The 115,343-nt window shown below is 51.0% G+C and carries 98 protein-coding genes and 1 other RNA gene (2 of these 99 cut by a window edge); 67 read left to right on the top strand and 32 right to left on the bottom strand.

All coding sequences use genetic code 11. The features are described 5' to 3' along the window. Together EOE65_RS05725 and EOE65_RS05720 are read left to right on the top strand one after the other, a co-directional pair. Positions 1 to 1,177 carry the 3' portion of an MFS transporter gene (locus EOE65_RS05725; protein ID WP_127693337.1) on the top strand. Its footprint begins 32 nt before the window's first position, so only the last 1,177 of its 1,209 coding nucleotides appear in the window; the start codon falls outside the window, past its left edge; the stop codon is at positions 1,175 to 1,177. An 86-nt stretch (positions 1,178 to 1,263) separates the two neighbouring features. Then, positions 1,264 to 2,565, top strand: a complete 1,302-nt coding sequence (locus EOE65_RS05720; RefSeq protein WP_127693336.1) for a GGDEF domain-containing protein — start codon at positions 1,264 to 1,266, stop codon at positions 2,563 to 2,565. A 4-nt stretch (positions 2,566 to 2,569) separates the two neighbouring features. On the opposite strand, the gene EOE65_RS05715 is transcribed toward EOE65_RS05720, so the two are convergent. Then, positions 2,570 to 2,899 (bottom strand): peptidylprolyl isomerase, encoded by a 330-nt coding sequence (locus EOE65_RS05715; RefSeq protein ID WP_127693690.1) that lies wholly within the window; start codon positions 2,897 to 2,899, stop codon positions 2,570 to 2,572. A 52-nt stretch (positions 2,900 to 2,951) separates the two neighbouring features. On the opposite strand from EOE65_RS05715, the gene EOE65_RS05710 reads away from it, so the two are divergent. Both EOE65_RS05710 and EOE65_RS05705 read left to right on the top strand, forming a co-directional pair. Next, the gene (locus EOE65_RS05710; RefSeq protein ID WP_127693335.1) at positions 2,952 to 3,614 is read left to right on the top strand and encodes a fumarylacetoacetate hydrolase family protein; all 663 of its coding nucleotides are present in this window, start codon (positions 2,952 to 2,954) and stop codon (positions 3,612 to 3,614) included. A gap of 18 nt (positions 3,615 to 3,632) precedes the next feature. Then, on the top strand, positions 3,633 to 4,046 hold the full coding sequence (locus tag EOE65_RS05705) for a CopD family protein (RefSeq protein ID WP_127693334.1): 414 nt from the start codon (positions 3,633 to 3,635) through the stop codon (positions 4,044 to 4,046). Between the two features lie 14 nt (positions 4,047 to 4,060). On the opposite strand, the gene EOE65_RS05700 is transcribed toward EOE65_RS05705, so the two are convergent. From EOE65_RS05700 to EOE65_RS05660, 9 genes are all read right to left on the bottom strand, one after another. Further along, complete coding sequence (locus EOE65_RS05700; protein ID WP_127693333.1) at positions 4,061 to 4,678, bottom strand: ubiquinone biosynthesis accessory factor UbiJ; 618 nt, start codon at positions 4,676 to 4,678, stop codon at positions 4,061 to 4,063. Between the two features lie 12 nt (positions 4,679 to 4,690). Beyond that, positions 4,691 to 5,449: a bifunctional demethylmenaquinone methyltransferase/2-methoxy-6-polyprenyl-1,4-benzoquinol methylase UbiE gene (gene ubiE, locus EOE65_RS05695; protein WP_127693332.1), complete on the bottom strand. Its 759-nt coding sequence runs from the start codon at positions 5,447 to 5,449 to the stop codon at positions 4,691 to 4,693. A 63-nt stretch (positions 5,450 to 5,512) separates the two neighbouring features. After that, a complete protein-coding gene (locus tag EOE65_RS05690; RefSeq protein ID WP_206052625.1) occupies positions 5,513 to 5,878 on the bottom strand; it encodes a gamma-butyrobetaine hydroxylase family protein in 366 nt (121 codons plus the stop codon). A gap of 69 nt (positions 5,879 to 5,947) precedes the next feature. Next, a complete protein-coding gene (hslU, locus tag EOE65_RS05685) occupies positions 5,948 to 7,285 on the bottom strand; it encodes an ATP-dependent protease ATPase subunit HslU (protein WP_127693331.1) in 1,338 nt (445 codons plus the stop codon). An 11-nt stretch (positions 7,286 to 7,296) separates the two neighbouring features. Then, on the bottom strand, positions 7,297 to 7,827 hold the full coding sequence (gene hslV / locus EOE65_RS05680) for an ATP-dependent protease subunit HslV (RefSeq protein WP_127693330.1): 531 nt from the start codon (positions 7,825 to 7,827) through the stop codon (positions 7,297 to 7,299). 79 nt (positions 7,828 to 7,906) lie between these two features. Then, a complete protein-coding gene (locus tag EOE65_RS05675) occupies positions 7,907 to 8,632 on the bottom strand; it encodes an SPOR domain-containing protein (RefSeq protein WP_127693329.1) in 726 nt (241 codons plus the stop codon). Between the two features lie 19 nt (positions 8,633 to 8,651). Further along, positions 8,652 to 10,337, bottom strand: a complete 1,686-nt coding sequence (gene argS / locus EOE65_RS05670; protein ID WP_127693328.1) for an arginine--tRNA ligase — start codon at positions 10,335 to 10,337, stop codon at positions 8,652 to 8,654. A gap of 111 nt (positions 10,338 to 10,448) precedes the next feature. Next, positions 10,449 to 12,419 carry a methyl-accepting chemotaxis protein gene (locus EOE65_RS05665; RefSeq protein ID WP_127693327.1) on the bottom strand — a complete coding sequence of 657 codons (1,971 nt, stop codon included), beginning with the start codon at positions 12,417 to 12,419 and terminating at the stop codon, positions 10,449 to 10,451. Between the two features lie 80 nt (positions 12,420 to 12,499). Then, a complete protein-coding gene (locus EOE65_RS05660; protein ID WP_240656922.1) occupies positions 12,500 to 14,731 on the bottom strand; it encodes a primosomal protein N' in 2,232 nt (743 codons plus the stop codon). 189 nt (positions 14,732 to 14,920) lie between these two features. Here EOE65_RS05660 and rpmE point away from each other — a divergent pair, with 189 nt between their 5' ends. Then, positions 14,921 to 15,139, top strand: a complete 219-nt coding sequence (gene rpmE, locus EOE65_RS05655) for a 50S ribosomal protein L31 (RefSeq protein ID WP_127693687.1) — start codon at positions 14,921 to 14,923, stop codon at positions 15,137 to 15,139. A 430-nt stretch (positions 15,140 to 15,569) separates the two neighbouring features. Further along, entirely contained in the window at positions 15,570 to 16,838 is a 1,269-nt protein-coding gene (locus EOE65_RS05650) for a malic enzyme-like NAD(P)-binding protein (protein ID WP_127693326.1), read from the top strand. Positions 16,839 to 16,978: 140 nt separating this feature from the next. Here the strand turns inward: EOE65_RS05650 and EOE65_RS05645 are convergent, their stop codons facing one another. Then, positions 16,979 to 19,312 (bottom strand): penicillin-binding protein 1A, encoded by a 2,334-nt coding sequence (locus EOE65_RS05645; RefSeq protein ID WP_127693325.1) that lies wholly within the window; start codon positions 19,310 to 19,312, stop codon positions 16,979 to 16,981. Between the two features lie 149 nt (positions 19,313 to 19,461). On the opposite strand from EOE65_RS05645, the gene pilM reads away from it, so the two are divergent. The 10 genes from pilM (at position 19,462) to EOE65_RS05595 (ending at position 33,886) form a co-directional block, all read left to right on the top strand. Then, on the top strand, positions 19,462 to 20,523 hold the full coding sequence (pilM, locus tag EOE65_RS05640) for a type IV pilus assembly protein PilM (protein WP_127693324.1): 1,062 nt from the start codon (positions 19,462 to 19,464) through the stop codon (positions 20,521 to 20,523). A gap of 12 nt (positions 20,524 to 20,535) precedes the next feature. Further along, a complete protein-coding gene (locus EOE65_RS05635; protein WP_127693323.1) occupies positions 20,536 to 21,153 on the top strand; it encodes a PilN domain-containing protein in 618 nt (205 codons plus the stop codon). A gap of 6 nt (positions 21,154 to 21,159) precedes the next feature. Next, complete coding sequence (locus tag EOE65_RS05630) at positions 21,160 to 21,759, top strand: type IV pilus inner membrane component PilO (RefSeq protein WP_127693322.1); 600 nt, start codon at positions 21,160 to 21,162, stop codon at positions 21,757 to 21,759. Next, on the top strand, positions 21,743 to 22,318 hold the full coding sequence (locus EOE65_RS05625) for a pilus assembly protein PilP (protein ID WP_127693321.1): 576 nt from the start codon (positions 21,743 to 21,745) through the stop codon (positions 22,316 to 22,318). Before EOE65_RS05630 ends, EOE65_RS05625 begins: the two co-directional genes overlap by 17 nt. 12 nt (positions 22,319 to 22,330) lie before the next feature. Next, positions 22,331 to 24,499: a type IV pilus secretin PilQ gene (locus EOE65_RS05620; protein ID WP_127693320.1), complete on the top strand. Its 2,169-nt coding sequence runs from the start codon at positions 22,331 to 22,333 to the stop codon at positions 24,497 to 24,499. A 13-nt stretch (positions 24,500 to 24,512) separates the two neighbouring features. Next, positions 24,513 to 25,031 carry a shikimate kinase AroK gene (gene aroK / locus EOE65_RS05615; RefSeq protein ID WP_276317498.1) on the top strand — a complete coding sequence of 173 codons (519 nt, stop codon included), beginning with the start codon at positions 24,513 to 24,515 and terminating at the stop codon, positions 25,029 to 25,031. A gap of 19 nt (positions 25,032 to 25,050) precedes the next feature. Continuing rightward, the gene (gene aroB / locus EOE65_RS05610; RefSeq protein ID WP_127693319.1) at positions 25,051 to 26,124 is read left to right on the top strand and encodes a 3-dehydroquinate synthase; all 1,074 of its coding nucleotides are present in this window, start codon (positions 25,051 to 25,053) and stop codon (positions 26,122 to 26,124) included. Between the two features lie 18 nt (positions 26,125 to 26,142). Beyond that, complete coding sequence (locus EOE65_RS05605) at positions 26,143 to 27,726, top strand: AAA family ATPase (protein ID WP_127693318.1); 1,584 nt, start codon at positions 26,143 to 26,145, stop codon at positions 27,724 to 27,726. 218 nt (positions 27,727 to 27,944) lie between these two features. Next, positions 27,945 to 32,402 carry a glutamate synthase large subunit gene (gene gltB, locus EOE65_RS05600; RefSeq protein WP_127693317.1) on the top strand — a complete coding sequence of 1,486 codons (4,458 nt, stop codon included), beginning with the start codon at positions 27,945 to 27,947 and terminating at the stop codon, positions 32,400 to 32,402. Positions 32,403 to 32,464: 62 nt separating this feature from the next. Then, positions 32,465 to 33,886, top strand: a complete 1,422-nt coding sequence (locus tag EOE65_RS05595) for an FAD-dependent oxidoreductase (protein WP_127693316.1) — start codon at positions 32,465 to 32,467, stop codon at positions 33,884 to 33,886. Between the two features lie 59 nt (positions 33,887 to 33,945). Here EOE65_RS05595 and EOE65_RS05590 read toward each other — a convergent pair whose 3' ends face one another. Then, positions 33,946 to 35,097: an aminotransferase-like domain-containing protein gene (locus EOE65_RS05590; protein WP_127693315.1), complete on the bottom strand. Its 1,152-nt coding sequence runs from the start codon at positions 35,095 to 35,097 to the stop codon at positions 33,946 to 33,948. A 111-nt stretch (positions 35,098 to 35,208) separates the two neighbouring features. Between EOE65_RS05590 and EOE65_RS05585 the strand changes: the two genes are divergently transcribed. Then, positions 35,209 to 36,090, top strand: a complete 882-nt coding sequence (locus tag EOE65_RS05585; RefSeq protein WP_206052624.1) for an AraC family transcriptional regulator — start codon at positions 35,209 to 35,211, stop codon at positions 36,088 to 36,090. Between the two features lie 42 nt (positions 36,091 to 36,132). On the opposite strand, the gene putP is transcribed toward EOE65_RS05585, so the two are convergent. The 3 genes from putP to putA form a co-directional block, all read right to left on the bottom strand. After that, the gene (gene putP / locus EOE65_RS05580) at positions 36,133 to 37,623 is read right to left on the bottom strand and encodes a sodium/proline symporter PutP (RefSeq protein ID WP_127693314.1); all 1,491 of its coding nucleotides are present in this window, start codon (positions 37,621 to 37,623) and stop codon (positions 36,133 to 36,135) included. Between the two features lie 166 nt (positions 37,624 to 37,789). Further along, a complete protein-coding gene (locus EOE65_RS05575) occupies positions 37,790 to 38,467 on the bottom strand; it encodes a proline dehydrogenase (RefSeq protein WP_127693313.1) in 678 nt (225 codons plus the stop codon). Between the two features lie 14 nt (positions 38,468 to 38,481). Continuing rightward, on the bottom strand, positions 38,482 to 41,598 hold the full coding sequence (gene putA, locus EOE65_RS05570; RefSeq protein ID WP_127693312.1) for a bifunctional proline dehydrogenase/L-glutamate gamma-semialdehyde dehydrogenase PutA: 3,117 nt from the start codon (positions 41,596 to 41,598) through the stop codon (positions 38,482 to 38,484). A 336-nt stretch (positions 41,599 to 41,934) separates the two neighbouring features. Here putA and purE point away from each other — a divergent pair, with 336 nt between their 5' ends. Both purE and purK read left to right on the top strand, forming a co-directional pair. Beyond that, positions 41,935 to 42,426, top strand: coding sequence for a 5-(carboxyamino)imidazole ribonucleotide mutase (gene purE, locus EOE65_RS05565; RefSeq protein ID WP_127693311.1), 492 nt, complete (start codon positions 41,935 to 41,937; stop codon positions 42,424 to 42,426). Then, positions 42,426 to 43,502, top strand: a complete 1,077-nt coding sequence (gene purK, locus EOE65_RS05560) for a 5-(carboxyamino)imidazole ribonucleotide synthase (protein WP_127693310.1) — start codon at positions 42,426 to 42,428, stop codon at positions 43,500 to 43,502. Before purE ends, purK begins: the two co-directional genes overlap by 1 nt. A 15-nt stretch (positions 43,503 to 43,517) precedes the next feature. Here the strand turns inward: purK and EOE65_RS05555 are convergent, their stop codons facing one another. After that, positions 43,518 to 43,778, bottom strand: a complete 261-nt coding sequence (locus tag EOE65_RS05555) for a helix-turn-helix transcriptional regulator (RefSeq protein WP_127693309.1) — start codon at positions 43,776 to 43,778, stop codon at positions 43,518 to 43,520. A gap of 23 nt (positions 43,779 to 43,801) precedes the next feature. Between EOE65_RS05555 and EOE65_RS05550 the strand changes: the two genes are divergently transcribed. Beyond that, on the top strand, positions 43,802 to 44,281 hold the full coding sequence (locus EOE65_RS05550) for a DUF2489 domain-containing protein (protein ID WP_127693308.1): 480 nt from the start codon (positions 43,802 to 43,804) through the stop codon (positions 44,279 to 44,281). Positions 44,282 to 44,315: 34 nt separating this feature from the next. After that, positions 44,316 to 44,693: a hypothetical protein gene (locus EOE65_RS05545; RefSeq protein ID WP_127693307.1), complete on the top strand. Its 378-nt coding sequence runs from the start codon at positions 44,316 to 44,318 to the stop codon at positions 44,691 to 44,693. On the opposite strand, the gene EOE65_RS05540 is transcribed toward EOE65_RS05545, so the two are convergent. The 5 genes from EOE65_RS05540 to EOE65_RS05520 form a co-directional block, all read right to left on the bottom strand. Further along, complete coding sequence (locus EOE65_RS05540) at positions 44,690 to 47,407, bottom strand: ATP-binding protein (RefSeq protein WP_127693306.1); 2,718 nt, start codon at positions 47,405 to 47,407, stop codon at positions 44,690 to 44,692. The two genes, EOE65_RS05545 and EOE65_RS05540, sit on opposite strands and share 4 nt — an antisense overlap. Beyond that, positions 47,404 to 48,336: an ABC transporter substrate-binding protein gene (locus tag EOE65_RS05535; protein ID WP_127693305.1), complete on the bottom strand. Its 933-nt coding sequence runs from the start codon at positions 48,334 to 48,336 to the stop codon at positions 47,404 to 47,406. The genes EOE65_RS05540 and EOE65_RS05535 overlap by 4 nt, the downstream gene beginning before the upstream one ends. Positions 48,337 to 48,352: 16 nt before the next feature. Next, entirely contained in the window at positions 48,353 to 50,440 is a 2,088-nt protein-coding gene (locus tag EOE65_RS05530; protein ID WP_127693304.1) for a TonB-dependent receptor plug domain-containing protein, read from the bottom strand. 291 nt (positions 50,441 to 50,731) lie between these two features. After that, positions 50,732 to 51,283, bottom strand: coding sequence for a DUF6691 family protein (locus tag EOE65_RS05525; protein WP_127693303.1), 552 nt, complete (start codon positions 51,281 to 51,283; stop codon positions 50,732 to 50,734). Between the two features lie 11 nt (positions 51,284 to 51,294). Next, positions 51,295 to 51,852, bottom strand: coding sequence for a YeeE/YedE thiosulfate transporter family protein (locus EOE65_RS05520; RefSeq protein WP_127693302.1), 558 nt, complete (start codon positions 51,850 to 51,852; stop codon positions 51,295 to 51,297). A gap of 208 nt (positions 51,853 to 52,060) precedes the next feature. On the opposite strand from EOE65_RS05520, the gene EOE65_RS05515 reads away from it, so the two are divergent. The 6 genes from EOE65_RS05515 (at position 52,061) to EOE65_RS05490 (ending at position 60,755) form a co-directional block, all read left to right on the top strand. Next, positions 52,061 to 52,843 carry a 3-hydroxybutyrate dehydrogenase gene (locus tag EOE65_RS05515; protein ID WP_127693301.1) on the top strand — a complete coding sequence of 261 codons (783 nt, stop codon included), beginning with the start codon at positions 52,061 to 52,063 and terminating at the stop codon, positions 52,841 to 52,843. Positions 52,844 to 53,031: 188 nt separating this feature from the next. Next, a complete protein-coding gene (locus EOE65_RS05510) occupies positions 53,032 to 54,216 on the top strand; it encodes a PQQ-dependent sugar dehydrogenase (protein ID WP_164847020.1) in 1,185 nt (394 codons plus the stop codon). Positions 54,217 to 54,298: 82 nt separating this feature from the next. Further along, positions 54,299 to 55,459, top strand: a complete 1,161-nt coding sequence (locus tag EOE65_RS05505; RefSeq protein ID WP_127693299.1) for an HD-GYP domain-containing protein — start codon at positions 54,299 to 54,301, stop codon at positions 55,457 to 55,459. Positions 55,460 to 55,586: 127 nt separating this feature from the next. Beyond that, a complete protein-coding gene (gene imuA / locus EOE65_RS05500) occupies positions 55,587 to 56,252 on the top strand; it encodes a translesion DNA synthesis-associated protein ImuA (protein ID WP_127693298.1) in 666 nt (221 codons plus the stop codon). A 4-nt stretch (positions 56,253 to 56,256) separates the two neighbouring features. Then, a complete protein-coding gene (locus EOE65_RS05495; protein WP_127693297.1) occupies positions 56,257 to 57,678 on the top strand; it encodes a Y-family DNA polymerase in 1,422 nt (473 codons plus the stop codon). Beyond that, positions 57,651 to 60,755 carry an error-prone DNA polymerase gene (locus tag EOE65_RS05490; protein ID WP_127693296.1) on the top strand — a complete coding sequence of 1,035 codons (3,105 nt, stop codon included), beginning with the start codon at positions 57,651 to 57,653 and terminating at the stop codon, positions 60,753 to 60,755. The genes EOE65_RS05495 and EOE65_RS05490 overlap by 28 nt, the downstream gene beginning before the upstream one ends. 147 nt (positions 60,756 to 60,902) lie before the next feature. Here EOE65_RS05490 and EOE65_RS05485 read toward each other — a convergent pair whose 3' ends face one another. Both EOE65_RS05485 and EOE65_RS05480 read right to left on the bottom strand, forming a co-directional pair. Continuing rightward, positions 60,903 to 62,045, bottom strand: a complete 1,143-nt coding sequence (locus EOE65_RS05485) for a flavohemoglobin expression-modulating QEGLA motif protein (RefSeq protein ID WP_127693295.1) — start codon at positions 62,043 to 62,045, stop codon at positions 60,903 to 60,905. Positions 62,046 to 62,286: 241 nt separating this feature from the next. Further along, positions 62,287 to 63,807: a GGDEF domain-containing protein gene (locus tag EOE65_RS05480; protein ID WP_127693294.1), complete on the bottom strand. Its 1,521-nt coding sequence runs from the start codon at positions 63,805 to 63,807 to the stop codon at positions 62,287 to 62,289. Between the two features lie 341 nt (positions 63,808 to 64,148). Between EOE65_RS05480 and EOE65_RS05475 the strand changes: the two genes are divergently transcribed. Together EOE65_RS05475 and EOE65_RS05470 are read left to right on the top strand one after the other, a co-directional pair. Then, positions 64,149 to 64,688 carry a hypothetical protein gene (locus EOE65_RS05475; protein WP_127693293.1) on the top strand — a complete coding sequence of 180 codons (540 nt, stop codon included), beginning with the start codon at positions 64,149 to 64,151 and terminating at the stop codon, positions 64,686 to 64,688. A gap of 566 nt (positions 64,689 to 65,254) precedes the next feature. Then, positions 65,255 to 65,812 (top strand): type II secretion system protein, encoded by a 558-nt coding sequence (locus tag EOE65_RS05470; protein ID WP_127693292.1) that lies wholly within the window; start codon positions 65,255 to 65,257, stop codon positions 65,810 to 65,812. Positions 65,813 to 65,881: 69 nt separating this feature from the next. Here EOE65_RS05470 and ssrA read toward each other — a convergent pair. Further along, positions 65,882 to 66,238, bottom strand: a transfer-messenger RNA (tmRNA) gene (gene ssrA, locus EOE65_RS05465). 62 nt (positions 66,239 to 66,300) lie between these two features. Continuing rightward, positions 66,301 to 66,777 (bottom strand): SsrA-binding protein SmpB, encoded by a 477-nt coding sequence (gene smpB, locus EOE65_RS05460; RefSeq protein ID WP_127693291.1) that lies wholly within the window; start codon positions 66,775 to 66,777, stop codon positions 66,301 to 66,303. Between the two features lie 187 nt (positions 66,778 to 66,964). On the opposite strand from smpB, the gene EOE65_RS05455 reads away from it, so the two are divergent. The 3 genes from EOE65_RS05455 to EOE65_RS05445 are packed head-to-tail and all read left to right on the top strand — an operon-like array spanning position 66,965 to position 69,085. Further along, the gene (locus EOE65_RS05455; RefSeq protein ID WP_127693290.1) at positions 66,965 to 68,332 is read left to right on the top strand and encodes a sodium-dependent transporter; all 1,368 of its coding nucleotides are present in this window, start codon (positions 66,965 to 66,967) and stop codon (positions 68,330 to 68,332) included. 14 nt (positions 68,333 to 68,346) lie between these two features. Further along, entirely contained in the window at positions 68,347 to 68,778 is a 432-nt protein-coding gene (locus EOE65_RS05450; RefSeq protein WP_127693289.1) for a type II toxin-antitoxin system RatA family toxin, read from the top strand. Beyond that, the gene (locus tag EOE65_RS05445; protein ID WP_127693288.1) at positions 68,771 to 69,085 is read left to right on the top strand and encodes an RnfH family protein; all 315 of its coding nucleotides are present in this window, start codon (positions 68,771 to 68,773) and stop codon (positions 69,083 to 69,085) included. The genes EOE65_RS05450 and EOE65_RS05445 overlap by 8 nt, the downstream gene beginning before the upstream one ends. A 57-nt stretch (positions 69,086 to 69,142) precedes the next feature. Here the strand turns inward: EOE65_RS05445 and EOE65_RS05440 are convergent, their stop codons facing one another. Next, positions 69,143 to 69,472, bottom strand: coding sequence for an outer membrane protein assembly factor BamE (locus EOE65_RS05440; protein ID WP_127693287.1), 330 nt, complete (start codon positions 69,470 to 69,472; stop codon positions 69,143 to 69,145). Between the two features lie 82 nt (positions 69,473 to 69,554). Here EOE65_RS05440 and fur point away from each other — a divergent pair, with 82 nt between their 5' ends. After that, the gene (fur, locus tag EOE65_RS05435) at positions 69,555 to 69,974 is read left to right on the top strand and encodes a ferric iron uptake transcriptional regulator (RefSeq protein ID WP_127693286.1); all 420 of its coding nucleotides are present in this window, start codon (positions 69,555 to 69,557) and stop codon (positions 69,972 to 69,974) included. A gap of 45 nt (positions 69,975 to 70,019) precedes the next feature. On the opposite strand, the gene recN is transcribed toward fur, so the two are convergent. Then, positions 70,020 to 71,678 carry a DNA repair protein RecN gene (gene recN, locus EOE65_RS05430; RefSeq protein WP_127693285.1) on the bottom strand — a complete coding sequence of 553 codons (1,659 nt, stop codon included), beginning with the start codon at positions 71,676 to 71,678 and terminating at the stop codon, positions 70,020 to 70,022. A 187-nt stretch (positions 71,679 to 71,865) separates the two neighbouring features. Here recN and grpE point away from each other — a divergent pair, with 187 nt between their 5' ends. From grpE to EOE65_RS05385, 9 genes are all read left to right on the top strand, one after another. Next, positions 71,866 to 72,444, top strand: a complete 579-nt coding sequence (gene grpE, locus EOE65_RS05425) for a nucleotide exchange factor GrpE (protein ID WP_127693284.1) — start codon at positions 71,866 to 71,868, stop codon at positions 72,442 to 72,444. Between the two features lie 116 nt (positions 72,445 to 72,560). Continuing rightward, positions 72,561 to 74,486 (top strand): molecular chaperone DnaK, encoded by a 1,926-nt coding sequence (dnaK, locus tag EOE65_RS05420; RefSeq protein ID WP_127693283.1) that lies wholly within the window; start codon positions 72,561 to 72,563, stop codon positions 74,484 to 74,486. A gap of 113 nt (positions 74,487 to 74,599) precedes the next feature. Beyond that, positions 74,600 to 75,730, top strand: a complete 1,131-nt coding sequence (gene dnaJ, locus EOE65_RS05415; RefSeq protein ID WP_127693282.1) for a molecular chaperone DnaJ — start codon at positions 74,600 to 74,602, stop codon at positions 75,728 to 75,730. 47 nt (positions 75,731 to 75,777) lie between these two features. After that, positions 75,778 to 76,572: a serine O-acetyltransferase gene (cysE, locus tag EOE65_RS05410; RefSeq protein ID WP_127693281.1), complete on the top strand. Its 795-nt coding sequence runs from the start codon at positions 75,778 to 75,780 to the stop codon at positions 76,570 to 76,572. 24 nt (positions 76,573 to 76,596) lie between these two features. Then, on the top strand, positions 76,597 to 77,397 hold the full coding sequence (gene dapB, locus EOE65_RS05405) for a 4-hydroxy-tetrahydrodipicolinate reductase (RefSeq protein WP_127693280.1): 801 nt from the start codon (positions 76,597 to 76,599) through the stop codon (positions 77,395 to 77,397). A gap of 168 nt (positions 77,398 to 77,565) precedes the next feature. Next, entirely contained in the window at positions 77,566 to 77,955 is a 390-nt protein-coding gene (locus EOE65_RS05400; protein ID WP_127693279.1) for a DUF3461 family protein, read from the top strand. A 64-nt stretch (positions 77,956 to 78,019) separates the two neighbouring features. Continuing rightward, positions 78,020 to 78,331, top strand: a complete 312-nt coding sequence (locus tag EOE65_RS05395) for a YqfO family protein (RefSeq protein ID WP_127693278.1) — start codon at positions 78,020 to 78,022, stop codon at positions 78,329 to 78,331. Positions 78,332 to 78,495: 164 nt separating this feature from the next. Then, positions 78,496 to 81,366 carry a bifunctional diguanylate cyclase/phosphodiesterase gene (locus tag EOE65_RS05390; protein ID WP_127693277.1) on the top strand — a complete coding sequence of 957 codons (2,871 nt, stop codon included), beginning with the start codon at positions 78,496 to 78,498 and terminating at the stop codon, positions 81,364 to 81,366. A 27-nt stretch (positions 81,367 to 81,393) separates the two neighbouring features. Then, positions 81,394 to 82,296, top strand: a complete 903-nt coding sequence (locus EOE65_RS05385) for a DMT family transporter (protein ID WP_127693276.1) — start codon at positions 81,394 to 81,396, stop codon at positions 82,294 to 82,296. Here the strand turns inward: EOE65_RS05385 and EOE65_RS05380 are convergent. Continuing rightward, on the bottom strand, positions 82,293 to 82,856 hold the full coding sequence (locus EOE65_RS05380) for an NUDIX hydrolase (protein ID WP_127693275.1): 564 nt from the start codon (positions 82,854 to 82,856) through the stop codon (positions 82,293 to 82,295). The two genes, EOE65_RS05385 and EOE65_RS05380, sit on opposite strands and share 4 nt — an antisense overlap. Positions 82,857 to 82,959: 103 nt before the next feature. On the opposite strand from EOE65_RS05380, the gene EOE65_RS05375 reads away from it, so the two are divergent. From EOE65_RS05375 to EOE65_RS05365, 3 genes are read left to right on the top strand one after another with little or no spacing between them, the layout of a single operon-like run. Then, a complete protein-coding gene (locus tag EOE65_RS05375) occupies positions 82,960 to 83,553 on the top strand; it encodes a CoA pyrophosphatase (protein WP_127693274.1) in 594 nt (197 codons plus the stop codon). After that, positions 83,543 to 83,737, top strand: a complete 195-nt coding sequence (locus EOE65_RS05370; protein WP_127693273.1) for a DUF1289 domain-containing protein — start codon at positions 83,543 to 83,545, stop codon at positions 83,735 to 83,737. Before EOE65_RS05375 ends, EOE65_RS05370 begins: the two co-directional genes overlap by 11 nt. Before the next feature lie 10 nt (positions 83,738 to 83,747). Next, on the top strand, positions 83,748 to 84,053 hold the full coding sequence (locus EOE65_RS05365) for an MTH1187 family thiamine-binding protein (RefSeq protein ID WP_127693272.1): 306 nt from the start codon (positions 83,748 to 83,750) through the stop codon (positions 84,051 to 84,053). A 26-nt stretch (positions 84,054 to 84,079) separates the two neighbouring features. On the opposite strand, the gene EOE65_RS05360 is transcribed toward EOE65_RS05365, so the two are convergent. Beyond that, positions 84,080 to 85,345: an HlyC/CorC family transporter gene (locus EOE65_RS05360; RefSeq protein ID WP_127693271.1), complete on the bottom strand. Its 1,266-nt coding sequence runs from the start codon at positions 85,343 to 85,345 to the stop codon at positions 84,080 to 84,082. Positions 85,346 to 85,421: 76 nt separating this feature from the next. Continuing rightward, positions 85,422 to 86,216: a cytochrome C assembly family protein gene (locus EOE65_RS05355; protein ID WP_240656921.1), complete on the bottom strand. Its 795-nt coding sequence runs from the start codon at positions 86,214 to 86,216 to the stop codon at positions 85,422 to 85,424. Between the two features lie 179 nt (positions 86,217 to 86,395). Here EOE65_RS05355 and ffh point away from each other — a divergent pair, with 179 nt between their 5' ends. The 15 genes from ffh (at position 86,396) to EOE65_RS05280 (ending at position 104,594) form a co-directional block, all read left to right on the top strand. Next, complete coding sequence (gene ffh, locus EOE65_RS05350) at positions 86,396 to 87,781, top strand: signal recognition particle protein (RefSeq protein ID WP_127693269.1); 1,386 nt, start codon at positions 86,396 to 86,398, stop codon at positions 87,779 to 87,781. Between the two features lie 190 nt (positions 87,782 to 87,971). Next, positions 87,972 to 88,220 carry a 30S ribosomal protein S16 gene (gene rpsP / locus EOE65_RS05345; protein WP_127693268.1) on the top strand — a complete coding sequence of 83 codons (249 nt, stop codon included), beginning with the start codon at positions 87,972 to 87,974 and terminating at the stop codon, positions 88,218 to 88,220. Positions 88,221 to 88,247: 27 nt separating this feature from the next. Beyond that, positions 88,248 to 88,781 carry a ribosome maturation factor RimM gene (gene rimM / locus EOE65_RS05340; protein WP_127693267.1) on the top strand — a complete coding sequence of 178 codons (534 nt, stop codon included), beginning with the start codon at positions 88,248 to 88,250 and terminating at the stop codon, positions 88,779 to 88,781. 3 nt (positions 88,782 to 88,784) lie between these two features. Beyond that, entirely contained in the window at positions 88,785 to 89,540 is a 756-nt protein-coding gene (trmD, locus tag EOE65_RS05335) for a tRNA (guanosine(37)-N1)-methyltransferase TrmD (protein ID WP_127693266.1), read from the top strand. Positions 89,541 to 89,549: 9 nt separating this feature from the next. After that, positions 89,550 to 89,906 carry a 50S ribosomal protein L19 gene (gene rplS / locus EOE65_RS05330; RefSeq protein ID WP_127693265.1) on the top strand — a complete coding sequence of 119 codons (357 nt, stop codon included), beginning with the start codon at positions 89,550 to 89,552 and terminating at the stop codon, positions 89,904 to 89,906. A 126-nt stretch (positions 89,907 to 90,032) separates the two neighbouring features. Further along, on the top strand, positions 90,033 to 91,403 hold the full coding sequence (locus EOE65_RS05325; protein WP_127693264.1) for an LSm family protein: 1,371 nt from the start codon (positions 90,033 to 90,035) through the stop codon (positions 91,401 to 91,403). 9 nt (positions 91,404 to 91,412) lie between these two features. Then, positions 91,413 to 92,339: a site-specific tyrosine recombinase XerD gene (xerD, locus tag EOE65_RS05320; RefSeq protein ID WP_127693263.1), complete on the top strand. Its 927-nt coding sequence runs from the start codon at positions 91,413 to 91,415 to the stop codon at positions 92,337 to 92,339. Between the two features lie 62 nt (positions 92,340 to 92,401). After that, positions 92,402 to 93,133, top strand: a complete 732-nt coding sequence (locus EOE65_RS05315) for a DsbC family protein (RefSeq protein WP_127693262.1) — start codon at positions 92,402 to 92,404, stop codon at positions 93,131 to 93,133. A gap of 252 nt (positions 93,134 to 93,385) precedes the next feature. Next, a complete protein-coding gene (locus EOE65_RS05310; protein ID WP_127693261.1) occupies positions 93,386 to 94,681 on the top strand; it encodes a homoserine dehydrogenase in 1,296 nt (431 codons plus the stop codon). Between the two features lie 12 nt (positions 94,682 to 94,693). Next, entirely contained in the window at positions 94,694 to 96,085 is a 1,392-nt protein-coding gene (gene thrC / locus EOE65_RS05305) for a threonine synthase (RefSeq protein WP_127693260.1), read from the top strand. A gap of 77 nt (positions 96,086 to 96,162) precedes the next feature. Next, positions 96,163 to 97,902, top strand: coding sequence for a single-stranded-DNA-specific exonuclease RecJ (recJ, locus tag EOE65_RS05300; protein ID WP_206052623.1), 1,740 nt, complete (start codon positions 96,163 to 96,165; stop codon positions 97,900 to 97,902). Between the two features lie 24 nt (positions 97,903 to 97,926). Then, complete coding sequence (locus EOE65_RS05295; protein WP_127693259.1) at positions 97,927 to 98,109, top strand: hypothetical protein; 183 nt, start codon at positions 97,927 to 97,929, stop codon at positions 98,107 to 98,109. Then, positions 98,109 to 98,963 (top strand): deoxyribonuclease IV, encoded by an 855-nt coding sequence (gene nfo, locus EOE65_RS05290; protein ID WP_127693258.1) that lies wholly within the window; start codon positions 98,109 to 98,111, stop codon positions 98,961 to 98,963. The genes EOE65_RS05295 and nfo overlap by 1 nt, the downstream gene beginning before the upstream one ends. Positions 98,964 to 99,034: 71 nt before the next feature. Next, positions 99,035 to 102,721 carry an ABC transporter substrate binding protein gene (locus tag EOE65_RS05285; RefSeq protein WP_127693257.1) on the top strand — a complete coding sequence of 1,229 codons (3,687 nt, stop codon included), beginning with the start codon at positions 99,035 to 99,037 and terminating at the stop codon, positions 102,719 to 102,721. A 91-nt stretch (positions 102,722 to 102,812) separates the two neighbouring features. Then, positions 102,813 to 104,594, top strand: coding sequence for a GGDEF domain-containing protein (locus EOE65_RS05280; protein ID WP_127693256.1), 1,782 nt, complete (start codon positions 102,813 to 102,815; stop codon positions 104,592 to 104,594). Positions 104,595 to 104,627: 33 nt separating this feature from the next. Here the strand turns inward: EOE65_RS05280 and EOE65_RS05275 are convergent, their stop codons facing one another. Further along, a complete protein-coding gene (locus EOE65_RS05275) occupies positions 104,628 to 106,367 on the bottom strand; it encodes a SulP family inorganic anion transporter (protein WP_240656920.1) in 1,740 nt (579 codons plus the stop codon). Positions 106,368 to 106,463: 96 nt separating this feature from the next. On the opposite strand from EOE65_RS05275, the gene EOE65_RS05270 reads away from it, so the two are divergent. From EOE65_RS05270 to parC, 6 genes are all read left to right on the top strand, one after another. Further along, positions 106,464 to 107,084, top strand: a complete 621-nt coding sequence (locus EOE65_RS05270; protein ID WP_127693255.1) for an NUDIX domain-containing protein — start codon at positions 106,464 to 106,466, stop codon at positions 107,082 to 107,084. Positions 107,085 to 107,088: 4 nt separating this feature from the next. Next, a complete protein-coding gene (locus tag EOE65_RS05265; RefSeq protein WP_127693254.1) occupies positions 107,089 to 107,538 on the top strand; it encodes a DUF1249 domain-containing protein in 450 nt (149 codons plus the stop codon). Continuing rightward, positions 107,535 to 108,296 (top strand): metallophosphoesterase, encoded by a 762-nt coding sequence (locus EOE65_RS05260; RefSeq protein WP_127693253.1) that lies wholly within the window; start codon positions 107,535 to 107,537, stop codon positions 108,294 to 108,296. Before EOE65_RS05265 ends, EOE65_RS05260 begins: the two co-directional genes overlap by 4 nt. A 70-nt stretch (positions 108,297 to 108,366) precedes the next feature. Continuing rightward, the gene (locus tag EOE65_RS05255) at positions 108,367 to 108,990 is read left to right on the top strand and encodes a YqiA/YcfP family alpha/beta fold hydrolase (RefSeq protein WP_127693252.1); all 624 of its coding nucleotides are present in this window, start codon (positions 108,367 to 108,369) and stop codon (positions 108,988 to 108,990) included. A gap of 43 nt (positions 108,991 to 109,033) precedes the next feature. Continuing rightward, positions 109,034 to 110,926 (top strand): DNA topoisomerase IV subunit B, encoded by a 1,893-nt coding sequence (gene parE, locus EOE65_RS05250; RefSeq protein ID WP_127693251.1) that lies wholly within the window; start codon positions 109,034 to 109,036, stop codon positions 110,924 to 110,926. 18 nt (positions 110,927 to 110,944) lie between these two features. Beyond that, a complete protein-coding gene (parC, locus tag EOE65_RS05245; protein WP_127693250.1) occupies positions 110,945 to 113,209 on the top strand; it encodes a DNA topoisomerase IV subunit A in 2,265 nt (754 codons plus the stop codon). A gap of 141 nt (positions 113,210 to 113,350) precedes the next feature. Here parC and EOE65_RS18115 read toward each other — a convergent pair whose 3' ends face one another. Then, positions 113,351 to 114,919: a hypothetical protein gene (locus EOE65_RS18115; RefSeq protein WP_206052620.1), complete on the bottom strand. Its 1,569-nt coding sequence runs from the start codon at positions 114,917 to 114,919 to the stop codon at positions 113,351 to 113,353. 86 nt (positions 114,920 to 115,005) lie between these two features. Here EOE65_RS18115 and EOE65_RS05235 point away from each other — a divergent pair, with 86 nt between their 5' ends. Beyond that, positions 115,006 to 115,343: the beginning of a glutamate-5-semialdehyde dehydrogenase gene (locus tag EOE65_RS05235; RefSeq protein WP_127693249.1), read on the top strand. It continues 919 nt past the right edge of the window; only the first 338 of its 1,257 coding nucleotides appear in the window; it begins with the start codon at positions 115,006 to 115,008; its stop codon lies off the right edge, out of view.

The raw sequence follows: 115,343 nt of genomic DNA, 5'->3' as shown, positions 1-115,343 counted from the left end.
TGCAACCCTCGCGCTTTGTCTCGGGTCATTTATGATTTTTGCCAACGTATATGTGACGCAACCGTTACTGCCGACACTCGCTGAGGCTTTCGAGATCTCGGAGTTACAAGCGAGCATGAGCTTGACGGTAACAACGCTAACACTGGGCTTATCATTATTAGTTTATGGCCCCCTATCTGATGTGGTGGGGCGCAAGAGCGTGATGGTCACCAGCATGGTGGGTGCGGTGCTGACGACGTTTCTTTTGTCGTATGTTAGCAACTATGATCAGCTGCTGTTACTACGTGCCTTGCAGGGTTTATGTCTCGGTGGTTTGCCAGCGATTGCGGTGGCGTATATGGGGGATGAGTTCCGTCATAAGGCGATGGTCTTGGCGGTGGGGTTTTATATCAGCGGTAATTCGCTAGGTGGCATTGGTGGACGTCTGATTGGCGGGCTGGCAGCGCAATGGTTAGGTTGGGAGCATGTCTTTGGGGTGATGGCAGTGATGAGCCTAGCCCTGCTAGCCATCTTTGTTTGGTTGCTGCCGCGCTCGCAGCACTTTGCGCCAAGGCCGTTATGTATGCGTGCATTAGCCACTCCCTTGATGGGCCATATGCGTAATCCGTTGCTGCTGATCGCTTATATCATCGGTGGTTTGAATATGCTGATTTTTGTCAATCAGTACAGCTTTATCACCTTTGTCTTGGCTGAGGCTCCTTACAGCTTGTCCTCTGGTTGGCTCGGGATGCTGTTTCTGACTTACCTGTCGGGAACCATCGGCTCATCGATCGCTGGACGTGTTGCTCAGCGCGTAGCACAGCCGATTATCATGTTGGTGGGGATCGGTATCCTGATGACCGGTACATTAGTAACGCTGCTGCCCGGCATCACCGCTATTTTGATGGGTTTTCTGCTCAACGCGCTGGGCTTTTTTGTCGCCCATTCTGCGGCTAGTAGTTGGGTTAGCCATCGCGCTAGCGTAGCGAAGGCGAGTGCTTCATCACTTTATTTGGTGTTTTACTACTTAGGCTCTAGCTTGGGGAGCTTTTACCTCCAACCGTTCTGGCAGTGGGCTGGCTGGCAAGGGGTGGTGGTCGGCTCGCTCGTGGTGCTCAGTCTTTCGTTGTTTGCTGTGTGTTTATTGCGAGTGGTGAGCGTGCGGCAGGGGGCTGCGAGTCATACCGCACTCGTTTAAGTGCAGTATCCTTCTGGGGACTCTTTTTTTTCACATCCGTTGGCTACAATGTAAGTCTAAACTCTTGCCTGATTAAGGACTTACACTTGGCACTTCAGCTTCTCACATTGCTTCTTCCAGCAGCGGCCCTTTTGGTTGGTGCGGGTGTGGCGTTGCTGTCTGTTGCTCAGCTTTCCGGCACGCAACAAGAGATGTTGGGGCTGTTGCCTTATCTGCTTGTCATTGTTGCAGGGACCTTGGGAGTGGGATTTAAGCGCGGCCGTGTGCTGTTAGCTGCGCTCAATTTGGGTGGCGCCTATCTGCTGATCCAAACATCACTTCAAACGAGCCTCGCGCGGCCAGATAACTATGTTCTCTTCAGTCTTCTGTCCCTGTTATTGCCGCTCAATTTTGCGCTGATTGCCTGGTATAAAGAGCGCGGCGTGCTGACATGGGTGGGGTGTGCGCGTGTTGTGGGCGTGCTGTTAGGCTACGCGGTCCTTTTCGCGCTGAAGCAAAGCGGTGAACTTGCTTACTGGCTGCCCTCGTTGCCCACCAGTATGATTGAGATGGCTTTCGCCCAGACCTTTTTGAGCGATGCGGCGGCATGGGCATTTGGTGTGTCTTTGTTGCCGGTGTTGTTATCTCTTGGGTTGCGTAAAACCCACGCAGATGCGGGTATTTTAGCGGCATGGGGCGCGGCTCTGGTGATGCTGGTGTGGTTCGACCAAGCGATGATCTCATCGCTGTTTGTATCGGCTGCGCTATTAGCGCTTTCGGTATCAGTTGTGCAGAACAGCTACAACATGGCCTTTATTGATGAACTGACCGGTATACCTGCAAGGCGTGCTCTGCGCGATAAACTCGCCACACTGGGTAAGCAGTACACGATCGCTATGATGGATATTGACCATTTTAAAAAGTTTAATGATACCTACGGTCATGATGTTGGTGATCAGGTGCTGCGGATGGTGGCGGCTAAGATCAATCAAGTGCGTGGCGGTGGTAAAGCCTATCGCTTTGGTGGTGAAGAATTTACCGTAGTCTTTGCTGGCAAAGAGGAGCACGAGGCGGAACCTTTTTTGGAAGAGGTTCGCCAAATAATAGCCAATTATCCCATGCGCATTCGCGGTGACCAGCGGCCTAAAGACAATGAAACGGGCAAGCAGCGGCGCAATGAAGGTAGCGAAAGTGAAATTGTTACCGTCACCATTAGTATTGGTGCGGCACACAAGCAGGATACTCATGCGAATCCTGATGCGGTGATCAAGTCAGCGGATCAGGCACTTTATCAGGCGAAAGGGGCGGGGCGTAATCAGACGGTTATTAGTACCCAACCTAAAGTGGCTGAGCCTAAACCGCGCAAAAGTACGGCGCGCCGCTCGAAACGAGACTACGCGCGCCGTTAGTCAATTATTCTGAGCGGCTCGTGATCTCGAGTAGGTGGTAGCCGAACTGTGTTTTTACCGGCCCGTGAACTTTGTTCAACTCGCCGCTAAATACGACTTGGTCGAACTCCGGTACCATCTGGCCGCGGCCAAACTCACCTAGGTCACCGCCTTGGCGGCCTGATGGGCAAGATGAGTGCTGCTTAGCAACCTCTGCAAAGTCTGCACCGGCTTCAATTTGCTGCTTTAATTCTTCACATTGTGCTTCGGTTTCTACCAGTAGGTGGCGTGCGCGTGCTCTAGCCATGATGAGTCTCCTGAATATAGATGTTAGTTTCTGCCGCCAAGCGAACAGCTTAGCCAAGGATACCTGTTATCATACGTAAACCAAACTAGGAGGAGTGATTATGGCGTTTCAACACCGCTTCGTGGATGAACAAGCAAGCGATTTAACATTAGGGAAGATTGTCTGCGTGGGCCGCAACTTTGCTGACCATGCGAAAGAGCTGAATAATCCGATTCCGAGTGAGCCAATCCTATTTATCAAGCCAGCGAGTGCTGCCGTTGCGATGGAAGAGGAGTTTTCTATCCCACAAGATCGCGGCAGTGTGCACTTCGAAACCGAGATGGCGATCTTAATTGGAGAGACGCTATCAAAGGCGAGCGAACAGGACGCAAAGGCTGCGATCGCAGGTGTGGGCCTTGGCTTAGATCTAACATTACGTGATGTGCAATCGCGCCTTAAAGAGCAAGGTCACCCTTGGGAGCGTGCGAAAGCTTTTGACGGCTCCTGCCCTCTATCGGCTTTTATTCCACCTGACGCGGTGAGTGATCTGCAGGATGTGGGTATCCGTTTAACAGTGAATGGTGAGACACGCCAGAACGGTAATAGCGCGCTGATGCTTAATCCGGTGTTAGGTCTGATAAGCCATATTAGCCAGTACTTTACCCTTGAACCGGGAGATGTGGTGCTCACCGGCACGCCGGCTGGCGTTGGGCCGATTGCTGCAGGGGATCAGTTGGTTGTGGAGCTGGTGGATCTATTGCGCGTTGCAACCGCCGTACGTTAACTAAGAGGAAAAGCAGCCATGCTGTGGATTAAAGCGTTTCACATACTTGCCATGACCAGTTGGATGGCGGGTATCTTCTATCTGCCACGTATATTTGTGCATTATGTTGAAGGGCGAGAAGCTGGGCAAGATGTGGCTCGGTTGCAGATAATGGGGCGTAAGCTCTATGGCTTCATGACGATTATGGCGGTGTTTACGCTCGCATTAGGTCTGTGGCTATGGTTAGGCTATGGCTTTACTGGGGGCTGGTTGCACGCCAAATTAACCTTCGTTGCGCTGCTAATTGGTTATCACGTTTGGTGCCGCCAGTATCTGCGAAAAATGCAGCAAGATACCCTGACGCGCAGCGGGCGTTATTTTCGTCTCTTTAACGAGCTACCGCTGCTTATCTTTATTCCAATCTTGATTTTCGTGGTGGTGAAGCCGTTCTAACGGCTTGGCTAGGGCTAGCTGAGTTTGGCGCTTAGCTGCTCGATGCGGGCAGCTAAACGATCAGTGCGCTGGCGTAATTGGTCGATCTGATCCATCACGCCTTCAGCCTCTGGGCGGCTCGGCAGTATACGGGCCTCCTCTTGCACATACTCCTGCACATTCGCATGAAAGCTCTGTTGCAAATGAGTAAAAAAGCCTGCTTGTTGCTTAAGCAGCGAAACCGATTCGTGGGCTGCTAAATCACCGATATGCTCAGCAAGTAAGCTCTCCCAATCGATCTTCAGCTGTGCCAAAGCGCCTTGAAATTGATTCGCGAGGTGCGAGTCACCGACGATATCGATACCATTTCCAAAGAAGTGCTCGCTTTTATCGTCACTCATCATCAGCTGACAAAAACGTGAAGATGCGCCTGATAAGGTCACATCCGCAGAACTAAGCAGCGTTCCCTGCAACTGTACGCCGCCCTCGTAAGGCAGGATGTAAAGGGTTTGGTGCAGATCTGAAAGCTCAACAGCGATGGTTCGCCCAGCGATCGGTGTCAGAATTTTGCGGCTGAGTGGATCGCTCGCCAGTAAATGGTTGACGGCTTCCTCTAGCGGAGTAAGAACGGCAGCGTGCAAAATATCTGACATCAGCGTACCTCGTTATGGCTTGATACCTGTGTGAAGCGCCACAATACCACCGGTCATGTTTTGGTATTTGCAGTTCACAAGGCCAGCATTTTCCATCATGCCCTTGAGGGTTTCTTGGTCTGGATGCATGCGAATTGATTCAGCTAGGTACTGGTAGCTCTCTGAATCCCCAGCAATGACCTGACCCATCTTAGGTAAGATATTGAACGAGTAGAAATCGTAGAGCTTCGTGAGGGCCGGGTTATCGGTTTTTGAAAACTCTAGCACCATCACTTTGCCACCCGGCTTCAAAACACGCGCCATAGAGCGTAATGCAGCGTCTTTGTCGGTTACGTTGCGTAAACCAAACGCAATGGTGATGACATCGAAGGTGTTGTCTGGGAAGGGCAAACACTCAGCGTTAGCTTGCACAAACTCAACATTGCCGGCAACGCCTTTATTCATCAGCTTGTCGCGGCCAACTTTGAGCATGGAATCGTTAATGTCGGCAAGCACGACCTTACCATCTGCCCCGACAATGCGGGAGAAACGCATGGTGAGATCGCCAGTACCGCCAGCGATATCCAGAATACTATGGCCGCGGCGCGCACCGCTTTGTTCGATCGTGAGCTTTTTCCAGAGGCGGTGGATACCACCGGACATCAGGTCGTTCATCAGGTCATACTTACCTGCAACCGAGTGGAATACGTCGGCCACATGGCTGACTTTGTCTTCTACTGGAATCTGGCGATAACCGAAGTCGATGGTACTTTTCTTGCTCTCTTCACTCATTGTCTGCTGCTCGGCCAAACTATTTGTTGGCATTGTACCTAGGGGCGGTGAATTTGTCCTGTATTAGAACTTGCCAATCAGTCCTTCATCACGTGTCGCGTTAGCCGCTTCTAGCTTTGCCAAGTAGCTGGCCCAGTGGCTATCGTGGTTGATGGCTAAGTCATACAAGTATTCCCATATGAACAGGCCGCTATCGTGGCCGTCATCGAAGGTGATTTTCAGCGCATATTGGCCAGCCATCTCAATACTATCGATGCCGACGAACTTCTTTCCGGTTTGCAAAATGCCGTTGCCAATACCATGGCCCCGCACCTCGGCTGAGGGCGAGTGCACGCGCAGGTACTCAGCGGTGAGTTCGTAGGTATGGTCACCATACTGAAGCTCTAAGGTACGTGACTTTTTGTGTAGGTTAATGGAAGAGGGGATCATCAGAAGCGCTCCTGTATAGTGCGCCGGCAAACCCACCTAGGAGGGCTGCCGGCGGAATCAACCAGGCGGTTACAGTATGTAGTGACTCAGGTCTTCATCCTGAGATAGTTCGCCTAGCTGCGTATTTACATACGTAGCATCAATGGAGATGGTTTTGCCTGCTTCGTCAGAAGCTTGGAAAGATAGCTCTTCCATAAGGCGTTCCAGCATCGTGTGTAAGCGGCGTGCACCGATATTTTCAGTCGCTTCGTTGACTTGATAGGCCAGCTCTGCGATGCGTGCGATACCATCTTCAGTAAACTCAATATTAACGCCTTCTGTTTTCATAAGCGCGATATATTGCGTTGTCAGTGACGCTGTTGGCTCAGTTAGGATACGGCGGAAGTCTTCAGGCGTCAGCGCACTTAACTCAACGCGAATAGGAAGACGGCCCTGTAGCTCAGGAATAAGGTCAGAGGGTTTCGCCAAATGGAACGCGCCAGAGGCGATAAACAGGATATGGTCAGTTTTTACCATGCCGTGCTTGGTGTTGACGGTGCAGCCCTCAATTAGCGGTAGCAGGTCGCGCTGTACGCCTTCTCGGGAGACATCAGCACCGCCAGCTTCTGCGCGTTTACAGACTTTATCAATCTCGTCTAAGAACACGATGCCGTTCTGTTCCACCGCTTCAATAGCGCGCTGCTTAACATCATCCTCTTTAATGAGGTTAGCCGCTTCCTCTTCGACCAGTAGCTTGAATGCATCTTTAACATTCATGCGGCGCGTCTCTTTGTTGTTGCCGCCCATGTTCGAAAACATACTCTGCAACTGGTTGGTCATCTCTTCCATGCCAGGCGGAGCCATGATCTCAACACCCACCTTAGGTGGCGCAACGTCGATATCGATCTCTTTATCGTCAAGCTGACCTTCGCGGAGTTTCTTGCGGAAAATTTGGCGTGTAGCGCTATCCGTTTTGCTCTCGCTCGTTGCATCATCGAAGCCCGTTGGGCGAGCTTGTGGCAGTAGCGCATCTAAAATACGCTCTTCCGCTGCATCTTCAGCACGGAAGCGAACTTTCTCGGTCTCTTGCTCGCGTAGCATTTTGATCGCCATATCAACAAGATCGCGAACAATCGTCTCTACATCACGGCCAACATAGCCTACTTCGGTGAACTTGGTTGCTTCAACCTTGATAAAGGGGGCATTCGCCAGCTTTGCTAGGCGGCGGGAAATCTCTGTTTTACCCACCCCTGTTGGGCCGATCATCAAAATATTCTTAGGCGAAACCTCTGCGCGCAGCTCTTCATCAAGCTGCATGCGGCGCCAGCGGTTGCGCAGTGCAATAGCCACGGAGCGCTTTGCGTCTTGTTGGCCGACGATGTAGCGGTCTAGCTCATGGACGATCTCACGGGGAGTCATATTCGACATTCTCAGGCTCCTTAGGCTTTGTTTGGTAGCGTTTCGATAGTGAGGTTGTGGTTGGTGAACACACAGATCTCAGCAGCAATATCGAGGCTCTTGCGCACCACATCTTCAGCACTTAGCTCGGTATTGTTTACCAAGGCTTTCGCTGCGGCGAGCGCGAAGTTGCCGCCCGATCCGATGGCGATCACGCCATCTTCCGGCTCAATCACGTCACCAGAACCGGAGATAAGGTAGGTTTTCTCCTCGTTTGCAACGAGCATCAGGGCTTCAAGGCGGCGTAATACCCGATCACCACGCCATTCACGCGCTAGGTGGATAACCGAGTTCACGATATTGCCTTGGTGCTTATCAAGTTGTTGCTCAAAGAGGTCGCGAAGGGTGATCGCATCGGCGGTAGAGCCGGCGAAACCCGTAATAACATTGTGCTTGGGCAGCACATTGACCTTTTTCGCCGTGCCTTTCATTACCGTATTGCCCAAGGAAACCTGACCATCACCGCCTACGACGACTTGGTCGCCGCGACGCACTGAAACAATCGTTGTCATGTGTAACTAACCTTATTGCGGTTCGAATTAGGTTAGTAGATGGGGGGCGTTTTCACTTTTTCAAGGTGAATGCGGGAGCTCAGTCCAGTTGAATCTTCATCGCGCTGATATTCAGGCGCGCGAGCTTGTCTTGTGCTTTGTTCAGTGCAGAGCGTGATTCAAAAGGCCCTAAACGAACCCGATACCAAACGCCATTTTTGCCATCGGAGCGGCTCGTTTTTACATTGGGTAAGCCAGAAAGCAGCAGCTGAGCACGCATCTTCTCGGCATCGGCAGCGCTGCGAAATGAGCCCGCTTGCAGCAGATAGGTTTTGCTAAGCTTTTCTGTACGTGGCGTAGATTTGTAGGCATCAACCTGCGCTGGCGTGACTTCGCTCTCAGGAAGTAGTTCATAGAAGGTGAACTTCTCCTCTTTCGGCTTCGGCGGGGCAGGAGGGGGTGTTGGCGCCGCTTTGGTTGAACGCTCTACAACCTTGGGTTGTGCGACGACCGTTTTCTCGGTTTTTGGCGTTGCAGTGACAGGCTTTGGTTGGCTCGGCTTTGGCTCAGGCTTGGCTTTAGGTTCCGGCTTTGGAGCGGGGGCTGAGCGTTCTACCTGTGCAGGCTGCGCCGGTGTAGAGTCGACTTTTAGCAACTGATTGAGCAGGAAAACCAGACCGGCGAGCACCAGAAAGGTGGTGATCGCCAGCTTCCATGGCACTTTTTTGGGTGCCGGTTGGGGGGCCTTTGGTGGCTTCGGAGCGGACTTTGCCGGTGCCTTTCGCTGGCGGCGAGATTGTGGCGCATAGTCTTTACGCGAAGCCATAGAGCAGACCTCCTGTGTCTTACATCTGCTCGGGTGCGCTAACACCCAGCAGGCCAAGTCCGTTGGCAAGTACGTGGCGTACAGCAAGTGCCAGCGTCAAGCGCGCATTACGAACATCGGCGTCTTCGACTAGCGTCTTCTCAGAGTTGTAGTAGGTATGGAAGTCTGCCGCTAGGTCTTTCAGGTAGTTAGCGATCTGGTGTGGCTCGCGCGCTGCCGCTGCGTTGCGCACAACCTCCGGGTAGCGGCCTAGGTTCATCACTAGTTGCTTCTCTGAATCCAGTGTGAGGCTACCTAAAGCGGCGATACCTGTTTCCTCATCCCAGCTCCAGTTGTTTTCTGCAAGCTTACGGAAGATCGAGCAGACACGCGCATGAGCGTATTGAATGTAATAAACCGGGTTGTCTGCTGACTCTGAGCGGGCAAGGTCGATATCGAATGTTAGGTGGCTGTCGGATTTGCGAGCAGCGAGGAAGAAACGTGTCGCATCGCGGCCTACTTCATCGATAAGGTCCCGCAGGGTAAGGTAGCTACCCGCACGTTTTGAGATCTTAACTTCTTCACCGCCACGCATGACGGTCACCATCTGGTGCAGCACGTAGTCCGGCCAGCCTTTTGGAATCCCGGTATTGAGTGCTTGCAGGCCTGCTCGTACGCGGGCAATGGTGCCGTGGTGGTCAGCGCCTTGCTCATTGATGACTGTATCGAAACCACGCTGCCATTTATCCAAGTGATAAGCGACATCAGGGACGAAGTAGGTATAACCGCCCTCTTTCTTGCGCATCACGCGGTCTTTGTCATCACCAAAGTCGGTAGTACGCAGCCATAATGCGCCGTCCTCTTCATAAGTGAAGTCGTTTTCGATAAGCGTATTGACGGCAGCTTCCACTTTGCCATCAGCGTAAAGTGAGGACTCTAGGAAGTAGACATCAAAGTCGACACCGAAAGCTTTCAGGTCTAAGTCTTGCTCGTGGCGCAGGTAAGCCACCGCAAAGTGGCGAATCGCGTCTAGATCATCAGCATCTTGAGTGCCGGTAAAGCTCTGGTCTTCTGATGTTACGGTGTCGCCGCGCATGAAGCTATCAGCTAACTCAACGATATACTCACCACGGTAGCCGTCAGCTGGCCAGCTAGGGTCTTCCGGTGTGAGACCCTTGCAGCGAGCTTGCACGGAGAGCGCCAAGTTATTGATCTGCGCACCCGCATCGTTGTAGTAAAACTCACGGGTAACATCCCAACCATTCGCTTCCATCAAGCGGCAAAGGCAATCGCCGACCGCCGCGCCACGGCCATGCCCGATGTGCAGTGGCCCTGTCGGGTTTGCTGACACGAATTCAACCTGTGCTTTTTTACCAGCGCCGCTATCGTTGCGGCCGTACGCGTCAGCTTGTGTCAGGATCGCCTTGATCAAGCTGCTGGTGGATGCGTCGCTGACGAAAAAGTTGATAAAACCTGGACCTGCGATCTCTGTTTTCTCTACGAACTCAGAAGCAGGTAGCGCGTCAACGAGCATTTGTGCGAGCTCGCGCGGGTTGCGTCGAGCCGGTTTTGCCAGAGTCATTGCAATGTTAGATGCGAAATCACCGTGGGACTTATCACGTGTATTTTCAACCATGATTTTCGGTTGCACGTCGGCGCCCAAGGTGCCGTTTTCGATCAGAGCCTGAACGGCGGCGCTGATAATATCTGCGATTTGCTGTTTCATCTGTTGTTAAATACCGGTCGATTCAAGAATGGGTTAAAAGACCGGCTATTATCTCTTGTTGGTCGGGGGATGTTAACCCCCGACCACTGCATCCGAGCATTTTATTGGTGTTTAAATCCGAAAACGGGAGATCAACTGACGCTGCTCTTGGACAATGCTTAAAAGCGTGCTGCTACTCTGAGCGGCACGCTCGGCACCCATTGATGTTTCGGTGGCGACTTCACTGATGCCAACCAGTGTTTGGTTGACTTCGCGAACAGCAGAGTTCTGCTGGGCGGCGGCTTCGGCGATATGAGTATTCATGTCGCGAATGCTGCTAATCGCTTCTTGCATCGTTTCTAGAGCATCACTGGAAGACTGAGCATACTCGACACAGGCTGTCGCTTGGTCGTGGCTATTGCGCATATTATCGGCCACGCTGCGAATGCGGCTTTGCATACTGCTAACCATGTTTTGGATCTCTTCCGTAGAGTTCTGTGTGCGGCTCGCGAGTTGGCGCACCTCATCGGCAACTACCGCGAAGCCACGGCCATGATCTCCGGCACGGGCTGCTTCAATGGCCGCATTGAGGGCCAGTAAATTGGTCTGCTCGGCAATGGTGTTGATCGTCTCCAGAATGGTGTCGATCTTTTTACTATCATTTTCAAGCTCAGTTGAGGCGTGCACGGCACCCTCGATAGCTGAGGATTGCGATGTAATGCTCTCACGGGTTTGCCCCATTTTGCCCACAACATCAAAGCTGAGTGATTCGCAGTTTTGTACTGCTTGCAATGTGGAGTCAGAGTGCTGGGATACATCGCTGACGGTGCTCTCCATCTCGGTTGCCGCCGCTGCGGTTAGCTCAAGCTGGCGGCTTTGCTCCGCCATGGCTGACGTTGTCTCTTGGCTGGTGGAAGCGTTGCTCTCAGCCACTGATGCCAGCTGCTGCGTGTTATTGACGATGCGGTTGAGAATCTCTTGTAGGCTGTTAACAACCAAGTTGAGGCTCTGCGCCAACTGGCCAAACTCATCATTGCGATGATCATCAAAACGCGTGGTCAAGTTACCATCGCGCACCTCTTCAAGGCTCTTCTGAATGGCGCTGAGAGGGCGGCGAATGGTGTTTAGCACAGCAATACCAACAATAACCGCCAATACAATAGCCGCAATACATAAACCGATAATCAACATGCGGCTTGTGTCGATGGTGCTTTTAGCTGACGCACGCGCGGCTTGCGTGTCCGCCAATGTCATCTGTAGGACGCTATCTAGCATCGTTGCTGTCGAGGTGAGATGAGTTTCCGCTTGGTTCAGCGTTGCTTGCAGTTGCTTCTGGGCTTGATCTAGCTTGATGTAGGCGCCCATTAGACCGATCTCTCGATGGATTGAGGCTTGAATGCCAACAATGATGCCTTCTATGCGAGCGCCATCGCTCTCGATCTGTTTGAAGTTGTTGAACTGCTCTGTGAGCAAATCACGGTTCTTCTCAGCAGAACTCACGAGGCGTTCGATATCCCGCGTGCGCTGATACCCGCGTATTGAAAGGCGTAATTTATTCGCTGTACGCATGATTTTACGAATCTCAATCATGGGTAGCTCTGGTGGATCGTTGGATAGATAGCGTTGGCCCCAGTTAGAGAGAGAATCTATCTGCGATTGGAACATCTGGGTCTCGGTGATCACTTCGGCTCGAGTCTTGTTAACCGTTTTATACAGCGCTTGGATGTCAGTAGCTTTCGCTTGGTATGCGCTACCCTCTGCTTGAACCTGCTCAAGCGTCGTAGCTAACTTGCTATCCGCTGGCTGGCCACTCTTAAGTGTTGCTACCTGCTCTTCAAAGGCGGTGTAGTGTCCGTTAAAACTTTCAGCATATTCATCAAACTTATCCAGTGGATTATTCAGCAGTTTGAGCAGTGCTTGGTTTGCTTGATTGATGCGCACGATCTGCTGGTAGCTATCCATAAGTTTAGGTACCGAGTCATCCGTCACGACTCTGAGTTGCTTGTTGATATCTCCAATGCCAACGATACCGCCAATTCCAACGATAAGAATGGTCAAGGTGAGAATAGCGAAGCTTGCCAAGATCTTTTGTGAAATTTTCATTAGCCCAATTCTTCTTTTTGTTTTTGTAATGATTATTAAAGTAGTGTCGGCAGTTAAGTACAAACCTGTACGACTAAATATTAGTAGAGGTCGTACGGATCGACGTCAACTGACCAACGCACTTTGTTTGCTAAAGGATGAGTTTCTAGTGTAGTACAGATGAGTTTGAGTAGGTGTTGCAGTGCAGGGCGCTGCGCGGCGGTGAGTGATACTTGAGCGCGATAAACACCGGCGCGCTTCTCCATGGGAGAGGGGAATGGTCCCGACCACTGGCAGTAGGGCGCGTGCGGTGAAAAGTGGTCTCGGATCGCTTGGAGAAGAGCTATGCTGCGCCCCTGAGTGGATGCTTCGGCACGCAGTAGCGCCATATGCGTAAAGGGAGGTTGGTGGTATTGCTGGCGCAGTAGGAGCTCCTCCTTCGCAAACGCTTCATACCCCTGTGTGGTCAACGTATTTAGAAGCGGGTGGTCTGGCTGATGCGTTTGCAGCACCACGTGGCCTGGGTGGCTTGCGCGCCCTGCTCGTCCTGCAACTTGCATAATCAGCTGCGCGGTGCGCTCCATGCCGTGAAAATCTGTGCTAAACAGGCCGCCATCGGCATCTAGAATTGCAACGAGCGTTACTTTGGGGAAGTGGTGCCCTTTGGCGAGCATCTGAGTGCCAATGAGGATGCATGGCTCGCCTTTAAGCGTCTCGGCAATAATGTTATCCATCGCACCTTTGCGGGCCGTACTGTCGCGGTCAACACGCAAGATAGGCACATCGTTAAAGTGTTGCTTAAGGGTCATCTCTGCGCGTTCCGTGCCGGTGCCCATCGGGCGTAGGTCATCTGCCCCGCAATGGTCGCACTGGCGCGGTATCGGACGCTGGCTGTCACAATGGTGGCAGTGCAGGTGAGGTGGGGATTGGTGCAGAGTCATCCGCGCATCGCAGCGCCGGCACTCGGAAATCCAGCCGCAGCTATGGCACATGAGACTGGGCGCGAAACCACGGCGATTAATAAAGATCAGTGCCTGTGTGCCGCTCTCTAAGTGTTTCTTAATGAGGGCTAACAAATCGCTGGAAAAGCCGTTGGTCAGCGGTTTTTTGCGGATATCTAGCAGTGCGAACGTTGGCGCTTGGGCGTTACCTGCGCGGCTACGCAGTGTCAGGTGGTTAGAACGCTGCTTGTGGCAGTTTGCAAGACTCTCAAGCGCAGGTGTGGCGCTGCCTAAAACCACTGGGATCTGCTCGCCATGGCCGCGTACGATGGCTAGATCTCGAGCTGAGTAGCGAAACCCATCTTGTTGTTTAAAGGATCCGTCATGTTCCTCATCGACGATAATAATGCCGGCCGTTTCAAGCGGCGTGAAGATGGCGGAGCGTGTGCCGATAACAATGGCTGCTTGCCCTGATTTGGCTTTGCTCCAAGCTTCGAAGCGCTGCTTATCGGTAAGGTTGGAGTGCATGACTACAATGTCGCAGCGAAAGCGATGATGGAAGCGCTGCAGCGTTTGTGGCGTGAGGCCTATTTCTGGCACCAGTACGAGTGCTTGGCGGCCAGAGCTCAAACAGTGATGAATGGCTTGTAGATAAACTTCCGTTTTGCCCGAGCCGGTGACACCGTCAAGCAGGTAACTGGTAAATCCTTCGCTCTCGGTGATGCGGTGTAGAGCCGCTTGTTGTTCAGTGTTGAGCGCCAAAGGCGGCTCTTTTAGCAGGTGTTCGGGGTGGTTTGGGGTTGCTGATATTTCGTGCTCTGAAATGGCTCCGCTTGCGGCAAGTTTAGAGAGCAGCGCGGTATTGGCCCCTTCGGCAGTGAGAGCGGCCTTGCTAACACCATGTTCATGAGCGCTAATCAGCTCAAATAGCGCTTTTTGGGCTGAGGCGCGGCTCGAGATTTTTTCAGCCCCCAGAGGCTCTGCGCACCAAACAGTATGTGGCGCAAGGTGGGCGCTATTTCCTTTACGTAAGTAGGTTGGCACGGCATGGAAAAGCGCATCACCTAACGGGTGTTGATAGTAGTCAGCTGCCCATAGTGCTAAGTCGATAATGTAACTTGGTATAACAGGTTTTTCATCCAGCACCGCGATGATGGGTTTCAGTTTATCGCTTGGAATGTCGGTTTTGTCGACAACTTCCAACAATAGGCCAATCAGCTCGCGCCGCCCAAAAGAGACTTTAATTCGCGTTCCGGGTTTGAGCTCGCTGTCTTCAGGTGAGCGTGCTAGGTAGTCGAACGTGCGCCGCAGTGGCGAAGGGATTGCAAGGCGCAGGATGTTCATATCGATATCGGACTGCTCAGTTGTACATGTGATTGGGTATGGCGCCATTGTAGGCCGTCGATGGAAGCCGCGCCAAGCCCTCAGCGGCGCAGGGTATTGACACTTGTTTTGGTGGTTGGGTCGTGTATAATTCGCCGCCTACGATTTTATGCCGGTTTCACGGTATTATTTAAAAATCTTTGTACGGTGCTCAGCATAGATGACTGAGTGGCGGTGCAACGAAAAGCCGAGGTTAATATGCGCGCTGATATCCACCCAAAATATGAAGAAGTAACGATTACTTGTTCTTGCGGTAACACAATGAAAACTAGCTCGACTATGTGCTCTGATATGCACGTAGACGTATGCAGCCAATGCCACCCTTTCTACACTGGTAAGCAGAAAGAAGCGACTTCTGGTGGCCGTATCGACCGCTTCAACAAGCGTTTTGGTGCAATCGGTACTAAGAAAGCGTAATACGCGAACAATTCTGAAAAGGCGCCTTGTTGGCGCCTTTTTTGTTTTTGATCTCGGCGTTGGATGCGGGCCGCACTGTGTTGCTGGTTTGATGAGTGAGTGAGCGGAGTGCGGCGCTTACGCGTTACTTATATCCGAACGGGCAAGGTTTCTAGTTGCTTAAATGTGTTTTTATATCTGCTGGCATTCACAAGCCGGTTTTTTCTAGGCCGTGCCAATATTAATCATTCTTTGTTTAGCGGCGCTTGATTTTACAAAATCGCGGAAAATTTCGTGCGATTTGTTCATTTTTAGTAAACCTTTTTGTCGAAAAAGCGTTTGAAAGGAAAATTGATTCCAATATAAGCGAATGTGAGTGGTTGTTCGCTAAAACCCTTTTCTATATGATTGTTTGTCCGTCTTTTATTATTTAAATTTTGGAAAAGCAACCATGTCTGAAGATCTAAAACAAGCGGCACTGGATTACCACGCGAACCCTCGTCCTGGTAAAATTAGTGTCGAGCTGTCTACATCAGCTGAAACTGCCCGTGATCTTGCTTTGGCGTATAGTCCTGGTGTTGCGGAACCTGTCCGCGAAATCGCTAAGGACCCAGAAAACGCTTATAAGTACACAGCTAAAGGGAACTTGGTGGCAGTGATCTCAAACGGTTCTGCGATCCTTGGTCTGGGTGACTTAGGTCCATTGGCGTCTAAGCCAGTAATGGAAGGTAAGTCTCTACTGTTTAAAAAGTTTGCAGGCATCGACTCTATCGATATCGAGGTAGATGCAGAAAGCCCACAAGCTTTTATCGACACAGTAGCGCGTATTGCTGAGACATTTGGTGGTATCAACCTTGAGGATATCAAGGCACCTGAGTGTTTCGAAATCGAGCGCGCCTTGATCGAACGTTGCAATATTCCTGTATTCCACGACGACCAACACGGCACTGCTATCGTAACAGCTGCTGGTATGATCAATGCGCTGGAATTGGCAGGTAAAAAACTAGAAGACGCTACTATCGTTACCCTAGGTGCAGGTGCTGCAGCTGTCGCATGTATGAAGCTGCTATTGAATATGGGAGCCAAGGTCGAGAATATTTATATGCTTGACCGTAAGGGTGTGATCCACTCTGGCCGTGAAGACCTGACTACCGAGAAAGCAATCTTTGCAACCGAGACAGATAAGCGCACGCTAGATGATGCGGTCGATGGAGCTGACGTATTTGTTGGTCTATCCGGTCCAAATCTTCTGTCTGCAGAGCAATTGAAGAAAATGGCAGACAACCCTGTTGTGTTTGCCTGCGCTAACCCTGATCCAGAGATTCGTCCAGAAGTTGCGCATGAAGCGCGCTCTGACGTGATCATCGGTACAGGCCGTTCCGACTTCCCGAACCAAGTTAACAATGTATTGGGCTTCCCATTCATCTTCCGTGGTGCGTTAGATGTTCGTGCATCTGCCATTAACGAAGAGATGAAAGCGGCAGCTGTCCGTGCGCTGGCTGACTTGGCAAAAGAACCAGTGACTCAAGAAGTGCTTGATGCTTACGGTCTTGAATCGCTGGAGTTTGGTCGCGAATACATCATTCCTAAGCCAACAGATTCGCGCTTATACAGTGCGCTATCTATGGCAGTTGCCCAGGCTGCGATTGATACGGGCGTTGCTCGTGATCCGCTGCCAGCTCACTATCCGTTGACAACTTTGGCGGATGAGAAGCGTTAACTAAGGTTAGGAAGATGATCTAAAAAGCCCAGCTTATGCTGGGCTTTTTTGTGTCTGCGAAAAGCAGGATTTGCTCTTCGGGAAGAGCTAGTAATCGCCGCTTGCCATTAGGCGTTAAGGCAAGCGGCCTTAGTGTGATGCTAAAAGATATCTTCAGCTGATTGGCCAGGTGGTGCGCCGGTTGCACTATAGCCTTGGCGTGGCAGCTGCTCAGCTTTGAAGTATTCAAAGATCGTATTGCCTTGCCCGGGTTGGGCGCGTAAGCCCGTTTGCGCATCGATGCGGGCTTGTACAATGCCGGCAGGGACAGGGAGTGGTGACTCTGGTGTATCGGCTAATGCTGTGCGCATAAAGTCGATCCAGATCGGCAAGGCTGCCGTGCCACCGTACTCGCGGCGGCCTAGCGGCGCGGGTTGGTCATAGCCGACCCATGCGGTTGCGACAATGTTGGCGTTATAGCCCGAGAACCATGCATCCTTCTGCTCGTTGGTTGTCCCTGTCTTACCGGCCAAGTCGTTACGCTTGAGCGCGCGAGCGCGTGTTGCGGTGCCTTTGCGGATAACGTCTTGCAGCATACTGTAAAGGAGGTAATTAGCGCGTTTGTCCATGATGCGAGGTGCTGGATGATCACACTCACTACAAACCATGGGGGCGCTGTTCTCGAAAACGATATTACCGTCTTGGTCCTCGATACGATCAATGAAGAAGGGCGCAACGCGATAACCGCCGTTGGCTAACGCAGCATAGCCGGTGGCTAGCTCCATCGGGGTAACGTCCGCACTGCCTAGCGATAAGCTTAGATTGGAAGGAAGTGTGTCCTTGTTGAAGCCAAACCGTGCGAGGTAATCAATTCCTTTACTGATTCCTAGTGAGCGCAAAACACGAATTGAGACAAGGTTGCGTGATTTGTATAGCCCAACCCGCAAGCGCGTTGGTCCAGCAAACTTGCGGTTTGAGTTTTCTGGTCGCCAGCCTTCATCTAATGAGTCGTTCTGTACTATCGGAGCGTCATTGACGATCGTTGCAGGTGTAAAGCCGTTTTCGAGTGCAGCTGCGTAGATGAAAGGCTTAAAGTTGGATCCCGGTTGGCGCAGTGCCTGAGTTGCGCGGTTGAATTTGTTGTGCGTGAAGCTAAAGCCGCCCGCCAATGACTCAACGGCACCTGTCTGAGGGTTAAGCGCGACCAGCGCGCCCTGTACCTTAGGTACTTGGCTGAGCTCCCAGTGTTCGCCCGTATTAAAAATACGAACTAAATCGCCCACTTTAGCGATATCTGATGCTTTTTTGGGCGCAGCGCCTGTGTAGTTGACCGTTTTGAAAGGTTTTGCCCATGCTAGCCCCTCCCAGTCAATGGTGATTTCCGAACCGTCTTTACGCAGCACTATTAAGCTTTTTTCGTCGACAGCGATAACTAAAGCAGGCTCTACCTGTGCGAAGGCGGTTTCATCTTTCAGTAGTTGTAGCTTCTCAGTCAGGCTGAGTTGGCTAATGTCGAACTGTTTTTCAGGGCCTCGGTAACCGTGGCGTTTAACATAGCTGAGCAGACCGTTGCGTAACGCGGTATTTGCTGCCTCTTGCATGCGGCTATCGACTGTCGTGTGGACGGTAAAGCCGTCGCTGTATAGCTCCTCACCGTAATGCTCGAAGAGCTCGCCTCGTACCATCTCCGCAATATAGGGTGCGTATAGTTCGATATCCGTTGTGTGGTACTTAGCTGTGACAGGCGTGTTGACTGCGCTTTCATACTCGGATGATGAGATGAAGTTTAAGCTCTGCATACGGCCTAAGATCCAGTTACGACGTTCCAGCGCGCGTGTCGGGTTGGTAATTGGGTTGTAGGCAGAGGGTGCTTTAGGCAATCCGGCGATCATTGCGAGCTGGGCAATGCTGAGCTCGTCAATGTTTTTGCCATAGTAGGTGTTTGCAGCAGCTTGGATGCCATACGAGCGGTGACCAAGATAGATTTTGTTGACGTATAGCTCCATGATCTCCTCTTTTGATAATGACTGTTCTATCTTAAGAGAGAGAAGGATTTCGCTGAACTTACGCTCAAACGTACGCTCGCGTGTTAGAAAGAAATTTTTCGCGACCTGCATCGTGATGGTTGAGCCGCCACTTTTAATCTGGCCGCTTGAAGCCAGCTGCACTGCTGCGCGCGCTAAACCAATGACATCAATACCGAAGTGCTCAAAGAAACGACTATCTTCAGCGGCTCTTAGGGCATAAACAAAGTTTGGTGGTATCTCTTCAAAGTTGACGGGGATGCGCTTTTTCTCTCCAAACTCTGCGATGAGCTTGCCATCACTAGAGAGCACCTTCAGAGGTGTTTGGAACTTAACATCCTTTAGTGTCTCGACATCCGGTAGTTTCGGCGAAAAATGGTAATACAGGCCAACGCCCAACGCGGCAGCGCCGATAATACCGATAAACGCGAGTGCTATCCCAAGCCGGAGAAAAATCTTTAGTGCGCGCATTGTGTCTTGATTTACCTCAAATTTAAGAGAAAACGCATTATATAGGGCGAAATATACTCCTATCTAGTTGAATTAGAGTTTAACTTTTATCGTTTTATGGCTAAAGTTGATCTATAGAAGGTAAATCCATATCTTTTAAGGAAAAAATAGTGATCAGTTTGTTCGGGAAGAAGTCGGCTAGCTGGGTTGGAGTGGATATCGGTTCATCATCGGTAAAACTCGTCGTACTCTCTAGGCATGGAAGCAAGGTCGGGCTGGATGCATACGCGGTTGTGTCTTTGCCGCCAACAGCGATCATTGATGGAAATATTCAGGAAGTGCAGCCTGTTGCGGATGCCATAGAGCGTGGCGCTAAACTATGCGCGCTCAAAAATGGCGTGGCAGTCACAGCGGTGCCCTCATCCGCGGTTATTATCAAGCGCATTGAACTTAGCAGCTCGTTTACCGAACTTGAGCTGGAAGAGCAGGTGCGCGTAGAAGCTGATCAATTTATTCCTTACCCTCTTGATGAAGTTGCACTCGACTTCGAAGTTGTCGGGGCATCCCCTTCCCACCCTGAATTAAATGAAATTCTCTTGGTCGCCTGTCGCCGTGATGATGTTGATCAACGCGAAGATACGATTGCGGCCGGCGGGCTAAAGTGTGAAGTGGTTGATGTAGATACCTATGCGATAGAGCGCAGCTACCCCATGCTGCTCAGCGAAGATCCCGGCGTGGAAGATATGGTCGCAATCGTCGATATAGGCGCATCTACGCTGACGCTAAACGTAATCCGAGATCACAAAGTTATCTATAACCGTGAACAGTCTTTTGGCGGTAACGACTTAACGACGAGTATTCATCATCAATACGGTATGTCGGTTGATGAGGTGCAGCAAGCATTACGCTTGGGCGAACTTGGCGAAGAGATACGAGATGCCATCGTTATGCCGTTCCGCTACACCGTTGCGCAGCAGGTCTCACGCGCCTTGCAGTTCTTCTACTCATCAGGTGTGCAGCATCAGCTCACGAAGATATATGTCTGTGGCGGGACTGCAGCAATTGATGGGCTTGTCGATATATTAACTGAGGAATTAGATGTTCCTGTGTTTTTGGCAGATCCGTTCTCGAAGATGGAACTTAATAGCAAGATCAATCGTGGTCGCTTAATGAAAGACGCCCCTGCACTTATTAAGGCATGCGGTTTGGCTCTTCGATCATTCGATCAGTAGGAACAGTGAGATATGGCGAAGATTAACCTAAGACCTTGGCGTGAAGAGCGCGCGGCAGCAAAACAAAAAGAGTTTGTGACCAATGTTGCTGCTTCAGCATTGTTTGGTTTAGCCCTAGTCCTCTTGGTTGGCTACTACTACGACGTTCAGTTTGACCGCCAAGTGGCGCGGAATGATTACCTCAAATCAGAAATTGCAAAGCTCGATCTCAAAATCGAGGAGATTGAAGACCTTAAGAAGCAACGTGAGCGTCTTCTGGAGCGTTTGAACGCGATTCAAGAACTACAGGGCAACAGGCCTATTATTGTACGAAACTTCGACGAGCTAGTTCGTGTGCTACCTGATGGTCTTCATTATGTCTCTCTGGAGCGTAGTGAGAATGGTTTTGATGATGCAGGCCAAGCTAGTAGTGAAGATGCGATAAAGATCAGTGGATTAGTGCATCAAAATGAAGATGTATCAGAACTGATGCGTAATCTTAATGATTCGATTTGGTTTGGCGAACCTGACCTTTCAGTGGTTGAGCGCTTAGACGAGAAAAACTCGAAGGTGGTTGTAGAGCACCAAGGTCAAAACATGTTCAATCTCGTTGTTGACTTAGCGAAGCCAAAAGCAGAGGAGGCGGAGTAAACGAATATGGATGCCTTCAAAAAAGCGTTTCAAGGGTTTGATCCTAACAACCTTGACCTAAATACCGCTGGTAACTGGCCTATCGGTGTTAAGGTTATCTTCTATCTCATCGTGCTTGGCCTAGTCTCATGGGGCGGTGTGCATTTTTACGTTCAGGATAAACACGATCGTCTTGAACGGGAGATCAGCCGTGAGTCGGAGCTGCGTAAAGAGTTCGAATCCAAATCCTTTCAGGTGGCGAACCTTTCTGCTCTACGTAAGCAAATGGAAGACGTTGAGGACAAGTTCTCTGAACTGCTGCGCCAACTCCCAACTGCGAAAGAGGTGCCGGGTCTGCTAGAAGACATCACAGATATCGGCCGAGCAGCGGGTCTAGAAATTAAGAGAATTGCCCTTGAACCTGAGAAAAAAGAGCAATTCTACATCGAGTTACCGATCAATATAGAAGTACAAGGAACCTACCATCAGATGGGGCAGTTTGTTAGTGGTGTGGCAGCGATTAAACGAATCGTGACACTACATAACTACAAAATTGTTGCTGATGAGGCCGGTGTACTGCAGCTGAAAATTGATGCTAAGACATATCGTTATGATGACTCAGAATAAAGTGAAGTTTCTAACCGCCAAAGGGAAGCTGATATGCTTGGCGGCCTCCGTCGCTTTGTTATCCGGCTGTATATGGGTTGAAGACAAAAATGACCTCGTGCGTTTTGTCAGTGATGTACAGGCGCGGCCGAAAGGCAAGATAGAGCCTCTGCCCACGTTTAAACCTTATCTCAGCTTTGTGTATGAAGGCGCTAGTCTGCGTGACCCATTCGTACCTCTTGTCAGAGTGGAGCTGGGCGACATGGAGATGGAGATGGATGATGGCGTCGAACTTGAGCCTGATCAAAATCGACCACGGAGCTATCTCGAGCAGTTTTCGCTCGATGACTTAGAGATGGTTGGTACTGTTGGTAAGACCGAAGCTGAAGTTACTTGGGGCCTTGTTCGGGATCAAAACGGCGAGATTCATCGGGTTTCGGTGGGTGATCATATGGGGCTTGATTTTGGTAAGGTAATCGCCGTTTTAGATGAGCGGTTAGATGTACTTGAAATTATATCTGACGGCCGAGGCGGATGGATGCACCGCCCACGTGTTGTTGAGCTAGTAGGACAAGAGTAATAAGGAACCAGAATGACTACCAATAAATGTTTGCTGAGCGTCTCAGCTAGGGAACTGAAGCGTGTATTACTGGTTTGCTTGTTGCTTTGCTCCACGGGCATCGCCTCGCTAGCTAATGCTGCTAATACACTATTAAAAGATACGGCTTTCGTAAAACTACCCGGTAATAAGCTGGAAGTTCGGCTTGACTTCGATCACGCACCGGGCGACCCGCGCGTGTACGCAATCGACAGCCCTCCAAGGCTGGTACTCGACTTCTTCGGAGTCGAAAACGACATTGGTAGCAAATCGGTGGCAATCAAAAATGATTACATCGATACACTCAATTTTGCACAAAGTGCAGATCGACTTCGGGTGGTCGCAAACCTATTCCTAGCGACACCTTATGAGACGTATGCGCAGGACAACAGCTTGTTTATCGTGTTTGGCGGTGGAGAGTCGGTTGCTAGTAAAAACGCTTCGGCCCCTGTGCAACCTCAGCCCGTCGCAGAAGCGAAACCTGCGGTCAGTGCACCTGTAACGAAGGTAGCAAAAGCACCGGCGTTAGCTAAGGCTCAGACGGTCAAGCAGGCCTATGATGACAATACACGCGTTAAAGGTATCGACTTCGAGCGCGTTGCTGGTGGTATCGGACGTGTGACGATTGCTTTGTCTGATGATAAGGCTGGCATTGATATTGAAGAAGAGGGCAACAATGTTGCGGTGACTTTGACAAGCGCATTGCTGTCTCCAGGTCTGCAGCAGCGAGTTAATGTCCAAGACTTCGCGACACCGGTGATGTTTATCGATTCGGTGAGCCAAGGTGGTAATACAACCATCTTGATCAAACCAGAAGCGACACCTTACGACTACATGGCATACCAAACGGGTTCTCAGCTCGTTCTAGACTTCAAACATTTGACTCGCTCAGAAGAGGATGAGGAAGCCGAAAACGAGTTTCCTTACAAAGGTGAGAAGATCGACCTTAACTTCCAAAATGTTAGCGTGCGTTCAGTGCTGCAGATCCTTGCGGAAGTGGCGCAGTTGAATTTGGTTGTGGACGATGAAGTCACTGGACAGATCACGTTACGCCTTAAACATGTACCTTGGGATCAGGCCTTGGATATCGTGCTGAAAACACGTGGCTTAGATAAGCGCCAAGTGGGTAATGTTTTGCTGGTGGCGCCTGCTGAGCAAATTGCCGAACGTGAGCGTATTGAGCTAGCAAGCCAGCAGTCGGAAAAAGAGCTATCTCCGCTGCGTACAGACTTTATTCAAGTTGATTTCCGTAAAGCATCAGAAATGAAGTCACGTATTGAAGCAGCGCAGCTTATTTCAGAGCGCGGCCTTATTATCGCTGATAACGAAACGAATATTCTGATGGTTCGAGAAACGGCGGCGCAACTCGAACAGATTCGCAAGACCATCAAAAAGTTTGATGCCGAAGTTGAGCAGATCATGGTAGAAGCTCGCCTGGTTACAGCGTCTACCGACTTTACTAAGGAGCTAGGTGTTCGTTGGGGTTTTGGTTTGCAGTCAGATCGTTGGGTAGCTGGTGGTGGCGGTAGCTCATCTCCTTACTACGCAGAAGACTTCCCAGCCATCGGTGTAAATACGCCGCTTAACGTTGATCTGGGTGTGAAGGAAGCCACGTCGACTTTCCGCATTGGTTATGCGTCGAGTGATTTCTTGATATCTGCGGAGCTATCTGCCCTTCAGAACGAAGGCAGTGCAGAGGTGGTATCCCAACCAAAAGTGATTACCACGAATGGTAAAGCGGCACGTATCGAATCCGGTACAGAACTGCCATACCAAACGGTCGAAAACGGTGAAGTGAAAATTGAGTTCAAAGAGGTTGTATTGCGCCTAGATGTTATTCCGCAAATCAATCCAGGTGATCGAATCGCGCTAGACCTTAAGATTACTCAGGACTCTGTTGGCCAAGCATTGGATAGTGGCGAATTTGCGATTGATACGAATGAGCTTGTGACTTCAGTCGTCGTGAAGGACGGTGATACAATCGTCCTCGGTGGGGTATATAAAAACAAGCAAGTTGACGGTACGCTCAAGACGCCGGTGCTAGGTGATTTGCCGGGGATCGGCCGTCTGTTCCGTAAAGAGACTAAAATCGATGAAAAAGTCGAACTCTTGATCTTTATTACGCCAAAGATTATCCGTGAGTCGCTGTCAGCTAGTCGTTAATTGAGGCACGTTTTTGAATATTATTTTAGTAGGGCCTATGGGGGCAGGAAAAAGCACCATAGGCCGACTACTTTCTCATGAGCTAAAGTTAGCTTTCACGGATGTCGATCGAGAAGTAGAGGAGCGGGCAGGGGCGAATATCCCGTGGATCTTTGATGTTGAAGGTGAAGAGGGCTTTCGGCAAAGAGAAGCTCAGGTGATAGATGAGCTCACACTGCAAGATGGGTTGGTTATCGCTACAGGCGGTGGTGCTGTGATTCGTGCCGAAAACAGAGCTTGTTTACAAAGTAGAGGGACTGTCATCTACCTAATGACATCCGTTGAGCAGCAATTAGAGCGCACAGCTAAGGATAAAAACCGCCCACTACTGCAAGCCGATAACCCAAAACACGTGTTAGAGCAACTGATCGAAAAGCGCGAGCCGTTCTACCTCAGCACTTCCGATATTGTCGTTAAAACAGACCGGCGCCATCCTAAAAATGTTGTCAATGAAATTATCAGACAGCTAAAGCGTAAAGAACTCATCAACTAGTACTTCGGAGCCATCTACTGTGCATACACTTAATGTCGATTTGGGCGATCGATCTTATCCAATTTTTATCGGTTCAGATGTCATCGATACGGCACAACTGACTCCTTATATCAAAGGCAGTCAGGTGATGATTGTTACCAATGAGACAATCGCTCCCCTGTACTTAGATCAGCTACGTGGAATGTTGGCCTCGTTTGAGGTGGATAGCGTCGTGCTGCCCGATGGCGAAGCTTATAAAGACCTCGAGCATCTTAATTTGATCTACGATGCACTCTTAGAGGCGCGACATAACCGCACGACAACGTTAATTGCGTTAGGTGGTGGCGTTGTTGGAGATATGACGGGCTTTGCGGCTGCAAGCTATCAGCGTGGTGTTAACTTTATCCAAATTCCAACCACCTTGTTGTCTCAGGTGGACTCTTCTGTGGGGGGAAAAACGGGCGTAAACCATCCGCGTGGCAAGAATATGATTGGTGCATTTTATCAGCCACAAGCTGTTCTGGCAGATATTAGCGTCTTCTCAACGTTACCTGATCGAGAGCTTTCTGCAGGGCTTGCTGAAGTCATTAAGTACGGCCTCATTTACGACGTACAGTTTTTTGAATGGCTAGAAGAGAATATGCCTGCGCTGATCGCACGCGATCCAAAAGCACTCTCTTATGCAGTACAACGCTCGTGTGAAATCAAAGCCGAAGTTGTTGCCCAAGATGAGCGAGAAGCAGGTATTCGTGCGTGGCTCAATCTTGGCCATACCTTTGGTCATGCTATTGAAACGCATCAGGGCTATGGTAATTGGCTGCATGGTGAAGCCGTTGCTGCGGGTACTGTTCAAGCCCTTCAATTGTCCTGCGAGCTGGATTGGATCACCGAGCGTGATGTGGCACGTGCCACTGAGCTTCTCGCCGCCGCTAACTTACCGATCGAGCCGCCAGAAAATATGTCTGAAAAAGACTTTTTAGAACTGATGGCGGTTGATAAGAAGGTTATCAATGGCGAGCTACGATTAGTGCTTCTCAAAGCACTGGGCGAAGCGACGGTAACGTCTGACTATCCGGCGAGCAGTTTGTCCAAAGTACTGAACCGCTCACGCTAGCCTATTAGGTATCCCCATATGAGCCAGAACTTCTACTTTGAGCCAGATAGCCGTCTGCAGTTAATCGATAAAATTCTCCATTTGCTGCGCTACTCCGACTTCTTAGTGGTCGTTTCAGGCCCTAAAGGCAGTGGTAAAACATCTGTTGCGAAAAAGTTAGCAGTAGAAAGCCTAACCTCTGATATCCGCCAAATTCGAATATCTCTGCGTGAGGAGACTAGCGCAAGCCAGTTGATGGCGTTGGCGGCGAAAGCGTTAGGAGCGGATGTTACTAATGATGACCCACTAACACAGCTTCATGCTCATAGCCGTGCCCTCCATGAAGTGCACCAACACCTGTTGATACTGATCGATAATGCCGAGTGGCTAAATGATGAAGCGATCGAGTTGCTAGCAGGGTTGCTCGTCTCTGGCACCGGAATGCCAAAAGTTATTCTCGCGGGCGAGCCGGCTATCAAAACGCGCCTTGCTTCGCTTGCTGTTGGAGAGCTACTCGAGGGAAAAATACACTTTGAAGAGTTGCACCCATTTACACTCGATGAAGCGAAAGAGTTCATCAAGTTACGCTTCCCGAATCAGCCAGCGCTCAAAGCCAAGCAATTGAAGAGTGTATTTAAAAGCAGCGAGGGTTTTCCCGGGCGTCTAACGGATGCAGTATCGGAGATTCACCGTAGCGGTGGGCAAGCTGCGCCTACTAAGCGCCCAACCGCCTTTCCTTTACCGCTGCCGCACATGATTGGAATGGCTGCTGTGCTAGTAAGCGTATTGGGTATCGCAACTTGGCAGTTTATGCCAGAGGATTCGCAGGCTGTGCAAGAGAACTCAGATGACCCGAAAAGTCGAATGTCAGTGCCACTGCGTGTTGCTGTGCCTGAAGAGGAGGTCCTAGCGACCACCGAATCTGCCCCAGTGATTCGGAATACGCTATCAGAGCGCTTGGAGCGGCAAGAAAAACTACGTCAAGGTGAGCTGATACCGCCGCTTCCAGAAGGCAACGAAACTAAGAGTGAGTTAAGTAAGAAGCTTGACCAAGCGCTGGCCGATAGTACGCTGAATACTCCAGCTCCAGCTCCAGCTCCAGCTCCAGCTCCAGCTCCAGCTCCAGCTCCAGCTCCAGCTCCAGCTCCAGCTCCAGCTCCAGCTCCAGCTCCAGCTCCAGCTCCAGCTCCAGCTCCAGCTGTTGTGGAAAGCGCCGCCAAAAAAGCACCAACTAAGACTAGCTCTAAAGTCGAACAGACAAAACTGGATGTAGTTAAATCTCCTGGTTTGAAGGGTGATTCAGATAAAAGTAAGGGTGTAAGTCCTTGGTTGAAGGAAAAAGAACTGCTTAATTGGCCTGCGTCGGCTTTCACATTACAGGTGCTAGGTGCCAGATCAGAAGAAAGTGTCGAAAAATTCATCGCCTCACTCGATAGCAGAGACCGCCTCTACTACTTCAAAACCGTCTTGAGTGGCAAACCTTGGCATGTTGTGGTCTATGGACAATATGCGAGTAAAGCGGCTGCATCCCGCGCAATTACTGGGCTTCCGAAAGAGTTGCGCAAATTAGGACCGTGGCCGAGAAGCGTGAAAGGGATTCATCAAGACATACAAAAGAAATAGCTTTTGGTCTTTCGAAAAAACAGTAAAATTTATTAAAAAAGCGGCATTTTGCCGCTTTTTTTCTGTCTTAGGTCACTTTTTGATCGCTTAAAATTTGTCCCAATTTGCTCCTGTGTGTAGAATGTCCGTCCATTTTTGCCTGCTAAGATATTGTTCAGGCAACAGGATATGATGACAAGTATCTGATTTACAAAGAACTTTTTGAGTGAGAATGACTTATGAGCACAGGTCTGTATCGCCCCGGTGAGTTTAAGGATAACTGTGGCTTTGGTCTGATGGCGCACCTGGAAGGGGAAGCCAGTCATGATCTATTACAAAAAGCAATCGAAGCACTCGCTTGCATGACCCACCGTGGCGGTATCGCTGCGGATGGTAAGACAGGTGATGGCTGTGGATTGTTGATGCAAAAGCCAGATAGTTTCCTTCGTTCAGCAGCTAAACAAGAGTTGGGTTTTGAGCTTGGTGAGCTGTATGCGGTGGGTATGGTGTTCATGTCCCGTGAACCAGAGCAGGCAGAAGCCGCTCGTCAAACCCTGAACCGTGAGCTATCAGCACAAGGACTTTCAGTCGCCGGTTGGCGTATTGTTCCGACCGACGAGTCGTGCCTTGGCCCCATTGCAAAGGATACATTGCCACAGATTGAACAGGTCTTTGTTGAGCCAACTAGCCAATCTGAGCGTGAGTTCCAAGTTAGCCTATTTACAGCGCGTCGCAAGGCTGAGATCGCACTTGCAGGCGATACCGATTTCTACATCTGTAGTTTGTCCGATAAGGTCATCTCCTATAAAGGTCTGACGATGCCGGTTGACTTGCCGGTCTTCTACAAAGATCTGGCCGATGAAAGCCTGACAACTGCAGTTTGTACATACCACCAGCGTTTCTCTACTAATACGGCACCGCGCTGGCCGTTGGCTCAGCCATTCCGTTTCCTAGCGCACAATGGTGAGATCAACACTGTTGAGGGTAACCGCAACTGGGCGCGCGCGCGCTCACGCAAGTTTGCGACAGACATGTTGCCAGACCTTGATGCGTTGCAGCCAATCGTAAATACAACCGGTTCTGACTCTTCAAGTATGGACAACATGCTTGAGTTCCTAATGGTCGGCGGCGTCGATATCTACCGCGCTGTACGCATGATCGTTCCGCCTGCGTGGCAGAATGTTGATACGATGGATACCGAGCTACGTGCGTTCTATGAATACAACTCGATGCACATGGAGCCATGGGACGGACCAGCAGGTATGGTAATGACCGATGGTCGCTTTGCCGTATGTATGCTGGACCGAAATGGTCTGCGCCCATCGCGTTGGGTGATGACTAAGCAGGGTTATATCTGTACAGCCTCTGAGATTGGCGTCTTTAGTTACCAGCCAGAGGATATTGTTGCTCAAGGTCGTGTTGGCCCAGGCCAGATCTTAGCGATCGATACACAGTCTGGTGAAATCCTTCACACGGCAGATGTCGATAACAAGCTTAAGAAAGCGCAGCCATACAAAAAGTGGCTGAAAGAGAATGCGCTGCGCCTAGAGCAGACGATGAACCTCAAAGAGGAATCGCAGTCCTTCCGCGATATGTCTGCGGACGAGGTCAAAACCTGCATGAAGATGTTCCAGGTGACCTTCGAAGAGCGTGATCAGATTATCCGTCCACTCGGTGAGTCGGGTATGGAAGCGGTTGGCTCGATGGGTGACGACAAACCGATGGCGGTTTTGTCGAACCGTATCCGTGCACCTTACGATTACTTCCGTCAGCAGTTTGCTCAGGTAACAAACCCACCTATCGATCCGCTGCGTGAAGCGATTGTTATGTCGCTAGAGACATGCCTGGGGCGTGAGCAAAACGTTTTTGAAGAGACGCCACAGCACGCTCGCCGTGTGATCTTAACAACGCCGGTTCTCTCTGCGTCTAAGTTCCGCCGCCTGCGTGATAATACGGTTGAGGGCTTTGAGGTCGCGACGATCGATCTTAACTATGACCCGAACGAGAAGAGCCTCAAGCAAGCCATTGAAGCGGTTGCTGATGAAGCTGAGCAGTTGGTTCGCGATGGCAAGGTTATCATCATCCTGTCTGATGCTAAGCTGGAACAGGGTAAGCTGCCTGTTCACGCGGCGATGGCAACAGGTGCAGTACACCACCGTCTGGTAGATACGGGCTTGCGCTGCGATGCCAACATCGTTGTAGAATCTGGCACCGTGCGTGATCCGCACCATTTTGCTGTGCTATTCGGATTTGGTGCGACAGCGGTCTTCCCATACTTGGTATACCGTGTATTGAACGACCTATGCGCCTCTGGCGAGATCAAACTTGAGCCGCTTGATAGTCACGAAAACTATCGTAAAGGCATCAATAAAGGTCTGATGAAGATCCTATCGAAGATGGGGATCTCGACAATTGCCTCCTACCGTGGTGCACAGTTGTTCGAAGCGGTTGGCTTGAGCTCTGAGATCGTCAACTTGTGCTTCAAGGGTGTCATGAGCCGCATCGAAGGTGCTCGTTTTGAAGATTTCGAAACAGAGCAAGCGTTGCTGGCCAAAGAAGCATGGACGGCACGTAAGCCAATCCAGCAGGGTGGTTTGCTGAAGTACATGCACGATGGGGAGTACCACGCATACAACCCAGATGTTGTGCGTACTATCCATGAAGCGGTCGAATCCGGTGATCCAGCCAAGTACCAAGAGTACGCGGATCTGGTGAACAACCGCGGTGTGGCAACGATTCGTGATCTGTTGGCACTGCGTACTGATCTACAGCCTATCTCGATCGACGAAGTTGAGCCAGCATCTGAAATTCTAAAACGTTTCGACTCTGCTGCGATGTCGCTTGGCGCGTTGTCTCCTGAAGCGCACGAAGCGCTTGCCGTTGCGATGAACGAATTAGGCGGCCGCTCGAACTCCGGTGAGGGTGGTGAAGATCCAGCCCGCCACGGCACCATGAAACGCTCTAAGATCAAGCAGATTGCATCAGGCCGCTTTGGCGTCACGCCAGAGTACTTGATGAGTGCTGATGTCATGCAGATTAAGGTGGCTCAGGGTGCGAAGCCGGGTGAAGGCGGTCAGTTACCAGGTGGCAAGGTAAACGATCTTATCGCTCGTTTACGTTACTCGGTACCGGGTGTGACGCTTATTTCACCGCCGCCGCACCATGATATCTATTCAATCGAGGACTTGGCTCAGCTCATCTTCGATCTTAAGCAGATCAACCCTGAAGGTTTGGTGTCGGTGAAGCTGGTATCACGTCCTGGCGTAGGTACGATTGCGTGTGGTGTTGCTAAGGCCTACGCGGATCTGATTACTATCTCCGGTTACGACGGCGGCACAGCTGCATCGCCACTGACGTCGATTCACTATGCGGGATCGCCATGGGAGCTAGGCTTGGCGGATGCACATCAGTCTCTGCGCGGTAACCAATTGCGCGGTAATGTGCGTTTGCAAACAGACGGTGGTTTGAAAACGGGCCTTGATGTCGTGAAAGGCGCAATTCTGGGTGCTGAGAGCTTCGGCTTCGGTACGATGCCGATGGTTGCCTTGGGTTGTAAGTATCTACGTATTTGCCACTTGAATAACTGTGCGACCGGTGTAGCGACACAGAACGAGAAACTGCGTGAAGAGTACTTCCGCGGTACTGTCGAGATGGTGAAAAACTTCTTCACATTCGTTGCTGAAGAAGCGCGTCAGTGGATGGCTCAGATGGGTGTTCGATCCATGGAAGAGCTTGTTGGCCGCGTTGATCTGCTGGAAATTGCTGAAGGTAAAACACCCAAGCAACGCAATTTGAATCTTGAGCCAATTATCAGCACCGCTGGTATTGCACCTGAGTATCCAAATACGTGTCAGAAGCCGAAGAATGATCCGTATGATGCCGGTGACCTAAATACGAAGATGGCAGAGCTTGCTAAAGCGGCTATCGACGCAAAAGAGGGCGGCATGTGGGATCTCGAGATCACCAGCTGTGACCGCTCTGTGGGTGCACGTACGTCGGGTCTGATTGCTAAAGCACATGGCAACTTGGGCATGGAAGATCAGCCAGTTACCTTTAACTTTAAAGGTCATGCTGGTCAGTCGTTCGGTGTTTGGAACGCGGGTGGCCAGAACTTGATCCTTGAAGGTGATGCGAACGACTACGTCGGTAAAGGCATGGCTGGTGGTCAGGTGGTGATCAAGCCATTCAAAGAGGTGACCTTCGAGTCGAATAAAACATCGATTCTGGGTAACACCTGCTTGTACGGCGCGACGGGCGGTAAGCTGTTCGCGGCAGGCCGTGCTGGTGAGCGCTTCGCGGTACGTAACTCAGGTTGTCACGCCGTTATCGAAGGTGCGGGTGACCACTGTTGTGAATACATGACTGGCGGCTTGGTAACGGTACTTGGCCAAACAGGCTACAACTTTGGTGCGGGCATGACCGGCGGTTTTGCTTATGTTCTGGATCAGGACAACACCTTTGTTGATAAGTACAACCATGAGCTGGTTGAGATTCACCGTATCCACACGGAGCAGATGGAAATTTACAAAAACCATCTGCGCTCAGTGATCATTGAATTCACGAAAGCGACGAACAGTGCTTGGGGTTGGGAGTTGATCGAAAACTACGAAGACTACCTAGCGCGCTTCTGGCTTGTGAAGCCAAAAGCAGCATCGCTGAATGATCTACTGAATAGTGTTCGCATCCGTCCAGAGTAAAGACGCGCGAAAGAAGTTTAACGTGCGCCCGCAGTGCGGGCGCTAAGAACGAGGTGGGGACCATGGCTGAACGTCTTAACAACGATTTCCAGTTCATCGACGTATCCCGAAAAGGGCCTGAGAAGATCGAGGCCAACGTTCGTAAGCAGCAATTTGCTGAGATCTACGAGCCTTTTGAACAAGAAGATGCATCCGACCAGTCACATCGTTGTCTGGAGTGCGGTAACCCTTACTGCTCTTGGAAGTGTCCTGTACATAACCATATCCCCAACTGGCTTAAGCTGGTGTCGGAGGGGAATATCCTGAAAGCCGCGGAGCTTAGCCACCAAACTAACTCTCTGCCAGAGGTGTGCGGCCGCGTTTGTCCACAAGATCGCTTGTGTGAAGGCGCCTGTACACTGAATGATGGTTTCGGTGCTGTCACCATCGGGTCTGTGGAAAAGTACATCACAGATACCGCATTTGCGATGGGCTGGAAGCCTGATATGTCTGCAGTGCCTGAAACAGACAAGCGTGTTGCCATTGTTGGCGCAGGGCCTGCGGGCTTGGCGGCAGCGGATATTTTGGTACGTAATGGCGTTAAGCCGGTCGTCTTTGACCGTAACCCTGAAATTGGTGGCTTGCTGACGTTTGGTATTCCAGAGTTTAAGCTCGAGAAAAATGTGATGTCGCGTCGCCGTGAAATCTTCACGGAGATGGGTGTTGAGTTCCAGCTTAATATGGAAGTCGGTAAAGATGTCACGATGCAGCAATTGGTTGATGAGTACGATGCCGTATTCCTTGGTATGGGTACTTACACCTACATGAAGGGCGGCTTCCCAGGCGAAGAGCTTGAAGGCGTTTATGATGCGCTGCCATTCTTGATCTCAAACGTAAATCATTGTTTAGGGTTCGAGAAAGATCCGTCTGAGTACATCAGCATGGAAGGGCAGCGAGTTGTTGTGCTGGGTGGTGGTGATACCGCGATGGACTGTAACCGCACATCGGTACGTCAGAGCGCGCAAAGCGTGATCTGTGCTTACCGTCGTGACGAGGCAAATATGCCGGGCTCTAAGCGTGAGGTTGAGAATGCACGCGAAGAGGGTGTCCAGTTTATGTTCAACCGCCAGCCTGTTGAGGTGGTCGGTGAGAATGGCAAAGTAACCGGCGTTAAACTGGTGACAACGCAGATGGGTGCGCCGGATGAAAACGGCCGCCGCCGTGCTGAAGTTGTAGCGGGTTCTGAAGAGATCCTGCCTGCAGATGCAGTACTGGTTGCGTTTGGCTTCCGTCCTAGCCCTGCGCCGTGGTTTGCTGATTTTGGTATCGATATGCACGATGATGGCCGCGTAAAGGCGCCGGAAGCGGGCAGCTATCCATTCCAAACAACCAATCCAAAGATCTTTGCTGGTGGTGACATGGTACGTGGCTCGGATCTTGTGGTAACAGCGATTGCTGAGGGCCGCAAGGCTGCTGAAGGTATTCTTGATTACCTAGAAGTTTAAAAGTAGTCACTTCGCTGTAAAAAGCCGCGCTTATGCGCGGCTTTTTTGTGCGTGCTGGGCTAGATCCTTGATGCTTGGTAGGCGCGATAGAGGCGAGCAACGCCCGTGGTTATTTGCTCGGCAGTGGCATGGGTGAAATTGAGCCGAGCCGCATCACCGAACTGCTCTGCGTTTGGGCAAAAAGCCTTGCCCGGCACAATGGCGACTCCTTCCTCTAGGCCCCGTTTTGCGAGTATCTCGGTATCACAATGGTGAAAGACAACCCAGAGAAACATGCCGCCACTGGGAACAGTAAAACGGACCTTGTCGCCAAACGTATCTTGCAGTGCATTAACGAGTCGATCACGTTTATTCGCATACGCAGCGCGAATGGCTGGTAGGTGCTGGCTTATCGTCGTTTGGCTTAACGTGTTGAGCACCAGTTGCTGCATCGGTAGGCTGGAGTGCAGGTCGGTCGCTTGCTTCACGCGCAGTAGAGCCTTGTGGCTTTCTAGATCGCAGACAACGTACCCGATACGAACGCCGGGGGTGACCGTTTTTGAGAACGAGCTGAGAAAAAAATGTGGCCCAGAGCAGAGCGATGTCACGCTTGGCAGCCACTCGCCGTCGTAATTTAGCTCGGCATAGGGAGCATCCTCAATCAGGCGAGTATGGCTGTGGCTTAGTATCCGTGCGACTTGTTGGCGTGTTTCTGCCGGCCAACGGCTCCCCGTTGGGTTATGAAAATCAGGAACGGCGTAGAACAGCTTTGGCTGGTGCTCATCGATCAATTTGGCAAGCAGCGCTGTATCAATTCCGCTATCTGTTTGCGGTATCAGGATAATTTGAGCTTCTGCGAGCTGGAACACCTGCAATGCGCCAAGGTAGCTTGGGCTCTCGACGAGCACTGTATCGCCAGGGTTTAAATAGGTACGTGCGATCAAATCCAGTGCTTGCTGCGAACCTGTTGTGATCAGTACATCGTTATTTTCACTGCAATGGTGGTGTTGTTTGATCCAGTCGCGCAGAGGCTCTAGGCCTGCACTAACACCGTATTGAAAGGCGGCTCTATCGTCAGCTAGCTGTGTTGTTGCTAGCCCCAACTGGGTCATTGGAAATAGGCTCGCATCCGGTAAGCCACCCGCAAATGAGATCATCTCCGGTTGCTGTGTTGCTTGCAGTATTTCGCGGATATAAGATGGTTTTAACCGCTGTGCTCGTGTCGAAATCATATCTTCCCTCCTTTTTGAACCAAGATACGGGCTTCTGGCTTTCGATACTGTTGGCTGTGTGCGGGCTTAGTTGTCCATTTGTGCGAAATCTTTACAGGGCGGGTAATAACGGTGTCGAGAGGCCAGCAGTTACATCAAGGGCGCATCAATGAAGTGCTGTATAAAATTCATCAGGACATCCGTGTTGCACATACTGCAAAGTCGTTAGCGGATGTAGCTGCGTACTCACCGTTTCACTTTCAACGGGTGTTTAAAGAGGTCACCGGTGAGAACTTAAACGACTACCTGCGCCGCACGCGCTTAGAGCAGGCGGCGAATAAGCTCTTATTTGAACCGGAGAGCAGTGTCGCTGATGTGGCGCATAGCTGCGGTTTTCTATCCCATGCATCCTTCAGCCAAGCCTTTAAGCGCCATTTTGGCGCCTCGCCAAAGGTGTGGCGTAGCGGTGGTTATGCAGGGTTTACCCAAGCTAATTTTGATACACAGCAGCGTGATATTGCCGCAGCCGGAGCGCAAGTAGAACTGCCTAACGTGCAGCTGCGTCAGATGCCAGAGCGGCGCGTGGCATATGTGCGCCATCAAGGTTACGATCGCAGTATCAGTATTGCATGGCATCGTCTATTGCAGTGGGCAAAAACTGAGGAGGTCGATACTCAAACGGCGACTATGCTAGCGCTACACCACTCTAATCCAAGCTTGGTCGCGCTGTCGGATTGCCGCTATGTGGCATGTTTAGAGGTGCCTGAGAATGTATGGCGTAAAGGTTCCGTGGGGATTTTAACCATCCCGGGAGGGTTGCATGGTGTGTTTTCAGCGCGTGGCCGTATGGGGGATCTGCTCCCGCTAATTTACGCGTTTTATCATCGCTGGCTACCCGGCAGTGGATATCATCTTGCCAATACGCCTGCTTATGCGATCTATCAACGAAACCAGTTTTTAGACCCAGATGAGCGATTTGAACTGCAGTACGCAGTGCCTCTCTCAGTGGTGTAGGGGGAGAGCGCTAGCCCGCACAGCAGGCCAGCGCGGATGCTCTTACAGCTTGCTTAAGTAGCTATCAAAGCGCGCTTTGATTGAGTCAGAAGGCTCGCTTGTTGCCAAGCTAACCGCCACAATCGCCACCGTTGCGAAGATCATACCTGGTACGATCTCGTAGAGATCAAACAGGCCGCCGCTCAGCTGCTTCCAAACCACAACCGTGATACCACCGACCAACACACCAGCCAGCGCACCGAAGCGGTTCATGCGTTTCCAGTACAGGCACAGCACCAGCGTCGGGCCGAAGGCCGCACCAAAGCCTGCCCATGCGTAGGACACCAGCCCCAGCACCGAACTATCTGGCGTCATCGCCAGCATCAGCGCAATAATCGATAACAGGATGACAGCAACACGACCAACCAGCACGATCTCTTTTTGGGATGCGTCTTTGCGGAAGACTTGCTTGTAGAAATCTTCAGCAAGCGCAGAGGACGATACCAACAGCTGTGAGTCTGCTGTACTCATGATTGCTGCCAAGATAGCAGCCAGCAGAATACCTGCCACAACAGGGTGGAACATGGCGTTTACCAGCACCATGAAGATCTTTTCGCCATCGCCTAAGTCGCCACCCAATTGGTTATCGACATACAGGATGCCCACTAAGCCAACGAGCATCGCACCAGCCATGGAAAGGCCAGACCACGCCACAGCGATACGGCGAGCTGTACCGATATCTTGGTTGCTACGTACCGCAGCAAAACGCGCCAAGATATGCGGCTGGCCAAAGTAACCTAAGCCCCACGCGGCCAACGAAATAATCGCGATTGCCGTTAGAGGTTCACCACTTGCGTCATTCCAGATGGTTAAGAGTTCAGGGTTTTTCGCTTCCAAGACAGCAGCCAAGTTACCGAAACCACCCTCGGTTTGGATTGCGATGATCGGTACCAATAGCAGTGCCGCAGCCATCAGCAGGCCCTGCACTAAGTCAGTCCAGCTAACAGCGAGGAAACCACCAAACAACGTATAGGAAACGACACAAACTGTGCCGATGATCACGGCCAACGTGTAATCAAGACCAAACACGGTTTCGAATAGCTTGCCGCCAGCAACTAAGCCAGAGCTGGTGTAGAACAAGAAGAACAGCAGGATGAAGAAGGCGGAGATTACCTGTAGCAGGTTGGACTTATCTTCGAAGCGCTTGGCGAAGAACTCCGGCAGTGTCAGTGCATCATCTGCTTCAATACTGTAAGTACGCAGACGTTTGGCCACTAACAACCAGTTCAGCCATGTGCCTAGCAGCAACCCGCCGCCTAGCCAAATTGCTTCCATACCGGATGCAAATGCATAGCCTGGTAGACCCAAGAGCAGCCAGCCACTCATGTCAGATGCACCCGCGGATAAGGCCGCAGGCCAAGGCCCTAGGGAACGACCACCCAAAAAGTAATCAGATGAGTTTGCGGTGCGTCGATACGCGTACACACCGATGGCCAACATCAGCGCCAGATAGACGAGAAAGGTGCCAATAATGGCCACGTTGTTTTCGATCATGGAGATACCTCATGCTTATTTTTAGAGCTGATCGGGTGGGTAACAGGGTGGAGCTCCCGATCAAAAAGCGCCAAAGGTTATACGACTTTTGGCTAGTGTGCGAGCCGCTTATCCCACTCAAAAAAAATGGCACCGAAAATCCTCTTCGGTGCCAGCGAGTGAAAACTTAAATATCCTCGCGGCCTCCCAGCTCCAGAAGAGAGGCGTTACCACCCACAGCGGTGGTGTTGATAGTGATGGTTGCTTCGGTGACAAAGCGCCATAGGAAGTCTTCGGTCAGTTGATGCGCTAATGGCTCGTCAGTGGATAGCGCAACCAGTTGGGCAAGACAGCCGTCGCGCTGCGCTAGGTTGCGATTCAAAGCCAGAGTATCGCGTGGCTCGCCACAGAACGCGTACAAGCTGATCGGCTCACACGCAGCAAGCGCCTCAAGAGGGGCTTCTACCGCGACGAGCACATCAGCGAAATCGGCTGCAGTGAGTGCCGCTTGCAGGTGCTGCACCACGGGGTGGTCAACAGCCGCCAGTACCACATTGCCTGTTAGCAAAGCGGTAACGAGTTGGGCGATCAAGGCATCATCCGCGCCCTTCGTTTGTGCACACACCGCTACAACGCCACGGCCTTCCCAGATCAGTGTATTTGATTCACCGGTTGGGCCGGGCAGCTCAATGCTGGGTGTCATTACATCCAGCGCCTGCTTGATTAACCAAGGAGCCACTGGCTGTTGCAGCGTTTGAGTCGCTTGGCGCAGAATTTCGGCGCGCGCGGCGATTCCGTGTTGGTTCCAGCGCTCCCATGCAGACAGGGCGCGTTGACTTGCTTCGATCAAGTTAGAGTGCGTCATGTTGAGCTCCTTAGTCATGCTTGGGTGACACGAACGGTTTTCGTGAAACGCTTCAAATAGTGCGGCCCGCCCGCTTTCGGTCCGGTGCCGGATAAGCCTTGACCACCAAATGGCTGCACACCTACAACCGCGCCCACTTGGTCACGGTTGACGTACATGTTGCCGGCGCGCACGCGCTGGGTAATGTGCACCGAGGTGGTTTCATTACGTGAATGGATGCCCAGCGTAAGGCCGTAACCTGTTGCATTGATGCGATCAATAATTTGGTCTAACTCGCTGGCCTTGTAGCGCACTACATGCAAAATTGGCCCAAACTGCTCGCGGCCTAGTTGGTCGATGCTGTTGATCTCAAAGGCTGTTGGCGCGACGAAGGTGCCCTGTTCTGCGTTATGTGGCAGGGGCGTTTGGGCGATCAGTGTCGCTTCTTGTTGCATACGTTCGATGTGTGCAAGCAAGCCCGCTTGGGCCTCACGGTCGATCACTGGGCCAACATCCGTTTGATGTAGGCTCGGGTCGCCAACCACTTGCTCAAGCATCGCGCCACGAATCATTGGGATAACACGTTCGGCGATATCTTCCTGCACAAAGAGAACGCGCAACGCCGAGCAGCGCTGCCCCGCTGAGGCAAATGCAGAGCGTACGACATCGCGTACCACCTGTTCAGGCAGTGAAGTGGAGTCGATGATCATGGCGTTTTGGCCGCCCGTCTCAGCGATCAGTGGTGCCGGTGCCGTGTTGCGGTTTGCCAGCGATCGGTTGATTAAGCGGGCTGTTTCGGTAGAGCCTGTGAAGGCAACACCCGCAATACGCACATCGCTGGTGAGTGGTGCGCCTACGGTTGCGCCATCGCCCGGCAGCAGTTGAATTGCACCTGCTGGTACGCCTGCTTCAAGCAACAGCTCGATGGCGCGGTAAGCGATTAAACTTGTTTGCTCTGCAGGTTTCGCAATCACAGTGTTACCCGCTGCTAACGCTGCTGTTACTTGACCGAGGAAGATCGCCAGTGGAAAGTTCCATGGTGAGATACAAGCAAATACACCACGGCCTTGGCGTTCAGTGACAAAGCTTGTGCCATTGAAGTCTTGGCTCGTGTGCGGCGTGGTTAGGTGTTCTTGAGCCTGTACGGCGTAGTAGCGGCAGAAGTCGACCGCTTCGCGGATCTCATCGATGCTGTCTTGCAGGGTTTTACCCGCTTCACGATGGCAAAGCGCCATCAACTCACCATAGTTTGCTTCAAGCAGATCGCCCAACTTCGCGATCGCGGCAGCACGCTCTGCGACGGGCGTTGCACGCCATGTTGGGTAGAAGTCGGCAGCGGCGGCAATGGCTGTTTGTACGGTATCTGCATCGGCCCAGTAAACCTGGCCCACGGTTTCGCTGTGCTGGTAAGGCGCAGTGACGCTGTGTTGTTCACCGGTCTGGCACAGTTGGCCATTCACGATGGGGCCTGCCTGCCACTGGGTGCCCATAAACGGCTTGATGATGGCAGCAAACGCTTCCCAATCGGCTTCGATATCAATATTAACGCCTTGCGAGTTGGCGCGTGTATCACCGTAAAGCTGCCCCGGCAGTGGAATATAGGGATTTGCTAAGCTTTTACGAGCGCTCAAGACGTCCACGGGATGGTGTACAAGATCAGCTACAGGGCAGCGTGCATCCACCAAACGGTGCACGAATGAGCTGTTGGCGCCGTTCTCAAGCAGGCGACGCACCAAGTAAGGTAGCAAGTCTTTATGGTTGCCAACTGGAGCATAGATACGCACGTTAACATCGTGCTGCTTGATAACCGTGTTGTAGAGCGCATCACCCATGCCGTGTAGGCGCTGGAATTCGTAGTCATCGTGCGCTGCCATAGCAACAATAGCGGCAACGGTGTGCGCATTATGGCTAGCGAACTGCGGATAGATATTGCCGCGAACATCTTCGCTTAGTAGGAAGCGTGCACAGGCCAAGTAAGCGGTATCGGTGGCTTCTTTGCGCGTGTAAACCGGGTAGCCCTGCAACCCTCGTTGCTGACAATTCTTGATCTCGCTATCCCAGTAGGCACCTTTTACGAGGCGCAAAGGAATGCAGTCACCTTGTGCTTTCGCAAGAGCGGCTAGCCATGCAAGTACTGGCAGCGCGCGCTTTGAGTAAGCTTGCACGACAAGGCCAAACTGCCCCCAACCCTTGATTGCGGTGCTGGTATAAAGCTTTTCGAAGAGCTCCAACGATAGCTCGAGGCGGTCGGCTTCTTCTGCATCAATGGTGATGCCCACATTCAAAGCACGTGCTTTTTCTGCCAGTGCGATGACCTGTGTGTACATCTCTTCCATTACGCGTGTTTTTTGCGCCACTTCATAGCGTGGGTGCAACGCCGAGAGTTTAATGGAGATCGTTGGTCGCGGAGCGTCGCCGGTGAATGTGTTGTTACCCACCGCTTCGATCGCATTTAAGTAGTCATCGAAGTATTTCTTCGCATCAGCTTGGGTCAGTGCCGCTTCGCCTAGCATGTCAAATGAGTAGGTGTAGCCTTTCTCGCGATAGCTCTTACCACGCTTCAGGGCTTCATCGATTGAGCGGCCCAGTACAAACTGGTGGCCCATAATTTTCATCGCTTGGTACATCGCCTTACGGATCACAGGCTCCGACATCTTGTTAACCAAGCGGTTGATCGCACTAGACGCATTGCCTTCGGTGTCTTTGTCCATCGAGACAACTTTACCGGTCAGCAGCAACCCCCATGTGGATGCATTAACAAAGAGTGAGTCCGATTTGCTCAGGTGAGCTTTCCAGTCAGCCACTGAGAGTTTGTCGCGGATCAGAGCGTCGGCGGTATCGGCGTCCGGGATACGCATCAAGGCTTCGGCAAGACACATCAGCAGAATACCCTCTTGGGTATCAAGGCTGTATTCCAGTAACAGCGCATCCACCATGTGAATAGCGTCATCGTCTGCGCGAACCTGTTCGATTAGGGCCGTGGCACCTTGTGTGATGGTGTTGCGCTCGTCGTCTGAAGGTGCGGCAAGCGGCAATAACTCTTTCAACCAGGCCGATTCATCCACCGCATAAAGGGGTGAAATTTTTTCCCACAACGTATCGCGTGGCTGGTCGATATATCCCGGTATTAGGACATCAGTGGCTTTGAACATAGCTATGCTCCCTAAACAATCGTGACGGCGTACGATGCGCGGTCTTCGTATTTGGACTCGACACTGTAGGGGAGTGTTCAATGAGCGTCTTACATGATCCTCTGGTTTGTTTGCGAAATACTCTGATTTGGCGAGTATTTGAATAATTTTCATGATGTTGTCATCAATTTGCTGACTCAAAAAACAGCTTTTTCCGCAGCGACGGGGTGCGTATTTTTGCGTGAGAACAGGCGAACGCGAGCTGGTTTTTTGCTACAATGCCGCTTTGCTATTTTCAAGCCCCGGCGAGCGGTCATTTGATGCTGTGCCGGGCCTACCGTAAATTGGATTGACGTTATGCAAGCAAGTGTTGCCATCATCATGGGTTCTAAAAGTGATTGGGAAACCATGAAACCTGCCACCGAAATTCTTGATCAACTGCAAGTGGGTTACCACGTGGAAGTTGTGTCGGCGCATCGCACGCCGGGTAAGTTGTTCAGCTTCTCTGAAACCGCAGCTGAAAATGGCTATCAAGTGATCATTGCTGGTGCTGGTGGCGCTGCGCACCTGCCGGGCATGGTTGCTGCGAATACACGTCTTCCTGTACTGGGTGTTCCGGTACAAAGCAAAGCCTTAAGCGGTATGGACAGCTTGCTATCGATTGTTCAGATGCCAAAGGGCGTTGCCGTTGGCACGCTTGCGATTGGTTCAGCAGGTGCTTTTAACGCCGGTTTGCTAGCGGCTCAAATGCTGGCTAACCAAGATGCTGAGTTAGCAGCGCGTATCGAAGCTTTCCGCGCTGCTCAGACTGAAACTGTTCTTGAAAATCCAGATCCACGAGAAGCTTAATGAGTAAAGTTTGGGTATTAGGCGCCGGTCAACTCGGTGCAATGCTACGACATGCGGCCATGCCTTTGGGTGTTGACGTTGAGCCGGTTGATATTGAACAACCGTTCGCTGTTGAGATGTCACCAAATGATGTTGTGACAGCGGAGCGAGAGCAATGGCCAGAAACTGGCGCAACGGTCCAGTTGGCGAATCATCCGCACTTTTTGAACCGTGAAGTATTTCCGCGTCTCGCTGATCGTTTCACACAAAAGCAGCTACTGGATGAGCTTCAGATCGCAACAGCGCCATGGCAACTGGTCGGGCAGGATACCCAAGCGGCAACCCTTTACGAACGCCTCGGTGATACGGTGCTGTTGAAGCGCCGTACGGGCGGTTACGATGGCCGTGGGCAGTTTTGGCTTAAGCAGGCTGAAGGCACTAAAGTGCCTGAAGGATGGCACAATGAAGCGATTGCTGAGAAGAAGATTCCGTTCGATGAGGAGGTATCGTTAGTCGGTGCCCGTGATGCCGAAGGTAATCTGTACTTCTATCCGCTAGCGTTGAATCTACACGTCAACGGTATTCTGATGGCGTCCGTGGCGCCACTCGCACGCCTAGAAGCGCTGCAAAGTGAAGCTGAGCAGATGCTGGGTAAGCTGCTTGACTCATTGGATTACGTGGGTGTGATGGCAATGGAGTGCTTCCGTGTTGGCGATCACTTGATGGTTAACGAGCTAGCGCCACGCGTACACAACAGCGGGCATTGGACGCAAGCCGGTGCGAGTATCAGCCAATTTGAGTACCACGTGCGCGCCGTTGCAGGTCTGCCGATGGCGCCAGCTATCGTGAAGGGCCAGTCTGTGATGATCAACCTGATCGGTGTTGAGAAGCAGGATGCTTGGTTATCAGTACCGAGCGCAGAGCTTTACTGGTACGGGAAAGAGGTGCGTGTTGGCCGTAAAGTGGGGCATATCAATCTGACTAATTCAGATCTACCGGCGCTACAGCAGTCATTGCAGGCACTTCAACCGATGTTCCCTGTGCCGTATCCACAGGTCTTTGAATGGGTTGAAAATGCGTTGAACAACGCCACCTAAACGTCCTTGGTTTGGTTAATCAGCCTCTGCTTGTGCAGGGGCTTTTTTATGGGTGGCCTGAATGCCCAACCAGAACGTGTAAGAGGTGTTAAAGCCTTGCGCAAGTCGATAGGCAAGTTGGTAGTTAAGCGCCTGCTGGCCCGAAAGTATCGCTTCAAACACAGCGCAATCTAGGCCGCATAAGTCAGCGGCTTCTTGGGCGCTCATCTGAGTGGGGTGCAGATACATTTCACGAATAACATCGCCTACGGTAGGATGAGACGTAAATTTTTTCATAGCGTTAACAGAGAGTAGCTCGCGTGTCAGGAACAGTTATCTACAGTTTAATAGCGATAGGTGTGATCGCCATTATCGGTTTGTCGATCTATATATACCGACAGTACCGCTTTATTAAAACGAAGCAAGCGCAACAACGTGAGCAGCTCGCGCGTTTGGAAGCTCAGCGCCAAGAAAAGTACACCTATGTTGTGGATAGCCTAAAAATTCTTGCGCATGCGCTGCAAGAGGAGCAAGTGGGTCCGGTTGAGGCCTCGATCCGCATTCGTTCGCTGCTCGTTTACTATGATGCGTCACTTCATCAGCAAGCTGAATATCAGGTATTCGATGAGGTTTTCCGAGAGACCGAACATATTCCAATTCTAGAGGCTTGGAAAGCGCTGGATCGTAAGACACGCCGCAAATTTGAGCGTGATATCGAGCAGATTGAGCAAGCACGCGGTGATGCGGTCAAAGCCGCGGCGAAGCAGTTACTCGTGCTATTGAATCAGCCTCGGCATTAATCGCTGATCACGCGGCAAGAACGAGGAGAACCCAATGGAATTTATGCTGGTGTTTTTTGTGTGTCTCGTCGTTATGTTGGCGTTAACAGGTGCGCTTCTGTTTGGTCGTGCACCTGTGTATCGGCCCAAGCGCGCTGATATCTATGAGATGATGCAAGCACTGCAAACTGGTCAACTAGAGCATGATCGCTGGTCGTTGTTTATTGGCATTCCTATCGTCCATGATCCTGACTTGGAAACGATTCGCCAGCGGTGTTACGACCTAGAACTGGAAGCGGAGGAGGGTAGCGGTGAGGTGCGTTTTGGTATTGGGCGATGCCGTTACAATCCTGCAGGTATGGCACAGCTACAGCGTATTGGTGAGCGGCTCAAAAAACTGATCGATACATCGCCTATTGTGCGTACGTTTTAGCTTTCTACCTCTGTCCCTTCAAAGCGTTCGTTGATATGTCCTACGATCGCCTCATCAGAACCTTTCAATAGGCGCTTCAAGCGCCAGCTTAGCTTCCATAATTCAGGCCAGTCGACCGGTGTCGCATGGACAATTGTATGGATATCTGCGGTACAGCACTCCACCTCTGGCAGCTCATACAGCCCCGCCAATCCTGCCAGTTGATGGTTGGTTTCGCGTAGGGCAATTTTATCCGTGCGTATCACCGCCGCTTCTAGCTGGTTTGCTAAACGCAGCAGCTCTTCAACCAGTTGGTCTTTCAAGTCGTATTTAGCGACATCGAGTACCGGTGCGGCAGGCGTATTTTCCAGATGATCTAGGTGTTTTGGTCGATCCCGCTCCTGCTCTTGGGTGCGGCTTACGGTGGTTTCGATATGTTTAATGAGCTGCTTGTCATTGATGGGCTTGAGTAGCACTTTTGATACGCCCGCGTTGTAAAGCGATAGATGTTCACTCTCGATAACGTTAGCCGTCAGCGCAATAATGGGCAGCTTTGGTAATATTTGGCGAATGCGAGTGGTGGCCTCCAGACCATCCATGACCGGCATATGCACATCCATCAAGACAAGATCCGGTGCTTCACTCTCGGCCAGCTGGATCGCTTCAAGACCATTGTTAGCCGTGATGGTTTCCATATGGTGGGCGTTGAGAATTTTGCTAATCAGGAGCTGGTTATACTCATTATCTTCAGCAATCAGGACGCGTACTGTGCGCCTGATCGTGGGTTGTGGCGTAGTGCGCTCTTGAGGGGTAGGTGATTGCGCCAGTAGCTCCAGCAATTTCTCGGGCCGCGCAGGCTTGGGTGTTGCAACGGCGTTCGTCAGGTGGGAAGGTAGTTCGTAGCCACAGGGTGCTAGGCAGATTAAACGTGTTTTAGGTTTGATGCTGGCCAGTGCGTGGGAGACCTTAGGTTCGCTAAACCGGTCCACGGGAATACCCACCAGCGCTACGTCGTAGTGCTCCGCTAACGCCAGAAACTCATCAAGATCATGCGTGACTTTGATGTTATCCCGTGAAGAGGAGAACAGGTGCAAGGTTGACTCAGCTACAGCGGGGTCTTGGTCAAAATAGAGCAACGGCCGGTCTAATTCAGGCGCCCGTTTTAGTAGATTACGAGTTTGTTCAGACATCCGCAGAGGAATGGATACCTCCACCTGCGTGCCCTGATTAACCTCGCTATGCATCGACAGCTTACCCCCCATCAGCTCTGCGAGCTTTTTCGATATCACCAGTCCAAGGCCAGAACCGCCAAAGCGCCGGGTAATTGATGTATCGGCTTGCATAAAGGCTTGGAACAGTTGGTCGAGGTGATCCTTTGGAATGCCGATGCCGGTATCACTTACATAGATGGAGAATAAGCTCTGCTGGGAGTTGATACGCTCGACGCCCAGCGTGATGTTGATATGCCCTTTTTCCGTGAACTTAATCGCATTAGACACGAGATTCGCGATGATCTGAGTCAGTCGAGTTGGATCCCCTACGACACGTGTATTGGCCTTTGCAGGCAAGTTTACCAGTAGCTCTAACCCCTTATCGTGGGCATGGGGGGCTTGCATCTCGAGTACGCTATGGATGCTCTCTTCAAGGTTGAAGGAGATACGTTCAAGCGCAATGGCGTTCTCTTGTAACTTGGAGAAATCTAAGATGTCATCGATGATCGACATCAGCATTTGCGCGGTTTGGTTGATGATTCGAATATGCTGTAGTTGATCGGCAGTGCAGGGCGTTTGGCTTAATAAACGCGCGAAGCCGACCACCGATGTCAGTGGTGTACGCAGCTCGTGGCTCATGCGTGCAAGGAAGTCATCTTTCGCCTTGTTAGCATCATCAGCGTGCTGACGGGCTTTGGCGAGTGCCTCATTTTGTTGCTCTAGGTGGCGCAGTGTGGCGGTGAGTTTGCGCGTTGATAGGTCAATGCGTATCGCTTGGTTCTCTAGCGATTTTTGTACCGCATCCGCCAGTTTATTTAATCCCTCGGCAAGATCACTGAACTCCGCGGAATATTGCTTACCCAAACGGTAGTGCTGATCACCGGCTTGGATACGCTGCATCGCTTCGGTAAGTTCCAGTACGGGCGTACTGATCTGTTTACCGAGTCTGCGCGCCATGAGGAAAGTGATTAAGAAACCAACGAACAGTAGTGCGCAGCTGGTAATCACGATCTGCCGCTCTTGAGCGATTTTCTCCGCGTCCGATATCACCACAACCGCCCAGCCAATGACATCCTCAAGTGCTTCGGTGTTTTGGTACTCTGGGTTATCCACAACGCTCAAGCCAGTACGTTTGATCGGTTGAGAGAAGAACCATTTGCCTTCACTTTTAAACAGTGGTTGGCGTGTGACTTTGTAAGGATCAAAGGGAAACTGCGCATTGCGCAGCAGCAGTTTCAGCTCATCATTGAGGAAGATGGCATCTTCGACGCCTTGCTCCATAAAGGTGCCTTTACTGATCTTTTTAAGCTCGGCGTTGTTATTGGTGAGATAGATAAACTCGGTTGACGATGCCATGAGCCGTGCTAGTAGCTCGCCATGCTCGGTTAAATGGCGCTCCGTATCTTGGAGACGGGTGTAGATAAAGTAGCTACCAAGTAAGAGCGAAATCAGCAGCAGCGGGATCAGCGTCAATAGCAGAATGCGTTGGCGGATATCGAGGCGATGAAACAGCGAGGGCGTCATTGCATCCACTCCTGTAGCTGACGCGTGAGCTGCTCGGCATTGGGTATCGGCCAGCCAATCAAGCGCGCAGTATTGTCATTGACCTTGACCGTAAAATAGCGCGGATGGGCTGGCGCTGGGAAAATTCCGTTTTCGAGGTAGTTGTCCACAGCTTCCGCCGTTTGTCGTCCGATCTGCTCCGGGGTTGAATACACCGCCGCCAGCGCGCCGGCATCAACATATTTTTCTGAAAAACCAATGAGCGCTTTGCGAGCGCGTAAAGCGATAAATAATGACCATTTGGCGCTTGCTCTATTAAATGCCGATTGATCAGGTATCGCAAGAAAAAGATCAGACTGCTCGATAATGGGCTGCAGAACAGCAATCGGGTTGTCGTCTGGGTTTAAGGCAACGGTGTGCAGTTCTAAGTCTTGTTCGTAAGCGGCACTATAAAGGCGCGCACTGTCTGCTTGCGAAGAGGGACCAAATACTGAACCAATGGTTTTAGTGTGCGGCGCCAGCTGCTTAATCAACCTTAGCTGGAGCGCCATCGATTGATCTAAGTAGACGGCACTGATGTTGCCGTTATGAGGAAAGGATTGCTGAGTTTCTTCGTAACTACGGCGCGGTAAAAAACTGGCCAGCATGGGTTGCTGTAGATTTCGCTGCAAGAGCGTTTTGAGTGCTTTGGTGCCTATTGCAACAAGCAGGTCATCCTCAGGTAGTGCTGCTGGTAACGTATCGGCTTGCCATTCATGTAGCGATACTGAGGGGGCTAGCTGTTGTTTAATCGCCTCAGCTACGGTGCTGTAGCTGGGGTGCTCAGAGCTAAGAACCACCGAGACCCCAATCGCATGGGCTGGCATTAAAGTGCTCAACCACACCAGCAGCCAAACACCCAGCCAGAGGCGCAGTGTAAAGCTGATGAGTGGTTTGAGCAGGCTATCCATGCGTTGGCCCGATGACTTAGAAGTCTAAACTCAGGATTAGGTAGATTTTTCTCTCCTGCGCGTTGTTGCGGTGGAACTCTGAATATTTCGCATCCCAGAGATTTTCGATCATCAGTGTTGCACTCACGCGCTCACCGCTGGAGATCGGGAATTGTTGAGTCAACTTGACATCTAATGATGTGAAATCGTCGTGTAGGCTTGAACCTTCCCACTGAACTTTGGACATATGGGTCAAGATGAAGCCCGCATCAAATGTTGGGCTGAAGCGGCGATTATAGAGCAAGCTTAACGTATGCTTTGGAGCGACAGCAGAGAGGTCACGATCTGGCTTGTGGTCGCGAATATCGCCGCGCTGCAGCACACCGCTAATATCGTTATAGCTGTAGGCTAGGTTGATAAGATCTTTCGGTGTCGGTTGTAAGAACGTCTGTACTTCAACGCCGCGGTTGCGATAGTCCTTCGAGTTGCGCAGTTGTCGCTCCTCATCGGGATAACCTTGCGCCAGCGTGGCAAGGTCTAGGTCGCTGTAAAAGAACCAGCCTTCAATGCCATCGCGTGAGTCCTCAAAAAAGAGCTTAATATCCGTAAAACCGTGCAGAGTCGGGTGCTTTAAAAAGAGACCCAGTTCAACGGCATCGAGCTTCTCTGACTTGAGCTGATCACTTTTCTTCAACTGATAGTCAAACGGAACACCTTCTGGAAAAACATAAGCTGTCTCGGCGTTCTGCTCCAATAACGAGGGGGTACGGAATGCCTGAGTCAGTGATGCGCGAACGGTGGTGGTGTCATCAATATGATAGTTGGCGCCGCCACGAACCGAGATGGCGGGATCATCCGTCGTCGTTTTGAACTCCGCCATGACGCCCAGGTTCCAGAGTAATTTGGCTGTTTGCTGCCACTCGATATTTGAAAACGCGTAGTAGTTCTCTTCGTGTACACTTTTCGCTTCGGGAATAAAGCTATCGCTGCGTGCATCTTCGTAACGAAAACCGACACCTGACGCTAGGGTAAGCTCGGTAGTTGGGCGCTGGGTGAGTTGTAGCTCGCCGCCGTACACATGGACGGAACCGTTCTCGCCCTTTGTTAGGGTGCGAAAGTCGGAAACATGACTGCTTGGGAACGGGTATGCGTCACCGTACTGTTGCTCTAGATACGCGAGTTGTGCATTGAGCTGCTGTAAGCCCGGATCGCCCAATAGGTCTGAGGCCCAGTAACTCGGTGTTTTGAGGCTTAGAAAGTTATGAAACAGTTGCAGGGTGTATTCGTTGAAAGGATCGGATTCATGTTTCCACTGTAAATGTTGATAGCTGGAGATATGGTCACGATCATCGTATTGGGATAACTCGCCTTGCCCAGTAACGATAGAGCCTTGACTGAAACCTGCACTGAAATCGAACGTGTCATAGAGCGTTGGCGTTAATGTGACCTGCAAGTTGCCCTGATACACCTCTTCGCCATCGCGCTGGAAGTCGAATCCGTTGTTTTTCTGCCCTGATAAACTCAAGCGGTATTGAGCGTTTTCATGCTGGTTACTCAGTGTTGCGGTGTAGTCGCGGCGTTTATCGGGGCCTGCGGTAAACGTCACTCTATTCTGCGGTTGGCTAATGGGTGATCGCGTGACGATATTGATCGCGCCCATCAGCGCATTTGATCCATAAGAGGGTACATTCGAGCCGCGTACGACTTCGATATATTCGATGTCGTCCAGCGTGATACCAAGAGAGTTCCAATCCACAGTGGAGAGCAGCGGCACATAGACTGGGCGGCCATTAATACGCACCTCCAAGTCATTGGGAAACTCAGACGATTCGCCGTGGTAGGTCACGGCATACTTATTGTGGTTGGTTGGGTAGACCTGAAAACCTGGCACTAAACGCAGCAATTCGGGAATTTCTATCATCCCGGACGCCTCTATCATCTGGCGGGTGATCAGTGATGTGGCGACTGGGACATCGTCAAGCGGCTGGCTGATACGTGTAGCAGAAGCGACCTCGGGGATATCGCTAAGAAAGTCCTCTTCGCTAAACGCACTGGCATACGATGGCAACAATGTGGCGGCGATTGCGAAGGCAAAGGGAAAATAGGTACAAGGCAGTGTTGGCATGACTAATCCTTTACAAGCAACTGTCTTTCTTGATTTTAGATACGTGTTCCAACGTAAATAATGATGGCTAACATCACGATTGCTTCGATGATGAAGCCGTTCGTACTGAGAATCCAATCAAGCATAAAGATAATATTTTAAGGTTTAGGATAATGAATTTTAGAAGTGCAGAGTAGCAGCGCAGAGGGCCGCTGCAAAACGCTATTTGATTTGTAGCAAGAAAGGATTGGATAGCTTGTGTAGAGGAGGGTGCAAAGCCGACATCAGCGATCGGCTTTGCTGGTAACGGGTTCAGATCTTCTTCGGCGCAAGAACCGCGAACGCTGCGAAAAGCCCACCTAAAACGAGTGCGACAAGCATCGCAGAGGGGGTGGCAATTAAAGCGCTGTATTCACCTGTTGCCGCAAGTGTTACTTTGCCTCCACCGATAGGACTGAAGAGCCAACTATCGGCGATTGCGCCATAGCTTAACGTGTAGAGAAAAGCGCCAGCTAAACCGCCGAGTACATAAACAAAGGCATCCGGTTTCCCTTCTCCCATGGCTGCAACACCGGTACCTGGGCAGTAACCTGCTATTGCCCAACCTAGCCCAAGCAGCATACCGCCCACAATAACGCCGTTGTAACTGCTCTTAACCGACAGGTGGCCTGCATCGATAATGCCGATGCTCATACCGGCAAACAGCACGATTGAGCTTACACCGATGGCAAAGAGTATCGCTTTCGCCAGATGTAGATCTCGAAGCGTTAACATGCCCCAGATTTTGCGTGAATCTGTGGCACCAACACGTTGTAAGACAAAACCGAAGAGCGTGCCAAGGATGAGTGCGAGAATAATTTTCATCTTAAAGCTCCTTAGCGACGGCCATATAGAAAGATTGCAGTAGGTACAGCAACCGCGAAGGCACCGGCTGCGAACAGATAACCGCTGAGTGATGTCTGCATCATTCCACTCATCATATGGCCACTCGTGCAGCCGCCAGCAAGACGCGCACCAAACAGGACAATCGCACCGCCAATAAACGCGCGCAGTAAGCGTGCTGAGCGTTGATCGCCTAATCGACAAACCGGTTGTGAGGCAGTATCGGGGGGAGTGGTTGGGCGGTTAAAGCGGCTCGCTAACCAAGCGCCAAAGATCATCGCTAAGACGAATAAAAAGCTGTAATTAATGGGGTTCTCAACAGCGGCTGCATACTTACCACCGCTTTTATCTAGGTAAGCGTTGGTACTTGCATAGCCAGACTTGCTGTCTGTATCGGTTGTGATCAAGCTGTCATCAAATAATGACCACAAAACCCCATCGGCGATCACAAACTGGGTTGATACACCGATTGGTTTGACAAGTATGACCGCCAGTAAAAAACAGATTGCCAGCGCGGTACCGCTGGTTATCCAACTCCAGTATTGCCTCATAGTCCCGCCATATTAGTAATTATTTATATAAGTAAATATTAATATAGTAGTGGATGTCGGTAAAGCGTACTGTCTGGGGTGTTGCTACTTTTAGTAGGGTAGCGGTATGCAATCAGTTTTTTGCAGTGCAAAAAAGTGGTACGGTGGAAGGACTGTCGGCATGTAGATAGATGTGCCATTTTAGGATCGAAAAGGGGAGCTTTTGAGCATGTTAAAAGGTAAAAATGCACTGGTTACAGGATCAACATCAGGTATTGGTTTGGCGATGGCACGCGCGCTGGCGGAGCAGGGTGCGAATGTCATGATCAACGGCTTGGGCGACCCTGCTGAGAACGAAGCGATCCGCGCTTCTATTGAAGCGGACTTCGGCGTGAAAGCGCTTTTTTCGCCAGCTAACATGCTCAAAGCAGATGAAATTCAAGCGATGGTCCAAGAAGCTCAAGCGCAGTTTGGTTCGGTGGATATTCTGGTTAATAACGCCGGTATCCAGTTTGTATCGCCGGTTGATGAGTTCCCTGAAGAGAAGTGGGACGCCATTATTGGTATCAACCTGACGTCGGCCTTCCATACCACGAAGGCTGTGCTGCCAGGCATGAAAGAGAAGGGCTGGGGCCGTATTATCAACACAGCATCAGCTCATGCGTTGGTAGCGTCGCCATATAAATCAGCTTACGTGGCAGCCAAGCATGGTATCGCAGGTTTAACAAAAACGGTGGCCTTAGAAGTTGCAGAGCAGGGAATTACTGTCAATGCCGTGGCGCCGGGTTACGTTTGGACACCGTTAGTGGAAAAACAGGTTGGCGATACTGCTCGGGCACGTGGCATTACTGAAGAGCAAGTTAAGCAGGATGTCATGCTTAAAGCGCAGCCAACGAAACAGTTTGTAACGGTTGAACAAGTAGCCGCCGTAGTGACCTTTTTGGCTGGTGATGCTGCTGCATCTATCACGGGTGTCACTATGCCTGTTGATGGTGGCTGGACTGCCCAATAACTCAGCTGTCTAAAATCGAAAAAAGCACACATTTAGTGTGCTTTTTTTTTGTATTAGCCGCTACACTTAATAAACAGAGGTGATGGTAAAAACATACATTTATTCAGAGCCGAGTTAACCCTGTTATACAACTGCCACTCGGCATGAGAGCACACAACGCGCAAGGATGTCGTGTGGGAGATCAGTCAATGCATAAGCATAAGAGATGGATAGCAGGGAGCGTCCTTATATTATCATCAACCCTGTCAGCGGCAGGCTCTACGATAGATACCTACCAGCAGACCTTGGTGTTGGGCACAGAGCGGTTTACGGTAACCGTCCCGCAAGGCTATCAGCTATCGGTGTTCAGCACAGCTGTACCTAGGCCACGGATGCTATCGCATGGTGAAGTTGCCGGTGAAGTCTTGGTCGGCTCAGGTGCCGGTGCTATCTATCGCTTAACGCCTCCGGATTATAAGGCGCAGCGTATCACGCCGCAGTTTCGTTACCCCCATAGCGTGCTTTGGCATGAAAAAGCACTTTGGGTCGCCTCCAGTGAAGGTGTTTATCGTACCCAGCTCAACCGTCAGGAAAATCGGCTCGAAGCGATAGAAAAGGTATTCGCGATGCCCGCGAGTGGTGGGCATAGCTCACGTACGCTGGTAGCCGGACCTGATGGCAGCCTTTATGTCAGTATTGGTATTAGCGGTAATTGCTCGAACCAATACTTGAGCGAGACCTATGCGTTTAATGAGCGCCGTGGCGGCGTTTGGCGTTTGCAGAAAAAAGCAGGCCGCTGGCAAGCTGACGTGTTCTCAAGCGGGTTACGCAACCCGGTAGGTTTAGCGTGGTCGCCACATGAACAGCGGCTCTATGCAACCAATAATGGCCCTGATCACCTGGGCTTTGAACAGCCGCCGGAACAACTTGTTGCGCTCTCTGCAGGCTCTTTTCATGGTATGCCATGGTATCAATATGATGGCGAGCAGGTGTTTCGTGATCGTTGTCAGCGCTCGCAGCCGCCTCAGCATAAAGATCAGGTGGAACACCCTGTTACAACCTTTCCCGCACGACAAGCACCGCTGGGCCTCGACTTTGTTCCAGAGCAGTCTGTTTATGGGAGCTTGAGCGGTCAACTGCTGGTGGCGTTTCATGGTTCTTGGGCGGTGGATGCAACCGGCTCTGCTGCAAGCCGACGGCCCCCAAAAATAACTGCCTTACATTTAGAAGATGGCGCTGTTATTACACAGCAGGATATTGTTTCGGGCTTTCAGTTAGATGATGGGCAGCGTTGGGCGCGGCCTGTGGATCTGCTGGCATTGCCCGATGGGAGCATTCTGTTTAGTAGTGACGGGCCAACATCTGCCATTTTTAAATTAACACCTATTCCGTAGTTAGCGTGCGATTCTGCCCTTTCATGGGCTGTGTGAGTCCGTTTAGCTTATTAGTATCTGCCTTTGAGGTTTTAGACAGAGTATGGCTCGGTTAGCTTATCAACACCTTCCATCCGCATTTGGTGCATTGAGCGTCAATCACTCGTTAAATCGTAATTTGGAAGCGGTTTTGAATGTTGTGCAGGGACGTTACCGCGATATTGTGCGCATTAACTTTGTGGGCTACGAAGCACAAACAAACACGCTGAAAGCGTATTTAACAACAGCGGGTGCAGAGGAGCCTATGTCGCGCCATGAGGCTAAGATGACGGCTGACAACCCGCTCTACCCGCTCATGCAGGACCCCGCAGCGCGCTTGATTCGCGAGCTAGAAGAGCTACCGCATAGTGATAGCGCTCAACGGCTACTGAAGCTGGGTATCAAAAGTAGCTATGCCGTACCGATCTTTGATCAGAAACGCTTTCTGGGGCTGCTCTTCTTTGCCTCCTCGATACCCAAACGCTTCTCCTCGTTGGTGATTCGTACTCAGTTAGATGTGATCGCCAAACTTATGGAGGTGGTACTAATCGCAGAGAACTATGCCGTACAGGGCGTTATTGGTACCGCCAAGACACTGAAAGATGTCGCTTCTCTAAGGGATAACGAAACCGGCCAGCACCTTGAACGTATGGCGCGTTATAGCCGAGTGATTGCACGCAAGTTAGCACGAGATACGCCCCTTAGTGATGAGTATATCGAGGATATATTCACCTTTGCGCCCCTACATGACATCGGCAAAATTGCCATTCCAGACAGCATCTTGCTGAAAGCCGGGCCGCTCACGGAAGAGGAGTACACCACCATGAAGGAGCATACGGTGCGGGGGCTCGAAATAATCGATCAAGCACTCACAAACCTGCGCTTGGAAGAGAAAAACTACAGCCAAATTTTGCGCCATATTGTGCACCTGCATCATGAAAACTGGGATGGTTCAGGCTATCCATGTCAGTTGGTTGCGGAGGCGATCCCTTTAGAGGCGCGCATTGTACGTGTGGCAGATGTCTACGATGCACTGACTAGCGAACGCCCTTACAAAGCAGCTTGGTCGAGCGAGGATGCCCTTGCATTCTTGCGCCAAGAGAGTGGCATACAGTTTGATCCTGCTTGTGTGGCAGCGTTAGAAGCCTCCATCGAAGAGGTGTTAGAGATCGCGAAAAGCTTTGCAGATGAAGCGGATGCCACCACAGGGTGTGTTATTTCATAAGCGCTTTTACCCTGATCAACAGGGAGCGTATGACAGCCTGTAGCAACGATCTTTGCATCCTCGGCTTGCACTTTGCCTTAAACTGCATAAAAATACTGTATAAATAAACAGTATTTGTTGGTGCGTTATGGGTACAACATCGCTCAATCAAATGATCCACGCCGGCGTGCTATGGCAAGGCCAGCAAGCATCGGTGGATAACTTTGTGAGTACTGGCTTTCAGCAGTTGGACCAACAGCTGGGTGGCGGTTGGCAGCTAGGGAACTTGGTGGAGTTGCTATGTCAGCAACCCGGCTGCGGCGAGTTACGGCTCTTGCTGCCGCTGCTGTTAGAACGCCAAGCGCCTGAAAAATGGCTGCTCTGGGTAGATCCTCCATGGCTGCCTTATGCGCCGGCGCTGCGTGCTTCGGGGCTGAATCTTGATCACATTCTCGTGGTGCATACACGTCAACTTAAAGAAACCGGTTGGGTACTTGAGCAGGCCCTGAAAAGCGGCTGCTGTAGTGCGGTACTCGGTTGGCTCCCCTCAGGGCAGGAAAAAATGGTGCGCCGCTTACAAGTGGCGGCAAGTGAGACCGGTACACTCGGCTTTTTATTGCGCCCTTGGGCTGCCCGTGAACAAAGCTCTGCCGCACCCTATCGTTTACAGCTGGAGCCGGCTTCGCAGGGTATCTCGTTAACGCTACTCAAGCGCAAAGGCGGTTGGGCACAACCAGAGATCAACCTTGCGGTGGGCGAAGATCAGCTCTTGCCCGCGCTACAGGCTGTACCCACACTTCATGCAGTAGGTTAGCACGATGGCTGGGTCACTGTGGTGTTACCTGCACTTTCCGCTACTCCCGCTGGAGGCGCGCTATACCGATCAAGCATGTTCGCAAGCGGCAGCACTGCTAGATGAGCGTGGTACCCACGTGTTGCTGTGTAATGCGGCAGCGACGGCGCAGGGTGTCTCTGCTGGGATGGCAATAGCGACCGCCTACAGCTTAGCGCCAGAGCTACGTTGTTATACGCGTCACCCTGAGCAAGAGCCGGGTAGCTTAGAGGCACTTGCCATGTGGGCTGGGCGGTTTAGTGCGCAAATTAGCCTCTATCCGCCCTATGGCCTTTTGCTAGAGGCCGATTCAATGCTGCACTATTTTGGTGGTTTATCGCCCTACTTAGCACAGCTGCACAGTGCGTTGGATACGCTGCACTGGAGTGCGGAGATCGCCACAGGGCATACACCTTTAGCGGCTAAAGTGTTGGCTGAAACAGGAGGTTTTACCGCTGAAGAGGCAAGCGCGCATTGTACACGCCTTGAGCGCTTACCCATTCGTGGGTTGAATCTTGAGCAGAAGGTGATACAGCGCTTAGAAGGGATGGGCATTCAACATGTGAAGCAATTGCGTGCCCTGCCAAGCGATGCATTAACACGGCGTTTTGGTAAAACGCTACCGCGCTATCTGGCGCAGCTGTTTGGTGAACAGCCAGATCCACCGCGCTACTTTACGCCACCGAAGCATTTTACCCGCCATCTTATCTTGCCCCATGAGCTTGAGCATAGCGGTGGTTTGCGTTTTCCCCTGCGGCGCTTGCTTGCCGAGATGGAAGGGTATCTGCGCCAATGTCAGTTATCTGCGCAGGAAACTACACTCACATTGCGCCTGCGTGACCTTGAGACTCAGGAACTTCAAGTACGGCATAGCCGTGCGGAGTTGCAAGCGTCTGTGTGGATGCCATTGTGGGAGCTGCGCCTAGAGCGGGTACGTTTAACCCAGCCGGTTATCGAGATTACCCTGCGTGCACAGGGTTTGGCACCACTCGAGGTGACGACCACCGATCTGTTTAACTCAGCCACCGCAGTGGATACCCCTGAGCACCTAGTGAGTAAACTACAAACCCGTTTAGGGATTGATGCTGTGCAGCGGATGGTGATGGTGGCAGATCACCGCCCTGAAAAGAGCTATCGTTGGGTGCTACCCGACAGCCGTTGCAAAGAGGTCCATCTTCCCCCTTCAGGGGCTAGGCCGCACTGGTTGCTGCCCAAACCCGCAGGCTTAGCGGCAGCAGAGATCACCCAGTGGCAGCCGTTATGTGGCCCTGAGCGTATTGTGGGAGGCTGGTGGGATAATTTGCCCGTCCGGCGTGATTACTACATCGCCCGCAGCCCCGATGGGCGTTTGGGGTGGATCTTCCGTGATGCGAACCGCCAATGGTATCTGCATGGGTGGTTTGGCTAGTGGTGGCGCCATTTCCCTATGCTGAACTGCATGTGCTGAGCAATTTTAGCTTTCTACGTGGTGCCTCCCACCCTGAGGAGCTGGTCGCACGGGCGGCTGAGTTGGGTTATCAAGCGCTTGCCTTGACCGATGAGTGTTCTGTCGCAGGTGTGGTAAGGGCGTGGGAGGAAGCCAAAGCACAGCAGATTAAACTCATTATTGGCAGTGTCTTTCGCCTCGATGATGAGCAAGTGATTTTGCTGGCGTGTAACCGGCGCGGCTACGGGCAGCTATGCGAACTGATCACGCAAGCGAGACGTCGTGCAGAGAAAGGTAAATATCAGGTCACCTGGGATGATTTTGCTCACCAACCTGATTGCCTCTTACTCTACTTGGCAGGTGATGATTTAAACAGCGCGCGCCGGCGTATGGCGCATCTGAAAACGCTATTTCCCAAACGTCTTTGGTGGATGGTCAGTCGTTTACTGAGCGGTGATGATCAGTGGCGTTTTCAGCAGCAGTGCCGTATCGCCAATCAGCTGGGTGTACCGCTGGTATGCGGTAATCGCGTTGAGATGCACAGCCCTGCGCGTCAGCCGCTGCACGATGTATTAGCGGCTATCCGCGAACAAACGTCTATCCAGCAAGCCGGTTATCTTTTAGCAGCCAATGGTGAGCAGCATCTACGCTCATTTGAAAAGCTCACCTCGCTATATCCGGCGGATATGCTAGCCGCCACGGTAGATATTGCCGTCCGCTGCTGCTTTGAGCTCTCTGAACTGCGCTATGAATACCCTGCTGAACTTGTGCCTGAAGGGCGCAGCGCCGCTGAACATCTGCGCGCTTTAGTGCAGCGAGGCCAACGACTGCGCTTTCCTGAAGGGGTACCAGATGCCATTGCACAGCAGATCGAGCGCGAACTTCACCTGATCGCTGAGCTGGGCTATGAACACTATTTTCTAACGATTGAAGATATTGTGCGCTTTGCTCGCCAGCAGGGCATCCTCTGCCAAGGGCGCGGTTCAGCGGCGAACTCAGTGGTGTGTTATTGCTTGCATATCACCGAGGCAGACCCGCGGGAGGTTAGCCTGCTAATTGAGCGCTTTATCTCCAAAGAGCGTGACGAGCCGCCCGATATCGATGTGGATTTTGAGCATGAACGCCGTGAAGAGGTGATTCAGTACATCTACCAACGCTATGGCCGTGAACGAGCAGGGCTGGCAGCCACGGTAATCAGCTACCGTACCAAAAGCGCCATTCGTGATGTGGGTAAAGCGTTGGGCATGGATGAGAGTTATCTGAGCTGGATTATCGCTCAGTTAGAGCGTCGCGAAGGGCGTGAGGTTTGGCTAGCGCAGTTGGCTGAGCTAGGTGGCGAGGAGCCATCGCCTTTGTATCGCCACTTTGTCGCGCTGGTGGAGGAGATTCTGGGATTTCCGCGCCACTTGTCACAGCATGTGGGTGGTTTTGTGATTGCTGCGCAGGCGCTTTGCCAACTGGTACCGATCGAGAATGCTGCGATGACAGACCGTACTGTGATTCAGTGGAACAAGGATGATCTGGAATCGTTAGGATTGCTCAAAGTGGATGTGCTGGCGTTAGGAATGCTCACGGCGATACGCAAAACGCTATGCCTGCTGGCAGAGCAAGGCGAGCCTGTGACGCGGATTCAGGATATTCCGCGCGGCGATAGTCATACCTATGACATGCTTTGCCGTGGTGACAGCATGGGAGTCTTTCAGGTGGAATCGCGGGCGCAGATGAATATGCTGCCGCGCTTGCGGCCACGCAGTTACTACGATCTGGTGATCGAGGTGGCGATTGTGCGGCCAGGCCCCATTCAAGGGGATATGGTGCACCCCTATCTAACACGCCGCCAGCAACAAGCGCCGATTAGCTATCCAAGCCCTGAGGTGGAGCAGGTGTTAAAGCGCACGTTAGGCGTGCCCATTTTTCAGGAACAGGTGATTCAGTTGGCGATGGTAGCGGCCGGTTTTAGCGGCGGTGAAGCCGATCAGTTACGCCGCGCGATGGCTGCATGGCGGCGCAGCGGTTATATCCGTGAGTACCAACAGAAACTGATGGAGGGGATGCAAGCACGTGGTTATGAGCGCGAGTTTGCCGAGCGTATCTGCCGCCAGATCGAGGGCTTTGGCGAGTATGGCTTCCCGGAATCACATGCCGCTAGCTTTGCCTTGTTGGTGTATATCTCAGCGTGGTTGAAGTGCCACTACCCCGTGCAGTTTTGCTGTGGGCTACTGAATAGTCAGCCGTTAGGTTTCTACTCCCCAGCGCAGTTAATACAGGATTTACAGCGCCACGGCGCAGAGGTAGAAGGTGTCGATATTAACCTGAGCACTTGGGATTCGTCGGTTGTGGTGGACGGAACCAAGCGCTACTTGCGGCTAGGCTTTCGCTTGATTAAAGGATTGCGTTATGACGCTGTGGCAGCGTTATTGGGCGCTCGGCAGCAGGGGGCATTCCGGTCATTGCAAGACGCACGCCGACGCTGTCAGCTGCGTCAGCAGGATTGGGATGCGCTGGCGGCAGCGGGGGCGCTGAATAGTATTGCAGGCCACCGTTTTCAAGCTCGTTGGGAGTTATTGGCGCCGCAGCATGCTATGGCATTAGATCCGCTGACTCATGTGGCCGAGTCCCGCTTTGCATTGGCTGCTCCGGATGAAAAGCAAGATGTTGAGGAGGACTACCGTCACCTTGGTTTAAGCCTTGGTCGCCATCCGCTAGCGCTATTACGGGCGCAAGGTGAGCTACAGGGCTGCAAGCAAGCGGAACAATTAAAGGCTTGTCGGCATGGTCAGCTAGTGACGGTAGCGGGCTTGGTAACAAACCGCCAACGGCCGGGTACAGCAACCGGCGTTACCTTTGTCACGCTTGAGGATGAAACGGGGCAGATCAATCTTGTCGTGTGGCGCGATACGGCCAAAGCGCAGCGTAAAGCGCTCCTGACCGCCCAGCTGTTGCAGGTGAGCGGCGTGTTGGAGTGTGAAGGTGATGTAATCCATGTGGTGGCGGGTAAGCTACGGGATATTAGCGAGCAGTGGCGCGAGTTAACGGTGAAATCGCGTGATTTTTGTTAAATGGATTGTTAATCCAGTACCTTGCTCACACACCGGTATCGTTACCAGCCTCCCATAGAGCTGTGTTGTTCGCTATCACTTAGAGCATGGTTCATTAAGCTCGTTAGCTGTGGTGGTGTCTCATTTTGGTATCCTGTCCTCATGCAGTTACTTGATCGCATGAGCAAGCAAGCGTTTAACCTCATCAACGGGTTGCGGTGTAGCGATAGCTGGGCTGATATATTTGGGTGGTAGTAGATAACCTTTGTTGATTAGTCGTTGTATGAGCGGCAGATGGTTGAGCGAGACTTTGCCTGAGAGTAACAAGTTGAAATGCTCAGAGGTTTCATAGGCGTTCAGCATCTGATGAAATCCTTGCAGGTAAAGGTAATCCTTCGTGTAGCCGCCACCGCGATAGACTCGGGAAGTGATCGTGAAAGCGGTACTGTCATCGACATCATGCTGCTCTTTGAGAAGCAGAAATGTGCGCTTGAAATCACGCTCGATCAGCATCGATTGAACGGCAATAACCCGCAAAGCCAATACTTTGAGCCTTGGTAAAGTTAAGTAGCCGGCCAAGTATTCACACAAAATGGCAATACCTTCTTGTGTTGTGGTGCTGACAGGGCTTCCCAGCGATAGCACCTTTACCGGCTGATTGCGGCTGTTGAGGGTTGTGACTAAGTGGCCACCGACCTCGTGATGAGCGAGTGCATGCACTTCAGTTTCAGCGATCCGAGCATTGGCATTAACTTTAATGGTGCTGCCCGAAACAAGGATATTTGCGATCATCTTCTCATCAAGCCGAATGTCGTACTGGTATCCTCGCGCGTCTGCAAATGACGTGAGATGGTTAACAATCTCATCGGTACCCATATCACGGTCGTCGAGTGGCGCAAGGTCATCGGGAAAGTGCAAGACAAACTGAGCGTTGCGAATATCCTTCTCGTTAGGTTCGCCAAAGTAGCGCAATGACTCATATACAAACTCATCTGTACCTATGGCGCGAAACTGATCAAGCTTTTCGACATAAGACTCAATGACATCGCTATATAACTGAATTAAGTCATCGTCTGGAAGTGACTCAACCGGCAGGTTGTAAAGCGCACGCTTGCGAGCAAAGAGGTCGATCGAGTGCTCGCCGTAGGCGAAGTCAGGGCTAATTGAATAGTTAGATTCGAAAAATGCGGCTTTCTCTTGATGGTAGTTTTCGGGTGCAATCGCATCAAGAATGTTGATGCCACGCACTTCTTCAAATAGGGCTTGATCAAGAGCCAGTAGTGCTTTGGGAAGTGGGTCAGTATGTGCCATAAGCTAGCCCTCGATACTGAAAGTCCGTTAATCATCGCGTTAGCTAATGATGCGCTAATGCGACACCGCGTTTATTGAGAGGACCAATGGTAGGTGATGGGGCCACGAGTCAAACGCTCAGTGGCGCTACCGTTATAAAGATGTGAGGCTCTCATGACACACTATATCAAGACTCTACGATAAACATGCAGTTCGATTGAAAAGGTTGTCTGGCTAGAGAGCCATTCAGCGATTTGCGTTGTTATGTTGTTGCTTGCCTCGCATGGATCGCGCGATCTCGCCCGGCTTCTTTCGCGCGGTAGAGGGCCTCGTCAGCTGCTTTCAGAACCTGTTGGTACTGAACATTCTGTTCGCCATTGTGCGTTGCAATGCCGATACTCAAGGTGAGTGTTTGTCCATAAAACGGATCGAGTGTATGAATACTGCTCTGTAAGCGTTGGGCAAAAGAGATAGAGCCGTTTTCATCTAGCTCTGGGCAGAGGATCAGGAACTCATCGCCTCCCCAGCGCCCTAAATGATCGTAGGCACGAATATGCTCTAGCAGGTGGTCTGAGATAACTTGAATCGCTTCATCTCCGCGTTGATGTCCTAGCGAGTCATTAATTTGCTTAAAGTTATCAATATCAACAAGTAATAGAGACAGTGGTTTATGTAGACGAACACTGCGGTCAATCTCTTTAACCACAATGCTCTCAAGCGTGCGGCGGTTGTAGATGGAGGTTAGATGATCGCGTTCGGCTTGCTCCTTTAACTCGTTCTGTGCAGTGATATCGCGCAAAATACACACACTGTGCATCCTTTCGTTTACTAGCCGTGTTGAAATCGCAATGCTTAGGTCAATGGTTGCCCCCGACTTTGTTTTGCCCTTAATAGCTGAACCTAAGCTACGCATTTGCCGCGACTGCTCGCGTTGAGAGAATGCTTCACGGTAGTGTCGATGGTGAGATTTAACAGCGTCTTCCATAAGGTCTTCGACATACATCTCTTTTAATTCATCTCGCGTGTACTCGAGCATATTGGCCGCGGCTTGGTTCGTACGCAGAATTCGGCCCTGATCATCAATGAAAAGGATGCCATCAGGCGACATGTTAAAGATGGTTTCGTACTCTGTGGTGAGCTGCGAGAGTAAGTTAAGTAGCCTTACGGTGACAAAACTGGAAAAAATAAATACAGGCAGGAGTATCACGGCGGCAAACAGCGTGTTGGCTTTTTGTGCTGCAACCAGTTGGTCTGTGATCACGGTGCTCTTCTCAAGCTCGGGAATAAGTTTTTGTCGTAGGGTAATGAGCGCCTTTTCCGCTGGTGAGTCATCGACACGGACACGCGCGTCGAGTGCTTCTATTGCTAGCGAGTCGTAGCTTTCTTTAATGAGCTGTAACTTTGCATAATAGTCGTCAAGTGTTTGCTGTATCAGCTGTGTACGCTTGATATCGTCTTTATCTGAAGTTTCGGCTTGAAACGCCTCTAGGAGTTGTGTTGCGTTACGGTAGCTTTTTTCTGCTTCGACGTAGTACTCCTCTGAGCCGCGAATCACATAGTTCTTGAAGTGGTGAATAAAGCCAACATACCCCATATTACGCTCGATCTCGGCTAAGTGCGTCGCATGTTTAATGCTATGTGTGGCTAAGCTACGCCATGTCTCATCAATCACTTGGATGCCAAAAAAGAGTTTGGCGACAAAGAAAAAGAGCAGAGCGTTGATCGCGATCGCCCAAATAACAATCGCTAACTTGGCGCTTTTCGGGTCTCGGCGTGGAAGCATAGAGAGATCATCTCATTTTAGGTGGCTAGCTACTCTCACTGATACTGAGGAGCTGCGTGAGTCTTTGCAATAGCACGAAACATCAGACAAACCGTTCAAGCAGTTGCCTTAACACTTAGTCTAGATGTAGCTGACATGGCCGTCGAATCAAAAAATAGGTATTCCGGTCGCGGGGCATTCTAACGGAAATATTCACAAAGAAGATACCTGTTAAGGGGTGTTGAATGAAACGTTTGCGCTAGCGCAAGTTTAGGTAAATTCTCACACGATGGGGCGCTGATGTCTGTTTATCTCTGCGTTACTATGCGTGCCGCAACAGCTAAAAAACTAAAGGATGAGTAATGAAGTTAACAGCTTTCACAAGGAATGTGATGCTGGCGTCTTTGTTCGCGAGCTCGCTCGCGCATGGCGCAGTGCAGTCACATAGTTTTATGCTCTTAGGGAATAACGGCGAGGAGGGAAGTGGCTCTTTTACATGGGATGATGTCACTGTACCCAATGGGGGTACTGTCGAGTACGACGATCTCCTTTCTTTCTCGCTGACTCTCAATGGCGGTAATGTTGTTGGTGGCAGCGTGACATTTCAGAAAGATGACTGCGACGACGTTAGATTGCTACCCGCTCCTACTTTTACAACCTTTCTGAATGTATCAACATGCAGCAAAGGCGGGAATACGCTGATGGGGGAAACACCGCTTGAGGGTAGGCTTGCAGGTATGGGGCCTAGTGTTATCTCCTTTTATCCGGGCTCCACATCGCTGGTAAATACGCTAACTTCCAACGCTCAGTCTATTCCTACGTTGCCCTTTATCGGGCTTGCTGTGCTAGGGGTGATGCTGGGTGTTAGCGGTACGCGAAAGCTACAGCAACCTCTTCGTTAATATAAGTCTGCCACTAACCTTGCGTCGTGCAGGCGTTAGTGGCAGTGACTTTAAACGCTGAACAATCGCTATCTTCTCCTTCCCGAATCCAACCCCTATCAATGACAAAAATGTGCTGATCTAACATCGTTGTCTATTAGGTCCAGGCCTGAGCTAGAGCCATGTAACGAAGCGCTCGCTGTATCGCGTGTTAAACATCGAGTGATGATGCTTTGCGTAGCCATCAGTTCCGCTAAGGGAATGGCTGGCTGCTTTGCACCATGTTATGTGATGCTCAGTCGATAAGGCGGCTGCGTACTTTTTACTGACCCGGTCCAGCAAAGCACTGTGGAATGCCACTCTACTATCGAAAAGGTATTGATAAATCTGTAGCCATTATGCAGCATTACTGTCTTTTGCGAGGCTCCAGTACTTTGTAAAGCGATGGTAGCTGTCAAGGTACATCGCGTGATGCATCGCGCTTTGAACTTGTGCTGTTTTGCGATGTGAATAAATTTTACGCAGATCAAATAGCCCAGAAGGATATTCGGCAACCCAGCAATGACGGGTGAGGTAAGTCCCAAATCATGCAGAGAAATGGCTTTACGCTCATTGAGTTGATTGTAGTAATTGCGTTATTAGGCGTGCTATCGGCGGTGGCTCTGCCGCGTTTGTTAGATCTGCAACAGTCGGCTCGCGTAGCTTCTATAAACAGTATTGCTGGCTCAATGGAGAGTGCTATTGCACAAGTGCGATCCAAAGCGTTCATTGAAGGGCTAACGCCCAGTGCGCGCAACCCAAGCGGTTCGGCCCAAGCAGATTATCTCATTGATTTTGGTTTTGGATCAGTTGAGGTTGATTGGGGGACGTTATGCCCCGAAAGCCGAGGAGAAGTAGGGGATGCACTATCTATGTTAGATTTTCTCAACCTGACACCTGCAGGCGAGCTGACGACTGCTTTTGGAAATCGCCACACTGTGATTGGTTATCAGCATGCGTTTACGAATGGGCAGTTGGCAAGTCAGAGCTTAACCACGCTACCGTCTGGCTGTTATGTGATCTACGATTCGTTCGGGCGATCAGGTAGCACATGCCCTGCGCAAGGGTGCCAGTGCACGGTGAGAGTGGTTACAGACGGTTGTTGAGAAGCTATCTACGCAAGACAGTATCACTAGACTCAACCTAAGCGCTTAGCATCTAGTGATATAAAAAGATGGTGGAGGTGGCGGGTTTCGAACCCGCGTCCGCCAATCCGCTGCCCTAAGATCTACATGCTTAGACACCTCTATTGAGTTAACCCATAACGGCCCGAGGGTCAGGGCGTATAGGGCGAGCCTTTTTAGTTTTAACCGTTCAGCTTAAGGCGAAGCTTCCGGGCGATCCCATCTCATATGACACCGCGAACCTCTGAGTTATAGGCACCTCTGAGTGCGGCGTAGCAGACTTATGCTGCTAGTGCGTAGTTATCGTCGTTAGCAACTATAACTGTGTAGTAATGGATTTACGTGATTCACTACACTCACGACATGCACCTAAGGTTTTGTAACCGGCGTCGAAGCCAAGTCACCCCCCAAGTAGCCCAATAGTATGCGGCTTATTACCTGAAATTAAAAGGCTTTAAGCGAAATATAGATTAATGAGCGGCCATCACACGTTGCTTTTGGCGGTTCCAGTCGCGCTCTTTTTCAGTCTCGCGTTTATCATGGAGCTTCTTACCTTTCACAAGCGCTATCTCGCATTTGATGCGGCCTTGCTTCCAATACAGAGAGAGCGCCACACATGTGTAACCTTTCGCTTCGGTCTCGGCGGTGAGGCGTTCGATTTGGCGCTTGTGCAGTAGGAGCTTTCGATCCCGGCGCGGCTCTGTTACAAAGTGAGTACAGGCCTGTGTTAGCGGGGTGATGTTCGCGCCGACTAGCCAAGCTTCACCATCCTTGATTAAGACATAGGAGTCCACAAGCTGAGCACGGCCCTCTCGAAGGCTCTTAACTTCCCAACCGGATAACGATAGCCCCGCTTCGATCTTCTCTTCAATATGATATTCGAAACGCGCGCGTTTGTTTTGGCAGATAGTACTGCTGTTATTCTGTGCTTTTTTCTTTTTAGCCATAGCGACGGATTATAGCGATGGCTGACCATTGCAAACAAGCATTGTTCGTTGGTGTGGCACATTCTGTTGCGGTAAATGCGATGTGATTAAAACTTTACGAAAAATCTGAGCTATGACGTTGTCAGCGCTATGAAATGTGTGAACAATGCCGTGCTTTACAGCGAACTTGAGTGTTAAGAGAGCAGTTATGCAAGAAAAGTTATCCATGCATGGATCTTGGACGAGCCGTTGGATTTTCGTATTAGCGGCGACAGGGTCGGCAGTTGGACTGGGTAATATCTGGAAATTTCCTTACATCACGGGTGAAAACGGCGGTGGTGCGTTTGTGCTCGTTTATCTTGTATGTATCTTGCTGGTAGGCGTGCCGATCATGATCTCTGAAGTGCTGATCGGGCGTCGAGGTCGCCACAGTCCGATCAATTCGATGAAAGATGTCGCCGTTGAGTCTGGGCGTAGTCCGCGTTGGTCCGCAGTGGGCTGGGTTGGTGCACTAGCCGGGGTGATGATCTTCTCCTTCTATTCGGTTGTGGCAGGTTGGGTGCTCCACTACATTGCCGGCATGGTGCGGGGCGATTATATCGACATTGGTAGCGCCATGGCGTCGCGCCAGTTCGAAGCCTTATTGGCTGACCCTAAAGTGCTGTTAATGTGGCACTCGATCTTTGTTGTCATGGTTTTGGTTGTTGTCGCGGGCGGCGTGAGTAAAGGGCTAGAGCGTGCTACGCGAGTGATGATGCCTGCGCTGTTCGTCTTGTTATTTGTCTTGTTGGTCTACGCGATGACAACCGGGGCATTCATGCAAGGCGTTGAATTCCTGTTTGCTTTTGATCTTTCCAAGCTAACGATGGAGGCTATTTTAGTCGCTCTTGGCCATGCATTCTTTACGTTGTCGTTGGGGATGGGCGCGATCATGGCATACGGCTCCTACATGCCGAGTAAAGCCAGTATTGGTAGCACGGTTTTAATGATTGCAGCGCTGGATACGTTGGTGGCTCTGGTTGCCGGTTTAGCGATATTTCCGATCGTATTTGCGAATGATCTGGACCCCGGTGCAGGCCCAGGCTTGATGTTTATTACACTACCGGTGGCGTTTGGGCAGATGCTTGGCGGCCAAATCTTTGGGTTTTTGTTCTTTCTGCTGATCGGTGTGGCGGCTTGGACCTCCGCAATCTCGCTGATGGAGCCTGCAGTCGCTTGGTTGGTGGAGAAGTTTCCGATATCGCGAGCTAGTGCATGTATGATGCTCGGTTTGCTTGTCTGGCTGCTTGGTATCGCTTGTTTAGGTTCTTTCAACGAAATCTCAGATATGACCGTTGCGGGGATGACGCTCTTTGACTTAATGGACTTCGCCACCGCGAACATTATGTTGCCCTTAGGAGGGTTGATGATCTGCCTTTTCGCTGGCTGGCGTATGAAGCGCGTAGCCCTCGAAGAGGAGTTGTCATTATCCAAGCCGTGGCTATTTCATGCTTGGTATTTAGCGATTAGGTTTGTCGCCCCGGTCGCGGTTGCAGCAATCTTCGTTGTAAATTTGTACAATAAGTTCGCAATCTAGAGCGGAAGTTAAGCATGACTCAAGTTGATCGCAGCGCATTGGTTCTTCACAGTGCGCAGCAAATGTTCGATATCGTGAACGATGTGAAGGCGTACCCGGCATTTCTGCCTTGGTGTGAATCGACAGACCTATTGTTTGCCGATGATCACAAGATGGAGGCAACGCTGCATCTTGCCAAGGCGGGGCTGAGGTACAGTTTTTCGACACGGAACGCTTTGCAGCGTCCTGAGCGTATCGAAATCGAACTATTAGAAGGCCCGTTTTCCCGTTTATCGGGTGTATGGACGTTTGAGCCTCTAAGCGATGAAGCCTGTAAAGTGAGTTTGAGCTTGGGCTTTGAGTTTGCCAACAAGCTTACCGGCATGGCGATGAGTAAAGTCTTTAATCAGGTGGCCACGACAATGGTGGATGCCTTTGTACAGCGAGCAGATGAAGTTTATGGATAATCCAATAACCGTTGAGGTAGCTTACGCCCTACCCGATAAGCAAAAGATTATCGCCGTGCGAGTTGAAGAGGGCTGCTCAGTTTATGATGCGGTGATCGCTTCAGGTATTACGAACGAATTTCCTCAAATCAACCCTGATACCGATCCGATGGGCGTTTTTGGTAAAGCGGTAAGAAACCCGCGGGATCAAGTGCTTAAAGCAGGGCAGCGGGTAGAGATCTATCGCCCGCTGATTGCGGATCCGAAAGAGGCGCGCGCGCGCCGTGCTGCGAAGATGAAAGCGAAGAAAGAGGCGGAGCAAGGATAACGCTCCGCACGAACGTTTTCATGCAGCTAAGTGCCGCATTCGTGGGGCTGCAAAGGTTTAGTTACTTGGCGATGGGCGATAGTCGCCAGACACCTTGACCAGTTTGCCTTGTTCAAAAAATACCGAGAAGCGCTCGCGGGAGTAATCACCGTTACCTTTCTTGATTGTGTAGATGTAGTCCCAGCGGCCATCGTGGAAAGTATCGGTGATTAACGGTGTACCAAGGACGTAGCGCACTTGGTTATGGTTCATGCCGGGGCGCAGTTGATCAACCATTTCTTGTGTTACGATGTTGCCCTGTGGAATGTCTATCTTGTAGACGCCCGGAAATTCAGAGCATCCCGAGATCACTGTAGCCGCGATAATACTGATAAGAACCTTTCGCATCTTTATTTGGCTTCACTTTGTGGTGTAAATAACGATAATTAGAGTCTAACATTCACTTGTTGGAATCAATAGAGAAAAGATCATGTCCCTCGAAAATCAAGAGTTAAGAAAGGCTGGCCTCAAGGTTACGCTGCCGCGCGTTAAGATTTATCAGATTCTGGAGCAGGCAAGTGAGGGAGATCACTTTAGCGCAGAGGATATCTACAAACTCCTTATGGAGATGGGTGAAGATGTCGGCTTGGCAACGGTTTACCGTGTCCTTACTCAATTTGAAGGCGCTGGCTTAGTATCGCGTCACCACTTTGAAGGCGGCCACTCGGTATTTGAGCTAGCTCGTGATGAACACCACGACCATATGGTCTGCGTTAAGTCTGGCGTTGTGAAAGAGTTTAACGATCCGCGCTTGAACGAACTGCTTACAGAAATCGCAGAGACGATGGGCTTTGAGATTACCGATCGTACGATCTATCTATACGGCGAATACAAAGGGACTGATAAGTAATTCGCGCTTTGGTACGCCCGGTGTTAAGCCGCGTGCGTACCGGCTCTAGCCTAACCCTAGCATTTCTCTTGCATGCTCTCTGGAGCGCTGTGTCACATCAATCCCGCCTAACATGCGGGCGATCTCTTCAATTCGATCCTTCTGTTGCAACGCATTTATCTGAGTTTGAGTATTAGAGCGGCTGGCTTTCTTGCTAACGAAAAGATGCTGATGCCCTTGTGAGGCCACCTGTGGTTGGTGCGTTACGCACATCACTTGTGAGCGTTCGCCAAGTTGGCGTAATTTCTGGCCTACCACTTCGGCAATGGCTCCGCCGATACCCACATCCACCTCGTCAAAAATGAGTGTTGGTGTGGTTGCTGTTTGAGCGGTAATAACTTGTATTGCAAGGCTGATACGGGACAATTCGCCACCTGATGCGATCTTGCCTAAAGCGCGTGCGGGTTGACCTCGGTTGGTAGCGATTAAAAACTCAATCTCCTCTAAACCATAAGGCGTTGGTTTGGCGGTTTCATTCAGTGTGGCGATGAATGAAGCCGCAGGCATACCCAGTTCGCTGAGTTCTGTATCGATCAGAGTATTGAGCTTTTTGGCAGCTTTTTGGCGTGCTTTGCTGAGCTTATCGGCATGTTGCTTGTAGCGCTCAAAGTGCGCTTTAACCTCGGCTTCTAGTGATGCAATTGCCTCATCTGAGCTATTAAGTGATGCTAGCTCCTCGGCTAACTGAGTATGCAGCCCAGGGAGCTCTTTGGCGGATACGCGGTGTTTACGTGCCATCTCGTAGATGCTTGATAGGCGCTCTTCAACTTCGGTGAGCCGAGCTGGGTTAATATCGACGCGGTCTAGGTAGTGGCGTAGCTCCTGATTGGCTTCTTCGATCTGAATTTGAGCGCTACTGAGTAGGTCAATAACTTGTTCTGTCGCTGAGCCTTTAGGAAGCTCGATGAGCTGATGAATCGCTTGATGCAATAACTGATAGCAGTTGTCTTGCTCACCATCGGCTGTAAGCGATAGTGCATGATGGCCATTTTGCAAAATCTGCCCCGCTTGGTTCAGTTCTTGGTGTTCCACCTCGAGTGTGCTCAGCTCGTCATCGCCTAGTGCAAGTTGGTTGAGCTCCTCAACTTGATAGCTCAGCAGTTGTACGCGCGCTTGTGCTTCATCATCAAGTGTTTGCAAGCGTTCAAGGTGCTGCTTTTGCTCATGCCATTGGGTGTATAGTTGGCGCACTTTAGAGGCCAAAGCCTGTTGTTGCGCGAACTGGTCGAGCAGCTCGCGATGGTGCTCTTTCTTCATCAGGCGCTGATGTTCGTGCTGCCCATGAATCGCGATCAGGTGTTCTCCTAGCTCTTTAAGACTGCTAAGTGGGCTAGGTTGGCCGTTGATGTAACCGCGAGAGCGACCCTCTTTGGTGATCACGCGGCGGACAATACAGTCTCCATCTAGATCTAGCTCTTGTTCTGTTAACCACTGATGGGCGCTTGGCAACGCTGAGATATCAAAGCTGGCAATAATCTCAGCGCGTTCGGCGCCTTGCCTTACGCTGCCACTATCGGCGCGATCGCCCAGCGTCAGCCCTAGCGCATCGAGCATGATCGATTTGCCGGCACCGGTTTCACCACTAATGGCGGTCATACCTTGGCTAAGTTCAAGGTCTAGCGATTCAACGATGGCGTAATTGCGGATGGTCAGCTGAGTTAACATATGCAAGCCCATATCTGTGTTTTTATACAGTGTTTTATGTATAGGTTATTTCTGTACGCGATGCAATCAATTCGTGGTCGAATAAATTAAAAAAATCGCCTTCGCAGGGGTTGAATAGCCATCTCTATATCCCCATTTACCAAGCAGTTATTTTTTATTTTTGGCAGCGTTAATGGGAGATATCTCGATGTCATCTGAACAAACTCAAAACGAACAGGTTGAATCACCTGAGGCAGAAGCAAATCAGGTTGAGGCCGCACCCCAGGAAGAGATCTTAGATGAGTCTGTTGAGACAGAGGACGAAGCCGGGCTCGAAGCAGAACTTGCCGCAGCACAGGACGAGGTTGCACAGCTAAAAGATCAAGCGTTGCGTGCCGCAGCAGAGCTGCAAAATGTACGTCGCCGTGCAGAGCAAGACGTTGAGAAGGCGCATAAGTTTGGTCTGGAAAAGTTTGCTAATGAGATGCTGCCAATCGTGGATAACCTTGAGCGTGCCATTGAGTCGTGCGGCGATGAAGAGGCAACAAAGGCCATCCGAGAAGGCGTTGAGATGACGTTGTCGATGTTCTTGAGCGGCCTTGCAAAGTTCGATATTGAGCAGATCGATCCGCAAGGTGAAGCCTTTGATCCAGCGCTGCACCAAGCGATGTCGATGGTGGAAACGCCGGATGCAGAGCCGAATACGGTCGTAGCGGTTATGCAGAAGGGTTATAGCTTGAGCGGCCGCTTAATGCGCCCTGCGATGGTTATGGTCGCTAAAGGTTAAAAAAACCTTATTAAAAGCCTTGAAATTGCAAAACATGCAGCCATTAACAAGGCAAGTAGTTAAAAAACAGATTTTTAGCCCGTCCGAACGGGTAACAAATATCGGAGTAGACAGGCATGGGTAAAATTATTGGTATCGACCTTGGCACAACGAACTCTTGTGTCGCGGTATTGGAAGGCGAAAAAGCACGCGTTATTGAGAACGCAGAAGGCGATCGCACAACTCCATCTGTAATCGGTTATGCAGATGATGGCGAAGTATTGGTGGGTCAACCGGCAAAACGTCAGGCGGTAACAAACCCAGACAATACGCTGTTTGCGATCAAGCGTCTGATCGGTCGTCGTTTTAAAGACGATGTCGTGCAAAAAGACATCACAATGGTGCCGTACAAAATTATCGAAGCAGACAATGGCGATGCTTGGGTAGAAGTTAAAGGCCAGAAGATGGCTGCACCGCAGGTATCTGCTGAAATTCTGAAGAAGATGAAGAAGACAGCGGAAGATTACTTGGGTGAGTCTGTATCAGAAGCGGTTATCACCGTACCTGCTTACTTTAACGATGCGCAGCGTCAAGCAACTAAAGATGCCGGTAAAATCGCGGGTCTAGATGTTAAGCGTATCATCAACGAGCCAACAGCTGCGGCATTGGCTTACGGTATGGATAAGTCGTCTGGCGACAAAACAATCGCTGTGTATGACCTAGGTGGTGGTACATTCGATATCTCCATCATCGAAATTGCAGAAGTTGACGGTGAGCACCAGTTCGAAGTATTGGCGACTAACGGCGATACTTTCTTAGGTGGTGAAGACTTCGACCTGCGCTTGATTGAATACTTGGCAGCTGAGTTTAAGAAAGAGTCTGGTATCGATCTGCACAATGATCCACTGGCACTACAGCGTTTGAAAGAAGCCGCAGAGAAAGCAAAAGTTGAGCTGTCTTCTGCTCAGTCGACTGACGTTAACCTGCCTTACATCACTGCCGATGCGACAGGTCCTAAGCACCTTAACGTTAAAGTGACACGTGCGAAGCTGGAATCTTTGGTTGAAGATTTGGTAACTAACTCTATCAACCCTTGCCGTACTGCGTTGCAAGATGCGGGCTTGAGCACATCGGAAGTTGATGAAGTGATTCTTGTGGGCGGCCAAACACGTATGCCGCTGGTACAGCAAGTGGTTGCTGACTTCTTCGGTAAAGAAGCACGCCGTGACGTGAACCCTGATGAAGCGGTAGCGATGGGTGCAGCGATTCAAGGCGCGGTACTGTCTGGCGATGTTAAAGATGTCCTGCTATTGGACGTAACACCGCTAACGCTAGGTATCGAAACGATGGGCGGTGTGGCAACACCGGTTATTGAGAAGAACACGACTATTCCAACGAAGAAGTCGCAGATCTTCTCTACGGCTGATGACAACCAAAACGCAGTAACGATCCATGTTGTCCAAGGTGAGCGTAAGCAAGCATCACAGAACAAATCTCTGGGTCGCTTCGACTTGGCTGATATTCCGCCAGCGCCACGTGGTGTGCCACAGATCGAAGTAACATTCGACTTGGATGCCAACGGTATCTTGAACGTATCAGCGAAAGACAAAGCGACAGGTAAAGAGCAGTCTATCGTGATTAAAGCATCCTCTGGTTTGAGTGATGACGAGATCGAGCAAATGGTACGTGATGCTGAAGCTAACGCTGATGCAGATAAGAAGTTCGAAGAGCTAACCAGTGCGCGTAACCAAGGCGACGCGATGGTTCATTCAGCGAAGAAAACGCTCAAAGAAGCAGGCGATAAGGCGACAGAGGAAGAGAAAACGAGCATTGAAGCGGCGATCTCTGCACTTGAAGAAGCGCTGAAAGGCGACGACAAAGACGCTATCGAAGCGAAAACTGAAGCCTTGACTGAAGCGATTTCTGGCTTGGCTCAGAAGATGTACGCCGAAGCTGCTCAAGCAGAAGGTGCTGCACCTGAAGGCGCTGATGCTCAGCAGCAAGGTCCAGCAGACGACGCAGTTGATGCTGAGTTTGAAGAAGTGAAGGATGACAAGAAGTAAGCTTCGCGCTTGCCCTTATCATTACTGAAATGTGGCAACGCGGGCGCTAGCCCGCGTTGTCGTGTCCGGCTCCCGGCGGGAGCTAGCCGCGGAACGAAAGAAGAACCGGATATATGTCTAAGAGAGATTATTACGAAGTACTAGGTGTTGATCGCGGCGCTAGTGATCGCGACATTAAAAAAGCATTTCGTCGTATGGCGATGAAATACCACCCTGACCGTAATCCAGACGACCAAGAAGCCGAAGATAAGTTTAAAGAGGTGAATGAAGCCTACGAAATCTTATCGGATGCCCAGAAAAAAGCGGCGTATGACCAGTACGGTCACGCTGGCGTTGACCCCAATTCGGGTATGGGTGGCGGTGGCTTCGGCGGTGCTGAGGGCTTCTCTGATATCTTCGGCGATGTTTTCGGGGATATCTTTGGCGGCGGAGGCGGTGGCCGACGTCGTAGCTCGGTGCAGCGTGGTGCAGATCTGCGTTACACCATGGACCTCACTCTGGAAGAGGCGGTGCGTGGTGTCGAGAAGAAGATCACCGTACCAACACTCGTGGGTTGTGAAGTCTGTGATGGCAGCGGTGCTAAACCGGGTACGAGTGTTAAAACGTGTGGCACATGTGGCGGTGTTGGCCAAGTACGCATGCAACAAGGCTTCTTTGCCGTGCAGCAAACGTGTCCGACGTGTCGTGGTGAAGGTACCGTTATCAGCGATCCTTGCGATGCTTGTCATGGCCAAGGGCGTGTCGAGAAGACCAAGACACTATCCGTTAAGATCCCAGCGGGTGTGGATACAGGAGACCGTGTTCGTCTGTCTGGCGAAGGTGAAGCGGGAACGCATGGTGGTCCTGCGGGTGATCTGTATGTGCAGGTTAACGTACGAGAACACGCAATTTTCGAGCGCGATGGTCGCCATCTATATTGTGAAGTACCAATTAGCTTTATCGATGCGGCGTTGGGTGGTGAGCTTGAAGTGCCAACCTTAGATGGCCGTGTTAAGTTAAAAGTACCCGCTGAAACACAAACCGGTAAACTGTTCCGCTTGCGTGGTAAAGGTGTTGCACCGGTGCGGGGTGGCGGTGCTGGGGACTTGATGGTTCGTGTCGTGATCGAGACGCCAGTCAACCTCACCAGCCGACAAAAAGAGCTGCTGCGAGAGTTCCAGCAAACCACCGACGAAGGTCAGAAGAAACACAGTCCTAAAAAGGATTCTTTCTTCGACTCGGTGAAAAAGTTCTTTGAAGACTAGTTTAACGGGCCGCGATGCGGCCCGATTTTGTTTACCGTGGAGCGTCCATGTTGAGAGAAAGATGTATCGCGTCGGATGAGTTGTGGGCTAGCCTGCAAGAGGAAGCTAAAGCTGAAGTGGCTAAGGAGCCATTCTTAGCGAGTTTTTATCATTCGAGCATTATCAATCATGCTGAGATCAAGGCGGCGCTATCGTACATTCTCGCTAATAAACTAGCGGACGATGTTATGCAGCCGGTGTTGCTACGTGAGCTAATAGAGCAAGCGATGGATGCAGATCCGCGCATCATTGATGCGGCCTGTTGCGATATTCTCGCAGTCAAAACTCGTGACCCTGCGATTAGTCTCGCCTCAACCGTGTTGCTTTACCTGAAGGGCTTCCATGCACTGCAAGCTCATCGCGTTGCGCATTGGATGTGGCAAGAGGGTCGACGTTCTATGGCGCTCTATATTCAAAGCCGTGTGAGTAGTGTTTTGCAGGTGGATATCCATCCTGCCGCACAGATTGGCCAAGGCGTCATGCTTGACCATGCGACAGGTGTTGTGATCGGCGAAACCTGTGTGATCGAGAATGACGTTTCCATTTTGCAGAACGTCACGCTGGGCGGTACCGGTAAAGAGAGTGGTGATCGTCATCCTAAGATTCGCGAAGGCGTTTTGATCGCCGCCGGTGCGAAGATCTTTGGCAACATTGAAGTCGGTAAAGGTGCCAAGGTTGGCGGCGGTAGTGTCGTATTAGATAATGTACCACCACATACCACAGTGGTTGGTGTGCCTGCTAAAGTGGTCGGTGCTGCGGGTTGCGAAACCCCCGCGTTCGATATGGATCACAAGCTGGGCTAAATGATTTTGCAGGAGAGACAAATAATGAGAGTTGCGGTAATGGGCGCTGCTGGGCGCATGGGTAAAACACTAGTTGAAGCGGTAACCCAAGCGGATGGTGTCGAGCTAACAGCAGCGACGGTCTTGCCTGATTCTAGCTTGATTGGTGCTGATGTGGGCGAGCTTGCCGGCGTAGGCAAGTTAAATGTCGCGTTGGCTGGCTCTTTGCAAGATATCGTTGACGATTTTGACGTGCTGATTGATTTTACGCAGCCAGAGACAACGATGGAAAACCTGACGTTCTGTGCTGAGCATGGCAAAAAGATGGTGATCGGCACGACAGGTCTAACCGATGATCAGAAAGCGCACCTAGCTGCGTGTGCTGAAAAAACAGCGGTGATGTTTGCGTCCAATATGAGTGTGGGTGTGAACTTATGTTTCAAGGTGCTCGATATGGTGGCTCGCACACTTGGTGATGACTATGACGTCGAGATCATTGAGACACACCACCGCCACAAAGTTGACTCACCATCAGGCACAGCGCTTAGTATGGGTGAGGCGGTAGCGGGTGCCTTAGGTCGCGATCTTAAGAAGTGTGCCGTCTACGGGCGTGAAGGCCAAGTGGGTGCACGGACGCGTGAAGAGATCGGTTTTGAGACGATTCGTGCCGGTGATGTGGTTGGTGATCATACGGTGCTGTTCGCCAATGAGGGTGAGCGGATCGAAATTACCCACAAAGCGAGCAGCCGAATGACGTTTGCTAAAGGTGCAGTGCGCGCATCCAAGTGGCTCGAAAGTCACGATAAAGGCTTGTTCGATATGCAGGATGTGTTGGATCTGCGTTAATTGCTACGTGTGCCGAACGCGTGATAAAAAGCCGCTTTGAAGCGGCTTTTTTGTTTTCGCGACATGAGTCAGGTGAGGCTGACTTTTCTATTTGCTTTGCCGAGTATTTCAGCTAGTCTGCGTTATACTTTTGTATATAACGAAACGCTATTCAGGAGCAGTAGGGCTATGTCAGAGGAAAAATTCCCCACATTAACTGAGATGGGTATTGAAGAACCTAGCGATATCGAACGTTATACTTCGCGCATTGAAGGCGATGTTGATGTCCTAAAAATCTACTTCCATCGCCACCAAGGTGAATGGATGGCGAAGAGCAAAAAGTTCAAGTTCAAGCGCATGCACAAGAATATGCGTGTGAACGAAGGTCGTGTGCCGTACATCGCTACTACAGAGTCATCGCCTTACTTCTTGCGTGCAGTTGCAGAGCTGGATAGCTTGGTTGCAGCTGAGCGTGCGAGCCAAGATCATAAGCAGCGCTTGCTCGATGACATTGAGCATCTCGAGAAGGTTGTTTCACGCAAGATTGAGGATATGCGTCGCCAGATCGAAGAGATGTAACGCTCTATTTAGCGATATTTTTGATCGGCTCACGATGTTTTACCGCCTTTCCAAGGAGAGCTAAGTGTATAAATTAGCGTTTTTTGTCCCTGAATCTCATCGTGAGCTTGTCAAAGAGGCCCTTTTTGCTGTCGGCGCTGGTCGAATAGGTGACTATGAGGCTTGTTGCTGGCAAACCTTAGGCGAGGGTCAGTTCCGTCCTAACGAACATAGTCAACCGTTTATAGGCCAGCATGGTCAGCTCGAGACCTTACCTGAGTGGAAGGTCGAAATGGTTTGCAGCGATGAGCTCATCAAATCTGTCATCGCTGAGCTACGTCATACTCACCCCTATGAAGAACCCGCCTTTGACGTATGGAAACTTTCTGACTTTTAAATCAGTATATAGAATGTTGTTTTTCTATTGGTCTGACTAAAGAACTGATATAGTAGGCGCCTTCAAAAGTGTTGTCGCTTTATGCAAACAGGTTTTTGTTTGTAAAGGCAAGTTTGGCCCTGATTGCAGAGGGCTTTGTTGGTGGGAGTAGTTTGTAACCCGTTATGTCACTCAACATTGATACGCAATCTATCCCGCGTTACCTAACAGCAGGCATGCTAGGCGCAGTGTTATTACTGCTCGCGACAACCATCGTTTTCTTTTTCTCTCGACTCTATGATGACACATCACGCTTGGAAGAGTTGCATGTCGATGTGGTGGAAGCGCAGAAAAAGCGCCTAACGCACGAGTTAAACTCCTTGCATGATTATATCCGCTTTACGTCAACACAAGCGGAGATGGAGTTGGAGCAGCAATCGAAAGAGGTTGTTGATCTTGCCTACCACCTTGCCCATTCGTTATACCAACAAAACCAGCAGCGTCTAACGGAGGCGCAGCTCAAAACTCAGATAATTGAAGCGTTGCGTGGACCGCGTTTTTTTAGTGGGCGTGGTTACTATTTTATTGATGATATGGCCGGGCAGTGCATATTGTTGCCGACTGCACCCGACTTAGAGGGGTCGTCGCTACTCGATAATCGTGACGATACTGGGCATTACATCATGCGTGGTTTGATTGACGTAGTGGAACAAAGCGAAACCCACTCGGGGTATAGCCGCTATCGTTGGTATGCGCCGGACTATCCCGATCAGATGCGTAATAAAATTGCTTACGTGCGCTTATTTGAGCCGTATGGCTGGATTATTGGCGCTGGAGACTACCTATATCAATTTGAGAATGATCTCAAAGAGATTGCTCTCACACGGATACGTTCTCTGAGATTCGGCGATAACGGATATTTTTCGGTACTCGACCGAGAGGGAAATGTTCTCTATGCACCTAAATCGAGTGCGCAGTTCCCTGTTCATGTGGACAACATTCCATCCAAAATGGAGCGCGATGTTGTGCATAAAGTGTTGGCGGTGGCTGAGCAAGGCGGTGGCTTTGTGCAATACGATTGGTTCACGCCCAATACTGATGAGCCGCGGATAGCACGCAAGCTCTCGCTGGTGCAGAACGTTGACGAGTGGGGTTGGGTGCTGGTCGCTGGGGTGTACCCCGAAGAGATTGAAGCCGTATATCGTGATCTGGTGTTACGCCAGAAAGAGAATGACCGACGTGACTTTATCAAGCTGGTGATTGCACTGTCTGTGATCGGGGCAGGTGTACTGGTCTGTGCTTGGTTATATGGCAGTTGGCTGAAACGTTTGTTCTATGCCTATCAGAAGAGTATCGAAACGCAGCAGTCCAAAATTGAAGGTGATGCCAAGGCGTTACGGATTGCATCGCGTGTTTTTGACACTGCGAGCGAGGGTATCATCGTCACGAACCCCGATAACCAGATTGTAGCGGTTAACCGATCCTTTACTGCCATTACCGGCTACCAAGAGGAGGAAGTGGTAGGGCGCTCGCCATCCATTCTCTCCTCTGGAAAGCACACACGCGAGTTCTACGACAGCATGTGGCGTGTGCTGCAAGATGAAGGGCGATGGGCGGGTGAAATCTGGAACCGGACCAAGTCAGGAGCGGTTTACCCCGAGCAACTATCTATCGCAGTTTCACGCGATGAAGATGGCAACGTAGTGAACTATATTGCGACTTTCAGCGATGTGTCGGATCAAAAGAAAGCGGAAGAGCAGCTACGTTACATGGCTGATTATGACGAGCTGACCGGGTTACCTAACCGGCGCCACCTGATGGCGCAGGTCGCGCGTCTTATCAATGAAGTGGATCAGGGTGAGTTGCACCAGTTCCACCTGCTATTTATGGATCTTGACCGTTTTAAAGTGATCAATGACTCCTTGGGCCACTGGGTTGGCGATAAGGTTTTGCAGGAGATCGCGCAGCGTTTGCGTCAAGATGTGGTTGATATTGATATGATCGGGCGCTTGGGCGGTGATGAGTTTGTCATCTTGTTAAGAGAGCAGCCTGAAGTCACAGAGAGTGCTGGTACCTATGCCCAGCGCTTGATTCAGGTGGTAGCGGAAGCGATCAAAGATAAAGACTTTGACCTCGTGGTTACACCAAGTATCGGTATCGCATCTTATCCTGATGATGGTGCCGACTTTGGGGCATTGCTAAGTAGTGCCGATGCAGCGCTCTATCATGCTAAATCTCAGGGACGTAACAACTATCAGTTTTATCGCCGTGACCTTAATGCGAAAGCGTCTCGCCGTTTATTGATGGAAAGCGCGTTGCGTATGGCATTAGAGCGCGACGAGTTAGAACTCTATTATCAGCCGCAGTACAATTTACTAGATCGCAGCATCGTTGGCTGCGAAGCCTTGCTTCGCTGGAAACATGATGGCCAGTTTATCTCGCCTGCGGAGTTTATCCCGCTGGCAGAGGATTCTGGACTCATCCTCTCAATCGGTGATTGGGTCCTAGAAGAGGGTTGTCGCCAAGGCGCTGAGTGGTTAAAGCAAGGGTTTGATCTGCCCTGTGTGGCGATTAATGTCTCACCGGTACAATTCCGCGAAGGTTTTTTTGAAACCGTGATGGATATTCTGGAGCGCACCGGTTTTCCTGCATCTCATCTAGAGTTGGAGCTTACGGAAAGCACGCTAATGAACGATGTGAATCGCGCTCAGCAGCTACTCAGTAGCTTCCGCGCGATCGGTGTGCGAACGGCTCTCGATGACTTTGGCACCGGATATTCTAGTCTGGCCTATCTTAAAAAGTTCTCTCTTGATAAGCTCAAAATCGATCGCGCCTTTATCGACGGTTTGCCAGATGATAGCGATGATAACGCGATTACTGCCTCAATCTTGGATGTGGCCCGCCACTTAAGCTTGGAAACCATCGCGGAAGGCGTTGAAACCGAAGCGCAGCTCAACTTCTTGGGTGCTTACGGGTGTGATCAAGTACAGGGCTTCTACTTCTCTAAACCGCTGACTTCTCAAGACTTCGTGCGTCTATTGCATAAGGTCCACTAAAGCACTAACAGCAAAAGGAATAACGCTATGTTGCTTCGTTGGTTGCCAACGCTGAGCTTGTTTTTCGCGATGGCGTTGTGGGCAAGTTCATTTATTGCGCTCAAACTGGCTTTTATGCATTACGATCCGATGGTGGTGATCTTCGGGCGCATGTTAATCGGAGCCTTGTGCTTTATTCCGTTTTATAAACTTTGGTGCCGCTTTGAGTATCGCCGTGGCGACTTGCTTTGGCTTGCCGTGATGGTCATCGCTGAGCCTTGCTTGTACTTCGTATTTGAAGCGAATGCACTGACTTACACCTCGGCCGCACAAGCTGGAATGATTACCGCGATGGCGCCGCTGCTTGTGGGTATTGGTGCGTTCTTTGTATTGAAAGAGCGGATGAGCCGCTCGGCGCTGTTTGGGTTTTTAGTGGCGGTGGCCGGTGCGCTATGGCTTAGCCTCACTGCTGAGGATTCGGCACATGCTCCTAACCCGCTACTGGGTAACTTTTTAGAGTTTTGTGCCATGGTCTGTGCAGCGGTTTATTCGTTGGCTCTTAAGCATCTGAGTGAGCGTTACTCGCCGTGGTTTTTGACAGCCTTGCAAGCCTTTTGTGGTTCGGTGTTCTTTTTTCCATTGCTATTTTTACCGCAAACGACACTCCCAGCTGAGTGGGCAGGCTCTGGCGTAATGGCTATTCTCTACCTCGGTGTATTCATCAATATCGGTGCGTATGGGCTGTATAATTTTGCCGTTTCTAAAGTGAAAGTTTCGCAGGCATCAGCATTTATTAACTTGATCCCGGTCATCACGCTCTTACTTGCGTTTATTATCTTGGATGAGCGTATGACCTTCGAACAGTTGCTCGCCTCTGGCGTGGTGCTGGCCGGAGTGGTTCTGAGCCAGCAGCGCAGCTCAGAGTCTGCGCCAGAAACCGCTAGCGCTTAGTTTTTAGGGTCAGTGTAGACGCCCGGTGGTGTGTTAATATCGACGCAGTGCAGAGGGAACTCCCCACGGGCTAAATCCTCTATATAAAAGCGCAGTGCGTTTCGTATCGTCTGAAAAGCTAACTGATCCCACGGGATTTCATCGAGGTGGAATAGGCGTACTTCAGACGATTCTGAGCTGATATCAAACTCAGGTTTTGGCAGGTCAGCAAGGTAGATCAACTGCACTTGGCTGACATGTACGATGGATGTGAGCGTGTAGAGCTTACGTATATCAACCTGTGCGTTTGCCTCCTCTGCGGTTTCGCGTAGGGCAGCTTGCTCGGTGGACTCGTTGTTTTCCATGAAACCTGCGGGAAGTGTCCAGTAGCCGAGGCGCGGCTCAATCGCACGTTTGCACAGTAAAACGTATGTATCTTGGTATACAGGAAGGCAACCGGCAACAATCTTAGGGTTGCTATAATGAATCGTAGCGCAGTTCTCGCAGACGAAGCGCGGTAGGTTATCGTTCTCGGGTACTTTTAGGGTAACGGTGTGGCCGCATACGCTACAGAACTTCATCTATCTCACTCTCCCTTTTTGAGAGCTATTTTGAGATAAGAGGCGATAGACGACAAGCGGTTTTCACGCTCATATCCAGCAAGTTTAATCGATACGAGGGTTTATGCTCGAACAACTACGAGAGCGTTTACAGCAGTACTCCCCATACCAGTTCAGAAGCGCACAGCCCCAAGCAAGTGTGCTCATTGCGCTGACGGACGCAGCCGATCCTGAGGTGATTTTGACCAAGCGCTCCTCGCGCTTGTCTACGCACCGCGGGGAGGTGGCGTTTCCGGGCGGTAAGCAAGATCCAGCAGATCCTGACCTTCTGTTTACGGCACTGCGCGAAGCTGAGGAGGAGATCGGCTTATCACCCAATGCGGTTGATGTGCTAGGCAATCTTGGTCAGGTGATGTCCAAGCATCAGTTACAGGTGACGCCGTGGGTTGGTATTGTGCCCACAGGGTTGCGGCTTGAGGCCAACCCGGATGAACTAGAAAGTATTTTTACCGCACCGCTATCCTTCTTTTTACAGGATCATCGCGCGCGTACGGATAGTATTCGCTTTAAAGGTTTAACGCATTACGTTCCCGCATACGAATATGAAGGGCATATCATATGGGGGTTAACCGCTTATATGCTTGTAGAACTTTTGAACGTTGGGTTTGACGCTAACATCCCAATGAAACCGCGACCGGAGCACGACAGTGAGTGTTGAGACTAACGAAGATAAGCCTGTGAGGAGTCCGTGTGTCGGTGTTTGTGCACTGGATGAGCACGATCTGTGTATTGCTTGCCGCCGTCACGGGATCGAGATTGGCGAGTGGGGTGTGCTAACCAATGCGCAAAAGCGCGAGGTGCTCGAAAAAGTCGCGCGCCGCCATCAAGGCGAGATTTGTTGAGGAGCATGTGATGAAGGTGATGATTGACTTATGTGTGGTGCCGATGGGTGTTGGTGTATCGGTATCGTCCTATGTGGCCGCCTGCCAGCAGGAGATCGAAGCGGCAGGTTTATCCCACCTGATGCATGCCTACGGAACTAATATTGAAGGTGAGTGGGATGAAGTATTTGCCGTGGTGAAGCGTTGCCACGAGGTGGTGCATGAATTAGGAGCTCCGCGAGTCACGACCAGTATGCGTATCGGAACACGCACTGATCGCGACCAAACCATGGCTGATAAAGTACAAAGCGTGACTGAGAAGTTGACGACGAGCTAGCCTGTTACAGGCTAGCTCGGCAAGTGCTATGAGCGTTGAGGAATCGCTACTAGGCGTGCTGACTTAATCAAGTTGTCAGTGATTTGTAGCGTCTCAATACGATACTGGCCAATGGTCAGGCAAACGTTTGCATCGGGGATCGATTCAAGCGTCTCAATGATAAGGCCGTTGAGTGTTTTCGGCCCATCAGTAGGAAGCTCCCAGTTGAGCGTCTTATTGATCTCGCGAATATAGGCAGAGGCTTCGATGAAGTAGCTGCCATCCTCCTGCAGGTGAATATCAGAGTTCTCCTCTTTGTGATCTGCAGAGAGCTCTCCAACGATCTCTTCGAGGATATCCTCAAGCGTTGCAATACCTTGTACATCACCGTACTCATCCACCACTAACCCAATGCGGCGGCTCTCTTTTTGAAAGTTCAGAAGTTGAGTTTGCAGCGGTGTGCTTTCTGGAATGAAATACGGCTCTGCGATCACCTGCAAGATAGCGGCTTTCGTCACCATGCCCTGCTGGATCAGTTGTGCTAGGTTGCGCATGTGCAAAATGCCAACCACTTTGTTCACATCACCATTGTAAACCGGCAGACGAGTGTGGGCGGTTTTGGATAGCTTATCGAGGATCTCATCCAGCTCAAGATCAAGGTCGATACCTTGAATCTCGTTTTTCGGGATCATGATGTCGTCAACGGTCACATCATTGAGCTCTAAAACGCCTAGCAGCATCGACTGTTTGCGCTTTGGCAGCAGGGCGCCAGCTTCATTGACCAGTGTGCGCAGCTCTTCGGTGCTGAGATGGTCCTCGTTCTGGCTATCAACGCTAACGCCAAACACCTTCAAGATGCTATTTGTGATTCCGTTAACGATCCAAACGAGTGGATAAAGTAGCTTGAGCAGAGGCGTTAAAATAAATGAAGCTGGAAATGCGATGCGTTCTGGAAATAGCGCAGCCATTGTCTTGGGCGTGACTTCAGCGAAAATTAGGATCACTAATGTCAGCGCAGCTGTAGCGATGGCAATACCAGCGTCTCCCCAAATGCGCACAGCTAGCACGGTAGCAATTGAGGTGGCTAAGATGTTAACGAAGTTGTTGCCGATCAAAATAACGCCGATGAGGCGATCTGGACGGTCTAAGAGGTTGCTCGCTCTGCGGGCCCCCGCATGTTTCTGTTTTACTAAATGCTTTAGTCGATACCGGTTGAGCGACATCATGCCGGTTTCAGAACTCGAGAAAAAAGCAGAACAACAGATCAGAAAAACGAGAATTCCGAGAAGAAAACTTATCGATGCTTCTTCCAATGTGGGAGGCCTTAAATTACTTAGTGGAGCTTCATTTTCAAGAGCGGGCCACGAGGTGTCAAGAGGTACTCACCATCTAAAGGTTTAATACCTCAATCACCATCTTTGAGCCGAAGAAACCGATCATCAGCAAGAAGAAACCACTGATCGTCCAACGCACGGCTTTTTGGGCTCGCCAACCCTGTACTTTGTGCCCCCACAGCAGTACTGCGTAGAGTAGCCAAGCGAGCATAGTGAATACGGTTTTATGCACGAGATGTTGGGCAAAGAAATCATCAACGTAGATGAAGCCGGTAATTAGCGACGCGGTCAGCAAGCTGATACCAATCCATAACATCTCAAACAGCAGGCGCTCCATGGTCTGGAGCGGCGGCAGGGAAGATACAAGACCACGTGTGTGGTGCTGCTTTAGCGCTTGGTCCTGCATCGATAGCAAGAATGCTTGAAACGTTGCGACCGTAAAGATGCTATACGCCAAAATAGACAGCAATATATGTAACAGCAGACCGCCACTGTAGAGTTTGGTTGTCCCCAAATTAGGCAGCCAAATCGCGGTGAGTGCGGCGAGGGCAGCCATCGGTAGTACACCGATATAGAGGTTATCGATCTGCTGGCGCAGGCTGCTGATAACCACAACGCCGGCAACTAACCACCCAACTAAAGAACCTGCGATAAAGGTGCCAAGGTTGATGCCATCGGGGCGATGTAGTACCAAATACAACGCGAAGGTGTGCATCAGCATTCCTGCAATGGCGCACCCTTTGATAATGCTGCCATTTAACGTGATACGACGTTTAAGTTTTAGAAACTGTATAGATGCTGCGGCAAAGTAGAAAACAACGGCCAGCAGTGTCGAGATGGTTAGCATCATGCCCTCCTGATAAGAGCCTAAGTGTGTCACAAATGCTGCACGCTGAAAATATGGGTGGGGGGATAAAGATCGCTGAGTTATAATGCTGCAAATTTATGATTTCAAGACGCTTCTTAGATAATGTTGGATAACCGGTAGAGCGGATTTCAACACAGCAAAGACGCGCATTAGAGGTAACTATGTTTGAGAATCTGTCAGATCGCTTAACGAAAACGCTACGCTCCGTTACCGGACAGGCAAAACTCACAGAAGACAACATCAAAGGCACACTGCGTGAAGTCCGCATGGCGCTTTTGGAAGCGGATGTTGCGTTACCCGTCGTTAAAGAGTTTGTAAATGGCGTTAAAGAGCGCGCGATTGGCCAAGAGGTGAGTTCTAGCCTAAAGCCGGGCCAAGTCTTCGTTAAAATTGTCAACGAAGAACTTGTACGCGTCATGGGTGAAGCCAATGAAGAGCTAAACCTCTCTGCTCAACCGCCTGCCGTTGTTCTTATGGCGGGTCTGCAAGGTGCGGGTAAGACCACGTCTGTTGCGAAGCTGTCGCGCTTTTTGCGTGAGCGCGAGAAGAAAAAAGTTTTGGTTGTTTCTGCTGACGTATATCGTCCTGCAGCGATCAAGCAGCTAGAAACATTAGCGAGTGAAGTGGGTGTCGACTTCTTCCCTTCAACTGCTGAGCAAAAGCCGATCGATATTGCGAATGCTGCGATCAACCATGCACGTATTCAGCACTACGATGTGCTGCTAGTGGATACGGCAGGCCGTTTGCATGTTGATAGCGACATGATGGACGAGATCAAAGCACTGCATGCTGCGATCAATCCGGTTGAAACATTATTCGTTGTTGATGCAATGACGGGTCAAGATGCGGCTAACACGGCGCGAGCGTTTAATGATGTTCTGCCGCTCACCGGTGTCGTGCTGACGAAAGCAGATGGCGATGCGCGCGGTGGTGCTGCGTTATCTGTAAGACACATCACAGGTAAGCCGATTAAGTTCATCGGTATGGGTGAGAAGGTTGACGCACTCGAGCCATTCCACCCAGATCGTCTTGCATCACGCATTCTGGGTATGGGTGATGTTCTTTCGCTTATTGAAGAAGCTGAGCGCAAGATCGATAAGACTAAAGCGGAGAAGTTCGCCAAGAAGATCAAGAAAGGGAAAGGGTTTGATCTTGAAGACTTCCGTGAACAGATCCAGCAGATGAAGAATATGGGCGGCATGATGGGAATGCTGGATAAGATGCCCGGTATGGGTCAGCTTGCGCAAGCTGCAGACGCTGCGAAAGCAGAGAAGGGTATTGTACAGATGGAGTCGATCATCAACTCTATGACGCCTGCGGAACGTCGCAACCCGGATATCATTTCCGGCTCACGCAAAAAGCGAATTGCAGCGGGTTCAGGAACTCAAATTCAAGATATCAATCGTCTGCTAAAACAGCATAAACAGATGTCTAAGATGATGAAGAAGTTCTCGGGTAAAGGCGGTATGTCGAAGCTGATGCGCGGTATGAAGGGTATGATGCCGCCGGGCATGGGTGGCGGCCCTGGTGGCTTCCCAAAACTGTGATGGTTTTTTGACCACAAAGTAGCATATATGCTTTCAAATAGGGGGTGGTTCTAGTAGAATCCGGCCCCTATTGTTTTATCAGTACCGCAATTGAAGCGTGTTTTAGTTGTCTTGGATAACAAATACGGACTGAAGGCGGCAAGCTAACGCTGGGCGATACCAAAACCTAGCACAATAAAGGGATCATCGTATGGTCACAATTCGTTTGTCTCGTGGCGGCGCAAAAAAGCGTCCTTTTTACCAAATCACTGTTGCTGATTCTCGCAATGCGCGCGATGGTCGTTTTATCGAACGCATCGGTTTCTTCAACCCAGTTGCTCGCGGTCAGGAAGAGAAGCTACGCATTGATTTAGAGCGTGTTGAATACTGGACTGGTAAAGGCGCGCAACTATCTGAGCGTGTTGCTCAGCTAGTGAAAGAAGCTAAGGCTGCACAGTAATCGCGACTAAGCTTACCGGGATAGGTTATGAGCCGTAATACAACTAATAATATTGCTGTACTCGGCCAATTGACGTCGGTCTATGGTGTGAAAGGGTGGCTTAAGGTCTACTCACATACCGATCCGATGGAAAATATCCTCTCGTACTCGCCTTGGTTGTTAAAAATCGAAGGTCAGTGGAAACCGGTAGAGGTCGAGGCTTCTAAGAAGCACGGCAAGGGCTTAATAGCGAAACTGGCTGGTGTAAGTGATCGCGATGTGGCACGACAATTTTGTGGTGCTGAAATCGCTGTTGATCGCTCGTTGTTACCTCAATTGGAGGCAGGCGAGTACTACTGGAACCAGCTAGAAAAACTGTCAGTTTATACACTGAATGGCGAATTGCTAGGACGTGTAAGTCACTTGATTGAGACGGGTTCCAACGATGTGTTAGTTGTTCGTGGGAATGCCGAGAGTATTGATCGTAAGGAACGTATGATTCCTTATTTGCCTGATCAAGTGATTAAAGAAATTAACCTGGAAGCAGGTACGATGCGGGTCGATTGGGACCCGGAGTTTTAACGCGTGCAATTTGGCGTTGTATCGCTCTTCCCTGAAATGTTTGATGCGATTACTAAGCATGGTGTTTCAGGACGTGGAGTAAAAGAAGGCTTAATCTCTGTTGCATGCTGGTCTCCACGAGACTTTGCATACGATAAACATCGCACCGTGGATGATCGCCCTTATGGTGGTGGTCCTGGTATGTTGATGAAGGTTCAGCCTCTCAAAGATGCAATCCATGCAGCGAAGGCAACACTGGGTGATGATACTCAGGTTGTTTATCTTTCGCCGCAGGGACGTCGCTTTGATCACTCTATTGCTCAGGAGTTTGTTGCCTGGGATAAAATGATCTTAGTAGCGGGCCGTTACGAGGGAATAGACGAGCGCTTGATTGAAACGGAGATCGATGCCGAAATCTCTTTAGGGGATTTTGTTCTCAGTGGTGGTGAGTTACCCGCCATGGCAATTATCGATGCCGTATCAAGGTTAGTGCCGGGTGTTTTGGGTCATCAAGCGTCTGCAGTCGAAGATTCATTTGCAGATGGTTTGTTGGACTGCCCTCATTACACTCGTCCAGAAGCAATCGATGAACTGCGCGTACCTGATGTGCTGTTAAGTGGTAACCACGAAGAGATTAGACGCTGGCGTCTAAAACAGCAGCTAGGCCGAACATACGAAAGGCGGCCTGAATTGCTGGATCAGATCGAGTTGTCCGCAGAGCAGCAAAAGTTGTTAACAGATTATATCCATGAGGCTAAGACGCCTGATGGTGGAAATTAGGAGCGAGCGATGAGCAGCAAAAAACCAATCATTCAGCAGCTTGAAGCTGAACAGATGACTAAAGAAGTCCCTGCATTTGGTCCTGGTGACACAGTTGTTGTGCAGGTACGTGTAGTTGAAGGTAACCGTAGCCGTCTGCAGGCGTTTGAAGGCGTTGTTATCGGTAAGCGTAACCGTGGTCTGAACTCAGCTTTCACTGTGCGTAAAATTTCTCACGGTGTTGGTGTTGAGCGTACTTTCCAAACGTACAGCCAAACAGTTGAAGAGATTCACCTGAAGCGTCGTGGTGACGTTCGTCAGGCTAAACTATACTACCTACGTGAGCGTAGTGGTAAGTCTGCTCGTATTAAAGAGAAGTTGAGCTAAGCTCTCTTTAAGCGGCAGTAAAGAAAAAGGTGACTATGGTCACCTTTTTTGCGTTATGGACTAGTATATTTTCTTACGGTATCTGTATAACTACTGCCTGAGTGGTCACTTCAAAAGAGGGAAAGCATGAAGCGTTGGCTTAAGTGGGCTGTTTACCCGTTAGTCTTAATTTCGATCGTAGCAGCGATACAGGGCTACTATTGGGTAAAAGCTACTGATGCCGTTAATGCGCTGATTCGCCCGTTTAAAGGAGTCGCGAAGGTTGATTACCAAGAGGTTTCAGCGTTCCTGTTCTCTCCGGTGGTGGTGTCTGATATCACGGTTAGAGATCAGCAGAACAATCCGCTACTCTCAATTGATAAACTAAATATAGCGGGAAATAGCTGGCACTTTTTCCTTACCGCGCATGATCAGATGTACAACGGCCATCTCACCGAACCTTTCTCTCTGCAAGCATCTGGGCTGTCGATAAACTTACCGAGTATCTCCAAGGCTTACTCCAAAGCAGATACATTGCCTGATCAGCTCTGTGCACTACAAGACGACCTGCTGCCAGCAGCACTGCTTGCGTACGGTTACGGTGCGCAACCTGGAGAGGTTAAAATTGCATTTGAGCCTTCTGCAAACCGTCAGCAGTTAAAAATCAGTTTAGATGGTGATATGACTGGTATAGCGACAGTAGAGCTTCAGTTATGGCTAGGCAACGTCAACGGCGTCTCTTTGTTGCGTAAAGATCTGGCGCTCAGCCGCGTGGCATACAGTCGTTTACGGGTGCGCGACAAAGGAATGAATATTCGCCGCTTAAACTATTGCTTGCCTGAGTCTGCATCACGTGAGGGGCAGCAACGCTATTTGGCGGAGCGTGTTGATCAATGGGCTTTAGAGCATGATATACAGCCCTCTAGGTTGTTAAAGCAGGCGCTAGTCGCGATTGAAATGCCAGGTTCAAAAGCCGAGCTATTACTTGAACCTGCCGTGCCGGTATCGCTTGAGGCACTGCTACGGACTAAGGTTGCCAAAGACTCCCTTATTACGCCATCGGAGGTCGCATTGACCATCAATGCGGAACAGGTAAAGCTCAGTGAGGATGATTGGGTGGTGATCAATAGTGTTGCAGAGAAGGCGCCAACCTCAGAGCTTGCGAGTGACTCAGAAGAGGATGTACCGCCAGTATTGCCGATTGTAGAGGCGGCTGAGGTCATTGAGGAAGAGGTGGTTGAGGAGAAGCCCGCTAAGCGCTTGAGAGAAATTATCCCCGGTGTTGTGGCGCTGGAGCACAGCGATGTATCAGTCGCTTATATGAATACAGCTGTAAGTGAGCTGCCTGCTTATATCGGGCGTGAGGTGAAGATAAAGACACGCTTTGGTAAAGAGGTGATGGGGCGCTTAGTGGCAGTGAACAAAGAGCGTGTGAGCGTACAGCATCACATGGAGCAGGGTAATATCACCTTTCCGATCTATCGCGAAAATATCGCTAACGTCAAAGTGCTGCGTTAAGAGGTTGCCTTGGATCAGCGGTTTACGCAAAGAGCGCCCACGGCGGCGAATCTTGTACTTATCAACAGCTTTGTTGATGCTTTATGGTTAGAAGATGGGTTGAGCCGAAACACTCAGCTCGCTTATCGGCGTGATCTCTCGCTTCTTGCCAACTGGCTGCAGGATCACGGTGTCCTATCCTTGTCTGACGCCGCTAAACCCGACGTGCAGCGCTATCTTGTTTGGCGCGTGAGCGAGCAGTTTAGCGCAACGTCAACGTCCCGGTTTCTCTCCGCAGCGCGCCGCTTTTATCGCTTTTTGGTGCGTGAGCATCATATCGTTAGTGATCCTCTTATCGATATTAAGCTGCCCAAAAAAGGGCGGCGTTTACCCAAAACGCTGACCGAAGATGATGTGGAAGCGCTCTTAAATGCCCCGGATACCTCTACGGCGTTGGGGGTGCGGGACCGCGCTATGTTGGAGGTGTTATACGCCACCGGTTTGCGTGTGACCGAGCTGGTTAGTTTAGAGCTTAGTCAGATTAACCTGACACTAGGTGCTATTCGGGTCGTGGGTAAAGGCGACAAGGAACGCCTTGTCCCGCTGGGCGCTGAAGCGATCGAATGGATTCAGCGATATATGGATCAAGCGAGGCCTGACTTGGTCAAGGGGCATAGCCTAGAGGTATTATTTCCAAGTCAGCAAGGGCGCGTGATGACTCGGCAAACATTTTGGCATAGGGTGAAGCGCTATGCGGGCGAGATCGGTATCGATAAGACGTTATCGCCACACGTTTTGCGTCACGCCTTTGCCACGCATTTGATAAATCACGGTGCAGATCTTCGTGTTGTTCAGATGTTGTTGGGACACAGTGATCTATCTACTACGCAGATATATACACATGTCGCGCAGGAGCGGTTGCAGCAGCTACACCAAGCACATCATCCGCGTGGCTAAATTGGGAACTTAAATGGGTCAGGTTCGTCTGACTATCTAAATTCAAGAGAGTTGAGGGATACATGTCTAGAAGTTTAATCGCAGCGGGCGCATTGGCGCTGATGGCTGTTAATGTGAGCGCGGATGCGACGACAGATCTTATCGAGTCACAGATCCGTAAAATCGATGCGCGCATCCCGATCAACTCGATCAAGCCTGCATCTATCGGAAACTTGTATGAAGTAGAGCTGGGCTCTGGTGAAGTTCTCTACTCCGATGCCAAAGGTGAATACTTTGTATTGGGGCAACTTTACCAACTGAGCGATGACAAGGGCTTCGTCAACCTGACAGAGCAGCGCGCAAATGGCCAGCGTAAAGAGCTGCTTGAAGCGGTTGCCGCGGACGATAAAGTGACGTTCCCAGCTCAGGGGCCTGTGAAAGCATCAGTTTACGTGTTCACAGATGTTGACTGCCCATACTGTCAGAAGCTGCACCAAGAGGTGCCGAAGCTTCAAGAGATGGGTATCGCCGTGGAGTATCTAGCGTTCCCTCGTCAAGGCGCCGGTTCGCCAGCACATCAGAAGATGGTAAGCATCTGGTGCGCGGATGATAAACAAGCTGCGATGACAGCGTCTAAAGCGCGTCAAACACTAGAGAATAAAACCTGCGACAACCCAGTTCTTGAACAATATGCACTTGGCCAAGAGGTAGGTGTTACAGGTACGCCTGCAATCGTCACGCAAGAGGGGCAATTGATCCCGGGTTACGTGCCAGCAGAGCGTCTCGCTGCAATGTTGGGTATCACTGCGGAGTAATATACTCGCAAAGGCAGCCGCGAACATTGCGGCTGCCATCGTTTTGCATGCTGCTCATTGCATAGCAGTGTTTTTTGTCTGCTTTTTTCTGCAAAAAGCGGCCTTTTAAACCTTTTTTCCTAGTCTAGTTTTTCTTACTTATCCCCTCTCGTTCAATAGAGAATACTCAGCTTATCGGATATACTGTTTGCCCATTTTTTGTTCGCAACCTCTTATGGCGGCGGATTGGCTTGTAAAACGCGAGGTATTGGTTTGAAACCGGTAAAAGTTGGAATTTGTGGCCTAGGGACCGTAGGCAGCGGTACCTTTAATGTTCTGCACCGAAATGCAGAAGAGATTTCTCGTAGAGCTGGGCGTCGAATTATTGTGGAGCAGATTGGTGCTCGTCGCGATAACCCGAACTGCAATACGAAAGGTACACAGGTGACACGTGACATTTTTGATGTTGCGAAAAATCCGGAAATCGACGTCGTTGTTGAGCTAATCGGTGGCTATGACGTAGCACGTGAACTCGTGATGACAGCAATCGAAAACGGCAAGCATGTCGTAACGGCAAACAAAGCACTGATTGCTGTTCATGGTAACGAGATCTTTGAAGCGGCTCAAAAGCACAATGTCATGGTGGCGTTTGAAGCAGCTGTTGCCGGTGGTATCCCGGTTATCAAAGCGATCCGTGAAGGGCTATCGGCAAACCGCATCAACTGGCTTGCAGGCATCATCAATGGTACGGGTAACTTTATCCTGACAGAGATGCGCGAAAAGGGCCGTGACTTTGCTGATGTATTGGCAGAAGCTCAAGCGCTTGGTTACGCCGAAGCGGATCCGACCTTCGATGTGGAGGGTATTGACGCAGCTCACAAGCTAACGATCCTGTCATCGATCGCCTTTGGTATTCCGCTGCAGTTTGATAAAGCGTTCACAGAAGGTATCAGCAAAGTGACACCGGAAGATGTGACATACGCTGAAGAGCTCGGCTATCGCATCAAGCATCTAGGCGTTAGCCGTCGTACAGAAGAAGGTGTTGAACTGCGTGTTCACCCAACCTTGATTCCAGAGGCGGCTCTGCTGGCTAATGTGAACGGTGTGATGAATGCTGTGCTGGTCGATGGCGATGCTGTTGGCCAAACGATGTATTACGGTGCGGGTGCAGGTGCTGAACCGACCGCTTCTGCTGTGGTTGCTGATGTAGTCGATGTGGTTCGTACACTCACAGCTGATCGCGATAACCGTGTACCGCATTTGGCGTTCCAGCCGTCGTCGCTTTCTGATGCTCCTGTTCTACCTATCGAACAGACGGAAACCGCGTACTACCTACGTATGCAGGCGCAAGAACAGCCTGGCGTGCTCGCAACGATTGCACAGCAGTTAGGTGATCAAGGTATCAATATCGAAGCGATCATCCAGAAAGAGACAAGCGAAGAGCAGGTGCCAGTTATTATCCTGACGCAGCGTGTTCAAGAAGGAAAGATGAACGCAGCGATCGCAGCTATCGAAGCGTTGGACGCGGTCCACGGTCAAGTGACACGTATTCGAGTAGAGCAGCTTTAAGAGATAAACGTCATGAAATATATTTCGACGCGCGGCACCGCGCCAGTTTTGAACTTTGAAGAGGTCTTGCTAGCGGGCTTGGCGAGTGATGGTGGCCTGTATGTTCCAGAAACGCTGCCATCTTTTAGCAAGGAAGAGATAGCAAACTGGGCTAACCTAAGCTACGCCGAGCTAGCGTTTAAAGTGATTTCGCCGTTTGTTAGCGATAGCGTTGCAGCTTCTGACCTGAAGAAAATGATCGATGAGACCTATGCAGGTTTCAGTCACTCTGCTGTTGCGCCGCTGAAAGAGCTAGGCACCAATGAGTGGGTTCAGGAGCTATTCCATGGCCCAACCTTGGCGTTCAAAGACTTCGCGTTGCAGTTACTAGGCCGTTTGATGGACTATGCCCTAGCGAAACGTGGTGAGCGTTTGGTTATCATGGGGGCTACATCGGGCGATACAGGCTCGGCTGCGATCGAAGGCTGCCGCCATAGTGACCACCTGGATATCTTTATTTTGCACCCTCACAACCGTGTATCAGAGGTGCAGCGCCGTCAGATGACGACGATCTTGGAAGACAATGTCTTCAATATCGCGCTGGAAGGTAACTTTGACGATTGCCAGCAGATGGTCAAAGACAGTTTTGCCGATCAAAGCTTCTTGAATGGCCGTAAGTTGGGCGCAGTTAACAGTATCAACTGGGCGCGTATTATGTCCCAGATCGTTTACTACTTCTCTGCAGCGCTAGCACTGGGCGGTCCATATCGTGAAGTGAGCTTCTCTGTACCAACAGGTAACTTTGGCGATATCTTTGCCGGTTACTTGGCGAAGCAGATGGGTTTACCCATTAAGCAGTTGGTGGTTGCAACGAACCGTAACGATATTCTGCACCGTGTGATCAGCGGTAACGATATGTCTAAAGGTACGCTGGAGCATACCCTATCGCCGTCGATGGATATTATGGTCTCTTCTAACTTCGAACGTCTGCTGTTCGATGTGTATGGCCGTGATGGTGCAGCGATTGCTGATCTGATGGATCGCTTTAAGTCGGGCCCGGTCAAGCTCGATGGTGCGCGTTGGGATAGCGTACGTGAGCTGTTTGATAGTGCTGCGGTTAACGATGAAGATACCTGCGCAACGATTGCCTCTGTTTATGAAGAGACCGGCTACCTGCTAGATCCACACACAGCGATTGGTGTGAAAGCGGGCCGTGAATGTAATCGTGATGCGTCTGTACCTATGATTACATTGGCAACCGCTCATCCGGTTAAATTCCCAGATGCGGTGTTGAAGGCGGGCTTAGATGCGCCGCAATTACCACCACATATGGCAGACCTCTTTGAGCGTGAGGAGCGTGTATCTGTGATCGATAACGATATCGCGCAAGTACAAGCCTTTATGGCTGGCCACATGCACGATTAAGCGATGGTTGCTTAGCTGTGAAAAAGCCCGATTTTTATCGGGCTTTTTTGTCTGATCAGAGTTTTCAAGGACAATACGTGAAACAGGTGACGATAACACGGCGGCAAGTGAGTGATACTCAACTGCCGATCTTTTCTGAAGTGCCCTCTGCATTAGCACGTATCTATGCAGCGCGCGGTATTACCGCAACTGACCAGTTGGGCCGCAATCTCAAGGAGTTGCTTCCCGATTCTCAGATGAAAGGGGTTGATGTTGCTGTTGCCCGTTTGGTGAGTGCTCTCAAAGCGCGTGAACGCATCATGATAGTAGGTGACTTTGACTGTGATGGCGCAACAAGTACCGCCGTTGCGATAACCGGGCTGCGTATGATGGGCTGCCGTGATGTCGAGTATCTAGTGCCCAACCGCTTTGAGTTCGGTTACGGCTTAAGCCCGGAAATCGTCGATGTTGCTGCCACGCAAAGCCCCCATCTCATCGTGACGGTTGATAATGGTATATCCAGCTGCGAAGGTGTGGCTCATGCTAAGCAGCATGGTATCGATGTGATTGTGACTGACCACCACTTGGCGGGGCGTGAGCTACCGGAGGCTGCTGCTATCGTGAACCCTAATCAGCCAGGTTGCAGCTTCCCTGCTAAATCGACCTGCGGTGTGGGCGTCATCTTCTATATTCTGATCGCCCTGCGCCGTGAGCTGATGGCGCAGCAATGGTTCGAGCAGCAGGGGATCGCTGTTCCCAATCTGGCCAACCTGCTGGATTTAGTGGCACTGGGTACCGTCGCGGACGTGGTGGCCTTAGAGCACAACAATCGAACGCTGGTGTATCAAGGTTTGCAGCGTATCAAGGCAGGTCAGGCGCGGCCGGGAATTCTGGCGCTGATCGAGATCTCAGGGCGGCGCCGTGAGCGCTTAACGGCAAGTGATCTGGGTTTTGCTTTGGCGCCGCGGCTTAATGCGGCGGGCCGACTAGAGGATATGTCGATCGGCATTGAGTGCTTACTAGCGGAAGATGAAGAGTATGCCCGCGAGCTTGCACAAACGCTCGATGCGCTCAATCTCGAGCGGCGTGGCATTGAGCAAGATATGCAGCAGCAAGCGCTACAGTGGCTAGGCCAACTGAGCCTCGAAACCGAAAATCTGCCGGTTGGGCTTTGCCTCTTCGATGAAAGCTGGCACCAGGGCGTCGTGGGTATTTTGGCGTCCCGTATTAAGGAGCGTACCCATCGCCCTGTGATCGCCTTCGCGCCCGGTGACAACGGAGAGATTAAAGGGTCTGCCCGCTCGATTCCGGGGCTCCATATTCGTGATGCTTTAGATCAGATTGCGGCATCCAATCCGGGCCTGATCAGCAAGTTCGGTGGCCATGCAATGGCGGCAGGCTTATCGCTGCAGGCAGATAAACTCGAAGCGTTTCGCCAAGCGTTTGACCGTGTCGTGCGGCAAACGCTATCGGATAAGGACTTAGAGCAACGCATCGAGACTGATGGTGTGCTGCGTGGCGATGAGATGACACTCGCTTTTGCTGAACAGCTGCGCGACGCAGGCCCTTGGGGGCATCAGTTTCCTGAGCCGCTCTTTGATGGTGAATTTCGGCTAGTGCAGCAACGAGTCGTGGGGCAAAAGCATCTTAAAATGGTGCTGATGGAGCGTGACACCGGTTATACCGTTGATGCGATTCACTTCAACGCCGATATGATGCTTTGGCCCAATGAAAGTGTGCAGAGCGTGCGTGCTGTGTACAAGCTAGATGTAAACGAGTTTCGGGGGCAGCGCACCGTGCAGCTGTTAATCGATCATCTCGAAGCGGTCGAAAATTAATACAATAGAAAGTAGGGGAAAGTTATGAACGATTTTACATTAGATGAGCTAAACGCCTTGGTTGCCATCTGTCAGCGCGCAGACGCAGAGCAAGGCAGTGCCATGGAGCAGGAGCTGTTTACGCGTATTCAAGCGGCTCAAGCTGAACGCCAAGAGTTAGAGAGTATGGATTTTGATGACTGCTTAGGCGGTGCGTGTAAGCTCTAATGGCATTGAAACCCTATTTTATTGGTGCGCATGTCAGTGCCGCGGGCGGAGTCGAGAACGCTCCGCTCAATGCGCATGAGCTTGGGGCGAACGCCTTTGCGCTATTTACCAAAAATCAGCGCCGCTGGGAGGCTAAGCCCTTAACCAGTCGTAGTATCAAGCTTTTCAAGGAGCGTTGTGAGAAGCTTGGCTTTATGCCTGAGCAGATACTCCCTCACGATAGTTACCTGATCAATCTAGGCCATCCCGATGCCGAAGCGTTAGAGAAATCCCGCCGTGCTTTTATTGATGAGATGCAGCGCTGCGAGCAGTTGGGTCTTTGCTATTTGAACTTCCACCCGGGTAGTCACCTGCGAAAAATCCCAGAGAGCGAGTGTTTGGCGCGTATTGCGGAGTCGATTAACCTCGCGCTTGAGGCAACAGCAGGGGTTAAAGCACTGATCGAAACAACGGCTGGGCAGGGAAGTAATTTAGGCCATCGCTTTGAGCAAGTAGCACACATTATTGCTCAAGTTGATGACCAAAGTCGGGTGGGGGTGTGTATCGATACTTGCCATATCCACGCGGCAGGCTACGCTTTGAGAACGGAGGCTGATTGTGAAGCGACGTTCGATTCCTTCGCAAACATCGTTGGCTTTGATTATTTGTACGCGATGCATTTGAACGATGCCAAAGTAGAGCAGGGAAGCCGTGTGGATCGTCACCAAAGTCTTGGCCAAGGTGAGATTGGCTGGCCCGTTTTCCAGTACATCATGCAAGATGATCGCTTCCGTGGCATTCCTTTAGTTTTAGAAACGATTGACGAGACTTTATGGAAGGAAGAGATTCAAGCGCTGCGCAGCTTTGCGCACTAGCTTGCTTGGTATCGTCGTTAATTAGCAACTAAAGTATTTTAAGGTCTATCTGTTTTTAACGATGAGAGTGTATGCGTTTAGTGTTCGGGAAATTTGTCCAACTCATTGTCTGCTGTAGTGCGCTTTTCGCTTTTTCAGCCACAGGGCAATCCGTCTCTGAAGAGGATAACTTCGTCCTTGTTATCGACTCTTACCATACAGGGGTTGCTCAGTCTGAGCAGTTTTTAGCGGGTTTGCATAATGGACTGAGCGCCGCCAGCGACCTGTTCCCGGAGCTGAGAACGATTAGTCTCGATAGCAATCATTACAGTAGCGAAGTGACATCACCACTGCTGTTGCAGGAGATAAATCAAAAAAATCTCGCCAATCCCGCTGTCATCGTGTTGAACGGTATACCCGCTTTTGAGTTTTTCCAGCGGCATCGTGACACTCTTTTTGCAGGTACGCCTGCGATTCTAGCGGGGGTGTTTGCCGGGCAGATAGATGAACAGCAAGTGCGCCAAGATGCATTGCTAACTGGGGTTATCTCGTTAGATCCACTGGCGCGAACGATTGAATTAGCGGCTAAACTGCACCCTGATAGCTCCCATATGCTGGTGGTAGGTGATGGCAGCGCGCAGGTCGCCCTAGAGCAACAGCGCACTGCGTCGGCAGAAGCTTTATTGGCGCGGCCGCTACATGTTGAGTTCTTATCTCAGTGGGACGTGAGGCAGTTGCCTAGACACACGTCGGGGCTGGATGAGTTGGGCGTTATTGTCTCGACTTCAGCAGGTGGGCGAAATCAAGTGTCGCGTCTATCGCCAGCAGCGATGCTCACTCTGCTAAATATAGGAGATCATCCGGTTTACACAACGGACGTTCGGCTGGTTGAGCAGGGAGCGGTAGGTGGTTACGCCGAGAGTGCAGAACCACGCGGTAGGCTGGTGGCAGGCTACATTAAGCGCATTATGCGTGGTACTGCCCCAAGCGAGTTACCGTATCTCAATGATCAAGCTAGCCATGCTGTTTTTAACAAACTAGCCATGGATCGTTTTGGTATCGAGCTTCATCAGATACCACAGAGCGCGGAAATTAAGCAGGCGGACGCGCCGCTATCAACGCTGTTATATCTATCACTTTTACCTGCGCTTGCCGTTCTAGCTTGGCTAGCCTATTTCTTCTTATTCCGACCAGGCTCCTCCATTTTACACCGCAACTCGTTGTCTGGAATGGATGAAGCGATGCTGTTGCGTATGCTTCTCAATAGTAACCCCGATCTTATCTATGCCAAGAATCGGCGTGGTCAGTATATTGAGTGCAATCAGGCGTTTGTTAATTTCACAGGGCGTACCTATAGTTCGACCGTTGGAGAGATGGTAGGGCGCGTGTTTGCTGATACGCCAGTAGAGATGATCGTCGAGCAAGATCAAGAAGTTTACAAAAAAGAGAAAACACTTTGTCGTGAAACATGGCTTCACAATGGAGAAGGTGAGCCGTTTCTCTTTGAGAGTGTGAAAACACCTTTGCGTAATAGTCGTGGTGAAATTGTGGGTTTGCTGGGGATTGATCGGGATATCACAGGCCGCTATTACGAGAATGCGTTGTTGAAGCAGAGTAATCGTATTCTCGATATGATTATTCGCGGCGTAGCACTGCCTGCAATCCTCCTAGAAGTGACACGTAGTTTTGAAAAGGTGTGTCCTGATAGCCGCTGTTCAGTTCTATTGATCGATCGTGAAAAGCGCCGTTTGATGCATGGCGCAGCGCCAAGCCTCCCTGATTTCTACAATGAAGCGATCAATGGACTCGAATTTGGTGTGGGCGTTGGGTCTTGTGGTACGGCGGCTGCGACGGGTAAGCAGGTCATTGTGGATGATGTAAATAGCCATCCATACTGGGCACCCTATGTTGAGCTGGCCCACAAAGCGAACATTGGTGCGGTGTGGTCGCATCCGGTTATTGGCTCTAGTGGCGCAGTGGTGGCGATCTTTACCATCTACCACGAGACTCCACGCTCACCAAACAGCGATGATCTTTCGCGTATGGAGCAGGCGGGGCGTTTGGTGAGCTTAGCGCTTGAGCGCAAGCAGGTAGAGGGCGATCTGCAGAAACTTTCGCGCGCCGTTGAGCAAAGTCCGACTATGGTGCTGATTACCGATGCTCACGGCACCATTGAGTATGTGAACGAAGAGTTCACTGAGGTCACAGGATACAGCCTTGATGAGGTCCGAGGATTAACACCAGCGGTGCTTAACGCCGGCGAGATGGAAGGCGATTTCTACAAAGATATGTGGAAAACGATCAAAGCAGGTCATGATTGGCACGGTGAAATACGCAACAAGACGAAATCGGGTCAACCTTATTGGTCGATGCTGTCGATCTCACCCATCTTAGATGAGTCGGGGAATATCACGCACTATATCGGTGTGAGCGAAGATATTTCTGCCCAGAAGAAAACGCAGGAGCAGATCGAGCAGCTCGCGTTCTATGACCCACTAACGCGCTTGGGGAACCGCCGGTTGTTCCGTGAGCAGCTTGAAAGCGAGCTTAAAAAAGCTGCCCGTCGAGATACCCTATTTGCGCTCTTCTATCTTGATCTCGATAACTTTAAGCAGGTTAACGATACGCTAGGGCATGATGTAGGGGATAGGCTGCTACAAACGGTTGCAGACCGTTTACGCTACGTACTGCGTAACTCCGATTTCATTGCCCGCCTTGGTGGCGATGAATTTATTGCGCTATTGCCAGATGTGAGCGGGCCTAAAGAGGCGCAAGTGGTCGCAGACAAGCTTCTTAAAGCGCTATGTCAGCCCATCTATCTGGGTAATACTGAGGTCGATGTGACGGTCTCGCTGGGGATTACATTAGCTCCTTTGGACGGTGACGACTGGTCTGTTTTGATGAAAAACGCTGATCTTGCTATGTATCGTGCCAAACATGAGGGCCGCAATAACTATCAGTTCTTTACGCCGGAGATGAACGAAGAGGTACTTCATCGTGTTGAGATGGAGCAGCAGTTGCGCCGCGCATTAGAGAATGATGAGTTCTGTCTTCACTACCAGCCCCAATGGAATATTCTCAGTGAGTTGCAGCCTGTATGTCTTGAAGCCCTGGTACGTTGGGAGCATCCAAAGCGCGGCCGCATCCCACCCTCTGAGTTTATTCCCATGGCTGAAGAGCTAGGTCTGATCGTTGAATTAGGCGATTGGATCTTGCAGCAAGCGTGCGCCGATGGTCAGCGGCTATTGCGGGGTGGCCATAACATCAGTGTGGCGGTGAACCTCTCAATGCGGCAGTTTTTTGATCCGCAATTGCTGGTGAAGGTTGATAATGCGTTAAAACAAAGCGGCTTTCCTGCGGCTAATCTTGAGCTTGAGATCACCGAGTCGATGTTAATGGATGATGTCGAGTTAGTACGCTCTACGTTGGACCGTTTAAAAGAGCTAGGTGTATCACTGGCGATTGATGATTTTGGTACTGGCTATTCGTCGCTGGGTTACCTAAAGGCGCTACCTTTTGATCAACTAAAGGTTGATGCATCTTTCGTACGCGATATTCCCCATGACAAAAACGATATGGAGATCACCGCTGCGGTCGTCGCTATGGCGCATAAGCTTGGCCTCAAGGTGGTGGCGGAAGGAATTGAAACGCAAGAGCAGTTGGCGTTTTTGCGTGAAAACCGCTGTGAAATGGGGCAGGGTTACCTGCTCGCCCGACCAGCGCCGTTTGACGAGGTGCTGTCATTACTAGACGTTGAGTTTGATTCGGACATCGGTTAGAGGTAAACGACAGTAGCCTATCTGCTGTCATCTTTTTGTCATTATTTGAACATAATCTAACCAATCCTAAGCTTGTTTATCGCTCAGTAAAATGCCGTTACTTCAAGAAGCTCGCTCGTTGTCCGAAGCAGAACAGGTGTTGTCGCAGATTATCGATAGTGCAGCGATAACGCCCTACTTTCAGCCGATCTTTGACCTTTTAACAGGCGATGCAGTGGGGCATGAAGCGTTGTCCCGAGGCCCAGAAAATAGCCTGTTATTCACCCCTGATGCGCTCTTTCAGACCGCCATCGCCATGGGGCGACTACATGAGCTTGAGCTGGTATGCCGCAGCCAAGCATTGAGTCGGTTCGCCGCGCTCAAACTGCCTGGCAAGCTGTACCTAAATATCAGTGCTTCGCTGTTGGCCTCCTCCGACCATCAAAAAGGGATGACGTTAGCGCTGCTCGAAAAGATGCAGATCGAGCGTGAGCGTATTGTTATTGAGCTCTCGGAAAAGCAACCCTACGACCATTTTGGCCTCTCCAGAGCGGCGGTGGAATACTACCGTGAAATGGGCTTTCAGGTGGCCATAGATGACCTTGGTGTTGGCTATTCTGGCTTGCGTATGTGGTCGGAGTTGCAGCCTGAATGCGTCAAGATCGATCAGCATTTTGTGCGCGGCGTTGATCGCGATATGGTGAAGCGGGAGTTCATCTTAGCGATTGTCTCCATTGCGAAGAAGTTGCAGTGCGAACTCATCGCTGAGGGGATTGAGACGAAAGAGGAGCTAGATACGCTCATTGAGCTGGGAGTCAGCCGCGGGCAGGGTTTTCTGCTCGGTAAGCCGCATCCGGAGCCCAGCCGTTTTCACAGCGATTTTCTCTCCAATCGTGCGCGCCGCATGGAGGAGAAGACCCGCATGAGCGAGGACGAAACGGTGCTTTCGCTCTGTCGCACCATGCCAGCTGTGAACGAAACGCAGATGCTGCACGAGGTTGATCGGCTCTTTAAAAAGACGCCCGAGCTCGATGCAGTACCGGTTTTGAACAACGGGATACCTGTAGGGATTGTGCGCCGCCAAGACTTGTTAGAGCTGTTCTCCGCCCAATATGGTCGGGCGCTCTACGAGAAAAAACCGGCATCCAGTGTGATGTCACAAGATATGCTGGTGGTGGAGAGCTATGTTGGGCTATCTAAGGTGTCCTATCAGTTAACGAACCAAGATACTGCGCACCTGACTAGCGAAATTATCATTGTGCAAGATGGCGTCTACCTTGGTGTTGGTAGTTTGCGTGACCTGCTCAAGCGTATTACTGATCTCAAGATTCAAAACGCTACCTACTCAAACCCACTCACGTTGCTGCCTGGGAATGTACCGATCAATCGAGAGATCGATCGCCGCTTAAAGCAAGCGCTGGAGTTTCGGGTTGCCTATTTTGATCTCAATGACTTTAAGCCCTTCAATGACTACTACGGTTACGCCAAGGGTGATCAGGTTATTCAGCTATTAGGGCGGATCATTAAGCGCTGTATTACCTCGAGTGACTGTTTTGTGGGGCATATCGGTGGGGATGACTTCGTGGTGATTTTTGGGTGCCTTGATTATGCCGCGCGCTGCCAGCAGATCCTTGATGAGTTCGCTGATGAGGTGCGGGAGTATTATGCGCCAAAAGAGTTGCAAGAGGGGGGGATTTGGGCGGTGAATCGTGCCCAAGAGCGTAGCTTCCACCAGATATTGAGTCTCGCGATTGGTATTGTTTTTCCAGACCCTTACGCCTGTGAAAGCTACCATGAAGTGGCCGAGCTTGCTGCTGAGGCGAAGAAGCAAGCAAAGAAAGAGGGCGGCAACACCTTATTTATTTCGCGCCGCCGCAAAGTTCGCCTCTCTTAGCGAGGTACGGCAATAGGTGCCGTGCCTACAGAGTTAACACTGCGTTTCAAGCTGTCTGACGCCCTCATCTGTGGTGAAGAAGATCTCGCCACAGGCTAGGTGATCGGCAAATTTTACCCGCTCCAAACGGTCCATTACCGGACCTTTAATCTCTGAGAAATGTAAGCAGATCCCTTCGCTGTGCAGTTGATGGCTAAGGTTTTCGAGGGTCTCAAGCGCGCTGGCATCGATATCATTCACAGCCGCACAGTTGATTAGGGTGTGTCGGATGTTTGGGTGCTGGGCGATGTGCGCCAGAATAAACTGCTCGACATAGCGTGTGTTCGCGAAAAATAAGCTCTCATCAACACGCAGAATCAGAATATCAGGGTGAGTGGAAACATCATGGCGCTCAATGTTACGAAAATGCTCCGATGCGCCCACGCGGCCAATGATCGCGATATGTGGTTGGCTCGTACGTTTAAGTAGGATCGCGATCGAGAGCGCAATACCCAATACAATGCCCAGCTCTACGCCCAGTAAGAGCACCGCAATAAAGGTGGCGACCAGCGTTAGCGCGTCGCCTTTGTTATAGCGCCACGCTTGGCGCAAACTGCTGATATCGATCAGCGGCAAGACCGCCAGTAAGATAATTGCGGCCAGTGTTGCGGTGGGTAGGTTGGTGAGCAGCGGCGTGAAAAATGCAACGACCAGAGCAACGAGCACCGCCGTGATCAACGAGGCGATTGTTGTTTGTGCACCTGCGCTAAAGTTAACCATCGAGCGGCCAAAGCCCCCAGCAACCGGAAACGTGCCGCTAACGGCTGCACCAATATTAGCTGCCCCCAGTGCAAGGAGTTCTCGGTTTGGGTCGATGCGTTCGCGGCGTTTACTGGCCAGCGCGGTACCCACTGATACGCTCTCCACGTAACCAATCAGCGCGATAAGCAGCGCGGGCATCCATAGATCTTGCCATAAAGTTGGGTTGATGAAGTTTAAACTGAGAGCGGGGATGCCACTCGGTATTTCACCCACAATCGCCACTGACGCGCTATCCAGCCACGTGACCAGCACCATACCTGCAATGATGGCGAACATCGGCCCGCCCTTGCAAACGGCTTCGGCTAACCAGCTTGGCGCTGCTGCGCGCTTGAGCAAACAGCACAGTGGCTTTTTGGTGATGAGCAGCACCATAATCGAACTGATGCCCACCAAGAGCGTATCAGCATCGGAGTTCGGCAGTGTATTGGCTGTTTGGGTTAGCGAAGCGAGAAAGTCGCCCCGTTCAATCTCTAATCCGAGTAGATGTTTGAGCTGGCTGAGTGCAATGATCACGGCAGCCGCGCTGGTAAACCCAGATATGACAGAGTGGCTCATAAAGTTCACGATACTGCCGAGCTTTAGCAGGTGCATCAGGAATAGGAACAGCCCAACCAGCAAGGCGAGATTGATAGCCGCTTGGATATAAGCCGCAGAACCTGGTGCAGCGAACTCGCTGAGTGCGGATGTCACCATCAGGGATGCGATCGCAACCGGGCCTACCGCAAGGGAGCGGCTGCTGCCTAGCAGTGCATAACAGAACAGTGGCAGCATGCTGGCATAAAGCCCATATTCTGCAGGCATGCCTGCCAGCAACGCATACGCCATACCTTGAGGGATGATTAGAATAGCCACAACGATACCAGCCATCAGATCATTGAAGAGGCTGCTGCTATCGTAGTGCTGTAGCCAGCGAACCATTGGTTGCGTGGCTAAGATATCGTCTATTTTGCCGCGCCGAAGCGTTGTTTTCATATTCTATTATCGAATAAATATATATTTATAGATTATAAATAATACCATAGGGTTCGCCAGTGCCGTGGTATATTTTCTCACTCTTAAGGAGGACCTATGCAAAAGAGTTGGCAGCCTCAATTCTGCAATAACGATCTGCAGATTGAGCGTGACGAGGTGATTTGCGAAAGCTTCTATCAGATGCGAGAGCTTGAAATCACTTTACCAAAATTTGAGGGCGGCAAGATCACGATTAAACGCGATCTGTTTTGGCGCCCCGATGCCGTGTGTGTGTTGCTGTTTGATCCGCGACAGGATGTTGTGGTGCTGGTGGAACAGTTTCGTATTGGCACGATTGATCATCCGCATAGTCCTTGGTTGCTGGAGCTGGTTGCAGGTGTTGTGGATGAGGGGGAGACGTTAGAAGGCGTGGCCCGCCGCGAGAGCATCGAAGAAGCTGGCGCTGAGATTGAGAGAATCGAGCATCTCTATCGCTTTAGTCCAAGCCCCGGTGGTGCGCGTGAGTATATTGATATCTTCTGTGCTCAAGTGGATGCGGCTGTTTTAGGCGGCTGTCACGGGCTTGAAGAGGAGGGCGAGGATATCAAGGTTCATCAGTTTAAGACGGCAGAAGTGTTCGCGATGTTATCGCAGGGAGTTATTGATAACGCTCCTGCTATTATCGCTCTGCAATGGCTGCAGTTGCACCGCGAGCGCTTGATTCGCGAGTGGAGCTAACTTGATGAGGCGCAAATACGTTCCGGATCTTACGCGGCAGATGTCGATCTGCGAGGCAAACTACGCACGTGTGAATAAACTGATGCCCGACCTAGAACATCAGGATGCGCGTGAGTTCTCGATCAGCTCACAAGAGCAGCAGTCTGCGGTACGCATCGAGGTCATGGAGCGTTTTACCTATACAACGACGCTGCGAGTCTCACAAAGCAGTGCAGCCACACCCTGGCTTGATGCACCAACACTGTTGGTACGTCTTTACCACGATGCAGGCATGGCGGAAGTTATCCACACCGAACGGCGCCAGTTTTCAGGTGCGTATAGCTATCCGAATCATCAGATGTTTCAACCGGATGAAAAAGCGCAGTTGAACCATTACTTAGGTGAATGGCTTAGCCACTGTCTGCGCTATGGGCAGCATCACGAGCCTATTTATCTGGCCTATCCTGCGTCATGAAACTCATTCAAATTACCGACTTTCACCTCCAAGAAACGCCTGATACATTTCACAATGGCGTCGATCCAGAGGTGCGCTTTAATGCGGTACTGGCCGCCATTAGAGAGGAACATGCTGATTGCGATCTGTTGTTGATGACAGGGGATTTAGCCCATCACGGCTACGAGAGTGCCTATCAGCGGATTGAAATGGCAACCCGCCATCTTGCTAAGCAGCGTTGCTGGCTGCCGGGCAATCATGACGATGCTAGCAAGATGCAGCGCTTTACTGAGCTTGCTCAGCAGCGGCTTATTATGGCACCGTGGGATATTTTGCTGCTCGACTCCACAAGCCAACCCGATGGTGTGGGTAGCGGCTCACTTGCAGACGCCGAATTGGAGCGGCTAGCAAACTTTTTGCAGGCCCCAAAAGCGCCCTTTCAGATGGTGGCGCTGCACCACCCGCCGCTACCGGTAGGTAGCCGTTGGCAAGATGAGATTCGCTTGGGTAACAGTACTGAATTTCTCTCCATCGTTGAACGTTACGCCAGCAATGCACTGAAATTAGTTGTATGTGGGCACTTACATCAAGCCCATGAATTGGCACTGGCCGAGGCTCAGCTGATCTCTACGCCAGCCACTGCCGCACAATTTGTGAGCTTCCAAGCAACACCGCAGATTGAGCTTCGTGGTGATGCATCTCTTCCCGCCTATCGCTGGTTTGAACTAGACTCAAACGGTTGCTTCAAGAGCGCGGTGGAGCGCGTCCCACTCGTCTAGCGTTATCTGGGCTTGCATCGTGCCAAGAGCTTCGGTAGTTTTCAGTTAAAATGCTGTAAGGATAACCAGTATGTCACGCCACATGATCATCTACGTGCACGGCTTTAATAGCTCGCCTGACTCTATCAAAGCACGCTTGTTAGGGCAGTACTTGGCTGCCCAGCACCCAGATATCGACTATCGCGTGCCTGCGCTATCCCACTGGCCGAGTGAAGCGGTTGCCAGTGTTGAGGCGCTGATTGAAGAGGTGCCCGGCCAGAAAGTAACATTGGTGGGTAGCTCACTAGGTGGGTTCTACAGTATTTGGTTAACTGAACGATATAAACAGTGCCGTGCGGTACTGGTGAATCCAGCGATCTATCCACATCGTCTACTGGCTGATTGGTTGGGAGAAAATGAAAATCTCTACACCCACGAGCGTTACACATTAACCCCCACGCATCTCCACCAGCTAGAAGCGCTGGCGCTACCATGCATTACACAGCATGAGCGGTTTTTGCTGCTGACCCAAACGGCAGATGAAACGCTCGATTATCGTGAAGGTGCGGAGTATCTGGACGGTGCAGAGCAGTTTGTACAGCGTGGAGGCAGTCATGGCTTTGATCGCTTTGAGGATCTTATGCCAGCCATTGTGGCGTTTGGCCGCGGCACGGTGGCGCTGCCACCGGCGACTGAGCTTGCTGCCAGTCAGTAAATCATAGAATCGACAACGTTTTAGCTACAGGAAATTTCCATCCATGTCGACGCAATATAATGCAGACGCGATTGAGGTGCTCAGCGGGTTAGACCCCGTCAAGCGCCGCCCGGGCATGTATACCGAAACGGATCGCCCAAACCACCTAGCTCAGGAAGTGATCGACAACTCAGTCGATGAAGCTTTAGCGGGCCACGCCAAGCAGATCGACGTTACGCTGCACAAAGATGGCGCGCTAACGGTATCTGATGATGGCCGCGGAATGCCTGTTGATATCCACCCAGAAGAGGGGGTGAGTGGTGTTGAGCTGATCCTTACACGGCTCCACGCAGGGGGTAAATTTAACAACGATAACTACAGCTTCTCCGGTGGTTTACATGGGGTTGGGGTGTCCGTTGTTAATGCGTTGTCGAAGTTACTTGAAGTACAGATTAAGCGCGAAGGAAAGGTCTACCAGATCGCCTTTGCTGATGGTGAAAAGGTATCCGACTTGGAAGTGGTCGACACCTGCGGCAAACGTGCCAGCGGTACGAGCGTGCGCTTTCTTCCTGACCCGCAATATTTTGATTCGCCCAAATACAGTGTTTCTCGCTTAAAGCACAACTTAAGAGCAAAAGCTGTACTGTGCCCTGGTCTTAAAGTCACTTTCACCGACCTGAGCAGCGGTAAGAAAGAGCAAGAAACTTGGTACTACGAAGATGGCTTGAGTGCGTATTTAAAAGGCCTTACGCAAGTCTATGAAACACTACCTGCTGAACCTTTTGTGGGTGCTCTGACGGGCGATGAAGATGCCGTAGAGTGGGCAGTGCAGTGGTTGCCAGAGGGCGGTGAGCTAGCGTGTGAAAGCTTTGTGAACCTGATCCCCACTGCGCAAGGCGGCACGCATGTTAATGGTTTTCGTACCGGTTTATTGGAGGCGATGCGGGAGTTTTGCGAGTTCCGCAACCTATTGCCGCGCGGCGTTAAGCTGACGGGTGATGATATTTGGGAGCGCTGTGCTTATATTCTGTCGGCGAAGATGCGTGACCCACAGTTTGCTGGACAAACGAAGGAGCGGCTCTCCTCCCGCCATATTGCGGCTTTTATCTCTGGTGTGACAAAAGATGCTTTCTCGTTGTGGCTTAACAGCCATGTTGAGGAGGGCGAGAAGCTAGCCGAATCGGTTATCGCCAACGCACAGCGCCGTTTGCGCTCCAGTAAAAAAGTGGTGCGTAAGAAGGTGACTCAGGGGCCAGCGCTACCGGGTAAGCTTGCCGATTGTGCAGGCTCTGAGGCGATGCGCTCTGAACTATTCCTTGTTGAGGGTGACTCTGCTGGCGGTTCAGCTAAGCAAGCGCGCGACCGGCAGTTCCAAGCGATCATGCCCTTGCGCGGTAAAATTCTGAACACCTGGGAGGTGGACTCTGGCCAGATTCTCTCCTCCCAAGAGATCCATGATATTTCTGTCGCCGTGGGTGTGGAGCCGGGGTCCGCCGATCTAGATGGTCTACGCTACGGCAAAATCTGCATTCTTGCCGACGCTGACTCTGACGGCGCCCATATCGCGACGCTGATCTGTGCGCTGTTTCTGCGCCACTTTAAACCGCTGGTGGATGCCGGCCACGTCTTTGTGGCGATGCCGCCGCTGTATCGGATCGATGCTGGCAAAGAGGTCTACTACGCCCTGGATGATGACGAACGCGAAGGGGTGATGGAGCGTCTGCGCGCCGAGCGTAAAAATGTGAAGATCAACGTACAGCGCTTTAAAGGGTTGGGCGAGATGAACCCCATGCAACTGCGCGAAACAACCATGGATCCTGATACGCGCCGCTTAGTGCAGCTTACCGTGTCTGCAGAGGACGATGCGCATGAAATGCTGGATATGCTGTTGGCGAAGAAACGGGCGGCAGATCGTAAGAGTTGGTTAGAAAGTAAAGGTAATCTGGCGGAGCTATAGGCGGGCGGATAAAGAAACATGAGTGAACTAATTGTAGATGACAGCATCGAGCGCCTGTCGATAAAAGCCTTTACCGAAAAAGCGTATCTGGATTACTCCATGTACGTAATTTTGGATCGCGCACTACCGCATATCGGTGACGGCATGAAACCGGTGCAGCGCCGCATTGTGTACGCTATGTCGGAGCTGGGCCTTAAAGCGGCAGCAAAATATAAGAAATCTGCCCGCACAGTGGGCGATGTGTTGGGTAAATATCATCCTCACGGTGATAGCGCCTGTTATGAGGCGATGGTGCTGATGGCGCAGCCGTTTAGCTATCGTTACCCATTGATTGATGGGCAAGGTAACTGGGGCTCGCAGGATGATCCTAAATCCTTCGCCGCGATGCGTTACACCGAAGCGAAGTTGGCAAAGTACGCCGAAGTTTTACTGAAAGAGTTGGGGCAGGGAACCGTTGATTGGCAGCCAAACTTTGATGGCACACTATCTGAGCCGGTAACGCTACCCTCGCGTTTGCCCAACGTATTACTCAACGGCGGTACGGGTATCGCTGTTGGTATGGCAACCGATATCCCGCCGCACAACCTGCGTGAAGTGGGGCAGGCGTGTATCCACCTGCTTGAGAATCCGCGTGCGGACCTAGCTGAGCTATGTGAATTTGTGCCCGGGCCGGATATGCCCACCGATGCTGAGATCATCTCCTCACGCAGCGATCTGCGTAAGCTTTATGAGACGGGGCGCGGCTCGGTAAGAATGCGTGCGGTCTATCAACGCGAGCAAAGCGACATCGTCATTACGGCGCTGCCCTATCAAGTCTCCGGTGCTAAAGTGCTGGAGCAGATTGCCCAGCAGATGCAGCAGAAAAAACTGCCGATGGTGTCTGACCTACGGGATGAATCTGACCACGAGAATCCCACGCGCTTGGTGATTGTGCCGCGCTCGAATCGTGTGGATGTTGAGCAGTTAATGGCGCACCTATTTGCCTCCACCGATTTGGAGCGCACTTATCGTGTCAATATGAACATGATCGGTGTAGATGGTCGACCACAGGTGAAGGACCTGCGTCAGATTCTCACTGAGTGGCTCAGCTGGCGTACACAAGTTGTGCGTCGCCGCCTGCAGCACCGACTCGATAAGGTGATGGATCGCTTACATATCCTCGAAGGTTTGATGGTGGCGTACCTCAATATTGATGAGGTGATCGCGATCATTCGCTACGAGGACGACCCTAAAGCCGAGCTGATGAACCGCTTTGGGCTAAGCGCCATTCAAGCCGATGCCATTCTAGATCTTAAACTGCGCCACTTGGCTAAACTGGAAGAGTTTAAGATCAAATCAGAACAGGATGAGCTAGAAGAGGAGCGTAAGCGTCTTGAGCTGATTCTAGGTTCTGATCAGCGTATGCGTACCTTGATCAAGAAAGAGATTCGCGAAGACATCGAAACATATGGCGATGCTCGCCGCTCCCCGATTGTTGAACGTCAGGAAGCGCAAGCCTTCAGTGAGAAGGATCTGCTCTCGGCCGACCCGGTCACCATGGTGATCTCTAAGCAGGGCTGGGTGCGGGTTGCTAAAGGCCATGAAGTGGATGCCGCTGGGTTGAACTATAAATCAGGAGATGGTTTTAAGCTGGCCTGCCAAGGGCGTATGAACCAGCCGATGATCCTGCTTGACTCCACCGGCCGTAGCTTCACATTGGAAACCCATCAACTGCCCTCTGCGCGCGGTCAGGGGGAGCCGGTAACCGGTAAAATCACCCTTGCGAAAGGTGCGACGATTGACGCTGCGGTATCGGGTAAGCTGTCGGATAAAGTGCTGGTCGCATCGGATGCCGGCTACGGCTTTGTCACCACGATCAACGATCTAACCAGCAAGACAAAGAACGGTAAAGCGGCACTGACGTTACCGAAAAAAGCACAGGTATTGCCGCCTATCCCAGTGACCAATGCGGATGCGTTACTCGCCGCGGTCACGAATGAAGGGCGCTTGTTGGTGTTCCCCGTTGCGGATTTGCCGGAGCTTGCGCGGGGTAAAGGCAATAAGATCATTAATATTCCTACCGTGCGTGCTGCAGCACGTGAGGAGTTGGTAACGCAACTTGCCCTGTTGTCACCAAGCGCAACCTTGCAGGTGAGTGCTGGTAAGCAGCATCTGAAGCTGAAACCTGCTGATCTTGATCACTACCGAGGTGAGCGTGGCCGCCGGGGTAACAAGCTACCGCGCGGCTATCAACGTGTGGATAGTCTGGAAGTGATGGGTGAGGAGCAACCGGCTGATAGCTAGTATCAGCCGGTTGTGCAAACGGGCTTCCTTGCAGCCATCCTTTGGCTGTCCTTGCTGACTTGGCGTCCTGCCTGCAGCTCCAACATCCGATAGTGCTCATCTTGCCGTTAATTTGTGACGGCAAGATGACGCTTTTATACCTTAATCTTTGGGCGTTGCTGCTTTCTCTTTACGATTGAGTATATGGCCCGCCTGTTTCTTGAGAAGATCCTGATAAGTTTGGCCTAGCGACATAATCAGGACTTTATCTTCATCCTCGCGGCGAACTTCTGCACCAGATAACAGTGTGGACTTCAGTTTCTTCGCTTCGGTTAATGCTGTGTGGCTGATCAGATCGTTGGATTGTGTGGTGCGCGTTAGGAAGAGCGCTTCCTCTTTGATGCGGTTTATCTTTTCGCGGCTGCCGCGCACGATCGCCATATGCAGATTAAGTACCGGCTTAAAGGCGCGGATGCGCTGCTGATTAAAAGCGCGATAAAGCAACGTATATAGCTTGGCTGCGCACAGGCCGTGGATGCCGTGGCTGTCGTCGGCGCTTTGTTCATCAAAGAACAGTTGTAGGTCGCCGCTGGCGGTGACTTCTAAGCGGCCACCATAGATGGAAGCCACCTTGCGCATGAGCGCTTCATAGCTTTGTAGCAGGTATTCGTGCTCTTCCGGTTCGACATAGTCAGCGTGACCGGTTGTGGCATCAACCAAGAACAGGTAGGAAGCTTCCTCTGGCGCGATACTGAGCTCCAGTTCATGTTCCAGTGAGTAAAGGTCAAGCTGCTCCTCTTGGCGAGCTTTTTCATGTACCCGCAGCGGATTGGGCTGGTCAGCGGGTGCTGTTGATTGCTTCGGTGCTAACTGAGGAGCGGGCTCCAGCGTGATCTCGGGTTGCTCCGCTTTGGGCTCAGGGTCGCCAAGCGAGGGCGTGAACTGTGGCATTGCTGGCAAGGACTCAGGTTTTAGCAGGTCGATCAGATCATGGTTATCCACAGCGGTGTTCTGTGGTTGAGCTTCAAATGGCGATGGCTCAGGCTGATCTTCGGCTTCGGCTTCGGCTTCGGCTTCGGCTTCGGCTTCGGCTTCGGCTTCAAGCGCCGTTTCTTCTAAATCGGACAGTTTTTCAGCATGTTGCGGCGCGCTTGTTTCTATCTGCTCAAGAGTTGCTTCCGGTTGGCGCTTTAGCAGCCACCACAGTGCGATAAGTGCAATGACAATCGATACCAAAGAGAGCAGCGCAGCTTGCATTAGCAAGCGCTCCGTTTGCCCGCGCACATTGGATGGGTCAAGGTGGACGGTAAGCGTGCCAATACTCAGGCTTGCTCCGCCAAGGGTGACTTCAATTGTTTGAGGGGAGGTGTCACCCGCTTGAGCCAAACGTTGGTTGTTTTCGTCGATCACCTCAGCACCGCTAATCCATGGGATCTCAAGGAGATTGGAGAGATAGAAATTCAGACTGATTTTATCTTCAGCAATAATGTAGGGCTGAATCGAGATCGCAGTTTGGCGCGCGATATGCTCGCCGGCATGCTGAGTTTGGGTTTGAATCGTTTTATCTGCCATCAAACTAAGGAAAACACTAACCATTATCCAGCCACAGAGAAGGATCGCGGCCGTTACCAGTAACGGGCGTAGGGTCTTGAGTTTGGTGTTTGCGCGCATAGAGGTCCGCTTGGTTGGAATCAGGGCAGATATTCCGCGAATCATACCAGCAACCGCCACAGATCGTTACTCTCTGTGCGCAATTCATGACCGCGCACAAATAGCATTGTATAATGTTGGGTTCACTGAATGTGGAAGGGTGAGAAATGAACGTCGAAGAATACATGGTTAAGTTGGGTCAGCAGGCACGTCGTGCGGCTCGGCTGATCGCTCGTGCGGACTCGGGCCAAAAGAACCAAGCGCTGCTGGCAATGGCTGCAGCACTGGATGCTAACCGCCCCGCACTGATTGAGGCGAATGCGAAAGACCTAGCTGCGGGTGCAGCGAATGGTTTGGACGCAGCAATGTTGGACCGCCTTGAGCTTAAGCCCGCGACGATCGATGGCATGATCGAAGGGTTGAAGCAGGTTGCGGCATTGCCCGACCCGGTGGGCGGTATTACCGACATGAACTATCTCCCCTCTGGCATTCAAGTGGGTAAGAT

This window comes from Neptunomonas marina, assembly GCF_004005935.1.
Taxonomy (GTDB): domain Bacteria; phylum Pseudomonadota; class Gammaproteobacteria; order Pseudomonadales; family Balneatricaceae; genus Neptunomonas; species Neptunomonas marina.
Note: the sequence above shows the minus strand (reverse complement) of the source record. Positions and strands in the feature narration are given on the sequence as shown.

Excerpts from the sequence above, each read along its gene's own strand:
- EOE65_RS05710 (WP_127693335.1), top strand. The coding sequence starts at position 2,952 with ATGGCGTTTCAACACCGCTTCGTGGATGAACAAGCAAGCGATTTAACA.
- EOE65_RS05705 (WP_127693334.1), top strand. The coding sequence starts at position 3,633 with ATGCTGTGGATTAAAGCGTTTCACATACTTGCCATGACCAGTTGGATG.
- EOE65_RS05700 (WP_127693333.1), bottom strand. The coding sequence starts at position 4,678 with ATGTCAGATATTTTGCACGCTGCCGTTCTTACTCCGCTAGAGGAAGCC.
- ubiE (WP_127693332.1), bottom strand. The coding sequence starts at position 5,449 with ATGAGTGAAGAGAGCAAGAAAAGTACCATCGACTTCGGTTATCGCCAG.
- EOE65_RS05690 (WP_206052625.1), bottom strand. The coding sequence starts at position 5,878 with ATGATCCCCTCTTCCATTAACCTACACAAAAAGTCACGTACCTTAGAG.
- hslU (WP_127693331.1), bottom strand. The coding sequence starts at position 7,285 with ATGTCGAATATGACTCCCCGTGAGATCGTCCATGAGCTAGACCGCTAC.
- hslV (WP_127693330.1), bottom strand. The coding sequence starts at position 7,827 with ATGACAACGATTGTTTCAGTGCGTCGCGGCGACCAAGTCGTCGTAGGC.
- EOE65_RS05675 (WP_127693329.1), bottom strand. The coding sequence starts at position 8,632 with ATGGCTTCGCGTAAAGACTATGCGCCACAATCTCGCCGCCAGCGAAAG.
- argS (WP_127693328.1), bottom strand. The coding sequence starts at position 10,337 with ATGAAACAGCAAATCGCAGATATTATCAGCGCCGCCGTTCAGGCTCTG.
- EOE65_RS05665 (WP_127693327.1), bottom strand. The coding sequence starts at position 12,419 with ATGAAAATTTCACAAAAGATCTTGGCAAGCTTCGCTATTCTCACCTTG.
- EOE65_RS05660 (WP_240656922.1), bottom strand. The coding sequence starts at position 14,731 with ATGGCGCCATACCCAATCACATGTACAACTGAGCAGTCCGATATCGAT.
- rpmE (WP_127693687.1), top strand. The coding sequence starts at position 14,921 with ATGCGCGCTGATATCCACCCAAAATATGAAGAAGTAACGATTACTTGT.
- EOE65_RS05650 (WP_127693326.1), top strand. The coding sequence starts at position 15,570 with ATGTCTGAAGATCTAAAACAAGCGGCACTGGATTACCACGCGAACCCT.
- EOE65_RS05645 (WP_127693325.1), bottom strand. The coding sequence starts at position 19,312 with ATGCGCGCACTAAAGATTTTTCTCCGGCTTGGGATAGCACTCGCGTTT.
- EOE65_RS05635 (WP_127693323.1), top strand. The coding sequence starts at position 20,536 with ATGGCGAAGATTAACCTAAGACCTTGGCGTGAAGAGCGCGCGGCAGCA.
- EOE65_RS05630 (WP_127693322.1), top strand. The coding sequence starts at position 21,160 with ATGGATGCCTTCAAAAAAGCGTTTCAAGGGTTTGATCCTAACAACCTT.
- EOE65_RS05625 (WP_127693321.1), top strand. The coding sequence starts at position 21,743 with ATGATGACTCAGAATAAAGTGAAGTTTCTAACCGCCAAAGGGAAGCTG.
- EOE65_RS05620 (WP_127693320.1), top strand. The coding sequence starts at position 22,331 with ATGACTACCAATAAATGTTTGCTGAGCGTCTCAGCTAGGGAACTGAAG.
- EOE65_RS05605 (WP_127693318.1), top strand. The coding sequence starts at position 26,143 with ATGAGCCAGAACTTCTACTTTGAGCCAGATAGCCGTCTGCAGTTAATC.
- gltB (WP_127693317.1), top strand. The coding sequence starts at position 27,945 with ATGAGCACAGGTCTGTATCGCCCCGGTGAGTTTAAGGATAACTGTGGC.
- EOE65_RS05595 (WP_127693316.1), top strand. The coding sequence starts at position 32,465 with ATGGCTGAACGTCTTAACAACGATTTCCAGTTCATCGACGTATCCCGA.
- EOE65_RS05590 (WP_127693315.1), bottom strand. The coding sequence starts at position 35,097 with ATGATTTCGACACGAGCACAGCGGTTAAAACCATCTTATATCCGCGAA.
- putP (WP_127693314.1), bottom strand. The coding sequence starts at position 37,623 with ATGATCGAAAACAACGTGGCCATTATTGGCACCTTTCTCGTCTATCTG.
- EOE65_RS05575 (WP_127693313.1), bottom strand. The coding sequence starts at position 38,467 with ATGACGCACTCTAACTTGATCGAAGCAAGTCAACGCGCCCTGTCTGCA.
- putA (WP_127693312.1), bottom strand. The coding sequence starts at position 41,598 with ATGTTCAAAGCCACTGATGTCCTAATACCGGGATATATCGACCAGCCA.
- purE (WP_127693311.1), top strand. The coding sequence starts at position 41,935 with ATGCAAGCAAGTGTTGCCATCATCATGGGTTCTAAAAGTGATTGGGAA.
- purK (WP_127693310.1), top strand. The coding sequence starts at position 42,426 with ATGAGTAAAGTTTGGGTATTAGGCGCCGGTCAACTCGGTGCAATGCTA.
- EOE65_RS05555 (WP_127693309.1), bottom strand. The coding sequence starts at position 43,778 with ATGAAAAAATTTACGTCTCATCCTACCGTAGGCGATGTTATTCGTGAA.
- EOE65_RS05545 (WP_127693307.1), top strand. The coding sequence starts at position 44,316 with ATGGAATTTATGCTGGTGTTTTTTGTGTGTCTCGTCGTTATGTTGGCG.
- EOE65_RS05540 (WP_127693306.1), bottom strand. The coding sequence starts at position 47,407 with ATGACGCCCTCGCTGTTTCATCGCCTCGATATCCGCCAACGCATTCTG.
- EOE65_RS05535 (WP_127693305.1), bottom strand. The coding sequence starts at position 48,336 with ATGGATAGCCTGCTCAAACCACTCATCAGCTTTACACTGCGCCTCTGG.
- EOE65_RS05530 (WP_127693304.1), bottom strand. The coding sequence starts at position 50,440 with ATGCCAACACTGCCTTGTACCTATTTTCCCTTTGCCTTCGCAATCGCC.
- EOE65_RS05525 (WP_127693303.1), bottom strand. The coding sequence starts at position 51,283 with ATGAAAATTATTCTCGCACTCATCCTTGGCACGCTCTTCGGTTTTGTC.
- EOE65_RS05520 (WP_127693302.1), bottom strand. The coding sequence starts at position 51,852 with ATGAGGCAATACTGGAGTTGGATAACCAGCGGTACCGCGCTGGCAATC.
- EOE65_RS05515 (WP_127693301.1), top strand. The coding sequence starts at position 52,061 with ATGTTAAAAGGTAAAAATGCACTGGTTACAGGATCAACATCAGGTATT.
- EOE65_RS05510 (WP_164847020.1), top strand. The coding sequence starts at position 53,032 with ATGCATAAGCATAAGAGATGGATAGCAGGGAGCGTCCTTATATTATCA.
- EOE65_RS05505 (WP_127693299.1), top strand. The coding sequence starts at position 54,299 with ATGGCTCGGTTAGCTTATCAACACCTTCCATCCGCATTTGGTGCATTG.
- imuA (WP_127693298.1), top strand. The coding sequence starts at position 55,587 with ATGGGTACAACATCGCTCAATCAAATGATCCACGCCGGCGTGCTATGG.
- EOE65_RS05495 (WP_127693297.1), top strand. The coding sequence starts at position 56,257 with ATGGCTGGGTCACTGTGGTGTTACCTGCACTTTCCGCTACTCCCGCTG.
- EOE65_RS05490 (WP_127693296.1), top strand. The coding sequence starts at position 57,651 with ATGGTATCTGCATGGGTGGTTTGGCTAGTGGTGGCGCCATTTCCCTAT.
- EOE65_RS05485 (WP_127693295.1), bottom strand. The coding sequence starts at position 62,045 with ATGGCACATACTGACCCACTTCCCAAAGCACTACTGGCTCTTGATCAA.
- EOE65_RS05480 (WP_127693294.1), bottom strand. The coding sequence starts at position 63,807 with ATGCTTCCACGCCGAGACCCGAAAAGCGCCAAGTTAGCGATTGTTATT.
- EOE65_RS05475 (WP_127693293.1), top strand. The coding sequence starts at position 64,149 with ATGAAGTTAACAGCTTTCACAAGGAATGTGATGCTGGCGTCTTTGTTC.
- EOE65_RS05470 (WP_127693292.1), top strand. The coding sequence starts at position 65,255 with ATGCAGAGAAATGGCTTTACGCTCATTGAGTTGATTGTAGTAATTGCG.
- smpB (WP_127693291.1), bottom strand. The coding sequence starts at position 66,777 with ATGGCTAAAAAGAAAAAAGCACAGAATAACAGCAGTACTATCTGCCAA.
- EOE65_RS05455 (WP_127693290.1), top strand. The coding sequence starts at position 66,965 with ATGCAAGAAAAGTTATCCATGCATGGATCTTGGACGAGCCGTTGGATT.
- EOE65_RS05450 (WP_127693289.1), top strand. The coding sequence starts at position 68,347 with ATGACTCAAGTTGATCGCAGCGCATTGGTTCTTCACAGTGCGCAGCAA.
- EOE65_RS05445 (WP_127693288.1), top strand. The coding sequence starts at position 68,771 with ATGGATAATCCAATAACCGTTGAGGTAGCTTACGCCCTACCCGATAAG.
- EOE65_RS05440 (WP_127693287.1), bottom strand. The coding sequence starts at position 69,472 with ATGCGAAAGGTTCTTATCAGTATTATCGCGGCTACAGTGATCTCGGGA.
- fur (WP_127693286.1), top strand. The coding sequence starts at position 69,555 with ATGTCCCTCGAAAATCAAGAGTTAAGAAAGGCTGGCCTCAAGGTTACG.
- recN (WP_127693285.1), bottom strand. The coding sequence starts at position 71,678 with ATGTTAACTCAGCTGACCATCCGCAATTACGCCATCGTTGAATCGCTA.
- grpE (WP_127693284.1), top strand. The coding sequence starts at position 71,866 with ATGTCATCTGAACAAACTCAAAACGAACAGGTTGAATCACCTGAGGCA.
- dnaK (WP_127693283.1), top strand. The coding sequence starts at position 72,561 with ATGGGTAAAATTATTGGTATCGACCTTGGCACAACGAACTCTTGTGTC.
- dnaJ (WP_127693282.1), top strand. The coding sequence starts at position 74,600 with ATGTCTAAGAGAGATTATTACGAAGTACTAGGTGTTGATCGCGGCGCT.
- cysE (WP_127693281.1), top strand. The coding sequence starts at position 75,778 with ATGTTGAGAGAAAGATGTATCGCGTCGGATGAGTTGTGGGCTAGCCTG.
- dapB (WP_127693280.1), top strand. The coding sequence starts at position 76,597 with ATGAGAGTTGCGGTAATGGGCGCTGCTGGGCGCATGGGTAAAACACTA.
- EOE65_RS05400 (WP_127693279.1), top strand. The coding sequence starts at position 77,566 with ATGTCAGAGGAAAAATTCCCCACATTAACTGAGATGGGTATTGAAGAA.
- EOE65_RS05390 (WP_127693277.1), top strand. The coding sequence starts at position 78,496 with ATGTCACTCAACATTGATACGCAATCTATCCCGCGTTACCTAACAGCA.
- EOE65_RS05385 (WP_127693276.1), top strand. The coding sequence starts at position 81,394 with ATGTTGCTTCGTTGGTTGCCAACGCTGAGCTTGTTTTTCGCGATGGCG.
- EOE65_RS05380 (WP_127693275.1), bottom strand. The coding sequence starts at position 82,856 with ATGAAGTTCTGTAGCGTATGCGGCCACACCGTTACCCTAAAAGTACCC.
- EOE65_RS05375 (WP_127693274.1), top strand. The coding sequence starts at position 82,960 with ATGCTCGAACAACTACGAGAGCGTTTACAGCAGTACTCCCCATACCAG.
- EOE65_RS05365 (WP_127693272.1), top strand. The coding sequence starts at position 83,748 with ATGAAGGTGATGATTGACTTATGTGTGGTGCCGATGGGTGTTGGTGTA.
- EOE65_RS05355 (WP_240656921.1), bottom strand. The coding sequence starts at position 86,216 with ATGATGCTAACCATCTCGACACTGCTGGCCGTTGTTTTCTACTTTGCC.
- ffh (WP_127693269.1), top strand. The coding sequence starts at position 86,396 with ATGTTTGAGAATCTGTCAGATCGCTTAACGAAAACGCTACGCTCCGTT.
- rpsP (WP_127693268.1), top strand. The coding sequence starts at position 87,972 with ATGGTCACAATTCGTTTGTCTCGTGGCGGCGCAAAAAAGCGTCCTTTT.
- rimM (WP_127693267.1), top strand. The coding sequence starts at position 88,248 with ATGAGCCGTAATACAACTAATAATATTGCTGTACTCGGCCAATTGACG.
- rplS (WP_127693265.1), top strand. The coding sequence starts at position 89,550 with ATGAGCAGCAAAAAACCAATCATTCAGCAGCTTGAAGCTGAACAGATG.
- EOE65_RS05325 (WP_127693264.1), top strand. The coding sequence starts at position 90,033 with ATGAAGCGTTGGCTTAAGTGGGCTGTTTACCCGTTAGTCTTAATTTCG.
- EOE65_RS05315 (WP_127693262.1), top strand. The coding sequence starts at position 92,402 with ATGTCTAGAAGTTTAATCGCAGCGGGCGCATTGGCGCTGATGGCTGTT.
- thrC (WP_127693260.1), top strand. The coding sequence starts at position 94,694 with ATGAAATATATTTCGACGCGCGGCACCGCGCCAGTTTTGAACTTTGAA.
- EOE65_RS05295 (WP_127693259.1), top strand. The coding sequence starts at position 97,927 with ATGAACGATTTTACATTAGATGAGCTAAACGCCTTGGTTGCCATCTGT.
- nfo (WP_127693258.1), top strand. The coding sequence starts at position 98,109 with ATGGCATTGAAACCCTATTTTATTGGTGCGCATGTCAGTGCCGCGGGC.
- EOE65_RS05285 (WP_127693257.1), top strand. The coding sequence starts at position 99,035 with ATGCGTTTAGTGTTCGGGAAATTTGTCCAACTCATTGTCTGCTGTAGT.
- EOE65_RS05280 (WP_127693256.1), top strand. The coding sequence starts at position 102,813 with ATGCCGTTACTTCAAGAAGCTCGCTCGTTGTCCGAAGCAGAACAGGTG.
- EOE65_RS05275 (WP_240656920.1), bottom strand. The coding sequence starts at position 106,367 with ATGAAAACAACGCTTCGGCGCGGCAAAATAGACGATATCTTAGCCACG.
- EOE65_RS05270 (WP_127693255.1), top strand. The coding sequence starts at position 106,464 with ATGCAAAAGAGTTGGCAGCCTCAATTCTGCAATAACGATCTGCAGATT.
- EOE65_RS05265 (WP_127693254.1), top strand. The coding sequence starts at position 107,089 with ATGAGGCGCAAATACGTTCCGGATCTTACGCGGCAGATGTCGATCTGC.
- EOE65_RS05260 (WP_127693253.1), top strand. The coding sequence starts at position 107,535 with ATGAAACTCATTCAAATTACCGACTTTCACCTCCAAGAAACGCCTGAT.
- EOE65_RS05255 (WP_127693252.1), top strand. The coding sequence starts at position 108,367 with ATGTCACGCCACATGATCATCTACGTGCACGGCTTTAATAGCTCGCCT.
- parE (WP_127693251.1), top strand. The coding sequence starts at position 109,034 with ATGTCGACGCAATATAATGCAGACGCGATTGAGGTGCTCAGCGGGTTA.
- parC (WP_127693250.1), top strand. The coding sequence starts at position 110,945 with ATGAGTGAACTAATTGTAGATGACAGCATCGAGCGCCTGTCGATAAAA.